Consider the following 115,343-nt stretch of genomic DNA (forward strand, 5'->3'; position numbering starts at 1 on the left):
CGCAGGAGGTGGGCCGCAAGGCGCGGGAGACCGCCGGACAGGCCACTCAGAAGGCCCAGGACACCGCCGGGAAGGCGGCCCGGAAGGCGGAGGATTTCTCCAAGAAGATGGACGGTATGGTGGATTCCATCTGCGGCCATGTGGACAATCTGGTCAGCAAAATTGACGATGCCTTTTCCGACAAGGATAAATAATTCACGCATTTCTGCGCGGGAACCACCGCCGCACGGCGGTGGTTCCCATTACAAATGAAGCGTCTTACGGGCGCATGGAGGTTTCAATGAGCGAAAAGATTTTGCTCGTGGAAGACGAGGAAAAGCTGGCCCGGGTGGTGGAGCTGGAGCTGCGCTATGAGGGCTACGAGGTGGAGAAGGCCTTCGACGGTCGCGCCGGTCTTGATAAGGCCCTCTCGGGCGAGTTTGATCTGGTCCTGCTGGATATCATGCTGCCCGCCCTCTCGGGCATGGAGGTCCTTCGGCGGCTGCGAAAGGAGAGCCAGCTCCCCGTGATTATGCTCACTGCCCGGGACACTGTGGTGGACAAGGTGGCCGGACTGGACTCGGGAGCCGACGACTATATCACCAAGCCCTTTGAGATCGAGGAGCTGCTGGCCCGTATCCGGGCCGCTCTGCGCAAGCGCCCGGCCCGGCCTGAGGGGGAGACCCTCACGGCGGGGCCCCTCGTCATGGACGCCGACCGCCACGAGGTGACGGTGAACGGCACTGCCGTGGAGCTGACCCGGAGGGAGTTTGACCTGCTGAAATATCTGCTGGAGAACAAGGAACGGGTCATCAGCCGGGAGTCTCTGCTGGACAATGTATGGGGCTTCGACTTCGTGGGCGAGACCAATGCGGTGGACGTCTATATCCGCTTCCTCCGCTCGAAGATCGACGAGGCGTTCGACATTAAGCTCATTCACACCGTGAGAGGTGTGGGGTACGTTATCAGAGAAGAATGAAGAGAGATAAAGAGAGACGGCGGACTGCGTTTATAGACGCTGTTCGGAGCCGAGTTATGACGAGGGCGGCGCGGTTCAGGTGCTTACCGCTCTCATAGGAAGCGGCCGGTCCAGCTTTGCCGATTCCTTTTTCACCTTTCATTTTACAGGGGGTGTCCGTTTGAACCAGAAAACCGATAAGCGTCCGCCGGGCAGGATCAAGTCGTCCATCGTCCTGCGGCTGAATACCCGGCTCTTTTTCCGACTGCTGGGGATTTACCTGGGGATGGACATCCTGCTTACCCTCCTCTTTACGGGGGGGATGTTCATCTGGTCGGAGCAGCGCTGCACGGAGATTGACCAGCTGGTGCAGGAGCGGGGCGTGCCCACCGCCGAGGCCACCCGCTGGATGGAGGCGGGGGACTATATCGTCTCCGCCGGAACGGGACCTCATGAGGGCTGGCAGCTCCCGGAGTGGATGCCCGCGCCCGATGAGACCGGGGACGGTACCCGGTACTTCAACCCCGGCGACACCAGCCTCTTCTTCGGCCTGCTCCGGTTCCGCCACGGGGGGACCACCAGCTACACCGTTGAGATGCCGAACGACGGCCAGCCCTACGCCATTACCCTGGACCTCTCCTCGCCTGTGACGTTCTTTGTCTTCGTCACCCGGATTTTGCTGGTGGTCCAGCTCATCAGTCTGGTCTCCAACCTCTTCAAGAACGCCGGGACCATCAAGAAGACCCTGCGGCCCATCCAGGAACTGGCCGCCGCCGCCGCCCGGCTCAACACGGTATCCGGCATGTCTCCCGAGGAGCTGCAGATGCTGGCGGGTAAGCTGAACGAGATCAACGCCACCCATCTGGATACCCGCATCTCGGTCCCGGGGACACAGCGGGAGCTGAAGACTCTGGCCACCGCCATCAACTCTATGCTGGACCGGATCAACGAGGCCTACCGCTCCCAGATGCGCTTCGTGTCCGACGCGTCCCATGAGCTGCGCACCCCCATCGCCGTCATCCAGGGGTACGCCAATATGCTCAACCGCTGGGGCAAGGACGACCCCGCGACCCGGCAGGAGGCCATCGACGCCATTACCGCCGAGGCAGCCTCCATGAAGGAGCTGGTGGAGCAGCTCCTCTTCCTGGCCAGGGGCGATAACGAGTCCATGCATGTGGAGTTTGAGGACCTGGACCTCACCGCCGTGGCTGCCGAGGTCCTGCGGGAGACCGAGATGATCGACCAGACCCACCAGTTCTCCGCCCAGTGGGAGGACCATGTAATGATCCACGCCGATATGGGCCTGGTGAAGCAGGCCATGCGCATCCTGGTGGACAACTCCATCAAGTACACGCCTGCCGGAGGGAACATCCGCCTGGCGGTCTCCAGCGAGGGCGGCAACGCCCGGCTCACCGTCCAGGACGAGGGCCAGGGCATCGACGCGGAATCCCTGCCCCATATCTTTGACCGCTTCTACCGCACCGACCAGTCCCGCGCCCGCCAGACCGGCGGCACCGGACTGGGGCTGGCCATCGCCAAGTGGATCGTCGACCGGCACGACGGCTGGTTCGAGGTGACGAGCCGCGAGGGCATCGGCACCCGCATAACGGTGGTCATTCCCCTGGCCGCCGTCAACCAGTCGGAGAAGCCCAAAGAGGCGGAAGAGGAAAAGAAACTGGCCTGACAGCAAAAACCCCGTCCCGGCAGCTAAAAAGCTGCCGGGACGGGGTTTTTGCTGTTATGAGCAGAAGCGGTGCTTGCCGATGACCTTGATGAGGGGCCTGGACCAGATCCAGGCGCTGGTGGCTGTGTCGGGATTAAAATAGTAGATGGCCCCGCCGCTGGGGTCGGCGCCGTTGAGGGCGTCCCGGGCGGCGCGGTAGGAGGACTCGGCCACGGGCTGGTTGAACTGCCCGTCGTCCATACAGGTGAAGGCCCCCGGCTGATAGACCACCCCGGCGATGGTGCCCGGGAAGGAGGGGTGCTCCACCCGGTTGAGAATCACCGCGCCCACAGCCACTTGGCCGCTGTAGGGCTCGCCCCGGGCCTCCGCCGATATGACCCGGGCCAGCAGGTCGACGCTGTTCTGCTGGCTGGAGGCGGGGACGTCGGCCCCGGTGGTGGACATGCCCAGGGCCTTGAGCGTGGCCGGCCCCGCCACGCCGTCGGCGGTGAGGCCGTTTTTGCGCTGGAAGTACTTCACCGCCTCGGCGGTCTGAGGGCCGTAGACCCCGTCCACCTTGCCGTTAAAGTAGCCCCAGTTGGTCAGCTTGGTCTGGATGGTGCGCACGGCGTCCCCGGAGGAGCCCTGCCGGTAGGCGGCGGCCTCAGCCGTCTGGAAAAAGGAAATGATGGCGATATTGACTGCGAAAAGGACGGCGATGGAAAGCGCCAGCCGTTTTTTGTTCTGCATACCGCGGCCTCCGTTCTGATGGTGTCAGGCTTAGTCTACGGTTTTGACCGGCGCGATATGCGAGGAAATGGGTACCAAAAAAGGGCGGCGGATTGGAATATCCCGGGGCGGATTGGGCCATACTGGAAACACAAACAACAAGTGCGGGAGGTATGCCCTATGGTAAAGGGTGTGGCGCGGCGTGTCATCGTGGTAAAGTCCCCGGACCGCCGCCTGTTCGAGCAGGCGATTTTTATTGTAAAAGAGGACGCGTTCAACGCCGAGGGCGTGACCGCGGAGCAGGTCTTGGCGGAGGCCCAGCGGGTGGCCGACGGCTACGTAAAGCGCAATACCGGTCTGGGCCGGTGGCTGCGGCGGATTCCCGGTCCGGCCTACGCCGCAGCCGGGGCGGGGCTGGCGACACTGGTCTGGAGCCTTGCGATGTTTTTGTAGAGTACTGATGGAAGCTGCCTTTACTGCGCATACGCCGCCTCCGGCGGCGTGCGCTTTAATTTACAGGTCCGTGGCGTAGCGAAACGGCCCGGGCCGTCCCTCCAGTTTGCCCCAAACCGGACGAGTTATGGGCGGCGGTCCTGGGGGAGGGAACGGAAACTCCGCTGCCTGGTGAAGGGGAGAGCGCTCCAGACCGCACCCTTTGCCGAGCCCCGGAACGACAGCCGCAGACTCCCTCTGATCCAGAGCGCCCCAACAGAATGAAGCCGCCGTGAAAGCGCAAAAAAGCGCCCTTCCGGCGGCTTTTTTTCGGTCCTTTTTTCTATAGGAATCCGGGCCGTTTTGGTGTATACTTTTGCCACCAAACAATTTGTACTTAAGGAGGCAACACACCATGCCGAAAGTAGACGTGTCCAACGCCCTGCCCTTCCTGCCCGCCAGCTGGCTGGCCAGCCGCGAGTCCGCCCTCAACGAGGCCCACGCCCGGCTCCAGGAGAACCGGGGCCCCGGCTCTGATTTTCACGGCTGGGTCCGCCTGCCCGAGAACTACGACCGGGAGGAGTACGCGCGCATCAAGACTGCCGCCAGGCGCATTCAGAGCGACTCCGAGGCGCTGGTGGTCATCGGCATCGGCGGGTCCTATCTGGGCGCCCGGGCCGTCATCGAACTGCTCCAGTCTCCCAACTATAACCTGAAGAAAAAGGACACCCCCGACATCTTTTTCGCCGGCAACGGCCTCTCCACCGACGCGCTGCTGGAGACCATCGAGCTGGTGAAGGACCGCGATTTCTCCGTGAACGTCATCTCCAAGTCCGGCACCACCACCGAACCCGCCGTGGCGTTCCGTATTTTCAAGAATCTGCTGGAGGAGAAGTACGGCAAGGAGGGGGCCAAGAGCCGCATCTACGCCACCACCGATGCGCACAAGGGCGCGCTGAAGGGACTGGCGGACACGGAGGGATACGAGGAGTTCGTGGTGCCCGACAATGTGGGCGGACGGTACAGCGTCCTTACCGCCGTGGGCCTGCTGCCCATCGCCGTGGCCGGCGTGGACATCGACGCGCTGATGGCCGGCGCCCACGACGCCATGAGCGAGCTGGCTCAGCCCGGGGCGCAGAACGCCGCCTGGCAGTATGCCGCCGCCCGCAACGGACTCTATGAGGACGGTAAGAAAATCGAGCTGCTGGCCTGCTATGAGCCCTCCTTCCGTTTCTTCGCCGAGTGGTGGAAGCAGCTCTACGGCGAGAGCGAGGGCAAGGAGAACCGAGGCATTTTCCCCGCCAGCGTGGAGTTCACCGCCGATCTGCACTCCATGGGCCAGTACATCCAGGAGGGCGAGCGCCACCTCTTCGAGACCGTGGTCCGTTTCGCGGCATGCGGCGGCGAGATTACCATTCCCGACGATCCCCAGAATGTGGACGGGCTGAACTTCCTCACCGGCAAGCCCCTCTCCTTCGTGGCCGAGCAGGCTTTCCGGGGCGTCACCTTGGCCCACATGGACGGCGGCGTGCCCAACCTGACCGTCACCGTGGACAGCCGGGACGCCAGGAGCGTGGGCGCCCTCATCTACTTCTTCGAGTACGCCTGCGGCGTATCCGGCTATCTGCTGGAGGTCAACCCCTTCGACCAGCCCGGCGTGGAGGCCTATAAAAAGAATATGTTCGCCCTCCTGGGCAAGCCCGGTTTTGAGGAGCGCAAGGCCGAGCTGGAGAAGCGGCTGTAATTCCCAAGGCGCTCTGCAAGGCGCCATTGGGCGGTATGTGAGCGCAGGCGTGAGCCTGCCTCCCGCTTCGACACAACCCAATCGAAAAACCGCCCGAACGAACGAAAATTTCCATATGAATTTTTAGTGAACTTGTGCAAACCGGTTGCAATCCGCCCGCGGAAATGGTAACATAGAGGCACAAGCCGGAGGCGTTTCCGGCGGACAACGAAGGAGTGATAATTATGGTGAGAGTGATCATGGGCGTCAAGGGCACCGGGAAGACCAAGCAGATGATCGAGCTCATTAATTCCGCTGTTCACAGCGAAAACGGCAACGTGGTCTGCATTGAAAAGGGCCCTAAGCTGACCTACGACATTCATTATAAAATCCGGCTGGTCGAGTCCAGCCAGTATGATATGAGCACCTTCGATTTCATGCGCGGCTTCATCAGCGGCCTGTATGCGGGCAACTATGACATCACCCACATCTTTATCGACAGCCTGACGAAGATTGTCGGCGTGGAGCCCACCGACCCCTCTGTGGAGAACTTCCTGGACTGGCTGAACAGCTTTGCCGAGAAGAACAACCTGAAGTTCACCGTGACCATCAGCGGCGACGCCGACCTGGCCAGCGAGGGCGTCAAGAAGTACTTTTAAGCGTGTCTCCTTTGATTCCGGCCCTGCTTCGGCAGGGCCGGAATTTTGTGCGTTAATGAAAACGGAGGTGGAACCTTGCACCGAGATCTGACCCGGGGAAGCGTCACCAAATCCATGCTGTTTTTCGCCCTGCCCATGATTCTGGGCAATCTCCTTCAGCAGCTCTATAACGTGGCGGACACGCTGATTGTGGGCAGGGGCATCGGTCCGGACGCTCTGGCGGCGGTGGGGTCCTCCTTCACGCTGATGACCTTTCTCACGTCCATCCTGCTGGGCCTGTGCATGGGCAGCGGTGTCTTCTTCTCCATGCTCTTCGGGGCGGGGGAGGAGGAGCGGCTCAGGGAGGGAATCTTCGTCTCCTTCGTCCTCATCGCCGGGGCGGCGCTTCTTCTCAATACGGCGGCGCTTGTGCTGCTGGACCCCATTCTGCGGCTTTTGCAGACGCCGGCGGAGATCTGCGCGGCCGCGAGGGAGTATCTGCGGGTGGTGTTCCTCGGCATTGGCTTCACGTTCCTCTACAATTTTTTTGCCGCCCTTCTGCGGGCGGTGGGTAACAGTGTGGCTCCGCTTTTGTTCCTGGGCGTATCCACCGCGTTGAATATTGCGCTGGATATCCTTTTCGTAATCATTATTCCCTTTGGGGTTGCGGGCGCGGCGGCGGCTACCGTCATCGCCCAGGGCGTGTCCGCGCTGTGCATCGCAATTTACGCCCTCCGCCGCACCGGCCTGCTGCGGCTGGAGCGGCGGCATCTGCGCTTTCGGGCCGGGACCGTCAAGAGCATCGCGTCCTATTCGCTGCTGACCTGCGTACAGCAGTCGGTGATGAATTTCGGCATCCTGATGATTCAGGGGCTGGTGAACAGCTTCGGCGTCGCAGTCATGGCGGCGTTCGCCGCGGCGGTGAAAATCGACTCCTTTGCCTATATGCCGGTACAGGACTTCGGGAACGCTTTTTCCACGTTCATCGCCCAGAACTACGGCGCGGGAGAGGGAAGGCGCATCCATGCCGGAATCCGCTCGGCGGTGGGGACGACACTGGTTTTCTGTGTGGTTATCTCCCTGGGTGTGTTCCTCTTCGCACCGGAGCTAATGGGTATCTTCGTCGCCCCGGAGGAGACGGAGATTCTGGCCGTCGGCGTGGAGTACCTGCGTATTGAGGGGGCCTGCTACTGTGGGATCGGCTGCCTGTTCCTGCTCTACGGGCTGTACCGGGGCCTGGGGCGGCCTGGAATGTCCGTGGTGCTGACTGCCGTTTCACTGGGCACCCGGGTGGCGCTGGCCTATCTGCTGGCCCCCATCCCCGCCTTTGGCCTCCCGGCCATCTGGTGGGCCATCCCCATTGGGTGGGTGCTTGCGGATCTGACCGGACTGGCTTATTACCGGCAGAGGCGGGAGATGCTGCTGCCGCCTGAGGATTAGCATAAACAGGCTGAAACGCCCGGCCCTGTCTTTTTGAGACAGGGCCGGGCGTTTGCTCATAGCTGGGGCAGCATGGCGCGGAGGGCCTCCGTCACCTGCGGCAGGTCGCCGTCGCAGAGGAGAGCGCGCCTCGACCGGGCAAATCGGCCTATCAGAGCCCATCTGCTCATCTCCTGCCTGTAATGAGTACGGGCGGCCCGGATGTTATCCCGGGCCGCCCGTCAGTCTGTCGAAAAAGTCCGGCAGGACTATTTCGGCAAAAAGCTGCATGGCGGATGGGGCTCGATTTCTGGGGAAAAGGTCGCCCCATCCGTCATGAGAAGTGTCATTTCACAGGCGCATATCCCCAGAAATGACGGATATTCATTTGATTCCGCCGTCCGCAGGCGGCGGAACTCTGCGGGGCTTTCTCTGCGGAGAAATTTCCGATAAGCTGAGCACGCGATATGCAGCGATGCATATCGCGTGCTTTTTATGCCCTGCGTCAGGTCATGGGCGTGGCGCCCATGGCGGTGTGGAGCTCAGAGGTCACCGCGCCCCGGAAGAGGCGGACGGCGTGCTGGTGCATGACGGCCAAATTGCCGGGCACCCGGTCTGCGGGGAGGTTCCCGGACACGGAAAAGTCGTTGTCCAAAATGAACTTGACCTCCGGGTCCTTCTTGCCGCCGCCCAGAAGGCCGGGGCCTGCGTGGAGCTTGAGCCGGCAGTCCTCCAGGGCCATCTCCACGTCCAGCGAGCACTTGCCCACGGCCTTCTCGTCCACATCCTGCTCGGCCAGGATGCCCAGGAAGGCGGGGGCGATGAGGTCGGACCAGGCGCTGCCCTCCAGGTTCAGGGCCTTGCGGGAGAAGGCGTTGACGTACCTGAGGCCGATCCGCTCGAAGAAGGAGGGCTGGTAAATCTGGATGAACTCGGCCAGGGGCTTGTCCAGCCGCTGGGCGAAGTCTTCCCAGCGCTGATAGCGGAGGGTGGACAGGGCGATAAAGCTGTTGGTCAGGTTCAGCTTCCACAGCCCGTCGGCGGAGATAAAGGAGTAGTTGGTAATGGGCGCGCCCTGCTCCAGCCTGGCGTTGGGCGTGCCCAGGCCCGTCACCTTTGGGGCGGGCTGCTCATGGTTCACCAGGTATCGGGGGAAGTCGCGGCGGACGGCCTCCTGAAATGCCGCGGGTTCCTTGGCGGAGATGGAGAGAATGGCGGGGAAGCGAAGCTGGCAGATGACCTCCACCAGAGGATTCACGGCGTATTGATACCGGTCGTAGTAGGAAAACAGCATGGCGACCGCTCCTTTCTTTCAGTGGGATAACTATCTCCATTTTACCCCGCCGGAGCGTTCGTGTCAAATGAGGACAGGGGAGAGTCAAATTGAGGTGGCCTTACAAGTGGCGTATCCGAATGTTAATTCATCAGCCTTGGCAGCGTTTAAGAGGCTGTCCGGCAAAGTGTGCTTCGGACTGATAAATTGACAGGAATCCTTACTGCACGATGTAATTTTATTGGGGAGTTCAATTGAAGATCCATCAGATTATCATACTTTGGAATTTCCCGATACAAAAAAGGAAGACTTACTTTTGAAGTAAGTCTTCCCCGGCCGGCCGCTTAAGCGGCCGGCCATAAAAGCTGTTATTTAAGGTTGAGAAAGTCCTCCATCAGCTCCACGTACCTGCGGGCCTCGCGGAGATCGTCCATCTCGCAGAAGATGCGGATGAGCGGCTCGGTGCCGGAGAAGCGGCCGATAATCCAGCCGCCGTTTTTGAAGTAGACCTTACAGCCGTCGGCATAGCTGACCTTCTCCACCTCGCAGGGAAACTCAGGCAGCAGCTTATCCACCATCAAAGTCTTGTGGATGCGCTCCTTCTCGGAGTTGGAGAATTTGTAATCCCGCTCCTCCATCTCAAAGGCGCCGAACTGATCGGTGATGTCCTTGTAGATCTCTGAGAGCTTGCGGCCGGTGGTGGCGATCATCTCCACCAGCAGGGAGGCGGCGTAGATGCCGTCCTTGCCCTGGATGTGGCCCCGGACGGTGAGGCCGCCGGAGGACTCGCCGCCGATGACCGCCCCGGTCTCCGCCATCTTGCCGGAGATGTGCTTGAAGCCCACGGGCACCTCGTAGCACTCCTCGCCGAAGCGGGCGGCGATGGCGTCCAGCAGATGGGTGGTGGCAATGTTGCGCACCGCCGCGCCGTGCCAGCCCTTGTATTTGAGAAGGTAGTAGTAGAGCAGCACCAGAATCTTGTTGGGATGGAGGAACTCTCCCGCGTCGTCGATGACGCCCAGCCGGTCGGCGTCGCCGTCGGTGGCGATGCCGATGTCGCAGTGGTTCTCAATGACGAAGTTCTGCAGGCCGATAAGGGTCTTCACATTGGGCGCAGGGAGGCGGCCGCCGAAGAGGGCGTCCCGGCGCTCGTGGATTACGTCCACATCGCAGCGGGCGGTGATGAGAATGGTCTGCAGGGCGGTTTTGCTGACCCCGTACATGGGGTCCAGCACCACCTTCAGACCCCGGGAGCGGATGGCGTCCATATTTACGGCCCGGATGATGGAGTCCACATACTGGTTCATGGGGTTGATGAGCTCGATGAGCCCGGCGCGGACGCCCTCCTCAAAGGGGACGGGGACATAGTCCGGCTCCTCCTCCAGGGCGTCGATATACCGCTCCAGGTCGGCTGTCACCACCTCGTCCGCGTCCCTGCCGCCCTTGGTAAAGACCTTGATACCGTTGTAGATGGCGGGATTGTGGCTGGCGGTGACGGCCATGCCGTAGGAGAGGTCGTAGTACTTCACGGAGAACATGATGAGGGGCGTGGGGGCCTCCCGGTCCACCACCATGCAGCGGATGCCCTCGCCCGCCATGACCTCGGCGGCCCAATGGGCGGCCTCCTGGGAGAGGAAGCGGCGGTCGTACCCGATGAGAAAGCCCCGCTCGGCCACGCCCTCGTCCTTCATCTTGCGGCAGAGCGCCGCCGTCAGGAGCTGCACGTTGGCCCGGGTGAACTCGTCGCCGATGATGGCCCGCCAGCCGCCGGTACCGAATTTGATGCTCATAAGATTGCCTCCTTAAGAATAGACGGGGGATGCGGACTGCCACGTCGCTCCGCTCCTTGCAAGGACGCGGTTACGCAGGCCGGTCCGGCCTATCCCATTACCACGGTGACGGTGTTTTCGCTGCCCTGGGGCATGACGGGGACCAGGCCGCGCTCGCAGGGCCGGCCGTTGACGGTCACGGACCTCACGCCCTTCTCCACCCCGTCCGGGTTTTGGACGGTGATGCGGTAGGTCGCGCCCCGCCAGACCCGGACGGCCTCAAAGCCGCTCCAGTCCCCGGGGATGCAGGGGTCCACCAGCAGGCCGTCGTACTGGGGCCGAAGGCCCAGGATGTACCGGGTGGCGGCGAAGTAGCTCCACCCGCCCGAGCCGGTCATGAAGGGATGCCGGGCCCGGCCGAAGGCGGTGTGGTCTCTGCCCATGATGAACTGGCAGTAGGAGTAGGGCTCGCTTTGACGGATTTCTATTTTATCATTTTGCCGGGCGGGGCACAAGCTGTCGTAGAACTTCATGGCCCGGCCGCCCCGGCCCAGCATGGCCTCCGCGCACCATGCCCAGGGGTTGGGATGGGAGAAGATGGAGCCGTTCTCCTTCACGCCGGGGTAGACCCGGGTGACGAAGCCGATGGCGTCGTCGGGCACGGTGTAGCTGGGGGCGTTGAGCATGAGGCCGTACTCGGTGTAGAGGTAGTCGTTCACCGCGTCCATGGCGGCCACGCCCTTATCGTAGGGGGCCGCGCCGGAGAGGACGGCCCAGGTGTTGCTCTCCATATGGACCTTGCCCTCGGTATCCGCCTGAGTGCCGATTTTCCTGCCGTCGGCGGTGACGCCCCGGAGGTACCAGCCGCCGTCCCAGAGCTCCCGGTCGCAGACCTTGCCCACCTCGGTGCGCATGGCGCCGTAGTACCCGGCCTCACGCTCCCGGCCCATAAACCGGGCCAGCTCCACGAACTGCCCCAGAGCCCAGTGGTGGAGGAAGGAGACCATGGCGCTCTCGCCCCCGCCCAGATTCAGGCAGTCGTTCCAGTCGGCCCGCAGGCCCTTGCAAATTCCGTGAGCCCCCACCTGGGCGGCGGAGAAGTCCAGAATTTTGGTCATGTGCTCCCAAACCGTGCCCTCGCCGCCGTCGGCGTAGCCCACGGTCTCGTCCAGAAGGGAGAATTCGCCGGTCTCCTTCACGTACTCGGTGATGGCGGCGATGAGCCACAGCGCGTCGTCCGCGCAGGCGTCCTCAATGCCGTGGACGATGTCGTCCCGGGAGCGGGTGGGGATGACGGTGGGGGACTTGTAGGGGGGCGCGGCCTTTTTCGGCTCGAACCAGGCGGGGTCGAAGAGGTGGAGGCCGTAGCCCTTGGCGGTGAGGCCCTGGAGGAGCTGCATGATGCGCTTTTTGCAGCCCCCGGGGTTGGAGTGGGGGATGGTCATGGCGTCCTGGGCGGTGTCCCGGTAGCCCAGGCCCGTCCGCCCCCCCACCTCGATGAAGGAGGCGAAGCGGGAGAACATGACGTTCACCTCGCTCTGGTAGAGGGTCCAGGTGTTGAGCATGGTGTCCATATCCGCGTTGGGGGTGCGGACCTGGAGTTTACATAATTTTTCGTTCCAGAAGGCGGCAAGGTCCGCGAAGGCGGCGTCCACCGCGGCGAAGTCGCTGTACTTGCTCCGCACCCGGCGGCCCTCGTCCCGGTCCCCCTCGCCCAGCATCCAGACAAGGCGCGCGGACTCGCCGGGGGCCAGGGTCAGCTTCTTCTGGAGGACGGCGCAGTGGTTACTGCCCTTCTCAAAGGAGCCGAAGCATTCGCCCCGCTCCACCGCCAGGGGGTTGGTCTCGGTGCGGTAGGGGCCGAGGAACGTGTCCCGGAGGCAGTCAAAGCCGTCGGGGGTGAAGGAGGCGGCTATGTACTGGTGGGCGTGCTCGTAGAAGAGGTCGTAGTCGATGATGCCGTCCTCGTAGTCGCTGCCCGCGCAGTAGAGGGACATCTGGAAGTTCTGGTTGTCGATGGGAATCTGATGGAACGAAAACTCCGCGTAGGAATAAAGGCTGAGATTGCGCTTTGTATTCGTCCGGTTGGCCAGCTTCACGTCCCAGAGCTCCACGTTCTCCCCCCGGGGGATGAAGAGGGTCTGGCTGGCGTCCACGCCGCCCCGGGCGCACTCGTACACCGAGTAGCTGAGGCCGTGGCGGCACTTGTAGTCCGCCAGGTCCCCGCCGCAGGGCTGCCAGGAGAGGGACCAGAACTCGCCGGTGTCGTCGTCCCTTAAGTAGACATAATGTCCGGGGCGGTCCATGGGCGCGCCGTTGGGGCGGAAGCGGGTGATGCGGTGGTACTCGGGGGATTTGTAGAAGAGATACCCCCCGGCGGTGTGGTTCACCACGGCGCAGAGGTCCTCCACGCCGAGGTAGTTGGTCCAGGAGACCGGCACGTCCACCCGGTCGATGACGTACTCCCGGCGTTCGTTGTCGAAATGGCCGTACTGCATAGGCGCAACGCCCCCATCTTGTTCTAGGTTACACCTCTATTATACCGCCTGAAAAATAGGTGAACAGGGCTGGGAGTGCGTAATTTTGACTTTGGTTGTCAGGTGCGAAAAAGCGCCCCCGCCCAGGCGGGGGGGGGCGGGGGGGGGGCGGCGGCACGTCAAGGGCGCCGCGGCCTGCGGGGGGACAGGGGGGAAGGCGGGCGTTTCGTGAACCGCCCCTGCGGGATGTACGCAGAGGCCGCCACACCTGCCGCAACATGCGCCGCCACGGCGCCGGCCATTGCCCAAGAGGGCGTGGACAGCTACGCCTGTGCGGGAACCGCGGCGAGATGGGCGTCGCGTACCCGCCGGTGGCACTCGGCCAGCACGGGGATGAGGGCCTCCATCTGTCCGTCCTTTCCTGCGTTCTCCCGGAGCTTCTGCTCGGTGAGCTGGGCCTGAATGACCAGGCTGTAGTAGAGCTGGGCGTCCACGGCGTCCTGGGCGCACACGCGGGCCAGCAGGCCGGAGAGCCGCACATATTTGGCGGTGAGCTGCTCGGAGGCAGTATGCCGGGTGAAGGGCGCCAGCAGGCGGCAGAACAGGAAGACGATGAGGGCTCCCAGCAGAATGTAGAGCACCCTCAGGCCGAACATGGCCGACACCGCCCCCCAGCCGAAGGTGGTCAGGAAGACTGCGCCGCCCAGCGCGCCGACGGTGGAGCAGGCGTAGGTCTGGGCGTAGTCGGAGAAGAAACCGGTGAGAAAGCCGGAGAACATCATGAAGAAGGTGCGCACCCCCGCGGCGGGGAAGAGGGAGTAGACGACCACCGAGACCGCGCCGCCCGCCAGGGTGCCCAGAACCCGCTTCCAGGTCTTGGTCCCGATATCGTCGGCGTAGGGGAGGGAGAGGGAGGCCACGGTGAAGAGAATCCACTTTCCGTGGGTCACGCCCAGCAGCTGCACCAGCAGCGTGCCCACCGCCAGGAGAACGGCGGTGCGGATGGCGTAAGTCACCCGGACGGAGCTCACGTCCATGGCGGCCTTCACCCGGATCCAGAGGGACAGGCCGGTAGGCCGGTAATTGCGGCGGCGCTCCCGGTCGGCCATGTGGCCCAGGCGGGCGCGGAGGTAGTCCGCCGCCTCCCGCAGCTCGGGCGGCGCGTCAGCGCCCCAGTCGGGGGCGGGGAGGTCCGGGCGCAGGCGGAGAACAAAGTCCCGGCAGTCGTCCAGCCAGGGTCCCAGCCGGGATAGAAAGGCCGCCTGGGCGGGGCTGGGGTCTCCCGGCAGCGCGCGGACCAGCAGTATGAGATGCTCCAGGGTCCGGGCCGCGTCCACCAGGGCGAAGCCCGCGTCTGAGATGCGAAGGGCCTTCCTCCGCCGCTCGTAGACCGCCCGGCTGACGACGCACACGCTCTCCCGGACCAGGGCCAGGTCGGGGTCGCCGCCCGTCCCGGTGAGGCGGAAATCCACGGCCCGCCGGGCCTGCTCCAGCATGGCGGTCAGGCGGTCGTGGGCCGTCTCCGTCACCCGGGTGCGGTTGCTGTAAAACTGGTAGAGGATGGTGCACACCGCCCCCGCCAGCGCGCCCAGCATCCGGCGGGGAAGCTGCTCTGCCGTGACGGGGGAGATGAAGAGAAAGAAGAGGTAGGAGAGGATGTAGGGGAAGTACATGCTGCTGGAGTACTCATAGGTATAGGCGTAGAGAATGATGAGCAGCGTAGCCAGATTCAGCGGCAGGGCCGCCCAGGGCTGAAGACTCTGCACCAGGAAGGCGGAGACGACCATCAGCTCCAGAATCACGGTCTGAACGCAAAGGTGCTTGACCGGCGTGGCGGTCATGTCCCGCACGGTGGAGGCGGGCATGAGAATGGTGAGCGAAACGGCAAGAATGCTGTTCTCCGGGCCGAAGACGGCCTGGAAGACGTTGATAAAGACGATGATGAAGATAAAGTTGAGGACATTGTGCAGAAATTTTTGCCGGACAGTCTTTTTAATGCGGTTCCATGTGTTTTGCAGCGTCATTTTCATTGCTCCTTTGCGTTAAAGTATACCATGGGCGGAAAAGAGCAATCAAGAACGTGGACTTTGTGAACTTTTTGTGAACGATGGCCGGGCGCAGAAAATCCCCGCCCGGCGAACCGGGCGGGGATCGCGGGAAGCGGAGCTCAGAGCAGGTATCGGAAGGGCTGGAAGAGGACGGAGGTGATGGGGAAAAGGCTGTGCTTCCAGTCGCCGTTGTCCCAGGGGATGAGTCCGGGCTTCTCGACGTAAGTGCTCTCGTCGGCCGCCTGCAGGCTGTCGGACTCCATGTCCGCCAGATAGTCCTCCAGCATGGCGTTGAACGCCTCGCCGTGGAAGACCAGCATCATCTCGGTGTCGATGTAGGTGGAGCGCATATCCAGGTTGTAGGAGCCCACCAGGGCCAGGTCGTTGTCGATGAGCACAGACTTGCCGTGGGAGGAGTAGTCGCCGAACCACTCCCATACCGTCACACCGGTGGAGAGGACTCTGCCCTTGTTGTGGATATAGTCGGAGGAGGCCATAAAATTATCCCCCACACCGGTGGAGTCGACCTGCATCTCAAAGGGGATACCCTTGGCCGCCACCCGGCCCAGGCCCGCGTACATGGGTTCGTTGCAGACGGCGTAGGGCGTCTGCAGATACACCCGCTCATCGGCGTTCTCCATCAACTGCTGAACCTGCCACCAGACCCAGGGCTCCTTGGAGAGGATGTCGATGGGGTTGTGGATGAAGGTGACCTTCTCCAGCGGCACGGTGAGAGCCTCGTAGTCCACCCCATCGCGGGAGAAGAGCGCCGGCTTGGCGGCGGCCATGGCGGCGTAGCGCGCCTCCAGCTCGGCGGCGGCTTTATCCGTGCTCCCGGGGAGGAGGGGCTGGGCGTCCAGATGGGTTTTGGTATGCCTGTCGGTCCAGACGGTGTGGAAGTAATCCTCCACCTGGAACAAGACGCTGTTCCCGCTCTCCGCCGTGCCTGCGGCGGTATTGTAGAGCAGAACCTCCAGGTCGTGGCTCTTCTTCTCCGGGGGCAGATAGTCGCCCAGAAACTTGTCGAAGGTGTTCCGCCCGCCGATGAGGAGCAGCCGGTCGTCCACAATGACGTACTTGTCGTGCATCCGGCCGTTGAAGGTCCAGGGCATGAGGAGGCTGGGCGTGTTGTAGTAGCGGATTTCCACATTTTCAAGCCGCCCCAGGGCACGGAACACCGGGCTGGGGGACATGCTCACCAGGCCGTTCATGCCATCGGAGAGAATTTGAATGTCCACGCCCCGCCCCGCCGCGGCCAGCAGGGCCGCGGCGATGTCCCGGCCGCTCTCGCAGTCCCGGATGTCAAAGTTGGCGAATACGATTCGCTCCCGGGATTCATTGATCATGCGGATGCGCAGGTCCAGAGCGTCCACATTGTCCTCCACCAGCACAGCCCGGTCCACCGAGCCGCCGCCATAAAAGGAGCTGAGGTCAAAGGCGGACTGAAAGTCCTCGCTTACCGTCGGATGGACGGCGAAGGGGGCCAGGGCGCCGATGAGGAGGTAGAGGAGGACGGCCAGAAGGGCGAGGAGAACAACGGGCCAGCGCTTTCTCTTTCGCAGCGGTTTCGCCTTGGCAGGCGCGGCGGCGCTCACAGCAGCACGACCCCCGCTTCCTGACAGGCCGTGATGGTCTCGTCATCCCACACGGAGGCCTGCACCTCCCCGATATGGGCCTTGCCGAGCAAAAGCATGCACAGCCTCGACTGGCCGATGCCGCCGCCGATGGTCAGGGGGAGTTTGCCCTCCAGCAGCAGCTTGTGGAAGGGGAGCTCCCGCCGGTCGTCGCATCCCGCCGCGGTGAGCTGGCGGTCCAGGGACTCGGGGGAGACCCGGATGCCCATGGAGGAAAGCTCAATAGCGTGGCCCAGCACCTCGTTCCAGAGGAGCAGATCGCCGTTGAGGGCCCAGTCGTCATAGTCGGGGGCCCGGCCGTCGTGGGGAGCGCCGGACCTGAGCGGACCGCCAATGCCCATGAGGAAGGTGGTGGGATGCTCCTTCACCCACGCGTCCTCCCGCTCCTTGGCGGTCAAGTCCGGCCAGCGGTCCTCCAGCTCCTGGGCGGAGACGAAGGAGACCTCCCCGTCCACCAGGGGCAGGGCGGTGAGCTGGGGAAACATGGAGCGCAGGGTGGTCTGGGTCTGCACCAGGCAGTCCACGATGGCCGTGACGGTGGCCTTCAAATAGTCCTCAGTCCGGTCCCGGGGGGCGATGACCTTCTCCCAGTCCCACTGGTCCACGTAGACCGAGTGGAGGTTGTCGGGCTGCTCATCCCGGCGGATGGCGTTCATATCGGTGTAGAGCCCCTCGCCCACGGAGAACTGGTAGCGGTAGAGGGCCATACGCTTCCACTTGGCCAGGGAGTGGACCACCTGGGCGTCCCGACCGGCGGCGGGGATGTCGAAGGAGACGGCCCGCTCCACGCCGCTCAGGTCGTCGTTCAGTCCAGTGGACGCCTCCACGAAGAGAGGGGCGGACACCCTTCGCAGATGGAGCGCACCGCCCAGCGTGTCCTCAAAGAGGCGCTTCAGGAGAGCGATGGCCTTCTGGGTGTCGTAGAGATTCAGGCAGGGGGCGTACCCCTGGGGAATATAGGTCTTATCCATTATGTAAGGCTCCTTACTCTGTTCTACTCAAAAAGATATTACATTATATAACGGAAAAGACCGAAAATCAAGGCGGGCGCGCAGCGCCACGCCTGAGAAAAGCACGCAGCTCAGATTTTCATTTGAAAGCTGACAGACTGCTGTCATATTTTATATGCTAGACTGGACTCAATGAAAGAAGGAGGTGCCCCATGCGGGAGTATGAGGACAAAGAGGCGCTCATCGGGGAGATTGAAAAGACGGCGGCGCTGTTTCTACAGGAATTTGACGATGTGTCCGATGCGGACGGCGACCTGAGGCTTGAGGGTGTGGACAAAACGCCCCGGGAGATGCTCGCCTACCAGCTTGGTTGGATGGAGCTGATCCGCGGCTGGGACAGGGACGAGGCGGCGGGGAAAACGGTCGTCACCCCCGCGCCGGGATACAAGTGGAATCAGATGGGGGCGCTCTATGGGCAGTTCTATTCCCAATACGGCGCACAGTCTCTGACGGAGCTCGGGCGGATGTTTTCCAAAGCGTCTGCGGACATGGTGGAATGGCTCTGCTGCTTTACCGACGAGGAGCTGTTTGTATCGGGCGGGCGGAAATGGGCGCAGTCCACCCCGTCCGGCTGGCCGGTATGGAAGTGGGTCCACATGAACACCGCCGCGCCCTTCAAGACGTTTCGAAGTAAAGCGAGAAAGTGGAAAAAGCTGCGGGCGGCTCTGCACGCGTAAGCCCGCGACCCGTTTCAGGCTGTCAATAAGCCCTCCGCAGACGACGCAGTCAAATAAAATTTCGTCTTTTTCGGGGATATGGGCCTCAGAAATGATATTTCTCATGACGGCCGGGGCGACTTTTTTCCAAAAAATTGAGCCCCGGCCGTCATGCGGCCTTCTGTCAAAGAAGCCCCACGGGACTTCTTTGACAAGCTGAAACGGGGGCGGCCCTCAGGGCCGCCCCCGTTTGTCATACCGGTATCTTCAGGACGTCTCCCGGGTAGATGAGGTTGGGATTGGAGATGCCGTTGAGCTCCGCCAGGGCGCTCACGGTGGTGCCGTACCGCTGGGCGATGCCCCAGAGGGTGTCGCCGGGGCGGACGGTGTAGAGGGCGTACCCCACGGGGATGACGAAGCGCTGGCCGGGGTAGATGAGGTTGGGGTTTTCAATGCCGTTGGCCTCCACGATGGCCTCCACCGTCACGCCGTACCGCACCGCGATGGCCCAGAGGGTGTCCCCGGGCTGGACGGTGTAGACGACCTGGGGCCGCCGCTCCTCCTCGGTGAGGAGCACCCCCTCGGTGAAGCGGTCGCGGTCCACGTAGCCTGTGATGCCGGGCACCTCGCCCCGGTCGGTGTACTGCCAGCCGGTCCAGGACGCCCAGTTTTCGTACACCCGGGGGGAGTCCACCTCCCAGTCGGCCACCCAGAGGGGGTAGCGGGCCACCGCGTCGTCCATCAGATGGTTGGCGGCGTCGCTGTCGCAGTAGATCATGGGCGTTACGCCGGTCAGAGTCTCCAGTTCCTCCAGGAAGGCCAGGGCCACCGCGCCGGCCTGGGCCGGGCTCAGGCCGCTGAGCTCGAAGTCCAGGGCCGGGCGGCAGTCGTAGGAGAGGCCGTCGATGAGTCCGGCGAAGAAGCGGGCCTGCTCCCGGGCGCCGTCCTCGGTGACGGCGGTGAGGTAGTGGTAGAAGCCCAGGTGGAGCCCTGCGTCCAGGGCCCCCCGGTAGTGGGCGCGGAAGTAGTCGTCCACGCCGTCGTAGCCGTAGCTGGCGCGGATATAGACGGTGCGGACGCCGCCGGAGCGGGCGGCGGGGAAGTCGACGGAGCCCTGGAAGACGCTCACGTCCACTCCCGCCGTCTGGTTGTCCGACACGGGAGTCAGGGCCAGGGCGGCGGGCAGCAGCCCCGTCAGCAGCACCAGTGCCAACCCCAGGGCGATGAGTTTTTTGCGCAAGAAAAATCACACCTTTTATTTAGAATTGGATAGCTCCAATCCATTCTATGACCGGCAGCTGCGTCCCGCCCGCCGGTTGGCCCGCTTTTTCGCGCCGCCCGCTTGCCATTTGGCCCGGAAACGAGTATAATACCCCCAAATGCTGTGTGTCTGGAGGATGACCCATGGAAAAAATCAAAATGACAACGCCGCTGGTGGAGCTGGACGGCGACGAGATGACCCGCATCCTGTGGGCGGACATCAAGTCCGTCCTGCTGGAGCCCTACATTGACCTGAAGACCGTCTACTTCGACCTGGGCCTGCCCGAGCGGGAGAAAACCGCCGACCAGGTGACGGTGGACAGCGCCAACGCCATCAAGGAGTACGGCGTGGGCGTCAAGTGCGCCACCATCACACCCAACGCCCAGCGGGTGGAGGAGTACCAGCTCACAGAGATGTGGAAGTCCCCCAACGGCACCATCCGGGCCATCCTGGACGGCACGGTCTTCCGGGCCCCCATCATGGTCAAGGGCATCTCCCCGGTGGTGAAGAACTGGAAGGAGCCCATCACCATCGCCCGCCACGCCTACGGGGACGTGTACCGCTGCGTGGAGTACCGGGTCCCCGGCCCCGGCGTGGCCGAGCTGGTCTTCTCCGGCAAGGGCGGCACCGACTTCCGCCAGACCATCTTCGACTTCGACGGCGCGGGCGTCATCCAGGGCCAGTACAACAAGGACGAGTCCATCTCCTCCTTCGCCCGCTCCTGCTTCCAGTTCGCCATCGACACCAGGCAGGACCTGTGGTTTTCCACCAAGGACACCATCTCCAAGAAGTACGACCACACCTTCAAGGACATCTTCGCCGATATCTACGAGGCCGAGTACAGGCATAAGTTCGAGTCCCTGGGCATCACCTACTTCTATACCCTCATCGACGACGCGGTGGCCCGCGTCATCCGGAGCAAGGGCGGCTTCATCTGGGCCTGCAAGAACTACGACGGCGACGTGATGAGCGACATGGTGAGCACCGCCTTCGGCTCCCTCGCCATGATGACCTCCGTGCTGGTCTCCCCCGACGGGAAGTACGAGTACGAGGCCGCCCACGGCACCGTCACCCAGCACTACTACCGCTACCTCCAGGGGGAGAACCCCTCCACCAACCCCATGGCCACTATCTTCGCCTGGACCGGGGCCCTCGCCAAGCGGGGCGAGCTGGACGGCAACGCTGCCCTCACCGAATTTGCCCACAAGCTGGAGCAGGCCTCCGTCGCCACCATTGAGAGCGGTGTGATGACCAAGGACCTGGCCGGCCTCTGGGAGGGCGAGCTGCCCGCCACCGCCGTGGACAGCGGCGTCTTCCTCCAGTCTATCAAGATCAACCTGGAGAAGCTGCTGGAGGCCTGAGTGGCGGAGGCGTTCGTAACAAAGCGGCTGCTGCGGCCATATCTCCGGAAGGATAACTGAAAAAAACGGGAGGCGTCCGCCTCCCGTTTTTGTATGGTTTCGGCCCTGAAGGGGCATACTTTTCCCATCCAACAAATGGGAGGGTCAGACCATGTCCGTTTCCTTTGACAAAAGTGAGACCAGAGTAAACCTGATGCGGGCCTTTGCCGGCGAGAGCCAGGCCCGCAACCGCTACACCTTCGCCGCCGGGCTCGCCAAGAAAAAGAACCTCCAGGTTATCCAGGGGGTGTTTACCTTTACCGCCAGCCAGGAGGAGCAGCACGCCAAGGTGTACTACAATCTGCTGGAGAAGCTCTCCGGCCAGACCATCGGCATCGACGGCACCTACCCCGTGGATATCTTCCCCGATATCCTCCAGCACCTCCGGGCCGCCCAGCACAACGAGTACCAGGAGTGGGACCACGACTACCGCCACTTTGCCGAGGTGGCCAAGGGCGAGGGCTTTGAGGAGATCTCCCACACCTTCTCCTCCATCGCCGACATTGAGAAGACCCACGGTGACCGCTTCGGCCGCTTTGCAGACCTGCTGGAGCAGGGCAAGCTCTTCGTCAGCGATGTGGAGTGCAAGTGGATGTGCCTCAACTGCGGCCAGATCATCGACGCAACTATGGCGCCCGCCATGTGCCCGGTGTGCAAGCATCCCCAGGGCTTCTTTGTCCGCTGGGAGATGGCCCCCTTCGAGTAAGCGAAATCAAAAAACCCGCCCGGCGGCTGCCGGGCGGGTTTTTTTAATTCCGGCCCCTTGCCGTACATGAGCTGGGAGATCGGCGGGGGCCCGCCGCTGCAGCCTAATCCCTCTGCGTTGAGGTCTTCTCCAGCGTGTCCTGCGCACACATCTCCCGGAGGGCCTTGAGCCAGGGGAACTCGGCGGCATTCTCCACGCCGTAGGTCAGGTTGAGGTCGTACTCCAGGGGCGTCCAGGTGTCCAGCGGGGCCTCATTGTGCTGGATGACGGCCTCCAGCTTGTCCAGGGTCTTGTAGACCCTGGCCTCCCTGGTCTCCAGGGCGTCCATCTCGGCGAAGAGGGCGCTCAGCTCCCCACGCAGCGGATCGGGCAGGGGAGAGAGCATTCCGGCTACAGCCCGCACCTCGGTGTCCTCGTCAGCCTGCGTCTTGCTGAAGGCGGGAATATCCCCGGTCACCGCCTCGCCGAAGTCGTGGATAAGGCACATCCGCAGCACCTTGTCCATGTCCACGTCCTCCAGCTCATCCCTCAGGAGCAAAGCCATCATACCCAGCCGCCAGGAGTGGGCCGCCACCGTCTCATGCCGCCCGGTGGAGGTCCAGGAGTGGCGGGTGTTGCACTTGAGCTTCTCCAGTTGGCTTAAAAAATTCAGAAATATCCGCTGGTCCATCATCCCACGCTCCCCAATGCTGTTTTCCACATTGTACGCCCTTCGGGTGGAAAAGACAAGGGCTGAAAAAACGGACGGCTCCCCAGAGGGAGCCGTCCGGTGGGGAACATGGCTACGGCCTGACCCGTTCCCGGTCGGGGTGTTCGCCGGACCAGCCCGCGCGGGGCATGGCGTCCAGGGCGGCCATGTCCTCCTCTGCAAGGGAGAAGGAAAACAGGTCCAGATTCTGGGCCATTCGATCAGGGTTGGCCGACTTGGGCAGGGGGAGGACCCCCTTCTGAAGGGCGAAGCGGAGGCAGATCTGAGCCACCGATACGCCGTACCGCCCGGCCATCTCCGTGAGCAATGGGTCCGAGAGGAGCCGCGCCCGGCCGATGGGACTCCAGGCCTCCACCTGGATGCCGTGGGCGGCGCAGTAGTCCAAAGTCGCCTGCTGGGTGTACCCGGGGTGAAACTCAATCTGGTCCACCATAGGGGCCACGCTGGCCGACGCGAGGAGGGGCTCCAGATGGCTGGGCAGAAAGTTGGAGACACCGATAGCCTTCACCCGCCCCGCCTCGTAGAGGTCCTCCAGGGCCCTCCAGGTGTCCAAATCCAGGGCGGCCCAGTCGCTGCGCTCCAGGTCCGGCCTGGGCCAGTGGATGAGGTAGAGGTCCAGATAGTCGGTGCCCAGCCGGGCCAGGCTGGCGTCGAAAGCCCGAAGGGCGTTGTCATAGCCCATCTCAGTTTTCCACACCTTGGAGGTGAGGAAGAATTCTCCCCGGGGCAGTCCGCACTCCGCCAGAGCCCGGCCCAGGGCGCGCTCCGTGCCGTAAAAGGAGGCGGTGTCGAAGTGGCGGTAGCCGCAGTCCACGGCGGCGCTGAGAACGGCCGCGTCCTCCCCGTCGGCGGCCTTATAGGTGCCGAAGCCCACGGCGGGAATTTTTTGGCCGTTGGACAGGCGGAAGGTATCGTTCATATGGCGCACCCCTTTCGGTTACGAGGGGATACTACCACAGGCGAAGAAAAAAATCAACCGGCCTTGGGCTGAAGAAAGGTGAGCCGGGCGGGTGCCTCCAGGGCTGCGGGGACATGCCGCGCCTGCTTTTTTCCGCGGGTGATGAGGGGGAAGAGACGCAGCAGCTCGGCCACGGCGCAGACCTTGTCCATGCAGCTCACCACGAGGGACTCCCAGCGGTGGTAGAACTTGGTGGGCGTGGCGGGCCACATATGGGTGGCGATAATATCCCGCTCCGTGTCGGTGAGCGCAAAGAGGGCCTCGGCGTTCTCCAGAGCGTACCGGGGGTGGTTCTCCATGTGATCCAGGAAGCTGTGGATGCTGTGATCCTGCCAGTTGTAGAGGAAGAGGTCGTGGAGCAGTCCGCCCCGGGCCGCCGCCCGGGCGTCCAGGCCCAGGACGGAGCAGACGCGGAAGCTGGTGTAAGCCACCAGGCTGGCATGGTCGTAGGTGCTCACGCCCTCGGCATGCTGGGGGAGGAACCGCATGGACTGCACCGCGCCGCTGCGCTCCAGGTCGGCCACGCAGGCCTCGTATTCGGATTTATATTGAAAGTTCCACATATTGAAAACTCCTTGTCCTTTAAGGTTGTCTCTATGGTATCCTATAAATCCGAAGACGAGCTTTCCCCCTGATTATGATTTTATTAAGAGAGTGGGAAGAAGAACTTAACGGGGCTGAGCTCAGTATAGCAGAACGGGGTGTCCCGCGCTGCCGGGGTCGGGTATGGATTTGGTAAAATTCCGGCGGTGCCCAAGATGAGCTGCTCTCCGGCAAAATCCCGCCCAACACTTCCAAAGCAAAAAACCTCCGCAGAGAAAGCCTTGCAGAGCTGCGTCGTCCGCGGACGACGCGATCAAATGAATCTCCGTCGTGCGGCTTGCAGTCAAAGAAGCCCCGTGGGGCTTCTTTGACTGCAGAAACCCGGACCGTGCGTCGGCACGGTCCGGGTTTCTGCAAACGGTTTAAAAATCCTGTACGACCTTGGTGCGGATGACCGGGTCGCGGCTCCAGGCGCCCATGATGTAGATGGTGTTCATGGAATTGGCGCGTGCGTCCACGTAAGAGGAGGTCAGGGGCTGCACATCGCCGAAGCCGGGGAGGAAGTAGTTGGCCAGGATGATGGGCAGCTCCTCCAGGGTCTGGATATCGGAGTAGACGGGGGAGAGCATATAGGGGGTCTGGGCCACATAGAAGCCGTAGTCACCGGGTCGGGCCTGCTTGAATGCGGTGACCTCCCGGTAGCGCACATCGGAGAAGACTACCCGGCCGTCGTTGAGGATCACATCCAGGGCGGGGCTGTTGTATACCAGGTTTACGGCGCGGATGCAGGCGCGGTTGCGGGGGCGGTTCTGACAGGGGATGTCGGACACACGCACCAGCTCCAGACCGTTGGTGCCCCGGACAATGGCCAGGGTAATGATCTCGTTGACGGCAAAGGGGACGGACTGGCGGTAGAGGACGATGCGGGGGTTCTGGGCGCTGGTGATGGTGACGGTGCGGAAGCCGTCCCGGACCCGGTAGTAGGACCCCACATCGCCATACCCCAGGTTATCGGCCACCACCCGGCCGCCGATGAGCACCCGCATGGGGTCGAAATCGGTGACGGCGTTCAGGAAGCGGACCGTGCAGTACCCGCTGACCGGGTAGACGGGGCCGGGGGCCACGGGCGGGTTGCCGGGACCGGCAATGGGGGGGACGGGGAAGACGGGGCCCTCCACCGGAGGATTCTCCCCGCCGGCGATGGGGGGCACGGGGAAGACGGGGCCCTCCACCGGAGGATTTTCCTCACCGGCGATGGGGGGTACGGGATAATCGGGCGCGGGCTGCTGGTCGTCGGGCACGACGGGGGGCAGGGGGACCACCGGGTAATCCTCCGGCGGAGGGGTGGCGGGCTGGTCCGCCGCACGGCTGAACATGCCTCGCATGGAGGGCATCTCGTAATTTTCCATAGATGTAGGAGCGCTCCTTTCAGCTTTGATGCACTCCATTCTATGCAGGGGGGCGAAGCAATGGGATTATCCGAATAACCCGAGGTGTTCCAGCAGAATTTTGACGCCCATGAGGATGAGGACAAGACCGCCGAAGAGCTCCGCCCGGGCGCGGTATCTTGCCCCGAAGACGCTGCCCGCCTTCACGCCCGCAGCGGAGAGGGCAAGCGTGGTGCAGCCGATGAAGAGAACGGCGGGGAGAATGGCCACCCGGAGAAAGGCAAAGGTGACGCCCACGGCCAGGGCGTCGATGCTGGTGGCCACGGCCAGGGGGAGCATGGCCTTCGCCGCAAAGGAGCCGTCGGCACAGTCCTCCTCGCTCCGGGACTCCCGCACCATGTTGCCGCCGATGAGACACAGCAGGAAAAAGGCGATCCAGTGGTCGACGGTGGTGATAAGACTCTGGAAGCCGGTGCCCAGCAGCCAGCCCGCCAGGGGCATCAGGGCCTGGAAGCCGCCGAACCACAGCCCCGCCGTCAGCATCTGCTTCCAGTTGGTCCGGCCCGCCGAGAGACCCTTACAGATGGAGACGGCAAAGGCGTCCATTGAGAGGCCCACCGCGATGATAAACAGTTCCCACAGACTCATTTTTCAAACATCCTCCTCATTTTGGTGCAAATGGGGACAAAAAAAGAGACCTATCTGTCCCCTCGACAGATAAGTCTCGTCATTGAAAGCGAAACCAGGGGCAAATCCCCAGTATGTTGGCTCCGCTACGCGTAACCGCGCCGACTACTCCCTTATTTCTACTTATCCTAACATTTCCTGAGGTAGCTGTCAAGGCGAAAGAGTGGCATTTTCGGCAGAAACATGGTAAACTATGTGAAAACACGGCGGAAAGGAATCAAATGATGAAAACAACGCCCAAATCATCTCAAAGCACCGTTTTTCAGGTGGAAAGCCCGGACACTCTGCTGAATTTCCTCCTGGAGCATGTGAAAAACAAGTCCCGCAACACGGTAAAGGGCTTTCTGAGCAAGAGACAGGTCAAGGTGGGGAGCAAAACCGTCACCGCATTCGATTACGCCCTCAAGCCGGGACAGACCGTGACCATCCTGCCCCCGGCGGACCAGCGGGCCCCCAAGCTGCCCTTCCCCGTGATCTATGAGGACGCGGACCTCATCGTCATCGACAAGCCCGCCGGGCTTCTCACCGTCGCCACCGACCGGGAGCGGGACAAGACAGCCTACCGCATCCTCACCGACTACCTGGCCGGGCCGGGTAAGGAGAAACCCCTCTTTATCGTCCACCGGCTGGACCGGGATACCTCCGGCGTGGTCCTCTTCGCCAAGAACCAGGAGATGAAGGAGGCCCTTCAAGGGGACTGGGAGGACCTGGTGGACCGCCGGGTCTATCTGGCGGCGGTGGAGGGGCGTCCCCCCGAGGAGAGGGGGACGGTGAAGTCCTTCCTGCGGGAGACCTCCACCCACCTGGTGTACTCCGGCGCGCCGGGGAACGGGGCCAGGGAGGCCGTGACCCACTACGAGGTGCTGGCCCGGGGGACGGGGTGCACCCTGCTCAGTGTGGCTCTGGACACAGGGCGGAAGAACCAGATTCGCGTCCACATGCAGGATCTGGGCTGCCCGGTGCTGGGGGACAAGAAGTACGGCGGCAGGGCGGGAGACATGGGGCGGCTGGGCCTCCACGCCCGGGAGCTGGCGATTACCGACCCCAGAACGGGAAAGCAGGCGGTCTATACTGCGCCCGCGCCCAAGGAGTTTCGCAAGCTGTTCCCCGAGGCGCTGGGGTAGGGGGCTGGCCGGCCCGCAATGGCGCAGGCGCGTCATTGCCTCAGGTGGTAGTAGAACAGGTACTGCTGAATTACGCCCAGAAAGCCGCGGTAGCGGTCGTAGGGGAAGCCGGCGGGGTAGCGCTCCGCCAAAATCTGCTTGATGTGGGTATCCGAGGGAAAGGCGTCCAGGCGGTGCAGGCCGAAGAGCAGGATGCAGTCGGCCACCTTCCGGCCGATGCCGCAGAAGGACATGAGGGCGGTGACCGCCTCCTCGTCATCGGAGCAGTCCAGGACCTCCCGCAACTCGTCCAGACCGCCGCCGGCGAGCTCTGCGGAGAGGGCGGACAGGTATTTGGCCCGGTAGCCCAGCCCCAGGGCCTCCAGCTCCCCGGCTGCGGCGCAGGAGATGTCGTCTGGGGAGGGGAAGGCAAGCCCGTCCCCGAAGCGCCGGCGCAGAAGGTCCATGCTCCGGGTGATGCGGGCGATGTTGTTGTTCTGGGAGATGAGGAAGCCCACCATGACCTCCCACAGGTCCTGCCGCAGAATGCGGATGCCGCCGCCGAAGGCCGCCGCGGCGGTGAGGCAGGGGTCGGCGGGGTCGATGGCGGAGATGTACGCGCCGTAGTCGGCGGAGAGATCGAAATAGTCGTGCCAGACGGTGCGAAACGCCTCCTCGGTACAGGAGAAGGTGAAGCGGTCGCCCTCCTGGGCGCACTCCAGCACCCGGCCCAGGGCGTGTATGCGCCAGCCGCCGCCGGGCAGGGGCGTCCAGGTGAAGCACTGGCCCGAGGCGGCGATTTGGTTTAAATCCATATGGGATTGGATGAGAGTGAACATTCGCGCTCTCCTTTCTCGACAAAATGTCGAGGGTATTATAGCACAAAACGCCCCGGATTTGTGCTATAATACCCTCAGACTCTAAGGGAAAAAGAGGGAACAGACCATGCACAACGAACTGACCAGAAAGGATCTTCAGCTCATGCAGGAGGAGCTGGACTATCGCCGGATTACCCTGCGGCCCAAGCTGCTGGAGTCGGTCAAGGAGGCCAGGGGCTTCGGAGACCTGAGCGAGAATTTTGAGTACAAGGCCGCCAAGCAGGAAAAAAACCGCAACGAGAGCCGGATTCGATTCCTGGAAAACATGATCCGCACCGCCCGGGTCATTCCGGAAAAGCCCGCCGGGGACGGCGTGGGCCTCTATGACAAGGTGACCGTGTATATCGAGGATGAGGACGAGGTGGAGACCTACCAGGTGGTCACCACCATGCGGCAGGACGCCCTCCACGGCCGCATCAGCAAGGAGTCCCCCATGGGCAAGGCCCTGCTGGGGCGGAAGCTGGACGAGCGGTTCTACGTCCAGGTGAACGAGAGGTACGGATACTATGCCGTGGTGGAATCCATCGAGCGGGGGCAGGACGACGGCTCCGCGCCGCTGAGAGGGTTCTAAGCAGGACCGACGGAAAGAAACCCCGCGGCATACCATAATAAAACGGTATGCCGCGGGGTTTCTTTACAGATTGAAGCTGGGGGGCTGGCTTTTCGCCGGATCAAAGCTCTGTCCGCCGGGACGGGAGAGATCAAAATAGATTCTGGCGTCCACCGTAGTGCCCCAGTCCTTCTGGGAGCCGCTGTCCTGAATGCGGTTAAACGCCTCGCGGAACATCGTATTGTGTGCCTCCTCCCGGTTCAGAAGGAAATCAATGGTCTCACGGACACCTTTGTCGTCAATCTGCCGGTAGAGGTTCTGATACACCACCTTGGCGCGCTGTTCCGCCGCAATATCGGAGAGAATGTCGGCCGCCGCGTCGCCTGTCTCGTTGACGTAGGCCGCCGTCCACAGATAACCGCTGGCATTTGCCAGCATGGGGGTCAGACCGGTCAGCACGTGGGCTTCCACGTTGCCCACGGTGGCGTGCATGGCGTCCGGGTCGTGGCCGTTCAGCATGTTAATCGTTGCCGCGACCATCTCCAGATGGCAAAGCTCCTCAGCCGCCACGTCTAAAAACAAATCCTTGATCTCCGGGTCTTTGATACGAAAGCTCTGGGACAGGTACTGCAGCGCGCTCTTCAGCTCCCCCTGGGGACCGCCCAGCTGCTCCTGAAGCAAAGCCGCATAATTGGGGTTGGGCCGGTCTACCCGGACAGGCTGAAGATAGGCTTTTTCGTGCTTAAACATCTCCGCACCTCCTGCAAAAATGGTATGGGATCGCGCTGAACACAGTTTTTGCAGATAGGGGTCCATTATGCGAAAAGGCCCGGCACTGCCGGCGTGGTAGAGCCTGGAATTTTAAAAAACAGAGGGCGGTTTTCCTCCGGATAAGCTGTTCCGCGGCAGCAGGGCAGATTCCGCGCCGTGGTGGACAGGCCGGGGGGAAGATGGTAGAATGACTGCAAATGAGGGGGCGTTTTGATGAGAGCTTTAAAACTTGCCGCCGGGGCGCTGACTCTGGCGGTTCTGCTCGCCGCCTGCGGCCCCGCCGCCGGTCCGGCGCCCACGCAGGTCCCCACACCCAGCGCCGCGCCCACGCACACGCCCATGACGGACGAGGCGGTCTTTGCCGGGCTGATGGCCGAGGTGGAGGCGCGTAACCGCGGCATAGACGCCCCGAGCGGGGACCTGGAGCGTTTCAAGTACGACTTTGAGGAGGGCGGCCCCCTGCTCACCGCGAAGGAGTGGGAAGAGCGGTATCTGCGGGCTCCGGAGCAGTCCCCTGCGGTCCTCTCCCGGGAGGATGCCGGGGCCGAGGCGGACTACCTTTTCCGCCTCCTTCGGACCTACTACGGCCTCTACACCTGGTTTGGCGGTGACGAGGCCTTCGGCGCGGCGGAGGAAGAGGTCCTGGCCGGCCTGGAGGGCCGGGAGGAGATCCCGCTGGAGGAGTACCGGGGGCTTCTGCTGCAAAGCCTGGATTTTATCAACGACGGGCATTTTGTTCTGGGCGCCAGCCGGCTTGTGAAGCGGCTGACCCTCTTCTGCGACGAGTCCCTGCTCTTCGAGCGCCGGGACGGCGGCGTTTACCTGGAGGGGCGGCGGCTGGCGGCCGTGGACGGCGGGGACCCGGCGGAATACCTGAAGCGGGCCGTCGGACCGGAGGGGGAGCTGACCTGGAAGCTGTATGTGCCGGGGCCCGACGATACGTCGCGCAGCGCCGTCCTGGCCTTCTCGGACGGGACGGAGACCGTGGAGCTGCCCCGGGTCAAGGATACAGACTACTCCATCGGCAAGGGCAGCGGTCCCTTCCTAATGGAGAAGCGGAACGGGAGGCTGTATATCCAGATGGATCGAATGGCCTTCAGCCCGGAGGACGGCGTTTCGCAGGCGCTGCTGATACCGGGGGACGAGAAGGCCAAGGCTGACTTTATCGCCTCTGCGGAGACGGCGATGGGCTACTCCACCGCTGTGGTGAACCTGGTGCGCAATCCCGGCGGAAACGGGGACCTGCCGATACAGTGGTTCAGGGCCCTGACGGGAGCGGAGCCGGAGCCCAATTACTGCACGCTGGGCCTGGACTCCTTCGGATGGGGAGCGCGTGGAGGCGAGAAGCAGGAGGGGATCTACCGGGTCAGGCGGCCGGAGCCCCAGTACCTGGAGCGGGAGGACGGACCCTTCCTCATCGTTCTCACCTCTGGCGCCACTGCCTCGGCTGGGGAGGGGTTCACCGATCTTACCCACAACCTGAGCCGAACGCTGGTGGTAGGTTCCAATACCGGCGGCTGCCTCACGGGCTCCCAGACCTGGTTTGACGAGCGCCTGCCCTGGTCGGGCCTGAAACTGGCCTGGGGAATGAACCTCTTTTACTGGCCGGCGGACTACTTCCGGGAGGGGGTTGGCCTGGAGCCCGATGTGTACCTCACGGGCATGGACCAGGGCCGGCGGCTGGTCAAGTTTTTGGATCGCTATCTCCCGGAGGACTAAACCCGCCGCCGCTGGGAGTGCCGGAGGCACGCACCTGAAAAAACGTCCGGGGACATCTGTCCCCGGACGTTTTTTCAGGTGGAGGAAAGACAGGCGTTATCCTGCGCGCCTGCAGTCTGCCTGCCAGAGGCGGAGCAGAGATTCACAGCCCATGCGGGCGAGCTTCTTGATATTCTCCTCCGAGTGGGAGAGCTGGGCCTGGGGGTCGAAGGCGTCCGCACCGTCGGAGACGTGGAGGAGGTTGTCCAGACAGACGGCCACACCCCCGGCCCGGAGGCCCCAGAGCCGGGCCAGCACCAGGACGATGCTGGCCTCCATCTCCGCGCCGTACACGTTCATACGCCGCAGGTCCTCGAAGAGATGGGCCCAGGAGGAGTTCCAGTAGCCGTTGAAGGAGGAGCCGGGGGCCGGATGGCCGGCGAAAAAGGTGTCCGACGAGCGGGTTGCCCCCACGTGGAAGGGAAGGCCCAGCGCCCGCGCCGCATCCACGCATGCATTGATGACCTCATAGTGGGCTGCGGCGGGAAACTCCGGCGGGGCATAGAGCCTGGACGTGCCGTCATACCGGCAGGCGGAGTCGAAGACAATCAGGTCGCCGTTGTGGATGAAGTCCTGAAAGGTGCCGCAGGTGCCGATGCGCAGAAAGGTGCGGGCGCCCACCCTGGCCAGCTCCTCCATGGCGATGGCGGTGGAGGGGCAGCCCATGCCGGTGCTGGTGCAGCTGATGGGCATTCCCCTGTAGACGCCGGTATAGGTGACGTGCTCCCGGTTATCGGCCACGGGATGAGCTTCGTCCCAGAAGCCTGCCACCACGCTGACCCGCTTGGGGTCGCCCGGCAGCAGGACGTAGGGGGCGATGTCCCCTTCACGGAGCTTGGTGTGATACTGCATACTGCCCTCCCTATGTGCGGCCCGCCTCCGTCCGCCGCCGGAACAGGGCGCGGACGGAGGGGAGCTGCTTGATGGTGACGGTCATGATGATGATGCCCATGAGGATGGAGGCCATGGAGCGGGGGACGCCGCCCAGCATCTCAAGCTGGGTGGAGCCGCTGGTCATGGCGCCCATGAAGAGGGCGGCCAGGGGCACGGCCAGCGGGTTGTTGCCGCTGAGCAGGGCCACGGTGATGCCGTCAAAGCCCAGACCGGAGGTGAAGTTCACCACAAAGCGGCCGTGGACGCCCAGAATTTCCAGCGCGCCGCAGAGACCGGCCAGACCGCCGCTGATCGCCATGATCTGGAGCTGCCGGCGTTTCACCTTCACACCGGAGAACTGGGCGAAGCGGTCGTTGCTGCCCACCAGCCTGGTCTCAAAGCCGGAGACCGTGTGCCGCGTCCAGAGGTAGACCAGAACCACGGCGGCCAGGCTGATGAGGAGGGCGGCGGTCACCTGGCTGCCCTGGATGAGGGGGGTGAGGTGGGCCTGCTGGGCGATGTTGGCGGTGGCCTTGCTGTCCGACGCGGTGCCGGGGACGTAGAAGGGGTACATGACCAGATACTCGGTGAAGAGCTTGGCCACGTAGTTGAGCATCAGGGTGATGACCACCTCGCTGGCGCCGAAGCGGATCTTGATCCACCCGGCCAGCATGGCCCAGGCGGCCCCGGCGGCCACGGCGGCAAGCGCGGCGAGGAGAATGAGCAGGGGGCCGGGCAGGCTGGTGAACGTGAAGCCCACCCAGGCCGCCGCGAAGGCGCCCATATAGAGCTGGCCGTCGATACCCAGGTTAAACACGCCGCCCCGGAAGCCTATGGCGGCGGCCAGCCCCGTGAGCAGCAGAGGGCTGGTCCAGCGGAGGGTGCGGGCGAAGTTCCACTTGCCGGCAAAGGCGCCGGTGAAGAGGGTCTCGTACACCTGGCCCACATTCTTCCCCAGACAGAGGAGAATGACGGCGTTGAGCAGGAAGGCTGCCGCGATAATGGCGAGCAGCCGCAGCAGGTTTTTCAGGACGGCGCGGACGCCGCCGCGCTTATCAGGCCTCATGGCGCGCCTCCTCCCCCAAGCCGAACATATAGCGGCCCAGCAGGGCCTCGCTGGCGTCCTCCCGGTCCAGCACCCCGGAGGCCCTGCCGTTGAAGAGCACGAGAATGCGGTCGCTCAGGGCCAGAATCTCATCCAGGTCGGCGGAGACCAGCAGCACCGCGCCGCCCGCCGCCCGGATATCCAGGAGCTGCTGGTGGATGTACTCGCTGGCGCCGATGTCCACGCCCCGGGTGGGCTGGCAGGCGATGACGGCCCTGGGGGATCTGGAGAGCTCCCGGGCGACGATGATCTTCTGCATGTTGCCCCCGGAGAGGTTGCCGGCGCGCTCCTGCTCGTCCGGGGTCTTGATGCCGAAGCGCCCGATGGCATCCCGGCTCCACTGGGCGGCCTTCCGCCAGCGGATGAGGCCCCGGTTCCCGATGGGCGGCACGTCGTGGGTGCCCACCACCAGGTTTTCCATAATGTTCAGCTCCAGGGCCAGGCCCTCCCGCATCCGGTCCTGGGGGATGTGGGCCAGGCCCAGGTCCATCCGCTGCCGGACTCCGGCCCGGGCCACGTCCCCGCCGAAGAGGGTTATGCCGCCGGACTGGACGGGGCGCACGCCGATGAGGGCCTCGGTGAGCTCGGTCTGGCCGTTTCCCTCCACGCCGGCGATCCCCAGGATCTCGCCCCGACGGAGCTGGAAGGAGAGACGGTCCACCGCCGCGGCCCGGCTGTCGCCCGCCACGCAGAGCTCCGAAACCTCCAGGGCGGTCTCCGCCGCCTGGAGGGGGGCCTTCTTCAGCTCGGCCACGTCCCGGCCGATCATCATCCGGGCCACCTCGGCGGGGGTGACTTCGGCGGTGCGCACCGTCCCCACGGTCCGGCCGGAGCGCAGGGCGGTGATGCGGTCGGAAATCTCCATGATCTCCCGGAGCCGGTGGGAGATGAAGATGATGGTGTGCCCGTTCTCCCTGAGCCTGCGGATGGTGCGGAACAGCTCGTCGGTCTCCTGGGGGGTCAGGGTGGCGGTGGGCTCGTCCAGCACGATGATCTTGGCGCCCCGATAGAGGGACTTCATGATCTCCACCCGCTGCATCTGCCCTACGGAGAGGTCACGTATACGGGTTTCCAGGGGGACGGGCAGCTCAAAGAGGGTCTGGAAAGCCTCCAGCTCCCGGGCCAAATCCGCGTTCTTCCAGGCAAATTTTCCCCGGGGCGGCCAGCCCACGGCGATGTTCTCCGCCACCGTCATGGACGGCGCGAGCATGAAGTGCTGGTGTACCATGCCGATACCGCGCTCAATGGCGTCCTGGGGGGATTTGAGGTGGAGCCGCTCACCGCGGAAGAAAATCTCGCCCTCGTCCGGCTGGAGCAGCCCGTATAGAATGTTCATCAGCGTGGACTTCCCCGCGCCGTTCTCCCCAACCAGGGCGTGGACCTCCCCGGCCTCGATCTGGAGGTTCACGTCCTGGTTGGCGACCACGCTGCCAAAACGCTTGGTGATGTTTTTCAGTTCCAGTTCGTATGACACGCCGCATACCTCACTTCCGCCCGGGGCGCTGTGGCTCTTACTGGGTGACCTTTTCGACGACCAGGGTGCCGTCCGCGATCTGGCCCTCAATCTCCGCCACCTTGTCCCAAATCTCATCCAGCCTGCCCTTCAGGGCCTCGTCAGTGCAGTTCTCCGCCAGGGAGGTGTTCTTGGTGGTGGCGATGCCGCCGTTGGCGTAATTGGCCGCGCCCACGCCGGCGGAGAAGGTGCCGTCCACCAGCTTGCTGATCTGGTCGTACACCGCCGCGCCGAAGCCCAGGGCGGTGTCCATGAGTACGTTGCCCGGCGCCAGGGAGGAGTGATCGCTGGCGTCGCCGATGATATAGTTCCCGGTCTCCTTGGCGGCCTCAATGATGCCCAGGGTGACCTTTCCCGCGTCGCCGATGATAACGTCCACGCCCTTGCCGTAGAGGCTCAGGGCGATCTCCTTACCCTTGGCGGGATCGTCGAAGGTACCGGCGTTGATCTGTTCCACGGCGGCGGCGGAATTCACGGATTGGGCCCCCTCCACCAGGGCATGGTAGTTGGCGCGGATGGTGTTGTCCTCGCCGCCGATGATGTGACCGATCTGCCCGCTCTCAGAGACAAGGGCGGCGGCCACGCCGCAGACGTAGTTGGCCTCCCAGCAGGCAAAGTCCACGGAGACCACGTTGTCCAGGCCGTAATCCTCGGCGCTGTAGATATGGACGAACTTGACATCGGGGAAGTCGGCGGCCACCTTGCGTACAGCCTCGGTCATGCCGGGGAAGGAGGCGACCACCATGTCGCAGCCGTTCTGGGCGAAATTGCGCAGGCTCTCCTCGTACTGCTCGGGCTGGAGGGCCTCATAGGTGGTGGACTCGATGCCGAAGTCCTCCACCGCGCGCTTCATGGCGTTGTTCATGTCGTCCGCCGGGCCGCTGTCGCCCAGGCTCTGAGTGAGAACCAGCGCAACCTTCAGCGCGCCGCCGCCGGCGTCGGGGCTCTGGGCGGGGGAGCTGCCGGAGGGAGCGTCCGGCCCGCAGCCGGACAGGAGACCGAGCGCCAGCGTCAGTGCCAGCGCGAGAGCAGCGAATTTCTGAGCAGTGCGTTTCATTTGTTTCTTCCCCTTTCGTATGTCGGACTGTATTTCGGCTGTGCAAGAGACCGGGATATCAGTAGGGCGTGCTGCCCGCGTCGACGCTGATGGACTGGCCGCGGATGATGCCTGCGGCGTCGCTGGCCAGGAAGGCCACCACGCGGCCGACCTCCACGGGCTGGATGAGGCGGCCGAGCTGAGGAGGGCCCCAGGAGGCGCGTAGATCGTCGAGGGTGGGCCGGGCGTCGGCGGGGGACTCCTCGATGGTCTTGACCATGCAGTAGCGAAGCATCTCCGTGTCCACCGCGCCGGGGCAGACGGCGTTGACGTTGATGCCGAAGGGGGCGAGTTCCTTGGCGAGGCTCTGGGTCATGTTGACCACGGCGGCCTTGGAGGCGTTGTAGTGGGCCTGGCCGGGGAAGGTTACCTTGGCCGCGTTGGAGGCGATATTGACAATGCGCCCCGTGCGCCCCTCCCGGCGCAGGCAGCTGAAGAACTGCTGGCAGCAGAGGAACATGCCCTCCACATTGATGGAGAAGACCTGCTCCCAGTCCCGGGGGGTGATATCCCCGATGCCCTGCATCCTGGTGATTCCGGCGTTGTTGACCAGCACATCCACATGCCCGAACGCTTCGGCCGCGGTCTGCAGACCGGCGGCGATACTCTCGGGCCGGGTCACGTCCATCTCTACGGCGGCCGCGCGGAAGCCCTGGGCGCGCAGGGTGGCGGCGGCCTCCTCGGCCTGGTCTGTCCGCACGTCGGCGGCCACCACGGCCGCGCCCAGCTCGGCCACCGCCTGGCCGATGCCCCGGCCCAGGCCGCTGCCGCCGCCGGTGATCAGGACCACCTGGCCCTGTAAGCGGAATTGCTCCATAATATGTGCTCCTTTCTCAATAGGCGGGCGCCAGAACGACGCCGCCGTCGGCGATGATGGTCTGTCCGGTGACCCAGCCCGCCATGGGGGAGGCGAGGAACAGGCAGACGTTGCCCACGTCCTCCCAGTCACCAATCCGGCCCAGGGGCGCCCGGGAGACGTACCGCTCCCGCCAGCCGGGGACGGCCTGATCGAGGCCGGGGGCGTCCATCAGCCCGGGGGCCACGGCGTTGACGCGGATGCCGTATTGACCGAAATCCATGGCCAGACTGCGGGTGCCCATAATAATGCCCGCCTTGGAGGCGCCGTAGTGGGCGCCGTCGGGCAGGGGCGTGTAGCCGTTGATGGAGGCGATGCTCACGATGGACCCGCCCGACCCCTGGGCGATCATCTGCTTTGCCGCCGCCCTGGAGCAGAAGAAAAAGCCCTTTACATTGGTGTCCATCACCCTGTCCCAGACGTCCTCCTCCAGATCCAAAGTGCCCCTGTTGATATTGATGCCGGCATTATTGACCAGCACGTCCACCCGGCCGAAGGCAGCGGCGACCTCGGCAATCATGCGCGCGCAGTCCTCCGGGCTGCTCTGGTCCAGCTGGAAGACCTGTGCGGGCACGCCGTACCCCCGGATCTCGTCGCGCACCGCCTCCGCCTTCTCCCGGCTGGAGCGGCAGGTGAGGGCGACGGTGGCTCCGGCCTGGCCGAAGCGCCGGGCGATGCCGACGCCCATGCCCTGTCCGGCCCCGGTGACGACCACCACCTTGCCGCGGAAGTCCAACATCTCATTGACTGGCATTTTCATGTGCAATCCTCCTTAAATTGATGGGTCTCAGCGCTCCGGCGCAGCAATCAGCCATGCGGCCGGATGCTGGAGGCCCGGATATGCAGGGCCACGGGCAGCGTCTCCACCACGCCGGACAGGTCCTTGCCCGCCAGCTGGTCCATCATCATATAGGCCGCCCGCTTGCCCATCTCATAGGCGGGGACCCAGGCGCAGGTCAGCGGGGGATTCATCAGGGCGGAGAGCTCCACGTCGTCCACGCTGGCCAGGGCCAGATCCTCGGGGATGCGGACCCCGGAGCGGATGAGCTGGAGCATCATCGAGTGGGCGACGTTGTCGGTGAAGACCACCAGGGCCTCGGGCTTGTCCTTCAGGTTCTGGAACCAGGCGAAGGCCTGGCCGCCGCCCTTGAGCTGGGGGGATACGTGGCAGATCAGGGACTCATCCACCGGCGCTCCCGCTTCCTCCAGGGCGGAGCGGTAGCCCCGCTCACGCTGGGTATAGGTCTCCGGCGTCATGGTGGAGCCCACATAGCCGATTCGCCTGATCCCCTGCTCCAGAAAATGGCGGGTCAGAGTGCGGGTGGCGCCGTCGGCGTCGAACCAGACGGCGGGGGAGACGGACTTCTCGTCCAGGTAGACGATGGGGAGCTTCCCCTCCGCCACCGGACCCAGCTCTCCGCTCATGGAGTGGACGATCAGCCCGTCGATGCCGCCGCTCTCCAGCTGGAGGACGGTGCGGACCGACTCGGTGTCCGGGCTGTTGGTCAGGTCCAGCAGGAGCAGATGGTAGCCGTTCTCCCGCAGGGCATCCTGCACGCCGCCGATGAGCTGGGGGGTGAAGGGGTGGTAGATGTTCGGCACAGCCAGGGCCACCAGCTTGGTGTTGCGCTTCTTGAGCGCCTGGGCCATGTAGTGGGGCTGGTAGTTGAGCTCTTCCGCCGCTGCCAGAATCATCTTTCGTGTCTCGGCGCTGATGCGCTCGTAGCCGGCGCTCTGGTTGAGGGCCATGGATACCGTGGCAACAGACATGCCGACCTTCTGGGCCACGTCCTTGAGGGTGGACTTCTTTTCACCCTGACCGCGTCGATTCATTTCCGTGCGCCTCCTTCTCAGCTACGCCGCCCGGCAGGCCGGGCGCCGTTTTTTCTTCGTGTCCGCTCTGCGCACCAGCAGGGCGATGATGGTGATGACGTAGGGCATCATCATGACGATGGACGAGGGGATATTGCCGAACTGCTGCGCCCGGTAACTGAAGGTCTCAGCCGCGCCGAAGATGAGGCTGGCCAGCAGGACCATCAGCGGATCGGCCTTGCCGAAGACCACCGCCGTATAGGCGATGAAGCCCCGGCCCGCCGTCATGTTCTCCGTAAACATGGTCACATAGCCCATGGATAGGTGGGCCCCGGCCAGGGCGCAGAAGACGCCGCTGACGGTGATGGCGACTACTTGGTAGCGGGTTACCGGGATGCCCGCCGTGGCGGCGGCCTTCGGGTTTTCGCCCACCATGCGCAGATTGACGCCCACGCTGGTGCGGTAGAGGAGAAACGCGCAGGCGGCCACCAGAATCCAGGAGATGTAGACCATGGGGGTGTATCCGCTGAGTACCGGCCCAATGCCGGGGATATCCTCCAGCAGGGGGATGCGGACCTTGGGCAGACCCACCACCTGGGCGGCGTGGATGGAGCCCTGGTCTCCGAAGACGAACTTCATGGAGAAGGTGGTGATCCCCTCCGCCAGCATGTTCACCCCCAGGGCCGTGATGGTGGGGTCGGAGTGGAACCTCACAATCAGCACCGCGAAGAGAAAAGCCAGCAGGGTGGTAATCAGAATGGCCATCCCCACGCCCAGCCAGGGGTTTCCCAGCAGATAGACACCGAAAATCCCGAAGAAGGCGCCGAAGAGCATCAGGCCTTCCAGCGCGATGTTGAAGATGCCGGCCCGCTCACAGATCAGACCGCCAAGGGCGGCCAGCAGAATCGGCGTCGCGGTCCGTATTGTGCCGGTGAGGAGATCAACCATTGCGCACCCTCCTTGGTAAAACGTTTCAATCAGCGGAAGAAAGCATATTGTGAAAAAATAAACTTAATAGACAGGATGAATGTGCTAATTTATGACTAGTGAAACGTTTAACTTACTTACAAATATAATTATAAATCGCTTTTTTGCAAAGTCAATGGTTTTCGACGAAATGCGCACGAATTTGTCAGGAATAGAAAAATGTCTTAAATTTTATTGTATATATTAACGGTGGGCAGGGTGTCGACGGCCGTAAGGACCGCCCCGGCAGGGTGTGGATCGAATAAAAAATTGCCGCTATGGTTTAACCATAGCGGCAATTTTAACCGAGTACTTATGAACAAGTGATAGTACGGTTTTATCTGGCCTTGCGCTTGCCGGACAGGCAGACCGCGGCGCCCCAGGCGATGATTCCCGCGGCGAGCACCGCGTCGGCAACGTACATGAAGATACGCCAGGAGGCCGTCTTATATCCGATAACCTCCGAGTTCATGGCGTTGCTGTTCACAAAGCTGTATAATACGTTCTTTGCCGCCTGGCGCAGGACCAGGGCGTCGCCCGTCTCGGAGGTGTCGCAGTCCGTCCACATGCTGGAACTGAGGGTGGCCAGGTCCAGATCGCCGCCGGCATAGAACATCTGCCTGGGGTTCATATACTGCGGGATGGTGTTGAAATCACAGATGACCGTGCCGTTGAAGCCCCACTCTCCGCGGAGAATATCGGTCACCAGGCGGTAGTCGCCGCCGGTCCAGCGGGTGCCGATGCGGTTGAAGGAAGTCATCAGACCCCGGCTCTCGCCGGTCTTGACGGCCAGCTCGAAGGATTTGAGATAAAGCTCACGCAGGGACTGTTCCGTGAGCCATGAGCAGTCCCCGCCGATGGAGCGGTGGGTCTCCTGCTCGTTGGCGGCGAAGTGCTTGACCATGCACACCACGCCCTTCTCCTGGCAGCCGCGGATTTCCGCGCCCGCCATCATGCCGGAGATGTACGGGTCCTCGGAGAAGTACTCCGAGCAGCGCCCGCCGAAGGGGCTGCGGTGGATATTGACGCCGGGGGCGTAAATGCTGGAGTAGGGTGTGCCGGTATTCTTGTCGCCCAGGATGCCCTCCTCGCCCATGGTGCGGCCCAGCTCCTCCATCAACTCCACGTTCCAGGTGGCCGCCATGACGGGCTCGCTGACGTATTGGCAGGTGTCGGTAAGCTGCTCCCGGTTCAGGAAGGAGGTGAAGCCGGAGGGGCCGTCGCCGTGGAGGGTGGCGGGCAGGCCGATGCTCTCAATGGGCAGGGTGTGGTAGGCGCCGTAGTTAATGAGGCTGAGCAGCTCCTCCTCGGTGCAGGCATCCAGAATGGCGTCCCAGCGCTCGTCGTCGTAGGCGACGATGGGCAGATGGGAGACCTCCGGCGTCTCGGCGGGGAGGAGGTCTCTCAGCTTGAGCGTGACCTCCTCCCCAAACCAGGGGTATTCCGCCTGGGAGTAGTCGGTGGGGTTGTTGGTGGAGACGTCCTGAATCTCCTCATAGAGCCTGTCGGAGCCCACCCGCTCCGCGGCGGTGGGCTCGTCGGGCCAGGTCCCCTCCCAGTCCATGCGGGACAGCCTGGTGGAGAGCTGCGCGTCACTGTCCATAACGCCGTCGACGCCGGTGTAGCGGTTTTCCACAGTGGTGCCGGTCGCCGGGTCCGTCTCAAACCGGATATCGGCGGGGAGGCGGCAGGAGATTTCGTCCACCGCCTCGTGGGCGTTTCTGGAGACGTACAGGGTATAGTCCCCCTGCTCCAGCTCATAGCCGGAAAAGTCGTTCCCGTTGGCGTCGTCATAGTCGTAGCTGGCCACACTGTAGGGATCGAACGAAATGGACACGGTGCCGGTTTCACCGGGGCTCAGCAGCCCGGTCTTTCCGTAGCCGGCCAGCACCTTATGGGCCTTTTCGATGCCGCCCTCGTAGTAGGGCGCGCCCACGTAGAGCTGCACCACATCCTTTCCCGCCGCGCTGCCGGTGTTGGTCACATCGACCTCCACCGTGATAAGACCGTCCTTGGTAATAGTGGTGTCGGATGGCTGCCGGACGTCCCACTCGAAGGTAGTGTAGCTCAGACCGTAGCCGAAGGGGTAGACCACGTTAGAGGCGTACCAGTCCTCGCCGTCAGTGAACCCCCTGGTCTCGTAATAGCGGTATCCGACATAGATGCTCTCCTCGTAATCCACGAAGTAGTACATTCCGCCGTCGTACTTGTCGCTGCAGCCGGGGTTGCTGCCGGTACCGAAGTTGACGAAGGTCGGGTCCTTGGAGAAATCCGCGGACCAGGTGTCCACCAGCTTGCCGGAGGGATTGACGCTGCCGTTTAAAATCTCACCTAGGGCCATGATTCCGGTGCTGCCCGTAAAGCCGATCCAGAGCGCGGCGTCGATTTGAGACGCGAACTCCGCGTACGCCGGGTCCGTGAGGAAGGCGGCCTCAAAGCTGGAGGGGACGTTGAAGAGCACGATCACGTGCTCAAAGCCCGCGCCGCACACGGCCTCCAGCAAATCCCGCTCGTTGGTGTCCAGCTCCAGATAGTGGGAGTCCTCGCTGACCGCGCCCTCGGTAGAGCCTTGGTAGCGGGGCAGATCGAAGCCCTCGCCGCCAATGCGGGTGATGACCACCACGGCCGCGTCGCTGTACTCGCCGTAGCTCTGCTTGACGGCGTCGGTATACTTGCTCTGGGGGGTCTCCGCCGTGGCGATGACCTGGTTGCCGCCGCTGTCCAGGTCGCTGCTGTTGGCCGCGCGCTTGGTGCCGGACGCGCCGTCATCCTCATAGAAAGCCTTCAGGGTCGGATTGGTGGAGAAGCCCGCCGCTTCCAGACTGTCATACAGATCCTTGCTGCCCGAGGTGTCGAATCCCCCGGAGCCGCTGCCGCCGTAGGAGAGGTTGACGCTGTTTTTGCCGAATACGCTGAGCTTTGCGCCCTCCGCCAGGGGCAGGGCGGAGCCCTCGTTTTTGAGCAGGACAAAGCCCTCCTCGGCGAGCTTGATGTTGAAGTCCTGCGCGTTGCTGAGCGCCTCCTCCTTGCTGGAGGCGTTCAGCGCGGGGTACATGGAGACCATGCCGTCCGCATACACCGGCCGGACACCGCCGAACACGGTGTCGAACAGGCCGTTGAACATGGTGCCCGCCAGGAAATTCACGATGAGCGCGAGAACGATCAGAACCGCGGAGATAATCATCCATACGCGTGCCGCTCTATGGGACCATAAGGCTTTCATAGGTCATCACTCCTCAGTGCTGATAGTTGTCCAGCGCGGGGACGCCGTGATTTTCATCCCAAATCAGCACGGCGGAGGTCTCCAGCTTGATACAGTCGATAATAGGTGCGTTGGAGGTGAAGGTGGTGCCGCTGACGGCATTCGTGTTGTTCGTCTTGAGCTGAATCAGGTTCTCGCCCTTTTTCAGCGCAACGCTGTCGATTACAATGCGGTCATCGCATTGGGCAAGTCCGCTCTGGTCGGCTTCCACCGTTACGGTGGAATAGCTCTTCGAGCTGCCGTTCACGAGCACCTGAAAATCGTTTCCGTCGTAGCTCATGGTAATATACTCCCCGGTAACGCGCACAGTCAGCGTAGCGTCGGACACATCCGCGTCAGATGCGATGTAAAACTCCAGCGTATTGTCCTTCTGGCACATATACCCGACAACACGGTCGTTGCTGGCGCCGATGGAGTCGTTGAATATGATCATGCTCTCCTCCTGCGCCGTGCCGGAGTAGCTGGGGCCAATCTTCCCGGTCAGGTCGGTATCCTCCGCCTCAAACACATAGATCTCCTTGCTGGCGGTCTTTGTCCACGCCGCCTTTACCGTTGTGTCGGAAGCCAGAGGCGCCGCAAAATCATAGGCGCTGCCCGTTTCATCCACCCAACCGGCAAAGGCGTACCCGACGCGGGTGGGGTCGGCGGCGGGCCTCGCGACGGCAGTCCCCTTCTCCACGGGGTAGGAGTAGGCGCTCAGCGTCACGCCGTAATAGTCATAGTCGAAGGTTACATTCACATATTCTGCGCCGTCCCTCGTCCAGAGGGCATACAGAGTGATGTCATCCTCCACGGGCACAGAGAAGTCGTATCGGGATGTAAAGTCCGTATCGATGTACCAACCTTGAAAGGTATAGCCCTCCCGCACGGGGAAGGCGGGCTCCGTCACGGCAGAGCCCTTGGATACTTGTACAGCCTCGGCGGCGGACGCGCCATCGTAGTTGGGCGCAAAGGTCACGCCGCACATAGCTCCCGCTACTTCGATTTTAAATGTAACCTTTTTCCCGCCATAGCTCACAGTGACGTTTTTGGTGTTGGCCGTATTCATCTTTGGCTGGGACAGCTCCACCCCGGAGTCGGTCATTTCAATTTCGTCAGAGCTGCCGTCGTCATAGTTGACCTTGATGGTTCCTCCCTGAGGGGAAAAGGTGTCGCCAATGACATAGGCGGTTTTATCCGGCAGCTTGGCAACTTCAATGGACGCTACTGTTCTCTCCCCGATATCCCCGGTAGACCCTTGACTCTGCTGGGGCCCTTTGGTGGGCTGTTCCCCTTGGCCCGTCTGGTCACCCCCACAGGCGGCAAGACTCAGCAGAAGCGCGGCAGCGCACAAAAGCGGCCATACCCAGCTCCGTATATTGCGTTTCATAAAGGCTCCTCCTTCGTTCGATGTTAGCTTTGCGGCAGCCGTACCCGCCCGGAGTACTCCGGGCGGGTACGGCTGTGTGTCACGCCCCTAACGGGCCGGTTTTTCTCAGCCGATGGTGATGGTAACGGTGCGGGTAATCGGCAGACACAGCGGAGTGGCCTGCATATGCGCGTTGGGGAACATCGCCCCGCCGAAGCCCCGAACCAGCGGGACGTACACCTTCACGGCAACCTCCACCGTACCGGCCTTGGCAGCCTTGCCCGTGATGGTCAGAGAGTCGTTCACGTCGTAGAAGGTACCCGCGTGGGTCTTATATCTCGAATATCCCTTCTCCACGGAGAGACCGTAATCCGCCAGCTTGGCCTCGTCCGCTTCGGAGACCTCCACGCTGTAGCGGAAAGCCCTGTAGTACTCGCCGTTGTCAATCACGGAGTCCTCCACATACCGGGTATCGGTGGAGTGGGCGTCGCAGTAGCTCAGGTGCCCGCGGGCGCCGTCAAGACCCGTGCCGAAGAAGTCGCTCTCGTTGATCCAGTACCAGTTCAGGATGGCCCATTTGCCCTCGTACTGGGCAGAATCGGAGGTTCCGCCAAAGCCGGAGGTCACAGTGTTGTCTCCGGGCTGGACGGAGTAGGTGTCCTTGCCCCAGATAGAAGATACGCTGTAAGCGGTAGATCCGTAGGCCCAGTTGGGGGCGCTGAAGGTGAGGGCCACATCGTCGCCCACAGAGACCTTGTCGCTGCCGGTCATATGGACGGGCTCCACCGTGCGAATGACCACTTCCACGTTATTCAGGGTAATATAGCCGTCCACGCCGGTGAGGGTCACGAAGAAAGAGGTATCGCCCAGTTGGGTGGAGACGCCGGATACCACGCCGCCCTCGCTCATAGTAAAGCCCTCGGGCAGCGCAGAGCCCTCAGACAGCACGATTCCTTGGAAATCCATGCCCTCGAAGGTAATAGGCACAGACATATCGGTATTTCTGTCAAACTCCAGCACGCAGGGCTTGAGCTCCGCATAGCCGTTTTTGATGCCGCTGCCGTTGGAGTAGTTCCATAGAATCTCCTGCGCGGCCTTACGGACGGCCGCGTAGTGGGTCTGGGAGAGGAAGGTGCCCTCTCCGCCGTCGCTGACTGCCACGCACCCGGCTTCAGCATCCCAAGCGCCTATCTCCAAATCGACCACAGGGACGCTGGAGCCGGAGCCCAGCACCTGCTGGTTGCCCTGACGCACCATCAAATCCAAGGGGCAATAAGTGCCCTGCCATGCGTCGGTCTCAAAGATGGCCCGGTTATCCCACTCGTCGTGAACCAGAGCCTTTACAGCGCCGTTGAGCTGGGAGTTGATGTTGCCGATGCGGTTAAAGGAGCCCATGATGCCGGTGGAGTTGCCGGACTTCAGCGCATACTCAAAGGGCTTTGCATAGATTTCCCGGATGACCTGCTCGGTAGCCCATGTAAACACGCCGCCGTTCAGGTCGCGGTAGGACTCCTGGTCGTTGAGCATCATGTGCTTAATGTGGCAGGTGACGCCCTTGGAGGTAACGCCCTTGGCAACGGCGGCGGCAAAGACGCCGTTATGGACGCCGTCCTGGCTGTAGTACTCCACGTTACGGCCGGACAGCGGACTGCGGTGGATGTTCATGGCGTTGCCCTGCCAGTAGGAGCAGCCCTTGAACAGCGCCTCGTTGCCCATCATGCGGCCCACACGCTCGGCCAGCTCCACATTGAAGGAGGCCGCCAGAATGGGCGGGCAGGCCCATAGAGTGCCCCCCGCTAGCTGCAGCGGAGTCTCGCTGGCGCCAATCTCGTTCACGCCCACGGCCGAAATCTGCTGTACACCGCCGCCGTTGCGGACCAGACTGCACATCTCCTCCCAGGTCAGCTGATTCATAAACTGTTCCCACTTCTGGGAACCCTCGTCGGCACCCTGAGCTACCTTTCCGTCCTCAATGGAGAGGGAGAAGTCCACGCCGGTCATATCCAGAATAGAGATGGGAGCCGTATCGTCCTCAGCGCGGACCGCCGCCTGGCTCCACGTGGCGGGAATTCCGTCCTCCTCCACGTACCACGCCTCGTCACCCTGATCCATGTAGCTGTGATAGGTGTACTGGGCGTCGATCATCTCCAGATACTCATCGCTGATGGTGCGGTCCGCCACAGAGGACGGGAGGGGCTGGGTCAGGCCGTTGGCGCGGGAAATCATGTTGTTCAGAAGGGAATCGTTAACGCTGGTGTAGTTGTCGACAAAGAGAGGCATAATTTCCTTACCTGTGGTATAGTCGGTCGCGCAATTGATACCGTCCGCCACGTTGTAGGTCACGGACAGCGCCTCATCGTGGGAGTTGCGGCGGGCGGAGACCACATAATCTCCAGCCTCCAGCTCATAGCCCTTAAAGCCGTTTCCGTTGGCGTCGTTCCAGTCGAAGGAGGCCATATCCTGCGCCACAAACTGGACGGTGACCACTTCGCTTTCACCGGGCTGGAGCAGCTTTGTCTTGGCAAAGCCCATCAGATTGGCGCTGGCCTTTTCGATGCCGCCCTTGGTGTAGGGCGGGTTGGCATAGACCTGCACCACGTCCTTCCCGGCCACGGAGCCTGTATTGGTGACCTTCACCCGCATGGTAATGGTCTGGTGGGCGTCGGAGATGGTTTCGTCGGAGGAAATGCCCGCCAGCTCCCATTCAAAATCGGTATAGGACAGGCCGTAGCCAAAGGGGTAAAGCACCTGACTCTGGTACCATTCTTCACCACTCTCACCCATGTCGTCAGCCGCCGTCTCGTAATACTTGTAGCCGACATAAATGCCCTCGCGGTACTCTACTGTGGCATAGGTGGTGGCATTGCCCTCGGAGTCATAGAAGAAGGCGTCAGTGTCATTTTGGGTCTGGAAGCCGAAGTTGGTGTAGGTGGGGCCCTTTGTAAAGTCCTTCTCCCAAACCTCTACAGTGCGGCCGGAAGGGTTGACCTCGCCTGCGAGGAGCTTGCCAATGGCCTCAATGGCGTTATTGCCGGTATTGCCCACCCAAAAGATGGCGTCCACACCGTACTCACTGCTTGCCTTGGGCTCGTTGAGCTCAGGAATCTGTAAGATATTGCTGGCGTTAATCAGGACAATGATGGGCTTATCGGGGTAATACTGCTTGATGTGCTTAATAAGCGCTTTCTCGTTGTCATCCAGCATCAGCTCGTGGTCGGCGGGATTGGAGTGGTCCGGCACATTGCCGATTTCCTTGTCCTTGGACTCAGAGCCCACGCGGGAGAACACCACTACCGCCGCGTCCTGATAGCCGTTATAGGTGCTGATCGTCGCATTGGAATAGTAGCTGACAGGCAGCTCGTTAGAGGTGGTGCCAAGGGCCTGATGCTTATTATAGAGGTCGATGAGCTTAGGATTCACATGGAAGCCCGCGTTTTCCATCGACTTCTGCAGGGTGGACTCCGGAATGCCGTTTGCGCCTGTGCTGCCGCCGGCAGAGCCATTTGTAGAGGCAATCAGGCTTACGGAGTGCATACCGAACAGCGAAACATAGGCGCCCTCCTTCAGCGGAAGGACGTTGCCTTCGTTCTTCAGCATTACGAAGCCTTCGGACGCCGCCTCAATAGCCAAATCCTTGGCGGCCTGCTGCTCTTCCTCAAGGGTCTGATAGTCGGTGTAATACTTTCCGCCTGATTCCGCAAAGCCATAGGAGTTGCCTGTGGGCTGCATAAGCTGTTCCTCAATCAGCTCCACGCCGGTGGCTGGGTCCTTGACTGCGGCGGAGCTGGTCGGCTCGGGACTGGCGCCGGGGCTGGACGTCTCCGCGGCCGGGTCTTCCTGGCAGCCCGCAAGCAGACTGGTCAGAAGAAGGCAGAGAACCAGTAACAGTGCGATTGGACGCCTTGCTTTCTTCTCATTTCTCGACATAAACCATTTCCCCTTTTCACTTTTTATAATTCCGCCGGTCACCGGCGGGAATTGATAAAACCCGGGTACAGCCGCCTGCTGGGCAGAGCGGCGGGCTGGCGCGCCTGCGCCGCTTATGTAAAAGGATTCTCCGTGGGGTAGGGAAGGCCTTTGGGCCGGTTGTAGGCGACGTCCTCAATGCCCAGGAACCGGAATACCTCGAAGAGGGCCGCCCCGCAGTGGGAAAAGGCCACGGCGCCGTGGTGGGGGTAGCGCTTCTCCAGAAGTACATGCCGGTAGAAGCGGCCCATCTCCGGTACGGCAAACACGCCGACGCCGCCGAAGGAGCGGGTGGCCACATTCAGCACCTCGCCCTGGGCGATATAGGCCCGGAGCCGGCCCTCGCTGTCGCACTGCAGGCGGTAGAGGGTTATGTCGCAGGGGGCGAGGTCTCCCTCCAGGGTGCCCCGGCTGATGTCCGGCTCGCTGCCCTCGCGCTCCAGGACCCGGTGCTGAATGAGCTGGTATTTGACGGCCCGGTCGGCGCACATCTTGCAGCTGGGGGTGTTGCCGCAGTGAAAGCCCATAAAGGTGTCGGTCAGCGCATAGCTGTATTTGCCCCGGATATCCGCGTCATAAATGGAGCGGGGCACGGAGTTGTTGATGTCCAGCAGGGTCACCGCGTCCTGGGAGACGCAGGCGCCGATGTACTCGCTGAGCGCGCCGTACACATCCACCTCGCAGGCCACGGGGATGCCCCGGCCCGCCAGGCGGGAGTTCACGTAGCAGGGCTCAAAGCCGAACTGGCTGGGGAAGGCGGGCCAGCATTTATTGGCGAAGGCCACAAACTCACGGCTGCCCCGGTGCGCCTCGGCCCAGTCCAGCAGGGTCAGCTCGTACTGGGCCATCCGGGCGGACAGGTCGGGGTAGTACCGGCCCTCGCCCATCTCAGCGGCCATGTCGGCGCAGACGCCGGGGATGCGGGGATCGCCGGCATGGGCCCTGTAGCTCACCAGCAGATCCAGCTCGGAGTTCTCCTCAATCTCCACCCCCAGCTCATAGAGCCCCCTGATGGGGGCGTTGCAGGCGAAAAAGTCCTGGGGCCGGGGGCCGAAGGTGATGATTTTCAGGCTCCTGATGCCGATGACGGCGCGGGCCACGGGGAGAAAGCGGGCGATCATCTCCGCGATGTCCTCCGCCGTCCCCACCGGATAGGCGGGGATGTAGCCCTCCAGGCGGCGCAGCCCCAGGTTGTAGGAGCAGTTGAGCATGCCGCAGTAGGCGTCGCCCCGGCCGTCGATCAGGTCCCCGTCCCCCTCGGCGGCGGCGGCGAACATACAGGGGCCGCCAAAGTGCTTGGCAATGAGGGTCTCCGGCGTCTCCGGGCCGAAATTGCCCAGGAATACCACCAGGGCGTTGCACCCGGCTGCGGTCACGTCCGCCACGGCCCGGAGCATATCCTTTTCGTTCTCCACGGTGACGGGACACTGGTACAGCCCGCCGCCGCAGGCGTCCGCCACGGCACGGCGGCGCTTTTCGCTCAACGAGACGGGAAAGCAGTCCCGGCTGACGGCGATGATGCCCAGCTTTACCTGAGGAATATTGGTCAGCATATTGTGTTCCTCCTCAATCCTGACACGGTAATATTGTCTCCGCACAGGCCCACATAGGCGCCCTGCCCTGCCTCGGGACTGTCGGGGTGGGCCAGAAGCCACTTGTTTTGGGCCCAGAGCCGCCTGTCCTCGGCGGTTTTCGCGGCGAAGTCGCGTTTCTGGGTGTTCGTCCCCTTGGGGAGCGCGATTGCCACGCGGAAGCCGGCGTCCGGGCGTCCGTCGCAGGGGGCGTAGTGCAGGGTGGTGGCGTAGAGCTCCACCGCGGCGCCCGCGGGGACGAGAAACGCCTCCACCCCGGCGGTGCTCAGCACCCCGTTTTCAAGGGCCTGCAGGGGCGCCAGCAGAAGCACCACGTCATCAGCCGGTATATTTACCTCGCTGCTGCGGTGGTACTCCAGGCAGTTCAATTTGGCGTTGAATCCGTTGCAATAGCCCATTTGGAGAGGCATTCCGCCGTAAAAACCGTCTTGCAGGGCAGAAAAGACGCCGGTCCGCTCCAAGAGCGGGTCGGACGGTACATAGACCGTGCCGTTCATGGGTTTTTCCGTGGCTTTGAGAGCCTCCAGCAGGCTTTGAAGGTCATAGCCCTCCAAAATCTGTCCGTAGCGGGCAAAGGCAGGGGAAAACACCGACTGAATGGTCAAACTCATCATCTCACCTCACAGGCCCGCCAGGGTGCGGAAGGACCCCCGCAGGGCCGGATAGAGTTCACAGAACAGGCGGTAATAGGGTTCGTAGGCGGCGGAGCGGGTCTTGTCCGGGGCCTGCACGCCGCCGCTGCGGACCGCCGCGGCGCAGCCCTGGGCCACGCTGCCGTAGACTCCCGCGCCCACGCCGGCCAGGATGGCCGCCCCCAGGGCGGGACCCTCGGCCGAGGCGGCGGTCTTTACGCCGCAGCCGTACACGTCGGCGAGCATCTGCCGCCAGAGGGGACTGCGCGCCCCCCCGCCGCAGGCGGCCATATCGCGCACGTCCACCCCCATCTCGCGAAACACGTCCAAGCACTGGCGCTGGGCGTAGACCACCCCCTCCAGCACGGCGCGGATGAGGTCCGGCTTGGTGTGGATGGCGGAGAGGCCGATGAAGGCCCCCCGTGCGTCGGAGTCCAGGAGGGGGGAGCGCTCACCCATGAGGTAGGGCAGATAGACGAGGCGGTTTGCCCCGATGGGGCTGCGCTCCGCCTGGGCGGTCATCAGCTCATAGGGATCGAGCCCCAGATTGGCGGCGGCCTCCGTCTCGGCGGCGCAGAAATTGTTGCGGAACCACTGGAGGGAGAGACCGGCGGCCAGGGTGCAGCTCATCACCGTCCAGGCCCCCGGCACGGCGGAGCAGAAGGTGTGGACCCGGCCCCGGGGGTCGATGGCGACCTGGTCGGCGTGGGCGAAGATGACTCCGGAGGTGCCTAAGGTGGTGAAGGCTTTTCCCGTGTCCACCACGCCGGTGCCCACGGCGGCGGCGGCGTTGTCCCCCGCGCCGCCCACCACGACGGTGCCGGGGGACAGACCGGTGGCCTCGGCTGCGGCATGGGTCACCGCGCCGGTGACCTCGCAGGACTCGTACAACCGGCCCAGGAGGGCGGGGTCGATGTCCAGGGCGGAGAGAATCTCGCCGCTCCAGCGGCGGCCCCGCACGTCCAGCAGGTTCATGCCCGAGGCGTCGGACACCTCGGTGGCGAACTCGCCGGTGAGCTTGTAGCGGATGTAGTCCTTGGGGAGGAGAATGTGGCGGCACCTCTCATAGCGCTCGCTCTCGTGCTCCCGGACCCAGAGAATTTTTCCGGCGGTAAAGCCGGGGAGGGAGGGATTGGCGGTAATGGAGAGAAGGCGCTCCCGGCCCACGGCATCGGTAATCTCGTCGCACTGGGCCTGGGTGCGGCCGTCGCACCAGAGAATGGCGTCCCGGAGGACGTGGCCCTGGGCGTCCAGCAGGACCAGGCCGTGCATCTGGCCGGAGAGGCCCACTCCCCGGATGGAGGAGGGGTCCGCGCCGCTCTCGGCCAGGACCGCCCCGACGGTCTCCTGCACCGCACGCCACCAGTCGTGGGGGTCCTGCTCCGCCCAGCCGTTGCGAGGCTGGCGGAGGGGATACGCGGCGGTATGGCTGGCGATTGGGACGCCGACCGTGTCAAAGAGCACCGTCTTGGCGCCGGAGGTACCCAGGTCGATACCCAGAAGATATTCCATGGCGATTCATCCTTTCGTGGACGGGATTGGGGCGGGGGCGCTGGTCTTTTTCATTACCAGGAATTTCATGGTGGGGTAGAGGGTCAGCACCTGGATAAGGATGTTGACGCAGTTGGCGAGATAGGGCGCCAGGCCGCCCACGATGCGGCTCAGGGGAGCCACGATGAGGGTGGGCACATACAGGCAGATGAAATAGACCGCGATGACCGCCGCGATGTAGACCGCGATGGCGGGGCCCAGCTTGTTGTCGGCGTGGAAGACCGCCTTGCGCTGGACGATAAAATTCACCGTCTGGGCGCAGGCGTAGCTGAGCAGGAAGGAGAGGAAGCCGCAAAGCCCGCCGTTTTCCAGGGAGTAGTCGAAGGGGCCGAGGACAAAGGCGGTTTCGGAGAAGGCGCGGAAGAGCAGGGAGTTTCCCAGCAGGAGCACCAGAAAGTTGGTGATGGTGGCGATGTTGGCCAGGAGATTGAACAGGATGAACTCATAGAGGTCCGGATGGCGGCCGCGCCAGCGGTGAATGGCCTGTATCATATCCCGTCACCTCTCAGATCGAAGGAGTGGAAGTCCAGACTGCCCCTGCCGGTGAAGCGGAAGTACAGCGCCCGGTCGCCGTCAGGCAGGATACAGGGGGAGACAAGCTCCCTCCACTGGCTGGAATTGAGACTGACCGGGATGTGGGCGGCGACAGACCGGAAGTCCGGCGTATCGGAGACCAGCAGCTCCCCGTCGGCCCTGCCCCGGAGGGTCACGGCCACGGACCTGAGGCCGCGGACGGTGAAGTACTTGAAACCGGCGACAGCGCCGCTTCTCAGATTGGCGATGTACTGGGTGTCCCGCTCCTCACCATCCCGCCCGTCCTGGGTGAAATAGGGGTGGGCGGCGAGGCGCGCCCGGGGAAAGCGGATATCGTAACGGGCCGTGCCCGCTCCGCTCCAGAGGTTGCAGGCGATGCGGGCGGGATACCGCCCCTCCCCGCGCAGGGGGCCGCCGTTAAGCCCGCAGCTGGTCACCTCCGCCTGGCGGAAGCCGCCGCCGGGGGCGCGCTCCAGCCGCTCGGCGCAGGCCTGTCGGGAGTAGGAGTGGCGGTTGGTCTGACGGTGGTAGAAGACGTACCACTGTCCGCCGATGCACTCGATGCCGCCGTGGGTGTTGCCCAGATAGTTGACGGCTCTCTTTTCATCCGTATTGCCGTCCAGGAAGAGGTCGCCCACGTCCACCAGCGTGCCGCCGAAGGCGAAGGGACCCCGGGGGCTGTCGGACATGGCGCAGCAGAGCTCGTGATTGTGCTGGGAGGAGTAGACGAAGCAGTATTTGCCGTCCACCTTCCGGATGGAGCTGGCCTCGAAAAAGGCGTGGTCTGCAAACGCGCCAGGGCGTCCCCTGGTGGGGAACAGGAGGTCAGGGCCGGCTTTAACGGTCACCATGTCCCGCTCCAGCTCCAGCACAACGCCGCCCTCGTTGGTGAGGCTGTGGAAGCCGGAGGCAACGGCGGGCACCTTGGTGGCGAAGCCGGAGTAAAGGTACACCCGGCCGTCGTCGTCGGTGAGCACGCCGGGGTCGAAGGGGAAGGGCTCGCCGGACCTGGTCCCCCAGACGTGGCCGTCGGGGAATTTGACGTGGCCGTGGAACCGGTATTGGCCTGCGGGTGTGTCGCACACCGCCACGGACATCACCCCCAGGAAGTCGAAGGCGTAGTAGAGGTAGTACTGCCCGTCGGGCCCCCGGGTCACGTCGGGGGCGTACATACAGCGGCGGCCGCTTTTGTTCATGGGGTCCTGGCTCTTGCGGTAGATGACCCCCTCACACCGCCAGTCCGAGAGATCGGACACCGGAGCCGACCAGCAGACGTAGTCGTTCATGCAGAAGAGCGGGCCGCCGAAGCGGTCGTGGGAGCCGTAGACATAGACGCGGTCTCCAAATACGTGGGGCTCAGCGTCGGGGATGTACTCCCAGCTCGGGAGGTAGGGGTTCAAGGCCTGCGCCATCATGTTCCCTCCAGATTACAAAACCTTTTTTGTCTACTTCTTTTGCTAAAATCATTTTTATAAGTTCTGATGCTATTTTAGTGTTGTATGCTAGTAATGTCAACTATATTTTTAAAAGTATTTTATTGTTTGTCGGTTGCTCCAAAAGCAGCCGTACCAATTTGGCGCAACAAACAAAAGCAGCCCCCGAATTGGGGGCTGCCGAGACGATTCAGCCGGTCCTTCCTGCGCTAAATCTGCTTGATAAAACGGTCGACGAAGTAGAGCGCCGCGCCGATGCCGTTGGAGCGGTCATGATAGCGGCAGATGGAGAGGTACGGCGCCTCCTGATAGTTGGGGTCCAGGCGCCGAAGCCGGTCGTCGATGGCGGCGAAGTGGCCGGTGAGAAATTGGGAGAGCTTTCCGCCCAGAACAATTCCGCAGTCCAGGTTCGTATGGATATTACCCACGCCGATGGCCAGGTCGTCCAGGTAAGCGTCCCACAGCCGGGCAAAATCCGCATTGCCCTGGGCGAGACCCGCGAAAAACTGCTCCAGTGAGATACCCAGGTCGTCGGACAGCCTGGCGGTGGAACAATAGGCCTCCAGACAGCCCCGGCGGCCACAGCTGCACTGTGCGCCGCCCGGGTGGATGCACATATGCCCGAACTCCCCGGACCGGGCGTTGACGCCCAGATAGGCGACGCCGTTAATCAGGATGGCGCCGCCCACGCCGCGGCTCAGGGAGAGGTAGGCCATATGATCCACGCCGGTGCGGTCCCACCACTCCGCGAAGCCGCCCGCGTTGGCGTCGTTGACCAGGTGGACGGGGTAGGGGATGTGGCGGACCAGGCCTTTGGCGTCCAGCGTATTGACGCCCAGGGTGGGGGCGGTGGTAATGACCTCCTGGCCGCCGTCCACAATGCCGGGGATGGTGACCCCAACGCCCAGGAAGTTTTCCCGGTTCAGGCCCACGTCGTCGATAAACGACTCAATGGTCCCGGCAAGCCCAAGGGCGTATGCGTCGTCCGCCTGGAAGGGGCGGCGGACGACTTTAAAGCCCAGCTCCCGGACCTGGAGGTCCAGCGCCACCAGGCGGATGTGGCCGGTGGAGATTTCCACGCCAACGGCGGTGCGGGCCTCTGGAACCACGGAGATGATACGGGGCTTCCGCCCGCCGGTGGAGTCGGCGATCTCCGAGTTGTCGATGAGGCCCATGGCCAGCAGCTCGCTCAGGTTCTGCGTCAGGGTGGGCAGGCTCATGGAGAGGGTCTGCGCCAGGTCCTGCTTGGTCACGGGGACAGTGGCGGAATAGAGGTAGCGGTATACCCGGTTGCGGTTGATGAGCCGCAGATCCGCAGTGGAATGTGGGGTGGCTTTCGTCACTGTAATCATCTCATTTATAAAAGTATTTTTTAAATATATCATACCATAGTTTTATAAAAAGGCAAGCCCTGTTTTTCAGTTCCGGCGGTTTTTGAGAATCGGCGCGCGGGCATCCAAAAGGGACGCCTGCAACGGCTGCAGGCGTCCCTTCCCAAGACTTATTCAATTTCTGCCGCCTCATGGCATGAGCGGCGCCGCAAAGCGGCTGAATCCATGCTCTATTTCCGCGTCTCCCGCGTCCTCACAGCCTTACCCAGCGAGTCCCGCGGCAGCTGTTAGAGCTGGACCACGTCGAAGGGCTTGGGGAGAAAACCGCTCATCCCGCACGCGGCGGCCCGGTGGCGGTCCTCCTGGAAGGTGCTGGCCGTCATCGCCAGGATAGGAACGGCGACCGCGTCGGGCCGGTTCAGCGCGCGGATTTCCCGCGTAGCCGTCAGCCCGTCCTTCCTCGGCATATTGATATCCATCAAAATGGCGGCATAAGAGCCCGCAGGCCCGCTACTTTGCCATCTGCGCTACGAACCGCATGAGGATGGCGGCCACCTCGGCGCGGCTGGCATTACCGGCGGGGTTGAGTTCGCCCGTGCCGTTGCCGGTGAGGATGCCGTTGGCGACTGCCCAGCTCATGGCGTCCACGGCCCAGTCGGATACCTTGTCGGCGTCGGGGAAATCGTTCAGTGCCTCAGCCTCCGTGGTCTCAGCCTTGGCGTAGCGGCAGAGCATGACCACAAGAGATTCCCGGGTGACGCTGGCATCCATGTTGGCGCCATCGGTGATGCCGGCTTCCATGCCCCAATCCATCGCCTTGCTGTACCAGGCAGCGCCGCCGCTGGTTTCCTGGCCGTCCAGCCGGGCCAGGACCGTCACCAGCATGGAGCGGGTCATGTCGCCCGCGGGGCTGAAGCTGCCGGCGCCGGTGCCGGTGAAGAGCTCCCGGCTGGCGGCAAATTGAATTGCGTCATAGGCCCAGTGGCCTTCCGCCACGTCGGCAAAGGCCTTGCTGTTGTCCACGATCTTTACCTTTATGTCGCCAGTAGCGAGGAAGCTTACCCCGTCCCCGGTAGCGACGGAGGTCTTGAGGACCGTCTCCGAACCGTCCTCGTGAACGAGGACGGCCACCGTTCCGGAGGTCACCTCCGGAACGGGAACAAGGACCCTTGCCTGCTCCACATTGCCGGGCAGCGCCACGCTGGCGGTGATCTCACCCTCAGAGGTGCCGGTGGTCTCGGTCTTTACGCCGTTTTCATCGGTCGCTTTGCTGGTAAAGGAGCCGTCAGGCTTGGTGACGGTCTCGCTTCTGAAGCCGTCCTTCCGGGTGACGGTCTCAGTGACGGTGCCATCCTTTTTGGTCTCCACCGCGGTCTTGTCGCCGTTGGGGTAGGTGGTGGTCTCGGTCACCGTGCCGGTGGCCTTGTTGGTGACGATTCTGGTGGTGCTGCCGTCCCCGTTCTGCACCGTCTCGGTGGTCGTGTTGGAGCCGCCGGAGTAGATGGGGGGTACATAGGCGCTCTCAAATACAGCGGAAACGGTCACGTCCTCTGCGGGCATGACAAAGGTAAAGGTGTTTTCTGCGGCGGCGGTAACGCCCTCGGCGCTGCCGTTTACCTTGAGGGAGCCTGCTGTCAGTACATAGCCGTCGGCGGGAGTCACGGTGAGGGTGACAGTCTCACCCGCGCCGGCACCGGCCTTATCCGCGGCGACGCCGCCGTTGTCCATAGGGGCGATAGTGACGCTGAACAGTTCAACGGGCTCACCCGGCCTGCCGGCCTGGGCCGTTACAGTGTCGCCGGCGGGGACGGTGGCGGTCACAAAGCTTACCGTGACACCGTTGATGTCCTTCTGCGCGGCGCGTATGGAGACACCGTCCACAAGGATGTCCTGATACTTTCCATAAAAGCGGATCTCCCACGTAAGAGGCGCGGGCGCGCCCTGGCGGTTGGTCAGGGTGGACTTGGTCAGGCCGTCGTGCCGCAGGTCCACGATGTGGCCGCCGATCTCAATATGATCCGCCTCCACGTAGCCGATCTCATCGGGCAGGCGGGGCGCGGTGGCGATTTTGTGGGCTGCGGCATCGGGCTCAACACCCATCATTCCTGCGATGGTGCTGGAGAGGGTCGTATAGGAGAGCTCGGGATAGTCGCCATTGGTGCCCTGAATGGGGCGCTCATGTGGGTCGTCCTTGACGCTGAGAATGTACTTCATATACTTCCAGGCGTCATTTGCGCGGTTATAGGGGAAAAAGACATCGGGCAGATAGGTCCAGGCTTCAATGTTACTGGGAGAGTTGGGCTTGTCGCCGATGTGGTCGCCCACCTCGTCAGCAATGAAGTTGAGATAGGCGTCGGTGCGGGGGCCGGGGGTGGTGATCTGCTTCATGGGCATAAACCAGCTGTTTTCCTTACCAAAGTCATTGTAGCGGGTCTCGCCGTCGGTGCTCAGGGCCCTGGCATAGGGTCCATCGGGGTCATCCGGGCTAACGCTCCAGACCTCATCAAAATAGGTTTTGAGATCGGCGGCCTTTTGGTACCACGCCTTGGAGGCGTCATGCTCGCCCCTGGCCTCCAGCATGGCGGCGTAGGCCAGGGTGGCCTGGTACTGGGCGCCAATGGCGTCTCCGGCCTCGATGATGGGCTGGCCGCCCCGTTCATTATAGGTGCAGGAGCCCTGGAAAATGCCCTTGCCTGTACCTTCGGCCACGCCGTTTCCATTGGTGTCGTGGAGGGTGATAAAATCAGTCATCACCTTGGTGTAGAAGTTCCACATGGTCTCGTCCCTGATATAGCGCTCATCACCGCTCCACAGGTACTGCTGGTAGGCCTTCTCCACCAGCTCGAACTGGGCGGGCACCTCGCGGACAAAGTTGTCGTTGCCTTTGTAATCCATGGTATAGATGCTGCCGTCGAAATTGAAGGCCCAGCCGGTGTACCACTTGTGCGCCTCATCTGCAAAGTCTGCAAAGGTGTGGAACATGCTGTAATTCTCATTCCACAGGCCCACAATCTGCGCGCCTACCGCCTGATGGACAAAGTCGCGGCTGTAGAAAGCGGTGCGGTCATAGTAGCCCGCCCAGTAGGAGGGGATATAGTCGGCCGTCTGTCCGCTGGACTGAGGGACGTTGATGGGGCCATTCTTGGTGCCGGTCATCACGAATTGATCGGTCTTGTCCACGGCCCAGTTGAAGCCCTCGGCCAGAACCTGGTTGTCGGAGCGCAGGGCCAGCCGCTCTTCGTCCACAATGCAGTCGACCGTCCAAACCTGGGAAACGTCCCCGTTGGTGATGGTAAATTCCACGGGGCTGGAAAAGTCCACGGCGGTTCCGGAGGCGGGAGAGATGGATGCGCCCTCGGAGACGGCAGCGGTAACCTCCAGGGCGGTCACATCGGTGCCGTGGAGCACGTGGAACGTAATGGTTTTATTTTCCGCGTCTATGGTTTGCCGGATCTGCTCCGCCACGCGGAAGCTGTGCAGCGTCACGAAGGGAGGAAGCTCGCCGCCCTCCTGCCGAACCAGCTGGAAGTCGTCGGCGTCGATTTGACCGCAGTCCGCGCTGCCGGTGAGGAACACCTCGATTTTGGCGCCCTTCTCCAGCGGCAGGTCGGCAACGGATACAAAGGTATAGGCCTTGTTAGCGGCCAATTCGACCGAACCGATTACCGCTCCGGTGGCATGGTTCCGCACGCCAAACACACCGCCCCCGGCGGGATTTTTGACCCACACACCCGCCTCGTAGAACGCGGTCCGGGAGATATCCACTGCGTAGGACACCTTTGCATCGGATCTTTCAGCGGGGATGCGGGCAAACCGGAACCCGTTTCGGGCGGCGGAACTGCTGTTGGGCATCGACCCGCCGTTTTTACTGCTCCATCCCTCGGGTGATTTGCTGCTGTTTTCGATGTCCAGGCTGGGGTTGCGGACGTAGTTAATCGTCACGGGGCCTACGGGGGCGGAGGATATGGCGTCGCCAGCCAGGCCGAGGCCGTCCACCGGGGTCACCTCAAACCTGATGTACTTACCGTCCTGCGCATCGGTGAGCTCGAAGGCCTTTCCAGTGGCGTTTGGGATGGGGGCGTATGCGCCGGCGGCCTCGTCGGCCTGGAGCCAGCGGAAGGTGCTGCCGCCCTCGCTGCCGCCCTGGCCGTCGTCGCTGTCTGCAAAATCATAGCTGCCGGTGAGGGTGATGCCGGTGTGGAGGGGCGCGCCTACAATGACCGCATTGCTGGCGGTGGGAGCTTCGTTGGGAATGCCGGAGGTGTCGAAGGTGAGGCTGGCGCCGGTTACCGCGCACCCCTGGGGCACCACAATGGTGAGCATGGTGTCCAGCTCCAGGGCCTCCAGCGTCAGGGAGGTATTCCCCGACACCGTCTGTCCGCCGACGGTTACGCCGTCACCGGTCACGGAGGCTTCAAACTGATAGTCGCCGGCCCAGGGCAAGCGTAGAGCGGTCCCGTCGGTCAGGTCCACGCCCTCCAACAGGTCCAGCGTCACCTGAGAGAAGTCATAGGCGAGAAAAAAGTCGTCGCCGTTGGTCCAGCCCTTGCCGCCGGAGCTGTAGATACGCAGAGTGTCACCCTGTCTGGCCTTGATGGCAGGGAGCGTATGGGCGGCGCGGTAGGTGCTGCCGTTGGGAAGCTCCATGCGCTCCTCTGTTCCGGCGGTTATATTTTCGATGCCCAAACCGCTCCCCGCACCTCCGGTAGCGATCCAGGCGGAGGCAAGATACCAGCCGTTATAGGGGGCTTCTATTTCCTGGTAGACGACATAGTCGCTTCGGGCGTCGAGGAAAAAGCCTTTTTTCCCTGTGTGGGGGTTGTTTCCCTGTAATCCTGCACCACTACTACTTGGGGAAGGGTCGGCATCGCCAGCGCCATTTTGAAAGAACCATCCCTCCCCGCCATCCTCAAAGCTTGGATTTGCGAGCAGGTTTCCACTGTAGTCGGCTTCCGGTTCCAGTTCCTGTTCGGGTTCCGAATTAACATAATTTGTATCTACCACGCGTAACCCATTTCCATTCACCCAGCTGCCCTCAGGACCCCGGGTAACATAGAGCTCGATCGTATCTCCTTCATTAAGCGCATGAGTGCCCAGGTTCGTAAAGGCATAGTCCAAGCCCGATTCAAGCACCTGAGATTGGATTTCAGCCCCATCCCTATAACGCACGCCAAAAGAACAATCGACGGTGGAGCCGTCTGTTGCCATCAGGCCGGAGACAGCATAGGTGCTGGAAGCTGGAATGACGATTTCGATACTCAGAAAACCGTTTTCATCCAGATAAAAGTGGTCGCCGCTAATACCGCCATTGGTAAATGCCCATTCGGATGTATCCGGTACTAGGTTGGGCCCTTCCGCTGCCGACGCCGCGGTTGGCAGCAGGCCGAGGAGGAGAGCCAGAACACAGAGAAGCGAGCACAGTCGGTTGACACGTTTTTTCATACGATTCCCTCTTTTCACTCAATATTTTGAATTTGAAAACCCAGCGGGTGTTCCAGCGGGTGGAATTGGGAGGACACCTCCCGGTTTTCGGTGATCTTATAGAGCGCCTCTTGGGAGAGGGCGATGACCTCATGCCAGACGCCCTTGTAGAGGCAGACCGGTGTATCCAGCAGGAAGGCGTGAATCTCGTGGGGTGTGTGGGGCTCGGCGCAGAGAAGTATCCCGGCACCCGCCATGGGCTCGAAGCTCTCCATGGACCCGGGATGGCATTCCAGCCGTTCCGCTTTGTGCTGGCGCACCCGAAAAACCGCGATACGCCAAGGCTGAGCGTCCTCGGTGAGCAGGACCTCGAAGCGCTCGTCCGGCGACTGCTCTGAGAAGGCGATTAACCGGCCGAAGGGGGCGAAGCGCTCCCGGGTGATGGGCTCCAGCGTCAGGGTCAGGCCAGCCACAGCTCCGCCTCCTCCCGTGTGAAGCGGACGCGGAGCGTGGTCAGGGCCCCGTTCTCCGTGGGAACAACTTCGCACGCCACGGCGCGCTCGCAGCCGGGGTGTATCCCCGCCGGGGCCCAGATATGGTAGGCGAAGGCCTCACCGGGGACGCCCCTCAGCCGGAGGTACAGCTTACCACCCGCATAGGACTCCTCCAATACGCTGACGGCGTCCATGGAGACATGGCGGTCAGAGGCGATGAGGGCGGGAAACGCCGGCTTCTCGTGGAAGGCCACCGCCTGGCAGTCGCCTAGGCCCAGGGCCCGGCAGCGGAAGTCCCCGCGCACCTCGCCCAGGAATTTCTGCGCCCAGAAGTCGTAGGCCAGGTAGGTCTTCTCCGGGTCCAGGGCCAGCCGCTCCAGGGGAAGGCTGCACTGGCCCAGGGGCGTGGTGCCGACGCGCAGCATGACCCGCCAGCGGCGGCCGGGTCTGGATACGGCGAAGGACCAGAGGGAGGAGAAGGGGTGATTGGCGTCCCGGTCCGGGGCCCAGCCGGCAATGTCCATGGCCTCCTCGGCCCCCACGTCCTCCATGGACACGGGGGTCTCGTGAGACTGGACGGCAAAGCCGTGGAGCTTGGTCCAGGTATAGGCGGGGTAGTCGGTGGGCAGAGGGCCCGCCTCTCCTGCGCAGGTCTGGAGGGGCGGCAGAGTCCGGCGGATAATATCCAGCTTTTCCGGCGTATAGGCCTGCTGCGTATCGCTGAGCATATAGAGCTCGCCTGAGAGGCTCACCAGGGAGAGGACGCTGCGCGCCCACTGGGGCTTGGTGCGCACGCAGACGTGGTCCGGGTCGTTGGTAAACAGCACCCGGTGGGTGTGGTACCAGCGGGCGGACTCGAAGAGCTGCATCCGCACGCCTGCCCAGGTGGGGTTGGCATCCATGGAGATGCGGCAGGCGTCGGCCACGCCCACCACCTCGTGCATCTCCCCCCAGCTGGCCAGGTAGTACACATCCTCCCCCATACCCCGCCGTCCGGCCTCCATAAAGGCGCGGAACCGGGCCGAGGCGTCGGCGTTGGACATGAGGCCCAGGCGGACGCACTCGTGGAGACCGTCGAAGAGGAGGTGGCGGATGGCGTCAATCTTCACATATTTGTAGCCCTTCTCCCGCAGGGCGGCGAAGAGGGGCTCCACATGGAGGGACAGTGTGTCCGGGTCACAGCGGTAGAGAAAGTCGATCCACTCCCCCTTAAGGGCCTCTTCTCCGTTCCAAATCACCGCCTCAGGGTGATGGACGGCAAAGTCGGGATTGGTGATGTTGGCGTTGACCCAGATGGCGGGGGTGAGGCCCTCCTTCCGGATGGCGGAGACAATGGAGGCGTGCCCGCCGGGAAACTTCTCCTCATCACAGGTCATCCAGCCCTCGGCCATGGTCATCCCGCCCCGGACGGGCAGGGGCATGGCCTGGTAGCCGTCGTCCACCTGAAGGTGGGTCAGCCCGTAGGGCCGGAGGTTTTGATGCAGAAACTCCGCTACAGCGGAGACCTTGTGAATATCGATATCCCGGCGATAGGCCTCCCAGGAGCACCAGCCCGCCACGGTCTCCTGGCTGGGACGGCGCACCCAGGGGCGGTGGAAGGAGTACCCCAGGGTGTTGGCGTAGTACCAGGGCCGCAGATTCAGATAAAAGGCACTCATGGTGAGCCGGACCGCAAAGGAGGCGGTGGCGAAGCCGTTTTCATCGCCCTTCATATCCTCGTCCAGCCAGCTCCAGGGGTGGCCGTGCCAGTCGATGAGCAAATCCCAGGCGGTATCGTAAAGACCGTTGACGCCGAAGCTCAGCGCCCCGGGGACCGTGCCCAGAATGGCCTGCTCCGCCGCCGCCCGCCGGGGCCGGAGATTCAGGCTTCCGGCGTGGAGGCGCAGGGTTACGAGGGCGGTACAGGGGCGCTCACAGGCGAGATAGACCTGCTGGAGGTACTGGACGCTCTGCATGGAGCCGTCGGACCCGTGGCGAAACCCCAAATCCGTTCCGGCCGGGACCTGCACTTCAATCACGTTGACGCCGTTATATTCATAGACCAGCAGACCCCTGTCCGCGTCCCAGCGATGGAGGGCGTGGGCCAGGGGCGGCTCGGTCAGGGTGGGGTGAAAGCGTTCGCTGTTCAAAGGGGTACCTCCTTACTTGATGGCAGAGTCCACCATTCCCTGGATAAAGTACTTCTGAAGGAACAGGAAGACGATTACGATGGGCAGGATTGCCAGCAGGGCTGCGGCCGCGGCCGCGTTGATGTTGCTGGTGGTCTGGGAGAAGTAGGACGCGATGGCCAGGGGGATGGTGCGCAGCTTGGGGGACTGAAGGACATAGAGAGAGAACTGATAGTCGTTCCAGCAGTGGACGCCGGTGAGTATGACCACCGAGGCGGTGACCGGCTTGAGCTGGGGCAGGATAATCCGGAAGAAGGTGCGTACCGGCCCGCAGCCGTCGATGGAGGCGGCCTCGTCCAGAGCGCCCGGTATGGAGCTGATAAAATTGCTGTAGAGGAAGATGGAGAGGGGCAGTTCAAAGGTGACCAAGATTAGGATGATGCCCCAGTACTGGTTGACACCATGCATCTTGACCAGCACCGAGTAGAGGGAGACCAGGATGGAGAGGGGCGGCACCATCATGACCCCCATGACAAAGCCCTTGATCCCCTGGTTGAGACGGGTCCGGCATCGGGCCAGGGGGTAGGCTGCCAGAGCGCCGACCACCGTGATCAGCAGCACCGCGCCCACTGTGAGAATCAGGCTGTTGGCCATGGAGAGGAGGATTTTTCCGTTTTCAATGGCATCGGTAAAGTTCTCCAGGTGGAGCTGCGTAGGAAAGCGCCAGTAAGAATTTAAATCCTGGGGCGAGCGGAAAGCCACACTGAGCAGGATATAGAACGGGGCGAGAAAGACCAGAAGTATGACTGCAGCCACCGGGATGCGCCAAGCATTAGAGGGGCGGCCCAGACGTTTTCCCTTTTTCACATCTCCACCTCCTTTTTGGTAAAGTAACGGGTCACCAGGGTGCCGATGACCATAATGAGCAGGAAGGACACCAGTCCGATGGCCGAGGCATACCCCGCATTTTCACTGCCGAAGTAGGTCCGGTGGACCAATGTGGACAGGGAGTGGGAGGCGTAGCCCGGACCGCCGGAGGTGAGGGCCATGATAATATCAAAGAGCTTGAGGCCGCCGATGAGATTTACCACCACGGCGGACTGTATGGCGGGCATAAGCAGGGGCAGGGTGATATAGCGCAGCTGGGCCGCCTTGCCGATGCCGTCCATCGCTGCGGCCTCGTAGTACATCTGAGGGATGTTTTGAAGCCCGGCCAGGTAGATGACCATGGAAACACCCACAAATTGGAGCGCATTGACCACCGTCATAATCGCCACGGCCCGGGGGCCGCTGGCCATCCAGTCCACCATCTGACCGCCCAGAGCCAATACGATATCATTGATGGCGCCCCGGTTATAGGAGAAGAAGAAGTACATCACGTAGCCCATGATGAGGGGCGCAATCATGACTGGCAGGTATATCACGGTGCGCAGGACCGAGCGGCCCCGGAACTTGCCGTTGAGAAAGAGGGCCAGGGCCAGGCCCAGCACATTCTGCAGCAGGGTGCTGCCGAAGCCGTAGATTAAGGTATTGAGGAAGGCGGTGCCGACGTTGCCGTCGGTAAAAAGCCGGACATAGTTTTTCAGCCCCACCATTTTATAGCTCTGGGAATAGCCGTTCCAGTTGGTGAGGGAGAGAAAGCCCCCCTGGATAAACGGATAGATGACGAACACGAGAAAGAGCAGGACGGCAGGCAGATAAAACAGGTTCATTTTCGCCTGCCCCAGTCGTCTGGGACCTCCTCTGCTTTTCACGGAATAACCCCCTTTTGCAGGAGACGGGCCTGCGTGTGCAGGCCCGTCTCTAAAAACCATCTTGTTTTAACCGGCGTACTTGTCCAGGAAGGACTGCTCCATAATTTTCCCGGCGTCCTCCACGGCGCCGGACTTCTGCGCCAGGATCTCGGCGCCGGTGGCGCACATTACGTCCCACATGCCGCTGGGCAGGTACTCGCGGTCAAAGTAGGGGAAGGTCTCGACGGACTTGTATTTGTCGAAATAGGTCTTGATGTCGCCCAGCTCTACATCCACATCGGTGAGGCCGGAGGAGTTGCCCGCGGCCTTGGCGATGGCGCCGGCTACCTCGGGACGGGCCAGATAGTTGAGCAGTTCCTGTGCGGCGGCGGCGTTCTTGGTGTCCTTCCAAATGCCCACGGCGATGTCCTCGCCGGCGATGAGGGAGGGCGCGTCGCCGTCGCTGGCGGCGGGGATGGGCATCATGCCCAGACTGGCGTCGGCGTTCACGCCCTTGGCGTCCATGATGGCGGAGGGACCGTAGAAGCAGAAAGCGGTCTTGCCGGTGGCCAGCGCCTCCATATCGCTGTTGTAGTCAGCGGTGAGTACGTCGGGGTTGAAGTAGCCGGCGGCAGTCCAGTCGGCCATCATCTGGGCGATTTCAGTCCAGGTGGGCACGTCGAACTTGCCCGCTTTCAGGTCGGCGGCTTTGCTGGCGGATTCATCGGTTACGTAGAAGGAGGGGGCGACCCAGTCGAAGAACTGGCCGATGGTCCAGGTGTCCTTGCCTCCGATGTGCATGGGGGAGACGCCGGCGGCCTTGATGACCGCGCAGGCGGCGGCAAAGTCGTCCCAGGTCTTCAGACTGTCGGGGTCGATGTTGTTGTCGGCAAGCACATCCACATTGTAGACGATGCCGGCGATGTCGATGTCGATGGGCAGCACGAACATATTGCCCTCACTGTCGGTGATGACGGGCTTAATCTGGTCGGAGATGCGCCCGGCAAACTCCATGTCGTTGACGGGCATGAGGTATTCGCTGTAGCGGGCCACGGACCAGCCGTGGGTGGTGAACACGTCGGGCAGCTCATTGGAGGACATCTTGGTCTTCATCAGCTCCTCGTAGCTGTCGCCGGGGGCGGAGAACTCCACGGTGTAGCCCGTCTCGGCCTCAAAGCCCTTGAGGGCGGACTCCAGGGCGGCCGCTTTCTCACCTACCACGTTGGTCATAAAAGTGAGCTCCACCTTTTCGCCGGAGGGGGTTGCGGGTGTGGAGACGGTGGGGGCGGACGGTTTTGCGCCGCCGGAGGAGGGCTGCGGGTCGGCTGCGGGAGTACAGGCGGACAGCAGGGAGAGCGAGAGCGCGGCGGTCAGCACGAGTGACAGCGTCTTTTTCATATCAGGGTCCCCTTTCTGTTTTGTGGCATCCGGTCTTGCTTTCTGATATGGATTATACCGGGCCCGCCGCAATGTGTATATGTACCTAATCTACAATTGAGGTGCGCTTTTGTGCACTAGGGCAAAAAGAGCTGTACCTTGGAGAAGATGATTGGTATAATTGCAACACAGAATAAAAACCATGTCGGGGAGGGGCTCTGTGATGCAGCCAAAGGTGGAACTCAATTTTCGCCATACCTATCTGCGCTGCTTTCTCATCAGCGCGGTGGTGCCCATTCTTGCCATCTTCGTTATCCTCTCCCTCTACTACGACAGAGAGGCGGTCAGCTTCAGCCGGGAGGTCCTCGCCGGAGCGATGGATGCGGGCGAAAATGCTCTGGAGACCTCATTTGCGGAGATCGAGCAGATTTCCTTTACCCCGTACCTCTATAAAGAGGTCTCCCAGACCATGACCTATATGAAAAACGGGTTTCTCCGCCCCGGGGTGGAGGGCTACGGCTATCTGGACTTGGCCAGCCTGGAATCCAACTACACCATGCTCTTTACAAAAATGCTGCACTCCTCCCAGCAAAAGGTGCAGGCCATCTCTTTTTATCCCTTCGGCGCGGCTCTGGGCGACTGCTACGCCATTGAGCGGGACACTGCGGGGCTGAGCCGGACCCAGGTGTCCGCCGCGGAGGTGGATCGGCTGTACGGCTATACGGTCCCCCACGGGAGCGCACCCGCCTTCCTGTCCCTGGATGGGGACGAACCACACCAGACTTACAGCCTGCTGCGCACCATCAAGGATTACGACTCGGGCAAAGAGCTGGGCATCCTCCGCATTGATACGTCGCTCTCCTCCCTGGCCCCCTGCCTGGTGGGTATGCAGGTGACGGAGAACTCGGCGCTGATGCTCTGCGACAGCCAGGGGCAAATCGTCTACTGTGACGGTACGGTGAAGCCCGGCCTGATGGAGCAGGCGCAGGGAGGGGCTGACGAAGGCGTGCTCGGGAGCCAGCGGTATACGTTCCAGCGGCGATCCCCCGGCTCAACCGGCTGGACCCTGTTCCACGCCGCCTCCGTGAGCGATATCCGGCTCTCCAACGCAGGGGCGACCTTCCTTATTTTCGCGGTGACTCTGCTGGCCTTCCTGGCCGCGTTTATCCTCTACCGCGCCCAGTCGGCGAACATGATCTCCTCCATTGAGTCCATTCTTTACGCCATCCGCCAGCTTCAGGAGGGCAACCTCTCCTATGTCTGCGCGGTCAAGGATAAGAAAGAGCTCCTGATGATCGCCGACACCCTTAACAAGACCGGAAAAAAGCTGGACGATCTGATCCGCACCGAGGCGGAGGCGCGCACCAGCCAGAGCAAGGCGGAGTATCTGGCGCTTCAGTCCCAGATCAACCCCCACTTCCTTTACAACACCCTGAACGGCTTCATAGCCCTTAACCGGCTGGGGGAGAAGCAGCTCCTGGAGACCAGCATTATCCAGCTTACCAAGCTCTTCCGATATATCTGCAGCAACAGCGATGTGTCCACCCCTGCCAGGGAGTTTGACTTTGCGACCCAGTACCTGGAGCTGCAGAAGCTGCGGTTTGAGGAGCGGATTACCTATACCGTGGTGGTGGGCGAGGGCACCGGGGATCTGCCCGTCCCCAAGCTGGTCATCCAGCCCATTGTGGAAAACTGCATTGTCCACGGCATGGAGGAGGATGATGAGCCCATTGAAATTATCCTGCGCTCTTATGTAAAAAAGAGCGGGGAGGGGCAGGCTGCGCTGATCCTTGAGGTAGTGGACACCGGTGTGGGTTTTGACACTGCCAAGCTGCGTGACTCCCCGAGGGTGGGGCTGAACAATGTGACCCAGCGGCTCAACCTCTTCCGGGAGGGGTCCCACTACGAGGTCAGCAGCACCCCGGGACGGGGGACCACAGCCCGGATTATCATTCCACTGGAGTCTGCCCGCCAATAGGCGTGCTGCCGGACAGAAAAAGGGTTTTACCGTCATGCAAGGAAATCTTTGGCGGAAACCCGGGGCGGACTCGGAGTAAGGAGAAGCGGCAGACCATGGAAATTTTACTGGTAGACGACGAGCGGCTGGCGCGTGCCTGCACCCAGAGCATGCTGGAGGAGATACTCTCCGGTGTGGAGGTGCGCTTTCACCATGCGTCCACCGCCGCCCAGGCGCTGGAGTGGCTGGAGGACCGCGGCGCCCCCGACCTGGCGATTGTGGATTATAAAATGCCAAAGTGCAGCGGACTGGAGCTTGTGGAGCGGGCCGGGCCGTGCTGCCCGGGCACGGTATGGGTGCTCCTGAGCGGATACGACCTGGCGGACGAGAGAAGCCGCATCGAAGCCGCGGGCGTCCGCTTTACGCTTTCCAAGCCGGCAGGTGTGGAGGAATTTTCCACCGTCGTGTCACATATCTGGGGAAATGGAGGCGCGATGCCATGACGGTACTGATTGCGGATGACGATAAGCTGGCCCGTTATAACCTGAAAAGTATGCTCTGTGACTTGGACTCCGATGGACTTATACTGTACGAGGCCGCCAACGGGAAGACCTTTGTGGAACAGTGCCGCCGCCTCCACCCGGATATCGCCTTTGTGGATATCACCATGCCCCACCTGGACGGCCTGTCCGCCATTGAGCAGTGCCGGGAATACACCCGGGACACCCAGTTCGTCATACTCTCCGGACACTCGGAGTTTGGCTATGCCAAGCGGGGCATTGAACTTCAGATTGCAGACTACATCGTCAAGCCCATCGATGCCGTGCAGCTTGCTGAGCTGATGGAACGCCTGCGGGATCGACTGGCCCATACCAGGAAAAACCGCAATATGGACTTTTATATGTGGGTGCACCAGTGCTTTCAAATCTGGGAGGAGGCGGGCTACTGTGAGATGCCCGGCCCCGGGCCGGATTGCGGCGGCTCCTACTATGGCTTCCGGTTTTTCCTGGACGCCGGTCCCGGTGCCGGAGGCTACCCGGCCGCATATCTGGCCCTCTCCGAGGGGCTGTACGCTGTGGGGCGAGGCTGCCTGGACAGGCGCATCCACTATGCCCTCAGGGAATCCCGGGATACGGGGCTGGACTTTATCGTCTGCTGCACCGCCGGGGAGCTCCCGCCGCTCCGGCGGCGCATCCGGGATCTCTGCCGTGCGCTGGAAGGGGACGGAATGGCCGTCTCGTGTCTCTATGTGGCTGGCGTGGATCTCTGGCAGCTCTACGAGGAACTGAAGGCCGTGGCCGAGCGGGATTATCTGCGCTTCGGCGCGCCCGATTCGGCCTGCGCGTTTCACGAGCTGACGTTTACCGCTGGGGAGCAGAACGTGCTGGCGCAGGCAGACGCGCTGATTGAGTATTTCCAGCAGGCAGACGAAAACCGTTATCTCCGGGCGGTGTCTGCACTGAAGGAGCTGGGAAAGGAGCCGCTGCCTCAGCTCAATACCGGCGCGTTGACCCGCGCGCTCGGTATCTGCCTGGGCGGGGCGTTTGCGTGGAAGGACTTGCCGGAACTCTGCCGGGCGCTGGAGCGGCACAAGAGCCATATTTTTGACGGGGCCCAGAGTTCAGGTACGGATAAGATGTCCTATGCCACAGAATATGTGGAGAAGCACTATATGCAGGATATCAGCGTGGTACAGCTGGCGGAAAAACTGCAGCTGACCCCCAACTATTTCAGTAAGGTTTTTCATGAGCGGACGGGACAGACCTTTTCAGCCTACCTTACCAACGTGCGTATGGGTCAGGCCAAACGGATTCTCCTCTCCCGGCGGGACGTGCTGGTCAAGGATGTGGCCCTTATGGTGGGCTATTACAGCTCGCGCCATTTCGCAAATGTGTTTAAAAAGTTCACCGGACTCTATCCCAGCGAGTTCAGGGAGAACAATTAGGAGACCACATTGAACGTGGTCTCCCTGTGAATATATTTATAGATCAATCATAACCACCGGCTGTTGGTGTTAGCTTAAGATGGCCGGCACCGGCATCTAAAACGGCTCAAGGCATACCGGCAGCCGTGTTCCCGGTATGCACAGGCCGGGACGCAGCTCGTTCATGGTCTGGAGGGTTTGAGCGATCACATCCGGGTCGCAGTAGAGGTTGAAAAGCGCCGGACGCGGTCCAACACCTGGGACGACACAGGAATAAGCGTGTCGCTCAGCGTCACATCCAGCAGGCCCTTTGCGTTCGGCAAGTCACACGAATCCAGCCATAGTGTGGGTTCCCGGCTTTATCCAGCAGCCAGACCGTCCGCAGATAGGCTCCACGTTCAACCCGTTCCACACCCGGTATCGCTCTTGCGGAAAGAAAATTCAGCGTGTCCGCCCAGCGATAGGGCGGACGCCTCATATAAGGCGGCATTTCGTTTCGTCATGCTATCGCCCTTTTTTCCATTATAGTATAAACGTCTTGATAAATCACGCCATTTTCGGACATGGTTCTTCTCGTCCTTGTGTTCATTCAATCATTTCATTTTTGAGCGTGAAGCAAGGCGGCACAATTGCTGTAGGTCATTTAGGTTTAGATGAATCTTATTGGTAATTGACACACTTGGGGGAGAACGTGTATTACCTGCAAATAAGGGACGGCTCATCTCTTGCTGAGAGAAGCCGTCCCTTATTTGCAGTCAACTGTTTACTTCGCAGTAATTGTAATGGTGCCGCTAAGTTCCCGGATGGCATCCGCGCCCTCCACGGCCTGGCCCAACTCAAAGAGGACGCCGCGGCCCCCGCCGCTGAAGCTGCCGTAGAACATCACCACATCCCTCCAGGGGGCGTAATAGGCCAGTGTCCCCGCCTGGGCGGAGGTAATGTCGGGCGTGCCGGTGGTGTCCAGGGCCGTAGGGGGATAGAAGGTCTGTTCGTTGAAGCTGAAGGGCCGTACATCCAGGGTTAGGGGGAGCTGGCCCGCCAGGGAGCGGGCGGCGGGGCTGTCGTTCAGTTTAAACACGACGGAAGTATTGCCGTTTGTCACGGTGAGTTTCATGGTGGTTTCCTCCTTGAAGCTCAGCTGCAAGCCGTCCACCCACTGGGTCACGGCATCCTGGGAGGCGCTGTTGAGGCGGCGGCCTTCCGCCCAGGTGGCACCGGAGGCCAGCTCATGCAGGCCGGAGTCGCTGAATCCACTGCCGCCGCTGGTGCAGAAGGGCACGATGGTCTTTCCAGTGAAGTCATAGCTTTCGAGAAAGGTGCTGATGATCCTGGGCGGCCTGCCGTTCCAGATGGGATAGCCCAGGAATACTACGCCGTAGCCGTCCATGCCCTCCACAGCGCCGCTGACGGCGGGGCGGGCGGCGGGATCCCGCTGCTCCATCTGGGAGCGGCTGGCGGAATCGTTGTAGTCCAGGTCGGCGCTGGTATAGGCTACGGCGGGGACGATCTCAAAGAGGTCGCCGCCGGTGGCGGCCTGCACCCGCTCCGCCGCGCCCCGGGTGGTGCCGGTGGCAGAGAAGTAGGCCACCAGGACTTTCCCGCCCCGGGTGGTTTCCTCCCAACCCAAATTCTCATAGAGGGCCACGGCCACCTGGGCACGGGTGGCCGGGACGGCCCTGGCCGGGTCGCCTGCCCAGGTGGGCAGTTCACCGCGATAGCGGGCCATGACAATATCCAGCATTTCCACGCTCACCGGGTCGTTGGGGCCGAAATAGCCGCCGCCGTACCCTTGGAGCAGGTCCGCGCCGGAAGCCCACAGCACGGCGTCGGTGTACCAGTTCCCTGCTGAAACGTCGGTATAGCCGGACGCGTCGGTAACAGCGGGCGTTCCCTCAGCCCGGTAGAGCACGGTGGCCAGCATGGCCCGGGTCAGGGTCCCTTCCGGGTCAAAGCGGTCGGCGGACACACCGTTCATCAGGCCCTGCTCCCGGCACCACTCCACAGCCGGGGCATAGGCGGCGTCGGCGGGCACATCGGAGATTCCGCTCACGGCCAACGCCGCCGGGAAGAGGCTCAGTGCCAGCACAAGGATCAATAAGAGGGAGAGAAGTCTTTTCTTCATATTGGTTCCTCCTTACAGGCTGGTGATAACGGGGTTGCGGAGATAGTCGTACACCCGTCGCACCTCGCTGGGTTTGTTGGTGTCCAGAATGGAGGGCTGGCCTATGTCCAGGGCGGCGATCTTGGCAAGGTCGTCGGCGTCCAAGGCAAAATCCCATACAGCCAGGTTTTCCACCAGCCGCTCCCGGTAGAGCTCCTCCATGGCCCGCCAGGCACCGTAGTAGTCGCCAAAGGGCATATGGATGAGGTAGAGATCCAGATAGTCCAGCCCCAGCTTTGCAAGGGATTTCACGAAGGCGGCTTTCGTTTTCTCATACCCCATCTGCCGGATGTACGCCTTAGTGGTAACGAATAGTTCCCTTCTGGGTACGCCGGAGGCTTTGACGGCCTTGCCCACCGCCTCCTCGTTCTGGTAGGAGCTGGCGGTGTCCAGCAGGCGGTAGCCCACGTCCAGGGCCGTCTCCACGGCCTTTTGACATTGGGCCGGGGCGGCCACCTGAAAAACGCCGAAGCCCTCCAGGGGCATCTCCACGCCATTTTGCAGCTTCACCGTCTGCACCATCGTCAGGCCCCCTTCTCTGTCAAAATGGACTGGCTTAAAATGACCTCTCCACAGGCCTCTGGGTCATCCATGACAAGCTCACCCACGGCGGGGGCGGTAATGGTTCCCGCACGGGGATTCTTGACGCTGACGATGGGGGTGGTGACGGTGGCCTCTACCTCAGACTTTTCAAAGGCCAGATCGGCGTCCACCATCTCGCAGTCGATGAGCTTGAGGCCCTTGCAGTAGCACAGCGGCTGGGTGCCGACGATCTTACAGCGGATCAGGGTCAGGTTTTCCGAGTACCAGGCCAGATACTCGCCCCTGATGACGCTGTCGGTGACGGTGACATTCTCGCTGTGCCAGAAGGCGTCCTTGGTGTCGAAGGTGCAGTGGTCGAAGGTGCCGCCCTTGACGTACTGGAAGGAGTACTTGCCCTTGAACTGCACGTCGGCAAAGCGGAGGTTTTCACCCCGCATGAAGAAGTATTCGCTCTCGGCGGTGCAGTCGGCCATCTCCACGTCCCTGGCCGACCAGCCGAATTCCGGGGAAATGATGTCGCAGTTTTTAAGGGCGGCATGGTCGCACTCCCGCAGAGCTTTGATGCCGTGGAGCTTGGTGTCCTCGATGGCGATGTGGTCGGAGTACCACAGGGCCGCCCGGCACAGCTCGGTCAGCTCCGAGCGGCGGATGGTGAGGCCGTGGACGTGCCAGAAGGGATAGCGGAGGTTGAAAAAGCAGTCCTCCGCCGTGACGCCCACGCACTCCTTGAAGGCGCTCTCCCCGTCGGTGGGGCCGTCGAAGGCGCAGCGGCGGACGGTGAGGCCGTGGCTGCCGTACAGCGCCCGCTCCCGGTCAAAGGTTTGATTTTCTATCATTTTGTCGCCCATTGCAGTGCTCCTCTGAAAAAATCCTCTATTTTGTCGAAGGGAATGCGGTCGGTACGGTCGTAGAGGTCGATATGCTCCGCGTCCTCCACCACATACAGCTCTTTGGGCTGGGCAGCCCGCTCATAGACCTGTTCGCTGAAAAAGCGGGAGGCGGCCCGGTCGCCCACGATCAGCAGGACGGGGCGGGGGCTGATCTCCGCCACGTGGTCCAGCAGCGCGTAATTCAGAAAGGCCAGGGTGCTGGTGGTGGTAAAACCCGCCCGGGCGTTGGGGTGGTGGCCCCGATTGACGCCATAGAAGCGGTAGAACTCGTCGTCCACGGGATTCAGGCCCTCTGGAACTGTATCCGCTGGCTCCTCGGGGAAGGTTGGAATCCAATCCGGGTAGCCGTTCTCCGCGTCCACCCACCGCAGCTTGGAGAGCGTCTCCTTGGCCGCCTGGATCTGTTCTGGCGTTTGGCCCAGCCGGGCGGCGGCGCTCATGTCGTACATGGAGGCGGTACACACCGCCTTGATTCGGGTGTCCACCTGGGCGGCGCTGAGGGCGAAACCGCCGGAACCACAGATGCCCAATGCGCCGATTCGTTCCCGGTCCACGAAAGCCTGCATCCCCAGAAAATCTACCCCGGCGCTGATATTCTCGCTGAACAGGTCGGGGGAGGAGACGTGCCGGGGTTCGCCGCCGCTCTCCCCCATATAGCAAGGGTCGAAGGTGAGCACCACGAAGCCCCTCCGGGCCAACTCTCCAGCGTACACGCAGGGGCCTTGCTCTTTCACCCCGCCGTAGGGCGCGCCAACCACCAGCGCGGGGTGCTTTTGGGTTTTGTCCAGGCCCTTGGCGGTATAGAGATCACCGGCCAGGGCGATGCCATAGCGGTTGTTGTAGCGGACGTGGGTGCGCGCTACATTTTCCGACAGCTCAGCGATATATCCACTCATGTTGATTCCCTCCTATTTATATGGCTTTACCCATCTCATAGGCTTCGTCCAGCTTGCCGGTCAACCCCTCCATTTCGCCGGGGTCGCCTGCCCCGCCGCCCCGGACCACACCGGCCAGGCGGGCCTTTTCAAAGCAGGCGATCCAGCCCTCCAGTCCGTGGATGGGGCCGTCGGCGGCGCTGTATTCCGCCTCCGCCGAGGCGGTGACCAGGTAGATGTCCCGGAAGGCGCAGTCGGCGGCAAAGAGGGCGTTGGCCCGGTCCAGCATGGTCTTCATCTGGCCGGACATCTCATAGTAGTAGACCGGGGTGGCGAAGCAGATCACTTCGGCCTCGCGCATCTTCTCCGTGATGGTTTCCATGTCGTCCTGAATGGCGCACCGCCCGGTCTTCTGGCAGGCAAGACAGCCCATGCAGAAGCGGATGTTCTTTCCCCGCAGGGAGACGGTTTCCACCCGGTTCCCGGCCTCTTCCGCGCCCCTGGCAAATTGCCGGGCCAGCAGCTCGGAATTGCTGTTCTGGCGCAGACTGGTGGAGATGATAAGTACCTTTTTGTTCATTTGCGTCACTCCTTCGTTTGCTCGGCCCGCTCCAGTGAGCGGATGATATAGTCGATGCAGTCCACCTGCTTTTGAACGGTATGCAGGTCGTCCATCAGGAGCTTGCGCTGCTGCCACAGCAGCCGGATTTGGGCTTTCGTCTGCCCGCCCCTGACAAAGATCAAATACCGCTCCCGCTGCTCGGACTGGAATCCACAGGCGTTCAGGCAGCTTCTGATCTCTTGATCCTCCATGGGCCCCCTCCTCTGGTGTCTCTATTTTATACCGCCGCGCGGAAATTACAAACGGTTGTTAATCATAGCTAGCCATCGTTGACAGGAATGGCAATGGGCGTTAAAATAAAATAGAAGGGAGGTGGAGGCCATGATCGAGACGAGGCTGCTCCACTATTTTCTCGCCATTGCCAGGGAGCAGAATATTACCAAGGCGGCGGAGACCCTCCATGTCACCCAGTCCACCCTCTCCAAGCAGATGATGGACCTGGAGCGGCAGTTGGGCAAGCAGCTCTTGATCCGGGGAAACCGCAGCGTGACCCTCACCGAGGAGGGGATGTTCCTGCGCAAACAGGCCCAGGAGATTATGGAGCTGGTGGACAAGACGGAGTCCGCCTTTACCGCCGGAGACGAGATCGTGGGAGGCGACATCTACCTGGGCTGCGCTGAGACGCCCGCCATGGAGCAGATTACAAAGGTCTTTCAGTCCATCCACGCCGACTATCCCGGCATCCGGTTCAACATCTTCAGCGGTGACGCGGCCAGTGTCTTTGAAAAGCTGGACAAGGGGCTTTTGGACGTGGGTATCCTGCAGGAGCCGGCCATTTATGATCGGTTCGAGTACACGGCGCTGCCATTCAAAGACGTATTTGGACTTCTCATGCCGCGGGACTGTCAGCTGGCCGAAAAGGAGGCCGTAACCCTGGACGATTTGGACGGCCTGCCCCTGATCTTCTCCCAGCAGACCCACCACGGCCCCTCCCGGATAGAGTGGTTCGGCGCGCGCTACGACAGATTCCACATCGTCGCCACCTACAATCTGCTCTATAACGCCACCCATCTGGTGGAGCAGGGAATCGGCTGCGCCTTCTGTCTGGACGGTCTGGCGGATACCAAAAGCAGAAATTTGACCTTCCGCCCTCTTGATCCGCCGTTGGAGGTGGATATTGTCGCGGTGACGAAGAAATACCAGCCGTTCTCCCCGGCGGCCAAGGTGTTTATGGAGCGGATCGTGTAATAGAAGCGAGAAAAAGGTGGTGCCGGGACTATGATTCCGGCACCACCTTTTTTATTTCCTTTGCATATTTGCGGTATCGACACCTCTTACAGTACTATAAATCAAAAGTTTATCGCATTTTGCGGAATCAGACGGATTTCAGTTGTGCCTCAACCATGCAAAAAAGATTTCATAATGGATTTAGTGTCGTCCGGCTTTCAGCGGGTTAAGTTTTTCTTCTCCCTGCGATACAAAGCGGACGAAGGGGGAACTAAGCGATTCAGGGTTGTGCGGGCGGCTCCAGGCGCTGTGTGATATGGGACTGCCGACCGTACTGCTCTGCTTGTGGCGGCAAAAAAGAGGGCCGTGCCGCCCGTGTCTGCATGACGCTAGAGTAAGATGTCTCCGTATTCCCGACGCAGCGCCAGGCACCGCGACTTGAGTGCAGGCCGTTTGCTGCGGCTGACGGGAAGGCGTTCACCGCCGGTCATCAACACCGCCCCGGAGCCGATACGGTCGACAAAGAAACCGTTGACCAAATAGCCCTGATGAATCCGCAGGAATCCCTCCGAAGCAAGTTCCGTCTCCAGCTTTTGCATTTTGCTGGAGATTGGAACGGGTTCCTGACGGTCCTCCAAATACATAAGCTGCTGGTGTCCGCTGCTCTCGAAGTAACGGATGGTGATGACCGGCACCGAGATTAATTCCTTTTGCGTGGACACGACGACCCGTTTTACAGCCCGCTGGTGATGGAAGGGGCGCAGATAGGTTTCTATCGCGGCTCTCAGCGCTTCAACCAGCCCGTCCCCGCGGGCAGAGCTGTAAGAGTGCTTTTCCAAAACGCGGTCAAGTGCGTCGGCGACCGCGCTTGCCGTCAGGCACTCTCCGCTGCAAAATCCGATTCTGAGCTGATCCATAGCCGCCTCCCGCCATATGGCATTTCCTGAAACAAAAGATTTTCCCTCCGGGCGGAGCCGTTTTACGGGTCCCGCCCGGAGGGAAAACGGTTTCAAACGCTATTATTGATCGACCGCAGCGGTTTTTTTCCGCTTGTTCCACCAGCGGAGGAGCACGACCGCCTCCAGGGCAACGGCCACGGCGACGGCGCCCACATCCAGGGCGACGAAGATCTTGGTCATGTTGCTCATGCCGCCCTGACTGGCGGAGGCGTCGGCATAGTAGCCGCTGTTGGCCACGGTATACAGAATATTCTTGCTGGCCTGCCGCAGAGCCGTGACGGTGGTAGCGGAGTCCAGATTGGTAAACTCGTTGGTCTCAAACATTCCCTGGCCCAGCATCAGGTCGTTGCCGGCCAGAATGGCCTGGTGGGAGATCATATACCCGTAGGAGCCGTCGTAGTCGGAGATGACCGCGCCCACGAAGCCCCACTCGCCCCGCAGAACGGTTTGGAGAAGATCGGCGTTGCTGACGCAGGGCACGTTGCCCAGCCAGTTGTAGGAGGTCATGACCCCCATTACATTGCTGTCAAAATTGAAGTTCTTCACGACCATCTCAAAGGGCTTGAGCACATTCTCCCGCAGGGTCTGCTCGCTGAGGTAGGTCATGAGGAGGGCGCAGCGGTTGGTCTCCTGGTCGTTGGCGGCGAAATGCTTGATGTAGGAGTAAACGCCGTACTTGGCCGCACCGTTGACCTCATAGGAGGCGAAGATGCCCGAGAGCACCGCGTCCTCGGAGTAGTACTCAAAGTTTCGACCGGAGAAAGCGCTGCGGTGGAGGTTCATGGCGGGGCCGTACCAGCCGTAGTTGTTGGCGCTGGCAAACTCCTGACCCATGGCGTCTCCGATTTTGTCGGCCATCTCCTTGCTCCAGGTCTGGGCCATGAGCACCTCGGCGGGGAACTGGGTGCCGGTGGCGCCGGTGAGGTAGTGGCTCAGGCCGGCGGGACCGTCGCAGTCGGAGGTGGCCACCTTCCCAACGGAGTCGATGGCTGCCGTCTGCCAGCCGCCGGTGTTGACCAGCGTGACCATCTCGTCCACGCTCATCTGGTCCAGCAGCTTGCCCCAGTCGGCGTCGTCATAGCCCTTGCCGGCCAGGTCGGCCAGTACGAGGCCGTTTTTCGCCCCGGTGGTTGGCATGACAGCGTCGGGATCGTCATGGTCTTCCGGCTTATAGCGGATGATGGTGCTGTTTTTGATAACGCCCTCATCCTCGTCGCTCAGGAGGTAGCGCTCCTCCGCGGGGGCGGCGGTGGCCGTGGCGTAGTTGGCAAACCCGTCCTTCCGGGAGAGGGTCTCCATGGGGCTCTCGGCATAGCCGAACTGGTTGGTGGCCGGAACCTTGTCGGAGGAGCGGCCATCGGTGCTGTAGTCGACGTCGGCGCTCAGGGTAAAGGTGCGCGAGTCCAGCACGTTGTGGGAGTCGGAGCGGATGGACATCGCGTATTCGCCCGCCTCAAGAATGTATCCGCCCGCGGCGGTCTTGATGCAGCCGGAGTCGTAGGAGGCCATATCCTCCAGCGCCACGGTGAAGCTGACCGTCTCGGACGCGCCCGGCTCCAGAAGCTGGGTCTTCTCGAAGTCGATGAGGTTCACACTGGCCTTCTCGATGCCGCCGTTGGTGTAGGGAGGGGTATAGTAGAGCTGTACCACATCCTTCCCCGCCACGGAGCCGGTGTTGGTGACGGTGACATCCACGCTCACGGTATCTTTGCCCTGCTCGAAAGCGGTGATCTCCTGGGTAAAGGTGGTGTAGGAAAGGCCGTAGCCGAAGGGATACTGGACTTCGCTGTAGTAGTCGATCACTCCGTCGTCGGAGGCGGTCTCATAGTACTTGTAGCCCATGTAGACGCCCTCCACATAGTCCACAAAGGAGACGACGCCCTGATAGGTCTTGTCCTCCCGTGCCAGCATCTTCTGCAGATCCGCGGTATTGGTGTAGATATGGTTGCCGGAATTGCCGGAGTTCTGGAAGGTGGGAGTGCTGGTCAGGTCCCGGACGTAGGTGTCCACCGTCTTGCCGGAGGGGTTGACGGCGCCGCTGATGATATTGCCAAGGGCGGCCATGCCGGTCTCGCCGGTGCCGGGGGTCAGGATGACGGCGCCAATTTCGTCGTAGTCGTCCACCCAGCTCAGCTCCATGGCGTTGTTGGCGTTGATGACCACGATAACATTGTCGAAATGAGCGCAGACGTTCTCCACCAGGTCCTTTTCGGTATGGGACAGCTCCAGAAAGTGGCCGCCCTCGTCAAACTCGTTGTAGTCGTAGCTGTTGCCGTAGAAGGTGCCGTTGGTGTAGCCGTAGTTGGCGGTGACCGACTCCTGGACCCGGCCGGACTTGGCCACGTCGTAGGTGCCGTTCTGTACGGCGTACATATCGGTGGGCAGGTCGGCGTTCTCGCCGCCGCTGCGGGCGATGACAATGACCGCCGTGTCGGAGAAGGCGGCGGCGTTGGACATCACCCCGCCCTCATAGTACTCGCTGGTGGGCTCGGGCAGGGACCAGTTCTGGGCGTTCATGCCTATTTCAGGGCGGCCCTCCCAGTACTTGAGGTACATGTTTGTAAGCTCGTCGTTGGTGGCGTAGCCCGCGTCCTGAAGGGACTGGATAATACTTACGACACCGGAGCTGTTGTCGCCGCTGGCGGCGGAGCCGGTGCCGCTGTAGACCGGGTAAGCGGAGGCCCAGCCGAAGACGTTCAGGCTCTCCACATTACCAGAGAGAGGGAGCAGTCCGTTGTTCTTGACCAGGACCATGCCCTCCTCGGCGGCCTCCTGCACGACGGCGCGGCTGTTGCCCGCCACGTCGTCGGAGATCTCAGCCTTGGAGGCGTTGAGGACGCCCGAGACGATGGCGTTCATGGGGCCATAGCAGATGAGATTTACAATGAGCACCAGCGCCAGTGAAAAGGACAGCGCTCCGCTCCAGCGGACCACGTGACGGGTGCCCTTTTTGGCCACAAAATGGGCCGCCACCATCACCACGATGAGCAGAGCCACCAGGATCAGGATGGCGTAAATGTAGCCGCTGACCGCCCGCAGATAGTTGCCCACGTCCGCGACGCTGGCGCCCATGGCGATGAAGAGCGGTGAGAGTAGATTGATAAGTAGATCGATCATACAGATGCCTCCTTGCCGTGCCCCCACAGCGCTGCGGAGAGCGGAGAAAACTCCGCTCTCCGCAGACGCCGACAGGGATCAGTGTTTATTTTTCGTTGGCGTAGTAGAATTCAATGTTCTCCACCTTGGTGAGGGGCTCCACGTTGTATTTCTGAACCCGCTCGTCGTTGATGACGCCGGACCAGTTGAGGCCGAAGGCGAAGTCGTAGGTGTTGCCGTCGGCGTCCACATAGCACTCCATATCCCGGGGTGTATCCTCGGCCTGGGCCTCGACGGCCTCCATGGAGGCGGGCTGCTGGAGGTTCAGGAGGCCCGAGGGCTCGGCCTCGCCGGAGGCGATGCTCAGCAGGGTCTCGTCGAAGAACCAGCCGGAACTCATGCTGGTGCCGTAGTAGAGAAGGATGGCGTCGGCCAGGGGCTCCACCTCGGACCAGACCATGGGGTTCTTGGCGTCCATCAAAACGACTACCTTGCAGGAGCCGGGTACGGCGCTTTCCACATACTGGAGCATCTCCAAATCGCCGTAGCTGCTGCTGCGCGCGGCAGTATTGCCGTAGTAGGAGCGGTTCTCCTTTACGTCCTGGGACTTGGTGCCGTAGCCGTCATTGATAATCTCGGTGCTTACGGTGCCGCCGATAGACTCCCGGCGGGCGGTTTTGGCGGTATAGGCCTCATACTGAATGGACGGAGGCGTCCAAATCCCCTCATCGGTCAGCGAACTGTCGGTGATGGGAGAGCTCATGGGAACCAGAACCATGTCGCAGCCCGCCAGATCGGCGGCGCCGGCGCGGACCACGTCGTTCTCGGTATAGACCGGGTTGCCGTCCGCGTCAGAGCCGGAGGGATCGCCCACAGTGTCGGTCACCACGTTGAAGTACTCGCCCACCGCGGTCAGATCCATGGCGGGCTCCCAGCTGGCGGGAGTGGCTTCGGCGGAGGAACTGGCGGCAGAGCCTGTGTTGAACTGATAGGGGATGTAGACGGTCTTCTTGGTGCCGTCGGACTGAGAAATCGTGTTATCTGAGTTTTTCAGCATGATGACGCTCTTTTTCTGAAGCTCCAGAGCGTAGGCGTCGGTGTCGTTGTTCCAGACGGTGTTGAACGCATAATCGCTGGTCACGTAGGCGTTTTCATAGAGGCCCACCTGCATCTGGGACAGGACAAAGTGGTACACGGCGTTGCGGAGAATGGACAGGGCCTCGTCCTCGCCGAGCTCGTCTTCCACCAACTCGAAGCCCTCTGCAGCGCCCTCCAGATTGGTGGTTCCGCCAACCTGGTGGATGCCGTTTTTGTACAGCGCGGCGAAGCGCTCCGCCACAGTCAGATCCTCCACGGTGTAGCTGCCCGCTCCGCCGTCTTCCGTAATCTGCCAGTCGGTCAGGATAAAGCCCTGATACCCGGTGTCCAGCAGCATTCCCATCTTATACTCGCTGTAGGCGCCGCCCACCTGCGCACCCAGGGAGCCGTCGGTGCTGTAGGCGGCGGCATAGTTGGGCATTACGCCGGACGCCTTCGTAATGCTGCGGGTCAGATTAAAGGCGGCGTCGAAATAAGCGATGAGATGCGCCTCATAGTTGTTGTTGGGAAACACATCGAAGCGGCCGCCGTCAAAGTGGTCGTTCCGGCCGCCCTCGGCGGCGCCGGCGCCGGCGTAGTGCTTCACGATGGCATAGAGGGAGTCCTCGCCCCAGCCGAGATCCGTGCCGTCCTCAGCCCAGGTGGACTGCAGGCCGGAGATATACGCGTCCGTAAGGTCCCGGTTCAGGGCCGGGTCCTCCGTGTAGTCGCCGGTGGCGCGGGCCAAAATCGGTGTGGTTACCAGGTCGGTCTGGGGTCCCAGCAGCATGGTGATGCCCACGCTGCGGTACATCCTGGAGGTCTTTACACCCAGATCAAAAGCTGTGTCAGTGTCGAAGGTAGCGCCGAGAGAGAGCTGATCTATGGTATTGGAGATATTGGCGGGGTCTGCGGAGATGGTGGCGGGGATGCCCCAATTGCCGGAGGATTCGCAGAGGGACTGGAGGGCGTTGACCCAGCTGATTGCCATGCTGGTATTGCCCGAGGAAGCGGCACTTCGGGTCACGCCGCCGCGGCCGCCGTTCTGGATATACACATAGTCGTCGCTGCCCTCCTCAATGGAGTAGCCGAAGCTGGCCCAGCCGCCGTGGGTGAAGAGGGGGGTCATCTCGTCCACAGACATCTGGCTGGCAAGGTCCATGGCGCGGGTCTCGTCGTCGTTTCGCCAGTCCTCATAGCCGTCCAGCACACCGTCCCGGTCCAGGTCCTTGAAGGCGTAGCCGTCCACCTGGATGAGGGAGACGCCGGAGTCTGCGGAGTAGCCCAGGGTTTCGCCGCCCTCGTTGGTGACCTGAACCCAGCCGTCGCTCATCTTGGTCTCGGTCCATTTGACGCTGCCGCTGCCCAGCTCCTCGGGGGTAATGGGGGCCACCACGCCGTCGGCGGAGGCGGCCGGGGTCTGGCTCTCCTCGGGTCCGGCGCTCTGAGAGGGAGTGGGGGCCTGGCTGGCGCTGGGCGTGTCCGCCGTGTCGCCGCACGCCGTCATGGCGAATACCATGGCCAATGCCAGCAGCAGCGCGGTGAGCCGTTTTGCCTTTTTCATATAAATCCTCCTGATATTTAATCACAGTGGCGCAGGCGGCGAGGCCGTCCCGCGCCACTGTTAAGAGCCGGACGCCTATTTCTCGTTTGCGTAGTGGAAGTCGATATTCTCCACCTTGGTGAGGGGCTCCACGTTGTATTTCTGAACCCGCTCGTCGTTGATGACGCCGGACCAATTGAGGCCGAAGGCGAAGTCGTAGGCGTTGCCGTCGGCGTCCACGTAGCACTCCATGTCACGGGGGACGTCCTCAGCCTGGGCCTCAACGGCCTCCATGGAGGCGGGCTGCTGGAGGTTCAGGAGGCCGGAGGGCTCCACTGTGCCGGACACCACGTCCAGCAGGGCTTCGTCCTGGAACCAGCTGCCGCCGAAGCTGGCATTGCCGTAATAGAGGAGGATGGCGTCGGCCAGAGGCTCCACCTCGGACCAGACCATGGGTCCGCCGGCGGTCATCAGGACGACCACCTTGCAGGAGTCGGGCACGGCACTCGCCGCGTATTGGAGCATCTCCAGGTCGGCGTAGTTGCTGTCCCGGCCCACGGTGTTGCCGTAGTAGGAGCGGTTCTCCTTCACGTCCTGAGACTTGGTGCCGTAGCCGTCGTTGATGATCTCGGTGGTAACGCTGCCGGCGATGGACTCCCGGCGGGCCGTCTTGGCGGTGTAGCCCTCGTACTGGAGGGAGGCGGGCAGATAGGTGCCGTCCTCGCCGGTGGTGCTGTCGGTTTTGGGCGCGTTCATGGACACCAGGACCATATCGCAGCCCGCCAGATCGGCGGCGGAGGCGCGGACCACGTCGTCCTCGGTGTAGACCGGATTGCCGTCCGCATCGGTGCCGGAGGGCTCGTTCACGGTGTCAGTGACCACATTGAAGTACTCGCCCACCGCGGTCAGGTCCAGGGAGGGCTCCCAGCTGGCGGGAGTGGCCTCGGCGGAAGAGCTGGCTGCGGTGGCTGCGGTAAAGGCATAGGGAATGTAAACGGTCTTCTTGGCGCCGTCGGACTGGGAGATGGCGCCGCCGGAGTTCTTCAGCATGATAATACTCTGCTCCTGAAGATCCAGGGAGAAGGCGTCGGTGTCGTTGTTCCAGACGGTGTCAAAGGCGTGATCCCGGGTGATGTAGGCGTTCTCGTAGAGGCTGCACTGCATCTGGGACAGGACAAAGTGGTACACGGCGTTGCGGAGCAAGGCAATGGCATCTTCCTCGCCCAGCTCGTCGGCCACCAGCTCGTAGCCCTCAGCGGCCGCCTCGGTGTTGGAGGAGCCGCCCACCTGGTGAATGTTGTTTTTCAGCAGCGCGGCAAAGCGCTCGCTCTCGGTCAGGTCCTCAACGCCGAAGGGCTGGCTGCCGTCGCTGGTGATGCCCCAGTCGGTGAGCACGAACCCCTGGTAGCCGGTGTCCATCAGCATATCCATCTTGTACGCGCTGTAGCCGCCGCCGACCAGCTCGCCCAGGGAGCCGTCGTTGCTGTAGGAGATGGCGTAGTTGGGCATCACGCCCGCTTCCTTGGTGCTGCTCTTGGTGAGGGCAAAGGCGCCGTCGAAGAAACCGATGATGTGGGCCTCATAGTTGCTGCTGGGGAAGACGTCGTATTTGCCCGAGTCATTGTGGTCGTTCCGGCCGCCCTCAGCGGCGCCGGCGCCGGCGTAGTGCTTCACGATGGCGTAGACGGATTCCTCACCCCAGCCGAGATCCGTGCCGTCCTCAGCCCAGGTGGACTGCAGGCCGGAGATGTACGCGTCCGTAAGGTCCCGGTTCAGGGCCGGGTCCTCCGTGTAGGTGCCGGAGGAACGGGCCAGGATGGGGGTGGTTACCAGATCGATCTGGGGTCCCAGCAGCATGGAGACGCCCACGGCGCGGTACTGCTTGCCGTGCTCCACGCCCAGCTCGAATGCCGTGTCCACATTAAAGGTGGCGCCAAGCGACAGCTGGTCTATGGTGCTGGAAATATTGGCGGGGTCCACGGAGACGGTGGCGGGGATGCCCCAGCTGCCGGTGGACTCGCAGAGGGCCTGGAGGGCGTTGGTCCAGTCCACAGCCATGCCGGTATTGCCGGAGTTAATGGCGCTGCGGGTTACGCCGCCGCGGCCGCCGGCCTGAATGTAGGCCAGGTCGTCACCCTCGATGGTGGTGCCGAAGCTCATCCAGCCGCCGTGGGTGAAGAGGGGGGTCATCTCGTCCACAGACATCTGGCTGGCAAGGTCCATGGCGCGGGTCTCGTCATCGTTTCGCCAGTCCTCATAGCCGTCCAGCACACCGTCCCGGTCCAGGTCCTTGAAGGCGTAGCCGTCCACCTGGATGAGGGAGACGCCGGAATCGGCGGAGTAGCCCAGGGTTTCGCCGCCCTCGTTGGTGACCTGAAGCCAGCCGTCGCTCATCTTGGTCTCGGTCCATTTGACGCTGCCGCTGCCCAGCTCCTCGGGGGTAATGGGGGCCACCACGCCGTCGGCGGAGGCGGCCGGGGTCTGGCTCTCCTTGGGTCCGGCGCTCTGAGAGGGAGTGGGGGTCTGGCTGGCGCTGGGCGTGTCCGCCGTGTCGCCGCACGCCGTCATGGCGAATACCATGGCCAATGCCAGCAGCAGTGCAATGAGTCGGTTCCTCTTTTTCATCTGTCTATCTCCTTTCCGAATTGGGATACCTCTGTGCAGCCCTGTGCGGGCGATGCCCGCCCTTTTCTGCCGCAACGCTATCATAAATCTGCACAAAATTTTTTCAATATTTGATGGAGATTCGGCATTTTGGTGTGCCATACGGCGGGAGAGGCTTGACGAAGCGCACGAAAATGCCGTCGGGCGCCTTTTGTCATGGACAAAAGGCGGCCGACGGCTGGCGAGCGTATTATAAAAACCGGATTACACCTTCCCCAACAGAGAGAGATACTTGCTTTTCACCTCATGAGCCTTGCTCCGGCCGATTGGGAGCTCCGTCCCGTCCACCAGCGTTACCGTATTGACGCCGATGCGCTGGATGTGGGCGGAATTGACCAGATAGCCCTTGTGGATGCGGATAAAGCCGTGCTCCTGTGTGACAGCGTCCAGCTTCTCCATGGTCATTTTGACCTCAAGCGGCTCGGCCTTTCCATCCAGATAGACCAGTTGGTAGTTTCGGCTGCCCTCGATATAACGGATCTGCCTGCTTTTCAGCGTGAGGAGGCCCGAGCGGGTGTTGAAATCAATGTGGTCCCCGCCCTGGCTCTGCGCGTTGGTTTTAATGTAAAGCTCCACCACGGCGGAAATATCATTGAGAAAATTGCTCTTCCGCACGAAGCCCAGGGGCTGGACAAAGAAGGAGTCGAAGACCCGGCTCTCCGCCTCCGAGACGTAGACCAGGGGAGTGCTGTCCCCCCGCTCGCGGAGCCTCTTCCCGACGGCGATGCCGTCCATACCGGGCATCTCAATGTCCAGCAGGAGGAGCTGGAAGCGGGTATCCTCAGTGGCCCGGAGAAGGGCCTCGCCGGAGCGGAAACGGGTGATCTCCGCGCTGATTCCCTTTTCTGCAAAGGCAGATTCCGCCGCGCCGGCGATGATGGGCAGGGCCTTAGCGTCGTCGTCACAGAGCGCGATTTTTATTTTCATGCCGTGACTCCCCCCGTCTCGCCGGACAGCATATCTATCATAATCTTGGCAACAAAGTTGCCGCTGTCCAGCCCGAATTCCGCGCAGCCGTTGTATTTTTCCGCAATTTTACTGATGATCCGGGTGCCATAGCCGTGGAGACGCCCGTCGGCTTTCGTGGTGCTCAGGGCCGTGCCCCGGCGCTGGAGCTGCTTTCGGTCCGTGGTGTTTCGGCACATGATGTAGAGATAGGTGCGGTGGGGATAGATCTCCAGCCGCAGGGAGACAGGCAGATCCTTTACCTGGCGAAGACGGGCGCACTCCTCAATTGCATTGTCCAGAAGATTTGCCAGAAGGGCGCAGAGATCGTCCTCTGCGAAGGGGAGCACCGGCGGCACCACCAGCTGGTGCTCCATTTGTACGTCCTCCTTTTTGGCCTTTCCCATCTCCATATTGAGGATGGCGTTGACGGCCCGGTTGCCGCAGTCGATATAGTTGAGCTGGGCGGGCAGATGATCCGTGAGCTGCTGAAAATAGGCCTCCAGTTCGCCGTAACGTTTCTGGGAGAGCAATATCTGCATATAGGAGTATTGGTTTTTCAGATCATGCCGGATACAGCGCAAATCTTCCAACGTGGCCTCAGTGGCCCGGAACAGCTCCCGCTCGCCCTGCAAACGCTGGCTCTCGGCCTGGAGGGCGATGATATCGGCCTGCTCGGCGCACATGTCATGCATGGCCCAAACGGCCACCAGGGTCATCCCGAGGATACAGATGTAGGCCACGGCGAAGCTCACCGTGATGCGGTAGTCCGCACCCGCCCAGAAGATCTCCAGGAGAACGAAGACGAGCACGCTGGCGTCGCCAATCAGGATGACGGACATACCGCTGAACGGAATAGACTGGTACTTCTGAAAGTTGAAGGCGTGCAGATAGAGCGCCAGGGGGATGCCCAGTGTGGCAATGAGGCAGCGAACCACGCCCTCCATGGCGCCGCGGACGAGAAACTCTCCGGTCAGGAAGCTGAACATCCCGCCGATGGAGGAGAGCGCGCAGCAGCAGGCGAACATGGAGCTCCACATCACCAGCTTGGATTTCCAGTAATAGTCTGAGCGCAGGTAGAGATAGGCAAAGCCCGCCAGTCCGTTGACAAGGGTACGGACAATGAGAAACAGGCTGGGAAATAATATCTGGGCAGGCAGCTCACAGCCGCCCAGAACCAGCGACAAAACCGCAAAATCCGCAAGAAGCCGCCCCCAGCCCCGCCGGCCGCGGGGAGGGCCGTTACACAGCAGCGCCCATGCAAGCCCTAAGAGAATACGTTCGATAAACCAAGCCGCGTCCAGTGTCTCGACTATGCTGAATCCAGCCAGCTCCGGCATCCCACCGCCCCCTCATTCAGCCCCCGCCGCTGTGGACAAGCAAATTCAAACAGCTTTTCCGCCGCCGTACGTCGGCCTATTGTGCATATTGTAAATAGGCAAACGCGGTTTGTCAAGGATAGCCGCCGTTTGTTCACTTACCCTTGCCGGGCCGTTTGAGGGAATGGTACACTCTCCCCAACAGGAACGGGGGAGGTTGCGCGATGTTATTTTATGAGGATACGCTCTGTGCTTTCTTGAAGGTGCTGGCCGAGCGGGCTCCGGACCAGCCCATGCTGGGCTGCGAGAGCGGATGGCTTACAGTCCGGCAGGTTTTGGAACGGGTGGAGTCGGGCGCCAGACAGCTGCACAAGGTCGGTATTCGCCCGGGGGATTATCTGTGCATCCCTGCCCAGCGGACCGTAAACACCTGTGTGGTCATGCTTTGCCTGCAGCGCCTGGGGGCGGTGGCGGTGCTCACCGATCCCAGAGGCGAGGCGGCAGCGCAGCTGAAAAGCTGTGAGGCGGCCATACCGATCAAATACTACCTGACGATGAACCAGGATGTCTCCCGGCCGGTAGCGACCCTGACCTCGACCGCCACGGGGAAAGATCTCTGCCTCTCCATGCGCAAGAAAGCCGCGGGGGCGGAGGTGCCCCCCTTTGCCGACGCCAAGGCACCCGGATTTTTAATCTTTACCTCCGGCTCCACCGGGGCGAAAAAGGCGGTGATGATCAGCCAGTACAATCTGGTCAACGACCTCATGGATACCCGGGAGCTGGGATACTATACCCAGGACGACGTGGCGCTTGGAGCGCTGCCGCTGGACCACATCTTCGGCCTGGTGCTGCTGGCTGGAACCATGGTGCTGGGGTACCGCCTCTATTTCCCCAAGACCACCGATATACCGCATATCCTGGAGGCTGTCAGCACCCAGGGCATTACCCGGATGAACGGCGTGCCCTCCCTGTATCTGGCCATGGCCGCCGAAAAGGAGAAGTACGACCTGCGCTCCCTCCGGGCCGGGTTCATCGCGGGCGGACCGTGCACGCCAGGCCAATTCCGCTACATAGAAGAGGCGCTGGAGATGACCCTCATTCCGGCCTACGGAATGAGCGAGTGCGTGGGCATCACCTGTGCCAGCTACCGCGATCCCCAGCAGGTCCGGGCCTGCGGCGTGGGGAGGTTCTATCCCCGGAACACCTGGGCGATTTTGCTGGAGGACGGCGGTGAGGCCGCTGTGGGGCAGACGGGCGAGATCTGCGTGGACGGCCCCACCCGGATGGTGGGCTATTTTGGCGACGGCTCCCCCCGGGAGGCCCTGTTCCACACCGGCGACCTGGGCTATGTGGACGGCGAGGGCATCCTCCACCTCACCGGGCGGAAGAAGGACATCATTATCCGCAACGGCAACAATATCTCGCCGCTGGTCATAGAGGACGCGCTCCTCTCCATCCAAGGGGTGACAGCCGCCGCCGTGGTGGGCCTGCCGCACCCCACCGAGGGCGAGTGCCCCGCCGCGATGGTGGTCTGCCGGGCCGAGATATATCAGACTCTGCCTCAGGCCCTGGGGAGCCGGGTGCAGAAGAACCTCGTGCCCGCCCTGTTCCGGCGGGCGGAGGCCCTTCCGATGACCGGCTCCGGCAAGACGGACAAGCTGCGGGTCCGGGAGATGCTGCTGCAATGTCAGGGTCAGTGATTTTGGGCCTTCCGCCGGCCCTGGTCCTATATGCCGCGGCGCTTTTCCTGGCGCTTTTTGACCGGCGGTACCGGGCCACGCGGGGGTGGTTTACCCTCCTGGGGACGGCGCTGGCGCTGGCGGCCTCGGCTTACAGCCTCCTGCTGGGGGCGTCGGCCATGGAGGTGACGGCCGTTCTGCTGGCCTTTTCGCTGCTGGAACTGGAGGGAACGCCATGAATTTCAACTCCGGCGCGTTTCTGATCTTTTTACCCGTGGTGGTTCTGGTCTACTGGTTTCTCCCCGCCCGGTTCCGATGGGTGTGGCTGCTGTCGGCCTCGTACTTCTTCTATATGTACTGGAATCCCGCCCTGGTCGTGCTGCTCCTGCTCACCACGGCGGTCTCCTACGGCTCCGCCCTGGCCATGATGCGGTGGCCCCGCCTCAAGCGGGCCCTGCTGGTGCTGACGCTGCTGGTGTGCCTGGGCGTCCTTATCTATTTTAAGTACGCAAATTTCCTGCTGCAGAGCGTTTTGCACGTAGTGAACGGCGCTGCCGGAGGCGAATGGAGCTTTACCATTGACGTGCTGCTCCCGGTGGGGATCTCCTTTTACACCTTCCAGACCCTCTCCTACGTCATCGACGTCTACCGGGGGGACTTTCCGGCGGAGCGGCACTTCGGCTACTACGCACTCTTTGTGGTGTTCTTTCCACAGCTTGTGGCGGGCCCCATCGAGAATCCCCGGAACCTGCTGCCCCAGCTCCGCAGGGAGGGTCGTTGGGACCGGGAGGACTTCAGGGCGGGAGGGCGGCTCCTCCTCTGCGGCTTTTTCCGCAAATGTGTGGTGGCGGATACCTGCGGCGTCTTCGTAAATAGGGTCTTTGCATCTCCGGAGGCAGCCAACGGCCTCGCCATCCTCTGTGCCGGCGCCCTCTTCTGCCTGCAGATGTACAACGACTTTGCCGGATACTCGGAGATCGCCGCCGGGTCGGCCAGGCTCATGGGCATCCGGCTTACCCGGAATTTTGACCGGCCCTACTTATCCCAGAGCTATACCGAGTTTTTCCGCCGCTGGCACATCAGTCTGAATCAGTGGTTTACCCAGTACGTCTATATCCCTCTGGGCGGCAGCCGGAAAGGGCTGGGCAGGAAACTGCTCAACACGGTCATCGTCTTCAGCCTGTGCGGGCTGTGGCATGGGGCGAAGTGGACGTACCTCCTCTGGGGGCTGTACGCGGCGTTTTGGGTCTGCCTGGAGAGCCTGCTGAAGCGCCCCGCCCGGCGCATGGCGGAGCACCGGAACATCGACCTGGCGGATCCCGTGGTGAAGCTGGTCCGCCGGATGGGCGCCTTTGCGGTCTTTATTCCTGCGGCCCTGCTCTTCCGGGCGGACGGCGTGGGGCAGGCGGGCGTCCTCCTCGGCCGGCTCTTTACCGCGTGGAGCTTTACAGGCGGGCAGATCGCCGACTGCTTCGCCCTCCTGCAGATGGGGGGGCTGGAGCTAGTCTTCCTGGCGCTGTGCATTGTCACGATGAGCCGCCTCAGCCTGTGGGGGCAGTATGACCTGCCCCGCGCCCCGTCCCCCGACGCCTCGGCCCGGCGGACCGCCGCCGCGGCCTGCCTGGTCACGGCGGTCGCCCTGTGCTGGCTCTCCCTGCTGGCGACCCAGGACGCGGCGGGCTTTGCGTACTTTCAATTTTAGAGGGGAGGGTACCGCTATGGGGCGGACCGTCGTTTTTCTGCTCTCGCTTCTCTGCCTCCTGCCGCTGGCGGGCTGCAGCGAGGTGGCGCCCCGGACCGACATCCAGGTCTGTATCCAGCCGCCGGAGGAGGTCACGGTGGAGAACAACGGCATTTTTATCTCACCGGGGGAGGACGCGGTGTTTTATCTGGAAATGGCCTCTGGCTGCTCGGTGTCCGGCGTGGACTACCCCGGCGGTTACCGCACCGCCCGCAGGGGAGGGAAGGTGGAGCTGACGCTGGAGCAGGTCCGCTATCCCACGCGGGTAACGCTGGAGGTGACCAGACGATATGCCTCCGTTACCTATCTGCCCAACGGGGGGACGGGGGAGGAGAGCACGGTCACCTACGACCTCACCAACCACGCCCGGCCCAATACCGATACCGGTGTGGACCTGTTTTCCCGGGAGGGCTATACGCTGACCGGATGGAACACGGCGGCGGACGGCTCCGGAGAGCGGGTCGGCCTGGGAAGCCGTATTACGCCCGCCCCCGGCGGGGTGACGCTGTATGCCCAGTGGGAACGGTGGACGGAGGAGGCGTCGTTCGCGTGGACCGTCGTGGAGGACGGCGCGGTCATCACCGGGTACCGGGGAGCGGATGAGCACCTGATCGTCCCGGCCCAAATCGGCGGTCAGGCCGTGGTGGGAATCACGGCCGGGGCCTTTGAGGACTGCGCCGCCGGCAGGGTGGTGTTTCCCAACACCCTGAGGTGGGTGGAGGACGGCGCCTTCCGGCGCTGCAGGGCGAGCACTTTGGTCCTGTTTGACAACATTGAGCGCATCGGTGACGACGCGTTTACAGACGGCGCCCTGAGGACCCTCTTTATCAACGCCGTTGAGGCCCCCTACGGTTACGGCTACCGCAAGGAGAGCTGCTACGCCGACAAGGTGGATCTGCTCATCCTCACCCAGGGGGAGAGGCGGCTGATAGGCTACGGCGGCTGCGCCATGTGGTACAACCTGGACGGCGCCATGATGGCGGCCGCGTTCCCGGCCTATACCCTCATCAACCTGGGGCTGAACGGGACGGTGAATTCCGCCGTCCAGATGCAGATTATGGGCGCCTTTCTCGGCGAAGGCGACGTCCTTTTCCATACGCCGGAGCTCTCCAGCAAGTACCAATTGCTCGGCGCCACAGAGATGGGGGACAACGACGTGCGCCTCTGGTGCGGCCTGGAAAATAACTACGATCTCTTTGCCCTGGTGGACCTGGGAAGCGTGTCCGGCGTCCTGGACAGCCTCTGCCACTACCTCTCCGTCAAGGACGGGCGCAGCAGCTATTATGCCGTCTATCAGGACGGCAACAGGCGCACGTACCTGGACCGCTTCGGATGTGCCTCCTTCTACCGGGGCGTCTCCCAGGAGAAGCTCTCCGACAGCGTCTATCTGGACCCGGCGTACCTTACGGAGGCGGGGATGGGGCGGCTCGAAGCGTATTACGACTGGTATGCCTCCTTGGGCGTGGCGGTCTTTGTCTCGTATCCCTGCGTCAACCTGGACGCCGTGCCGGAGGGGCAGCGGGGCAACGCCGCACTGATGGACGAGCGGTTCCGGGAGTTTATCGGCGGCATGGACAGCGCCGCGCTGGTCTCCTCGCTGGAGGACTATCTCTATGAAAACGCCGACTTCTACGACACCAATTACCATCTTCTCACCGATCCGGCCATTCAAAACACGGCCAAATGGATCTTTGACCTGCAACCGTATCTGGGGGAGAAGGCCGCATGAAAGATAAGCTGAAATGGCCGGCGGTCCTGCTCCTGCTGCTATGCATCCTGCCTGGAATCCTGCTGGGCGCAGGGGCCGCCATGCCATCCTGCTACAGCGAGAGCTACTACGCACAGCTCGCCCCCATGTACCGCCGACTCCGGGAGACGGAAGGGAAAAGGCTGGTTGTGGTGGGCGGCAGCAATGTGGCGTTCGGCCTGGATACTGCGCTGATGGAGACGCTCATGGCGGACCGTGGTTATGACTACAAAGTCTGTTCCTTCGGACTCTACGGCGCGGTGGGAGTCAGCGCCATGCTGGAGCTGTCCGGAGATAACCTGCATGAGGGCGACATTGTGATTTTGGCCCTTGAGCCGGTGGACGAGGTCCTGTCCTCCTATTTCGGCGCCAGTGCATTCTGGAAATGCGCCGAGGACGCCCCGGAATTGCTGCTGGAGCTGAACGGCACCCAGCAGTCAGCGGTGCTGGGCGGCTATCTTGCCTATCTGCAGGAGCGCTGGAGCATCTGTGAGAGCGGCGTATCCCCCTCCACAGAGGGGGTATACGCCAGGGCCTCCTTCGACAGGGAATGCAACATGGTCTACCCACGGGAGGGAAACGCCCTGGCGCTGGGGTTCGACCCCACAACTCCGGTGGACCTGGCGGGCCTGACCGTTGACGGCGACTTTGCCGGGGAGGTGGCGGCATACTGCGCCCGCGCCAGAGCGCGGGGAGCGGAAGTCTACCTGAGTTTCAGCCCGGTAAACCGCTCCGCGCTGACGGACGGTTCTCAGGAGGCGGTGGAGTGTTTCTTTCAAACCTTCAACACCGCGTTTCCATGTCAGATTATCAGCGATCCCAACGATTATATTCTGGACAGCGGCTGGTTTTACGACAATAATTTTCACCTGAACTCCGCCGGGGCGGTTCTGCGGACCTGCCGGCTGGCGGAGGATGTGCTGTCCCGGCTGGGGTGCTATGAGGCGGTTGACTATCCTCTGCCCGAAATGCCGGCATCCATTGCCCGGCAGCCGGAGGCGGAAGCGGAAGAGAATATGGACTTGTTTTTGCTTGCGCCTGTAGTGGGGGATAATGGGGAGACGCTGGGGTACGAGGTTAGCGGACTCACCGCCCAGGGGCTCGCTCAGAGCCGGCTAACCCTCCCCGGTTCGTACCGGGGGAAGAGCGTGGTGAGTCTGGCCGCAGGCGCCCTGGAGGGCGCGGACGAGCTGGTGGAACTGACGCTGCCGGAGAATATCGAGTATCTTCCGGACGGCGTGTTTTCCGACTGTACCCGGCTGGAGCGCTTGGTTTTGCGCCACGAGTCAAAGGTATGCGCCGTAACGGAACACACCTTTGAAAAGGCGGAGCAGGTCAAGATTTACGTCTCCCGGGCGGCCTATGCCCTCTACCGGGACGGACAGGGCTGTGAAGACAACCCCTGGTCAGCGTACCTGGACCGGGTCTATACCTTTGATTAAGGTCAGCGCGAAAGAGGACGGATTATTTGACTCGAAAGCATTGGAAAACAGCACATTGGTACCCTTAATCAAGCTGACAAGGGCGCGGTCTCCGGTTCGAGTCTGGATAGCAACTTAAAAAAGACCTGTAAACTTTGGCTTTGTTTGCATAGGTGTGGGAACACATGGGGCGGAAAGGTATGACCCACAGTAGCCGGCGATGGACTTAACCAGTTTTCAAAGCGCGGGTAACTGAGTCTGCCCGTCAGTGCCAGTCTGTCGAGGCAGATCCAGCGTGCCTGATTCGCCCGGCTTCAACAGCATGCTGGAGGTCGTGCGGTCAGTGAGCTTGACCCTGCAGCCGGGCGGGAAGTTTTTGCGGAAAAAGGCAAGCCATTTATCGTGGCCGTCATATGTATTCTTTCGTCGCTGTTCTTTTACTGTCTATGCCTAAGAATAGAGCGGTGTTGATACTGCGGCAAATGGTACAAAAAAGTGGAGACCACATCATTATTTTTGGCCTCCACCTGCGTCCTCTATTCGGCCGTGAGAGTTCGAGCTCTGTTTTGCCCGAAAACGGGGTGAAAATATCTGCTGGAAAAAGTGAGATCTGGGGTGTCAAAAGCCCGGTAAGGCTGATGCCGACTGAGTTTCTCCAGTCGGCATCTATTTCGGTACACAATGTTGGCAAGGGGAGTCAAAAACGAAGCTGGCGGAAAACCCGCCAGGAGCCGGCGTTCCAGGCATTTTTGCCGACGGCAAAAATCTTGATGCCGGGCCAATTCACTTGGCCTGAGCAGATAAAGAGAGTCGGGCGGAGCCGCCGAAGGCGGCGAAACCCAAAAAGAAGGACACGACTACGTCATGTCCTTCTTTTTGTCTTTGCTTACCAATTTAGATATTTGTTAACAAATCAGATATATTGTTGTAAAAGCCGTTGTACTACATCGCTTGGTCCATTTCCAGTGCGTTCTTGAATGTAATTTTAATTTTTTCAGAGCTGACGACCTTTACTGCAGCTACAAGCTGGTAGACCAGCCTATCATTGTATTCGGTCAACTCCGCAGGTATGGAAAGGAAACGTTCACAGATGTGGTCACTCAAATGGGAAATGCTTTCGTCCTTGGTGACTTTACCTTGCTGTTCCTCCTGTGCCTGGAGGAGATGCTGGCGTTCGGCGCTTAAAAGTTTCGCCTTTTGTTCCAGGGTATCGGAAGCCCCGACCTGCCCCATCTGGTAGATGAGACGGTCGAACTCCGTCTCATTGGCTTCAAGTCGGTCCTGGATAACTGACAGGCTGGCCTGTACTCCGTCGGAAGGGATGGCTATGGCTTCCAGTCCCTCCCGAAGAACTTCGGTCAGATGGGAGCGGTCCTGCATCACCCTGGTCATGGTGGCTAGTAATGCCGCGTGGATCTTTTCCTCGTCAATGGTGGGGGAACGTTTGCAGTATTTCTTGCCATGGTCCAAGCGGCTGACGCATCTCCACACGATACGCTTCTGTCCATTTGATGTCCAAGTACAGCGGCGGTAGGCGCTGCCGCACTCACCACAGTAGAGGAGACTGGTTAGAGCAAATTTCCTACTGTACTTACCACGCTCAGTCATGGCCTTGTCGGACACGTTTTTCTTTGCGGCATGGCGCGCAGCCTCCGCCTGGATGGAATCGTACATCTCACGGGGGATGGCTGCGATATGTCTGTCCTTGACCAAATACATTGGTACATCGCCGTTTTTCTTCTTTACCTTTTTGGTGAGATAGTCTACCGTATAGGTTTTTTGCAGAAGGACGTCCCCACAGTTCTTTTCATCCGCAAGGATCCTCCTTATGGCAGGCACAGTCCATGGTTTACCACGGTTCGCTATCTCCTCGCGGTTCAGCCCGTCTCGGATCATTCTGGGGGTGGCCCCAGCAAGATATTCTTTGCAGATACGCTGTAGGATGGGGAGCTCCTCCGGAACGTGTTCAGGCTCCCCGTCACTGCCCTCGCGGTAGGCGTACCAATTTTGATAGCGATACCAAACACTGCCGTTTTCAAAGGCCCGCCGGTTGCTCACTTGATGTTGGTGGACATACTCTGACTCTCCTGCTGGGCTATGTAAGCGGTCAGTGTGAGCAACTGTTCATCATCCACGCGAGTATCGATTCCTGAGTTCAGCCAAAATGCTGTTCTCGTGCTCCAGGAGCTCCCGGCCGCCCAGCTCCGAGGATTCATCCATGTCTCCCCACTCATCGCGCTCAAAGAGGTCGCCGGTCAGCGGCATGTACAGCTTGAGCAGGGAGGGGGCGGGGGGCAGGACGGAGAAGCGGTCCTCGCCCGGAATGAGGCTGAGGGTGCGTCCGTTGTCCCAGCGGACATGGAGAACGCCCATATCGTCGATGTGATCCAGCGTCCCCATAGTCCCGGGCTCTACCGGACTGTAAGGGTCCTTCATCTCCCGGAGCTGTATGCGCGATCCATGAGGGAGCTGCTCTCGCAGAAATTTCAGCCACCTGCTGTCCGGGACCATGCTACATCCCCTCCATCTTCATTCCCATTGTCGGCGCGGCTGCCTGGTCGTCCAGTACCCGGTGCAGTGTTTGGACTGCCGCGGCGACCATGGGGTCCTGCTTGAAGCTGTCCAAAGCGGTATGGTCTGAAAAAAAGCGCTGCACTCCGTCCGTCTGCACCACCAAGTCCACAGTGGCGATGCAGTCCTTGGTCACGCCAAGGCGCTTATCACGGCTGCCGCTCCCAATGTACTGCTGGATGGCGTACTCCAAGGACCCTGCCGTCAGCCGCTCCTGGGGGGTGTTGATACCTTCGATCACAAACCACTCATACTCATGCGGTATGCTTGGATCAGCGGCGGCCTGGAGCGCCTGTCTGCCGGCATCCGTCAGGCCGGAGGAAGAGCGGGTAGAGTTCAGCGCCTGCTGGTGCTTGTCGTAGGCGTAGAGGTATCCGTTGTAGTCGCCCTGTCGGGGGGTGCAGCGCAGGCAGTAGCGGTAACGCTCAGTCTCAATGATGAACCCGAAGACGCCCTCGCCCAGCCGCCCGTCAGGGTAGGCCGTGCAATAGGCGGCCATGGTGGAGAGGTCCTTCAGGGGACCGCACTCCCGAAGCTCATTGACCACCCGGTCCAGCTCGTCCTTGAAGACAGGAACATTCAACACGTCGTCATTATGCGGCCACCACGTAGACCAGAACTCCCGGCCTTTATGCCCAAAGTCCATCCGTAGATGGCCGACGCAGGCCAGCTCCCGGTCCTCCGACTCATCCATGCTGGAATAAAACAGCTCCGCCTCCTCTTCGGTGGCGGAGCGTGGGATAAGCTTGATATTCATTGGTAACCTCCCAACTGCGGAGCCCGTTCCCGTTCCGTTTGATGATCCAGGGCTGCATCGATGTTGGCGCAGAGCTGGTCGACCACGGGGGAGCCAACGTCCCAGAAGCTGGCCGCTTCCTGGATGAGGGATGAGATGCTGTGGAGCTCTTCCGCGGCGTCCGAGCCCATGTTGGGGCTCAGGTCCATGCCATAGCGGTAGAGGCCGTACAGCGCATCGGCGGTCAGGGCGGCGGAGGTTTGGAGCGGGGCGGTCGCAGTGTCCGTATTTTTCATGCGGCGGTCAAAGGCGGCCAGAAGACCTTCCCGCACTGCCGGGGGCTCTTCATCCCACAGGCCCCAGTAGCTGGCGATGGAATCGACCAGTTTCCGGAGCGCGGGCGTCCGGGCCTGCCCGCTGGCGCAGCTCCGCGGCGTACCCGGTGAGTCCTTCGATACACCGGCGGGCCAGAGCCTGGTCATCCTGTGCGCGCTCTTCCGCCATCGCGGCAAATACGTCCAACGAATACCAGGGCATCTTATGTGTCCTCCTTCGGCTGTGCATCTTGACCGGGCTCGGGGAGAGACCATTCGCGCGCCGCGCTGCGCACGATGTCGATCAGGCCGGTGATCTCGCCGGAAGGAGATGCACTCACCCGCTGTGGAAGATCCCGGTACCGGCCGCCGGGGCAGGCGGATCTGATCTCGAAGCAGAGCTTGTCCAGCACCACCAGGGGACAGTGCAGGTCCAGCTTCGCCAAAAGGGCGGCGCCCATCTCGTCGGTGGCGGTCAGGGCCACCCGAACGCCGGCGGAGCCGGCGGCCTGGAGCCGCCAAGGCTGGCAGGGGAGGTCCAGCCCATCCAAGAGGCGTGTGATGGGGATGCCGCGATGGGGCAGGTCGAGGGACAAAACGTTCCCGTCGTGGCTTACGAATGCACGGATCATTGCGTGTATTCTCCTTATCAAGATTTTGTTGAGGTCATAGGTCCATGGCGGACATGCCGAACGCCTTCCGCTCCGCTTCGATCTGTGCCGGGATGAGGACAGGGAGCAGGTCCCCTTTCAGAAAATCCTGATCGGGGCAGCAGTTAATATACAGGCCGAAGGTGTCCAGCACGAGACGATCCATAGGGTCGATGATAGGGCCATCGGTGGGCTGACAGGCCCTTATCCGCTCCAGGTGTCCGGCACCGTTGTAGTGGAGGCCGGCTGCGCCCGCGGTCAGCGCTTCGATCCTCTGCCAGAGGAGGGAGCGCTCCAACCCATGGAAGCGCTCGGAGACCAACTGCCGGTAGCTCATTTTTGACACCTGAGTATGGGAGGGGAGAGAGGAGGCGGCAGTGGTGGACGGGCAGACGTATAGTCCGCCGCCCGGCCGCCTCTCATACGGCGGATGCCGCATTTCCTGTTCATAGACCTGTAAGGGGCCGTCGGTGAAATACAAGGGGACCATCCTTTCTGAGAAATAAAAAAGCGGCGGTACCTCGTTTGAAGTACCGCCGCTCGATGGGTCCTACCTGCGTGCTTTATTCGTCTGTGAGAGTTCGAGTCCTGTTTTGCCCTAAAACGGGGTAAAAATATCTACTGAAAAAAAGGTGAGATTTGGGGGTATAAAAACCCCGCAAAGCCTGATGCCGACTGGGTTTCCCCAGTCGGCATCTATTTTGGCACACAATGTTCAGCAGGGGTGGACGCCAGCAGGCGTGGCGGGCCAATATAACTAGAATGGTAGTGGGGACACCTGGCGGCAATTCAGCTCTTGCTGGCAAGGGTCACGTTAGGACGTCCTCCATCGGAACTATCATACCATGATAGCGGCCCATCCAGTAGGGAAGGGTATAGGTGGTGGACGATTCCATTTGATTGGAATCGTCGTCGTTCAGTCTATAGGTGGAGCCATTGTACTTATGTATTGCACGTTCATCAAAGGGAACGACGCGGATCTCGCCGGTGGTTTTGTCACGGGAGAGTCCCTCGTCCTGCTCCACGTCGGGACGGCTGTTGTTACTGGCGCACCATTTGATCGTGTCGATAGGATGGCGGGAGAGAGCCCAGGCGGCGGTATCCACCAGCGCGTTGCCATAGGCGTCGAACATCTCCTCGTTGGGGTAGGCAAGCTGGTAAATATAGTACCACAGGGGGTTCTCACTGTACTGGATAGAGTTCCACCAAGCATTCAGGCCCACCTGGTACTTTTTGAGAATGGACTCGTCAGCCTCCATTTGGAACAGGATGTAGTAGGCCAACATGGCCATCTCTTCATCGGAGTAATTCAGGTTTTGCTGGATCCAGGTATTAATCTCAGCCTGAGAAGCGTTTTCATCCAGTTTGCCATCCACATGGGCCAAATGTTCCCAACGCTCCCAGTACTCGCCTGCCAGGTCGGCATAGCGGTAGGGCTCGTCCAGGGCCAACATACGGTACTCCTCTTCCCAGCGCGCCTCGCCGGTCACATAGGCGGCCAGCTTAAAGGTACATAGGTTTACCAAGCTGTTGAGGGCACAATCTTCCCAGGCATAGGCGTTATTGAAGTAGTCCCGCTCGGTCTTGCCCCAGGTGGTGGCCTGACCAGTGGCGTCCCGGAGGGAGTAGCCGTTGTCCGCCATGTGCCGGGCAAATCGACGCACGGTGTCTACCAGCAGCTCCTTGACCTCCTTTTCCTCGGGATTGTATTCGTCCAGAATGTCGTATGCAATTTTGTAGATAAAGAGATGGCCGATGATTTCGTCGGTACTGGTATCGGTCTTGTAAATAATATTATCCTTGGTGGCGTTTCCCAGCAGATCGGCCACGGCAGCCGGGATATGACCGGAGGCATCCACAGTCTGAAAAACCAATTTCTCCCATTTGACCTTCTCGGAGGTGCTTTCGACACAGGTGGCTGTGTCGCCCTCGATATCCCAGTAGTAGCCGTCATTGAAGTCCCGGCCAGGGTATTCCCCATCCAGACAATACGTCCGGGCAATCATGCCCTCCAGAGTCCGGGCACGGGTCTCAAAGTCCTCTTTGTCGGAGCTTTCCGTTACCGGGGCCCAGTCATCCGGGAAGAAGGGAGCCATCAAATCGGGGTCTTCAACGCGGGCAGTAGCGCCCGCAGGGCCGGACTGAGGGGCGTTGATGGAAAAGTCCTTGCCCTTGAGCAGGGCCAGACCCTCAAATTTGTCGTAATACAGATACTGGTTGGACTCGTTCTTCAGCGGACGGATATAGGCATCCACATCGCCGGTGCGACAGGTGATATTGGAGAGGAGCAAGACCGATTTGATAGAGTTGAGGGCAGTCTCCCGGGCGGCAGCAATCTCGTCTTCTGTTGCGCCGGGGGCATTTTTGAGCACGCTGTAACGCATCAGTTCACCCGCACCGTACATGGAGGTCCACAGACCGTCGTTATCAGTCTCTGTGGGGATCCACTCAGTACCACTCCAATTGGCTTCGGACACCATACCCCGGCGGGCTATGATATCCTGAGTGGTCCTGCTCATCTCAGCGGCCTTGTCGGTGTAGGAGAGCTCCACCATGCGGATGTGGGTAACTGCGGTGGCGTCTGCAGAATCGGATACCACCCACAGGCCGTTGCTGCCGTCGCTCTCGATGTGGATGATATTGCCTTCAGGCAGGTAGCGGTTGCCCATGAAGAACTGCTTGGCATCCCGCTGATGGGCGGGATCGTCATCGATGCGCTGAATGCCGTAGCTCTCTACGCTCCAGGTCACAGCGCCATCGCTCACAGGTGCTGTGGACGCCGCAGTGATAGCTTCCTCAAATCGCCCGGCAAGGGGCTGAATGTCCGCTTTGGGCATAGTGTCCTCGATAGGGGCCGCTCCCTCGAACAGCGCCTCTCCCTCGGTGGGGGCCTCCTCCTCGACTAGGACCTCTCCCTCGGCGGCTGGGGCGGCAGGCGGAGCCAGCACGTCCTTTACAGTCTGAGGCACGTCGGCATCTCCCAGCGCTTCTGCTTTGGTGTAGCGGTCCACATATTTCTGGAGATTCTGGACCTCTTCAGCGGCATCTTCAGTGTAGGTTACGATATCTTTATGGCTGATCTTGGTAAGGTCATCTGTGGTCGCAACGACCTTGATCTCCGCAGTGTCTATTTCCTCAGTGTCGATTTTGGCGGTGGCGGTAATGACAACATTGCCGGCGCCCACGGCGGTCACGCGGCCCCATCTGTCCACGGTGGCAACGCTCTCGTCGCTGGAGGACCAGATTAAGCCGCGCTCCTTATTCGTCTCGGGCAGCATAACAAAATCAAGGCTGTGGTGCTCACCTACCACCATCTCCATGTTGGCAGGCACAGAGAGACGCAGGGTCAGGGTGCGGGCATCGACCTGATCGTACATGGTCCGGCCAACGAGCCGCTCGGTGACGGTGGCGGTGATATTGCCCTTCACGGTATGGATGAGGGCGGCCTTACCGGAAGCGTCGGTACGGGTGCGGCCGATATAGGAGCCGTCCTCATAGAAGTCCACGATCATGCGCTCCAAAGGAGTGCCGTTGTCGGTGACGGTGACAGACACGATGTCAGCGGTGCTGGTGTCAATGAACGCATCCGGCGCAACTCGGGTGTAGTAGTCGGATTCCGTCTCTTCAATTATGCCGTAAAAGCGGCCCAGCCAGTAGGGCAGGGTAAAGACGGTGCAGCAGTCCAGGCTGCCTGAGGTGTAGGGACTCCCGGTCTGAGGACCATAGCCGTTATAGCGGGCGAAGGGATTGCCGTTGTCCTTACCGATGTTCATCTCGTCCAGGGGCAGGGCGTAGTTGGTCTGCGCTCTGCTGTCCCGGTTGCCGGCCTCAATATACAACACATCCTGACGGTCGCCTCGGGCGTGCATCTGGTTGTTGCGCAGCAGGGGGGAGCGGTAGAAGTACCGTACGGCGGACTGGAGGTCCACATCGCTCTTTTCGGGGTGAGCCAGTTGGTAGAGGAAGGTGTAGAAGGGATTCTCCTCCCGCTCCTCCTGTCCATCGTACCACAGATCATAGGCATCTACGATTTTGGAGTGGCGCGCCTCGTCCTCCTCTAGAGTTATCAGGGAGTATACCGGGAACCAGCCTAGCTCCTCGTCGGAGTAGTTCACGTACTGGGTCCAGTCCTCGTGGAGGGCGTTGTTGAAGATCTTTTTGCCAGGGGTGTACTCGGTGACGGGTTTGTTCCCGTTTTCGCCGTAGGCGTCGGTGTTCTGTCGAATGATACGGCGGGGGATATGCTCCAGTGCCATCTCGATATAGCCCTTACCGTTTACATAGGAATTGGGGTCATTGGGAACGCCGCCGCCGGAGTAGGGAGATTCAAAGCACTGGCTGTAAGCGGTAGCGTAGACCTCCGCCCTCGGGTCGCCCTCCGCCTCTGCGATGTAGGCGGCAGTCTTCAGGGCGGCCATGACCTCCAGCGCATTCAGGGAGGCGTCCTCATAGCCGTAGGAGAGCTGGTCCTCGCCATTTTCATCTACGCCGATGCGGTACAGGCTCCATCCCTCCTGGGCCTTCATCACGTCTATGCTGTCATTGAAGTATCGGGAGAGCCAGCGGGACCACTGGGTGGATTTGCCGGTGGCGTCCACGATGTAGTAGCGGTCATCCTTGAGGATGAGGTCTGTCATGCGCAGGCAGGCTTCCGCCACATATTTCCTCAGTTCCTTGTCCGATCCCTCATCACAGAGGTAGCGGTAGGCGGTGAGGAAAAGTGCATAGTGTCCGTCCACCTCGTCGGAGGAGGTGTCTGCCTTGTAGACAATCTGCTCCATGTCCACGTGGCCGTCTACGATGGCGCTGTCGGGGAAGAGATCGTTGAAAATCGTGGGGATCTGCTCATAGACAGGGGCGGTAAGCTGGAAGAGGATGTCCTCTTCTTTGACAGGGTGATCAGCCGTGGGCTCCACAAAGCCGAGCTTGTTGTTGATCCCTCTGACCATGAGGGGGAATACTTGGTTGGAGTTATTAGACACGATATCGGTGCCCAGCTTCTGCCCATCGGGGCGCGCCTCGTTAAACCTGTCGATAGTGGACTGGCTTAGTCCCAGGCCGTTGAAGTCGGTGTCCTGGGGGAAGATTTGGGAGCCGCGCTTCTGCAGGGCGTCGCGGGTGGGGCGGACGGTGGCGATGCCGATGGGCGTCTTGCCCTCCAGCGTTAGTTCATCAATGATGGGGTCGGGGTAGCTCTCGCCCGCGTCCAGCATCTCAATTCCAAACCAGAAGCCGTCGGTCTGCAGGCCGTTGGCGCCGCTCTGCGCCTCAGCCTCACTGGTCAGCAGATAGGAGCGGCAGGGGAAGCCGTTGCCGCGGCCGGAGACATAGTCCAGCAACAGAACGGCCTTGGTGGCTCGGGTGGCGGCGGCCTTGGCGGCGGCGATCTCGTGGCTGGGCGCGCCCTCCTTTTTCAGGGCTTGGTAGCGGAGAATCTCACCCATGGCGTACATGGCGGTCCAGAGGCCGTCGTTATCATTGGTGCCGGCGAAGGACTGGGTATACTCTCCGGTGGCCGGGTCGTAGGTATAACGATTGCTGTCAGTGACCATGCCCCGGCGGTCATTGACGTCGTTGACCATCTTTTCGTAGAAGTAGGTGCGGTCCTCTAAAGTCATTTTAGGCATCCTGATGTGGACCGAGCCGGCGGCGTTCCGGACCCAGACGCCGCAGTCATCGTCGGCGGCCAGACCAGTTACGTGGTCATCACCATTATAGAGGTAGCGGTTGCCGGCAAAGTACTGCACCATGTCCCTGGGGTCCTTCTCGTTGAAGTCCATGCGCATGAGGCCGTTCTTGGTGCCCACCCAGACAGCCCTGTCGGTGGCCTGTACCGCGCAGGTCACATCGCCGATGGCGGCAGCCGGCAGGAAGGCGAGGGCCTCGCTGTCAGTGACCCAGTCCACGCCTGCAGGGTCCTGGATGGAAAGATAATCCATGATTTTAGTGGGAGCGGCCTCCAACTCAATGGGCTGGTAGGCGACAGACTTCTCAAGCGCCGCGTCCTTAGCCAAAGTCGGAGCCGCGGTGGCGGCCATAGAGGTCACCATCGCGCCGGCTAGGGCCAGAGAGAGGATTTGTTTCCCAAGCTGCTTTTTCAACCTGATCTCCTCCTTCACTTATGCATTGATCTGCGACACACCGCGTTCTGTTATGAGAAAAGCGGCGTCGCGGTCTTCATCATACACCAGGAGCAACGCTTGACCCTTGGATAGAGCATCAGCCTCAAAATGGGTGCTGTCGCCAGTCCTGATGTTCACCACATCAACGCCGCCGCTCTGATAGGCCAGCCACAGAGTGGAGCGGTCCTCCGTCAGGCAGGAAGCCGCCACATTGCGCAGAGAGGGGAACAGAGAGGGGGATAGGGCGAAGTCCTTGTTTACGAAGGTCTCGGTATTGGCCAGATCCAGCGCGGAAAAGGCGGCGTCGTTTCCAGTGCCGTAGGAGGAGTCCTCCAGGAAGTCGATATACTGCTTTACTGCGCCCTGGGCGCCCTCGCTAGAAAAGAGGGCCTTGACCTGGTCGTAGGTGTAGGTCTGGACGGCGGACCCGGTGGACTTGACGGTCTCCTCAATGAAGCCGTTGTTGATACCGAGCCAATAGCCGGTGGTATAGGGGGAGGGATCGTACATATAGATCGTGGCCGTATAATCAGATGTTTTCTTCCCGTTGTTAAAGTCACTGGCGCAGTCTTCGTAGTCTGCATCATCCACCGCCAGGATGTTGGTGTTGAATTTGGAGACCCGGCGCTCGTCGAAGGGGTAGACATTGGTGGAGCCGGAGGTCTCGTGATCGTACCAGTCCATCAGTTCAAACCAGAGAGTATCCTTGCGGTAGACACCGTTATAGGAACCCTCTCCAGAGTACTTCATCAGATACTGAGGGGTGCGGATTAGCTGGCGGGTGGCGTCCATCACGTCCTGATCGATACCGGGATGGTTGGGATCCAGCGTCTTCATCAGGTAGGCGTTGAAAGGGATCTCCTGGGCCTTTAACTGACCATCATAGATTTGAGAGAAGGCATCGACGACCCCTGGATAGACGTCAGACTCCCCACGGGTCAAGATGCTCAGAGGAGCATATACACAAAAATACATCAGTGCGTCGGAGAAATTACCCACGGCGGCGGAGTCCTTGTTCTGATAGGCATCCTGGTAGGTCCTGAGGGCGCTTCTGAGGTACTCAATGTCCTCTTCGGCCACGGGTTCGTCACCGTTGTAGTGATCATGGGCAGTCATGGAAACTGTGGCGGCCTCAAGGGAGACGCGCCCGCTATTCTTTTCGATGTCATCCAGGGTGAATGCAATGTCGTCGATCCAGTATTGGATCATCAGCATATTGCGCTCGTTGAACTGCTGCATAAGTTCGAGATATCCTACACCATTTGCGGGGTCATTGGGGATAATGGGGGTCAGCTGATTCATGGGGCGGTCAGGCTGGAGGGGCTGCTTCATCTTCGCATACTCAGCGGCAGCCTTGTCATAGGCGCTCTTGTAGGTGGCATAGCCGTCGGTCCCAGCTACCAGGTCCTTGCCGGTCATGTTAAGACCGCTCATGTTGATGCCGGTGCTGGTGGTGACGTCGTCCTTTACATCCTCCAGCAGCTCCATGGTCACGCGGGTAAACATGAACATCTCGGAGGCGTTTAGGACAGCATCGGGCATAAAGACGTGGTTTTGGATGCCCTCGGTGTCTGGGTCACAGTCCCAGTTGAAGTAGTCCCGGTTCCATTTGCCCCAGGTACTCTGATGTCCGCAGGGATCCATCAGGACATATCCGTTGTCGATAATGTGATTCAGGGTGGTAGCCGCGCTGTCCCGCAGGAGTTTTAGCATCGACTCATCCTCCGCTCTGCGCGCCGAGCTGGTGTTGGAATCGGCCAGCTCCGGCTTGATGACGTAGTGATAGAGGGTGAAATAGGAGGCAAACTGCCCGGTAGGCTCCTCGGAGGAGGTATCGGTGTAGTAAGTGAGATTGGTCATATTCGCAGGCACGTCATAGCCGGGACGGGTGGGCTGATTGGGGTCGGGCTCAGCAAATTTGGCAACCAGCTCGGGATACTTTTCAGACACATCCTCCTGGGCCTGATAAGAGAAGGCCCAGTCATAGTCGCGGTCAGGCTGGCGAACGGGCTCCCCGTCGGGACCATCCTGATAGACGGGGGTGGTGGCGCTCACGTAGGGCGTATAGACCTTGACGTCTTTGCGGGCTTCGGCGATGACGGGGTCGTCCTTCCCCAGCCCCATGTCGGGATTGTAGACGTCGCCCAGCAGCATATAGCCGGGGGAGGAGATGGCAATAAAGCTGCCGTCTGGATCTTTCATCGGCTCGCCAGTTACCGGATCCATCTTGACGCCGCTGCCTGCGGCCTGGGCTGTTTCAACACCCATGGCGAAGTTGGGGAGACCGTCCCCAAAGTAGAGGTCGGAGGGGAAATACTTGACCTCGGCGCCGTTTCTGGGATTGTTCATATTTCCCATCTTTCGGACAATGAAGCGGTCGCCCTCCTCCAGTTTCGCCTCGTCGGTATTGCCGGAGTCTTTGAAGAGATGATAGGTGATTTTGCCGTTGACACTGCCGTTGTCGTTGCCGGGCTCGCCCTTGAATTTATAATTGCGCATGACGAAGCCATCACCGGTGCCGTTGAGCTTAGTGAGGGCCATGCAGTTCATGGCACCTTTGACGATGCGGTCGCGGGCCTGTTCGGCCGCCAATTGGTCGGCGGGGTCGTCGGAATTGCGTAGAGCTTCATACTCGTTCCCATAGCCAAGCAGACTTACGCCGGTCCAGTAGGAGTCGTTGTTGTCGCCATATTTGGAGAGCTGCTGGAACATCCGAACAGAGCCGTCCGGCTCGACGATGCTCTGCCACTCGCTCGTATTGGGATCCAGGGAAGTGTCGGAAGTGGGAGCGCCGTCGGAATCGTTGTTGCCCATGTCGTAGGGCTTTACGTAGGCATCAATAATGCTTCCCCGGAAGGTGGTGAGCTTGTCGTTGATCTGGCCGTTCACGTCGGCCTTTTCGCGCAGCGTGCGCTCCACCATGCGGATATGGACCACGCCCTCGCGGCTCTCCACCCAGATACCGTGCTCACCGTCGCTGCGCAGACCGGTGACGACGCTCTCCTCAGGGCTGTTGCCGTCATAGATATAGCGGGGACCGAAGAAATATTGAAAGACATCGCGGGTATCGGCTTCAGTGAAGTCCACGCGGACGATGCCCTTTCCGCCCAGGGCGACCCAGTATACGCCGTCCGCGTCCTTCAGTGCGATGGAGACGTCGGAGCCGATGTCCCCGAACAGGTCTTTGACCTCTGCGGGCAGCTTGCGGAAGGGAAGCAGTGCCAGGTCGCCGCCGAAGGTCCTGGCGTCACGGACCCAGCCGTCGATGGGGATGCGGCTGTCTCCCTTGGCGAAGTAGTTCATCTCCTTGGTCAGATAGGTGCCCAGTTGGATGGCTGAGGAGGTAGCTGCGGCAGACGGTGCCATATAGGCGCCGGCCGCAGGCGAGACGCAGGAGAAAGCCACGGTGACAGACAGCGCCAGGGCAAGCAGTCTCTTATGATCGTGATACATCTTTATTCCCTCCCTCTCACTCTACAACAGCGATGTGGCTCACAGCGTTCTCCTCTGTGGCAGGGTCGCCGCACAGGACCCATGCCCCGCTGCCGCCGTCGCTGAAGAGCATGGTCACCTTGGCGTATTTCAGGTACTCCGGTGTCTTGCCGTCAGCTGTAATAACGGCGTTGACCGCGCCATCCTGGGTAAGAATCAGGATGCCGTTGTCCGTGCCGAGCCAGAGGTTGCGGCTCTCGTCAAAAATGGAGGTGTTGAACCCATCGCCCACGGGGATGACGTTGGGTATGACCTGAAAGTTCACGCCCTGGTACTCACCCAAATAGGCAAAGCGGATGTACTGCTTGACATCGCCCGGCACGGAAGAGGAATCTAGCGCGTCGCGCCAAGTGCCGTGCTGGGTCACAGGATCTTTCGGCGCGACAGAGCCGCTGCCACCGCCGGAGGACTTTCCGATGATATAGGTGGTCCCTCCGGGGATGTCTTTCCCACAAATCTGGGTGCCCTCCGCACGGTCGGCCACCTCGACCACTGTTCTGCCGGGAAGGCAGATGCTGCAGTGGTCGGCGTTGACGGCTACGGTGCCCACTGTGCCCTCGCCGGTGAGGGAGACGCCGTCGCGGGTGATTTCTACGTTGGAGGTGATGGAACCCTTTTCTGTAACCAATTTGGCATTGGGCGCACTGACGGTGACCGTATCGGAAACGGCGGTATTGTCCAGCTTTACCTGTCCGTCCGCAGTGCCGGGGGCCACCAGGATATCCCGGGCCTTGCCGGTAATGGTCACGCCGCCAGCCCGCACCAGCGTGATACCGGTGGGCTTGGCCTCGTATCTGCCCGCCCTGTCGGCATATGTGCTGATGGCCTTGTCCAGGATGGCCATGGTGGAGGCACGGTCGATATTCAAGGTGGGGGAGACCGTGCCATTGCCGGTGCCGGTGATGATGCCCCGTTCCGCCATGGCGGAGACGGCTCCGGCGGCCCAAGAGGCCACGTCGCCGCCGTCCGGGAACTTGCTCAGGTCGGGGGCGGCGCTGAAGTGGACGTTCAGCGCGCGGGTGAACATCACGGTGGCCTCCTGGCGGGTGACGTTGGCCTCGGCATTGCACTTACTGCCGTCGCCCTGCATGATGCCGGCGGCGGTGCACTTCAAGACCGCGTCGGCATACCACTCGCCGCCCTGTAGGTCGGCATAAGGGTTGGCGTCGGGTTTCTCAGAGAGACCCAGCAGATTTACCACGACAGTGGCCATGGAGCCCCGGGTAATGGGTCGGTCGGGGTTAAAGTTCCCGTTCTGGTCACCCTGAACGACGCCGTACCCACTCCAGCGGTCTATAATCTCTTCCGCCCAGTGGCCTGCCATATCGCCGTACCTCCCGGATGGTTCGCCCTCTGCCAGTGCAGGCACGGCCATAGATACTGCCAGTGCAAGTGCTAGTAAGAGGGGTAGCGATTTGCGAAAGTTCATCATTTTTCCTCCATCCCTTTTTAAGTTTGCTCTATGATGTAACACTCTGCAGCGTTCTGCCACAGTTTGTGGATTGCCGGCACCCCCTCTTTGCCTACTGCCGATATGCATATTCATTCAATTGGTGAAGGAAAATTGGTATAAAAAATACACTGTGGCTCATTATAAGGCCAAAGTTAATACCAACACTTTTTATATGTAGCATTTAAAACATATTTATTCGTACGGAATCAGGCGGAAGGAGTGACCGCTTAGAAGCGGCAGCAGCACCCAGGCGTCCGGGTGGATGAATCCCACCACGTTTGCCTCCTCGCAGGCAGGCATATCCCGCAGCATGATTTGGATTTCACCCCGGTACTGGGCGCTACGGCTGTTGTCCACCGTAACACTGCAGCGGGGCCGGGGACCGGTGCGCGTCGGCTCGACTGAGAGCCCCCGGGTGGCAGTGGCCCGCAGCACATACTCGGGACTGTCCTCGCGGTTGGTCAGCACGTGCTCGGCCAGACGCTGTCGTACCTCCTGGGGGCAGTCCCGGCAGTAGACGACAGGAAGGCGGACAGCGCTGTCTGCACAGGCGGCGGACAGGGCAGATAACTCCGCCTGACTGGCGGAGAGGTCCCCGAAGAGCACCTCGTCCACGCCGCACAGGCCCAGGGCGGACGCCGCGATCTCGGGTGGGACATCGCGCAGGCATTCCACCGTACACACCCCCCTTCCGTGGGCATGGAGCACCGGGGGGGCACTCAGTGACGACACGAAGGCTGCGGCTGGGATCCCATAGTCGTGTAGGAAGACAGAGGTATCCCGTACCCGGGAGAGGGAGAGGCCGGTGCCTGTCCTGGGGTAGAAGTTGAAGCATCCCCTCACCTGCCCAGCGGGCAGGTGGGACAAAAGCCGCTCCACCTCCCTTACTGCCCGGGAGTATCCATCCGGGCTAGCAGGATCCAGGTCTGCCGCATTGAGCTCCAGGACCAGGCCTGTGCGGGCCAGAGCGTTCAGGATGCCGCCGGGCAGTGCGCTGTCGGCACGGATGACATCCAAACCCCGATGTGCCAGGATGGAGACTGCATCTTCCGGTGCACCAAAGGCGTCCATCACCTGGTCGTTGACGTCGGCGGTGACCTGGATACCGTATTCATGGCAACAGGCAATGGCCCTGTCGAAGAAGGGCGACTCAGGCCCTGCGGCCCCCTGGAAACGGAGCTCTTTCAGGAGAAAAGAGAGGAAGACCCGCCGATAGCCCAGGGCTGCCGCGTTGCCTATATAGCTGCGCAGGACGCCATCGTCCATAAACTCGGGGTAAAGGCTAATGCCTACTCTCACTGTGTCGATCTCCTTTTCTTTATCGCTTCAGATAGTCGAGATAGGGGCTGTGGGCCTCGACCAGCTCGTCCAGGATAGTCTTTCCCACCTCGTAGTCATTGATAAAAGGGTTGGCCAGCATGGCGGAGAGAGCGATGTCGTAGTCCTGCTCCACTGCGGCCTTTACCGCCAACTGCTCATAGGCCTTCACCTCGTTCACCAATCCAGCCACACGGGTGGGCATCTCTCCGATGACCAGAGGCGTGGCGCCGCCTGCGCCGATGATGGCGTTGGCCTCTATTACTGCATTGTAGGGCAGGTTGGAGATAGTCCCCCGGTTCTGGAGGTTGACGGTGTGGATCTCGCCCTTGTCTCCGTAGATGGCGTCAATGAGGGAGATGGCGGCCTCCGAGTAGTATGCGCCGCCCCGCTGCTCCAGCTCTTTGGGCTTCTCGCAGAGGTGCGGGCTCTTGTATTTTTCAAAAAGCTCCTTTTCGATGGCCTTCACCTGCATGGCACGAGATCCCTTTTCGGCCATATGGGCCTTCTCTTCCTCCAGCATCATGCGGTTGCGGTAGTAGTAGCGGTGGTAGGGGCTGGTGAGCATCCCCAGCGAGCGGAGGAAGGGCATGGGCCAGATGATATCCGTCATGGACTCCAGGTGCTCCCGGACGCCCGCAGGGGGATCGTCGAACATCTCGATGAGCTGGGGTAGGACCTCCACCCCGTCCACAGTGGCGGAATAGATGTAGCCCATATGATTGAGCCCCATAAAGCTGGCCTGGACCCGGCTAAAATCCACCTTAAGTGCCTTGGCGATATCCTTTTTCGCGCCGATGGGCACGTTGCACAGCCCCAGGGCCTTCACCCGGGTGTGATTGAGAATAGCTTCGGTGACGATGCCGGAGGGATTGGTAAAATTGATGAGCCAGGCGTCCGGGGCCAGTTCCTCGATCTCCCGGCAGATGTCCAGTATCACAGGTATGGTGCGTAGAGCCTTGGCGTATCCCCCCGGACCAGTGGTCTCCTGGCCGATGATATCATATTTCAGGGGAATGGATTCATCTTTTGCCCGGGCGTCCAGTCCACCCACGCGGAACTGGGTGATGACAAAGTCTGCGCCTCGGATGGCTGAGGGGCGGTCCATGGTGGCGTGGATATGGATGTCCGCCCCCGCCTTTGCCGCCATCCGACGGGCCAGGGACTCGATGATCGATACCTTCTCCGCGCCCATGGGGACGTCCACCAGGACCAACTCCCGCACGGGCAGATGGTCCTGGCGAACCAAGATGCCCTCGATAAGCTCAGGCGTATAGCTGCTGCCGCCACCGATGACGGCAATTTTCAGAGGATTTTTTTTCATGATGAAATGCCTTCTTTAGATTGAATTGGCTGCGGTGCAGGGACAGCGGAGGGTCTGCCCTCACATTGCCTTCTGAGGAGCGGGGGCGCCCCCACTGTCTTTTGCACGCCGGCGCTCCCTGCGGGCAACCACTTTTGTGCCTGCAAGGAGGTCATAACCGGCACAGTTGCTGCTGTTGGCCAGAATATAAAACCATGCGATGAAGATGGGAAAGCCCTGGAACAAGATGAGACACAAGCCCTTGACCAGAGTGCGCAGGGTCAGGCGACTCAGTGTTTTCAGCCGCCCCTCCGACGGCCTGCGGCTTACAATCCGCAGGCCGCAGAGCTTCTTACCCACCGTCTGTCCCCCCAGAGCCAGCTGAGTCAGGACCTCGTACCCCAGCCATACGGCCACGGACAGGTTGTATGCCCGGCTGAACGCAGCCACCGCCACCTCAGTCTGGGCCTGGCGGGCCTCGAAGTCTGTGATTTGGACGATGGCATCCATCTCCCGCCGGGCGGCGGCAAAGTTGGGCTTGCCCAACGTCAGGGTGCACAGGGACAAAATTAACGCCAGAACCAAAATGTCAATGGAAAAGGCAGCCAGCCGTAGTATCCGCTCCCTGGTAAACAGGTTTTTAATCTCCTCTTTCATTTCTCTCATAGCGCATCCTGCCCCCTTGTATAAAATAGATTGAATTTACCTCTCGCTCAGCGCCCCCTCCTCTTCAAGGACAAGCCGTTTATCCCAGCTCTTGAGGAACGGTGCCCAGATAAGAAAAGCGACACAGAAATTGATTGCTTGTAGAATAACGCCTCCAATCCGCCCGCCGGTGGCCAGGAAGCCGCTGATAAAATAAGGTGTGGTCCAGGGGATGTTGACGCCGATAAGGCGGGGGAAGATGTTGAAGTACATGGTGACATAGGTGATAGTCATGATGACAAGGGGGCCAAGGATAAAGGGCACCACCAAAAAGGGGTTCATAACGATGGGCAGGCCAAACACCACGGGCTCGTTGACATTAAAGATACTTGGCGCGGCACTCAGACGGCCGATGTCCTTCAGGGTACGGGACTTTGCAAAGAGAAGCAGGAAGATGACCAGGGGCAGGGTGGCGCCGGAACCGCCAATCTGCAGGAAATTGTCGATAAAGGGCTGAGCCACGACGTTTGGAATTGCCGTGCCGGCATGGAACGCGGCCAGGTTCTCCACGGTAGCGGTTTGAATAATGGGATCTACAAAAGACCAGGCAATGGTAGAGCCGTGTATGCCGAAGAACCAGAGCAGCTGCTCGAAGAACAGGATGATGAGCATGCCGGGGTAGGAGGTGCCCACTGCCTTCAGCGGAGCACTGAGCACGCCGGTAACAAAGCCAGAAAAGTCGCCAAATGGAGTCAGCCGGAAGAGTATTTTAATGATGAAGCCGCCTACGATGATGATAGCCGCAGGGACTAAGGCAGTGAAGGACCGCGAAATCGACGGCGGGACGCTGTCTGGCATATGGATGACCAGATTCTTCTGGACGATCCTGCGGTAGACCTCGCCCACCACCAGGGCTACGATGATGCCGGTAAACATGTTTACCGCGCCGAAGAGATCGGCGTTCCACATGTTGTTCTCCGCGTCCAGGGTATTCAGCAGGAAGAAGGCTGCAACAGCGATGGCGCCTGCCGGCAAGCCGTCTATGTCATAACTGTCCACCAGAGATTTGGTGATGCCGAAGGTGGCCAGGAGGGCGATGATACCGGTGGTGGCGGGGAAGATGTCATTCCAAACAAAGTCGCCCCAGCCCTCACCCAGGACGCTGGCCATAAAGTCTTGGTATGCCTGAATAGGAAGCTCACCGATAATGATAAACATGGACCCCACGATCAGCAGCGGCAGAGAGAGAACCAGACCGTCTCGCAGGGCAAGCAGGTGCCTTTGCTTGGCAATTTTGGCAGCCACGGGTACAAACTTGTCTTCAAAAAAGTTTTTAATATTCACGTTGCTCCTCCTTTTCCTCTTATTTCTCTTGCTCTTTGGCTCTGCTGAGCGCCAGCGCCTTGTCCAGTACCGCTGCGCCGTTCATGCGGCCGTAGTCGGTCATTTCAATGACGTCTACCGCAATCCCCATGGGTTCGAACTCCGCTTTGAAGGATTTGAGCTGAAAGCGTATCTGGGGGCCGAGAAGCAGCACATTGACGTTTGCCAGCTTTCCCTTTAACTCCGTCTCGCTGAGGGCACAGATGTCCGCATTCAGTCCCCGATTTACCGCTTCCTGCTGCATCCGCTGCACCAGCATACTGGTGGACATGCCGAAGGCACAGGCAAGAACGATTTTAATCATAATTTCCCCTCCAATTCTGCGACTTGTTCACAGAGCCGAATAATTAGGCCGCCGAGATCCCGTGCCATACCCGCACCGGAAAGATGGTCCTGCGCGTGTACCATCAGCAGCCCTACTGCCTGACCCTCGCCGGCCATCTCCTCCCGGAGCATGCCGGTCTGTATTTCGTGGGCACTGGTCAGCGCCTTTTCGCATGCCTCCATGGAGGCTTTTGCCTGGGAAAAGTCCCGCTCCAGCGCCGCGGAGGCCGCCTCCAACGCGGCGCTCTTGGCATCGCCCGCTTCAGCGATGATGGAAAATGCCAGCAGATTGTTGTCCATACGTTCTTCCTCCTTCCCGTCTTCGTTTCCTTGCGTTAGGCCTCGTTAAATTTGGCGTTGAAGAGTGCCACCACGGTATTCAGTGTCTCTGCCTCGCTGGGGCCGTCCACGCAGACCGTCAGATGGTCGCCGCACTTCACATCCAGCGCCATGATTTGGTAGATGTCTTGTGCGTCGGCGCTCCGCTCCGCCCCCTTCAACGTGACTCTGTCCGAGCATCCCGAGAGGGTCTTCACCAGCTTTGCAATGGGCCTCGCGTGCAGTCCCAGAAGATTTTGTA

Annotated in this window: 90 protein-coding genes (2 of these 90 cut by a window edge); 22 read left to right on the forward strand and 68 right to left on the reverse strand. The window is 61.5% G+C overall.

Features of this window, described 5'->3' with window-relative positions:
- From H8S62_RS10355 to H8S62_RS10365, 3 genes are all read left to right on the forward strand, one after another.
- Positions 1-194, forward strand: the final stretch of a protein-coding gene (locus tag H8S62_RS10355; RefSeq protein WP_186919214.1) for a UBA domain-containing protein. 754 nt of this gene lie to the left of the window's left edge; 194 of the gene's 948 nt are visible here — the last part of the coding sequence; the start codon falls outside the window, past its left edge; the stop codon is at positions 192-194.
- Between the two features lie 86 nt (positions 195-280).
- Positions 281-958, forward strand: coding sequence for a response regulator transcription factor (locus tag H8S62_RS10360; RefSeq protein WP_186919216.1), 678 nt, complete (start codon positions 281-283; stop codon positions 956-958).
- A gap of 160 nt (positions 959-1,118) precedes the next feature.
- Positions 1,119-2,621, forward strand: coding sequence for a sensor histidine kinase (locus H8S62_RS10365; protein WP_186919218.1), 1,503 nt, complete (start codon positions 1,119-1,121; stop codon positions 2,619-2,621).
- A 54-nt stretch (positions 2,622-2,675) separates the two neighbouring features.
- Here H8S62_RS10365 and sleB read toward each other — a convergent pair whose 3' ends face one another.
- Entirely contained in the window at positions 2,676-3,350 is a 675-nt protein-coding gene (gene sleB, locus H8S62_RS10370; protein WP_186919220.1) for a spore cortex-lytic enzyme, read from the reverse strand.
- A gap of 159 nt (positions 3,351-3,509) precedes the next feature.
- Between sleB and H8S62_RS10375 the strand changes: the two genes are divergently transcribed.
- The 4 genes from H8S62_RS10375 (at position 3,510) to H8S62_RS10390 (ending at position 7,562) form a co-directional block, all read left to right on the forward strand.
- Complete coding sequence (locus H8S62_RS10375; protein ID WP_155149017.1) at positions 3,510-3,782, forward strand: translation initiation factor 2; 273 nt, start codon at positions 3,510-3,512, stop codon at positions 3,780-3,782.
- Positions 3,783-4,176: 394 nt separating this feature from the next.
- The gene (locus H8S62_RS10380; RefSeq protein WP_155149015.1) at positions 4,177-5,505 is read left to right on the forward strand and encodes a glucose-6-phosphate isomerase; all 1,329 of its coding nucleotides are present in this window, start codon (positions 4,177-4,179) and stop codon (positions 5,503-5,505) included.
- 224 nt (positions 5,506-5,729) lie between these two features.
- Positions 5,730-6,143 carry a P-loop NTPase family protein gene (locus H8S62_RS10385; RefSeq protein WP_155149012.1) on the forward strand — a complete coding sequence of 138 codons (414 nt, stop codon included), beginning with the start codon at positions 5,730-5,732 and terminating at the stop codon, positions 6,141-6,143.
- Positions 6,144-6,257: 114 nt separating this feature from the next.
- Positions 6,258-7,562, forward strand: a complete 1,305-nt coding sequence (locus H8S62_RS10390) for an MATE family efflux transporter (protein WP_423788677.1) — start codon at positions 6,258-6,260, stop codon at positions 7,560-7,562.
- A 484-nt stretch (positions 7,563-8,046) separates the two neighbouring features.
- On the opposite strand, the gene H8S62_RS10395 is transcribed toward H8S62_RS10390, so the two are convergent.
- The 6 genes from H8S62_RS10395 to asnA all read right to left on the reverse strand — a co-directional run bounded on the left by H8S62_RS10395 (position 8,047) and on the right by asnA (position 17,713).
- Entirely contained in the window at positions 8,047-8,835 is a 789-nt protein-coding gene (locus H8S62_RS10395) for a TIGR04255 family protein (RefSeq protein WP_186919221.1), read from the reverse strand.
- Between the two features lie 347 nt (positions 8,836-9,182).
- The gene (locus H8S62_RS10400) at positions 9,183-10,604 is read right to left on the reverse strand and encodes a phosphoglucomutase/phosphomannomutase family protein (protein ID WP_155149008.1); all 1,422 of its coding nucleotides are present in this window, start codon (positions 10,602-10,604) and stop codon (positions 9,183-9,185) included.
- Between the two features lie 89 nt (positions 10,605-10,693).
- Complete coding sequence (locus H8S62_RS10405; protein WP_186919223.1) at positions 10,694-13,081, reverse strand: glycoside hydrolase family 94 protein; 2,388 nt, start codon at positions 13,079-13,081, stop codon at positions 10,694-10,696.
- A gap of 302 nt (positions 13,082-13,383) precedes the next feature.
- Positions 13,384-15,084: an FUSC family protein gene (locus H8S62_RS10410; RefSeq protein ID WP_186919225.1), complete on the reverse strand. Its 1,701-nt coding sequence runs from the start codon at positions 15,082-15,084 to the stop codon at positions 13,384-13,386.
- Positions 15,085-15,227: 143 nt separating this feature from the next.
- Positions 15,228-16,703 carry a phospholipase D-like domain-containing protein gene (locus H8S62_RS10415; protein WP_186919227.1) on the reverse strand — a complete coding sequence of 492 codons (1,476 nt, stop codon included), beginning with the start codon at positions 16,701-16,703 and terminating at the stop codon, positions 15,228-15,230.
- Complete coding sequence (gene asnA / locus H8S62_RS10420; protein WP_155149000.1) at positions 16,700-17,713, reverse strand: aspartate--ammonia ligase; 1,014 nt, start codon at positions 17,711-17,713, stop codon at positions 16,700-16,702. The genes H8S62_RS10415 and asnA overlap by 4 nt, the downstream gene beginning before the upstream one ends.
- 191 nt (positions 17,714-17,904) lie before the next feature.
- Between asnA and H8S62_RS10425 the strand changes: the two genes are divergently transcribed.
- Entirely contained in the window at positions 17,905-18,429 is a 525-nt protein-coding gene (locus H8S62_RS10425) for a ClbS/DfsB family four-helix bundle protein (protein WP_186919229.1), read from the forward strand.
- A 232-nt stretch (positions 18,430-18,661) separates the two neighbouring features.
- Here the strand turns inward: H8S62_RS10425 and H8S62_RS10430 are convergent, their stop codons facing one another.
- A complete protein-coding gene (locus H8S62_RS10430) occupies positions 18,662-19,648 on the reverse strand; it encodes a LysM peptidoglycan-binding domain-containing protein (RefSeq protein WP_186919231.1) in 987 nt (328 codons plus the stop codon).
- Between the two features lie 164 nt (positions 19,649-19,812).
- Between H8S62_RS10430 and H8S62_RS10435 the strand changes: the two genes are divergently transcribed.
- Complete coding sequence (locus H8S62_RS10435) at positions 19,813-21,030, forward strand: NADP-dependent isocitrate dehydrogenase (RefSeq protein WP_155148993.1); 1,218 nt, start codon at positions 19,813-19,815, stop codon at positions 21,028-21,030.
- 151 nt (positions 21,031-21,181) lie between these two features.
- Positions 21,182-21,775: a rubrerythrin gene (gene rbr, locus H8S62_RS10440; RefSeq protein ID WP_186919232.1), complete on the forward strand. Its 594-nt coding sequence runs from the start codon at positions 21,182-21,184 to the stop codon at positions 21,773-21,775.
- 103 nt (positions 21,776-21,878) lie between these two features.
- On the opposite strand, the gene H8S62_RS10445 is transcribed toward rbr, so the two are convergent.
- From H8S62_RS10445 to H8S62_RS10465, 5 genes are all read right to left on the reverse strand, one after another.
- Positions 21,879-22,445, reverse strand: coding sequence for an HD domain-containing protein (locus H8S62_RS10445; protein ID WP_186919322.1), 567 nt, complete (start codon positions 22,443-22,445; stop codon positions 21,879-21,881).
- Between the two features lie 112 nt (positions 22,446-22,557).
- Positions 22,558-23,403 carry an aldo/keto reductase gene (locus tag H8S62_RS10450; RefSeq protein ID WP_155148990.1) on the reverse strand — a complete coding sequence of 282 codons (846 nt, stop codon included), beginning with the start codon at positions 23,401-23,403 and terminating at the stop codon, positions 22,558-22,560.
- A gap of 53 nt (positions 23,404-23,456) precedes the next feature.
- On the reverse strand, positions 23,457-24,005 hold the full coding sequence (locus tag H8S62_RS10455; RefSeq protein ID WP_186919234.1) for an HD domain-containing protein: 549 nt from the start codon (positions 24,003-24,005) through the stop codon (positions 23,457-23,459).
- Positions 24,006-24,407: 402 nt separating this feature from the next.
- Complete coding sequence (locus tag H8S62_RS10460; RefSeq protein ID WP_186919236.1) at positions 24,408-25,394, reverse strand: DUF4397 domain-containing protein; 987 nt, start codon at positions 25,392-25,394, stop codon at positions 24,408-24,410.
- A 66-nt stretch (positions 25,395-25,460) separates the two neighbouring features.
- Positions 25,461-26,021, reverse strand: coding sequence for a manganese efflux pump MntP (locus H8S62_RS10465; protein ID WP_186919238.1), 561 nt, complete (start codon positions 26,019-26,021; stop codon positions 25,461-25,463).
- 260 nt (positions 26,022-26,281) lie between these two features.
- Between H8S62_RS10465 and H8S62_RS10470 the strand changes: the two genes are divergently transcribed.
- Complete coding sequence (locus H8S62_RS10470) at positions 26,282-27,184, forward strand: RluA family pseudouridine synthase (RefSeq protein WP_243255578.1); 903 nt, start codon at positions 26,282-26,284, stop codon at positions 27,182-27,184.
- Positions 27,185-27,216: 32 nt separating this feature from the next.
- Here H8S62_RS10470 and H8S62_RS10475 read toward each other — a convergent pair whose 3' ends face one another.
- A complete protein-coding gene (locus tag H8S62_RS10475; RefSeq protein WP_155148981.1) occupies positions 27,217-28,002 on the reverse strand; it encodes a DNA-3-methyladenine glycosylase family protein in 786 nt (261 codons plus the stop codon).
- A gap of 106 nt (positions 28,003-28,108) precedes the next feature.
- Between H8S62_RS10475 and H8S62_RS10480 the strand changes: the two genes are divergently transcribed.
- Positions 28,109-28,612 carry a GreA/GreB family elongation factor gene (locus H8S62_RS10480; RefSeq protein WP_155148979.1) on the forward strand — a complete coding sequence of 168 codons (504 nt, stop codon included), beginning with the start codon at positions 28,109-28,111 and terminating at the stop codon, positions 28,610-28,612.
- A 63-nt stretch (positions 28,613-28,675) separates the two neighbouring features.
- Here the strand turns inward: H8S62_RS10480 and H8S62_RS10485 are convergent, their stop codons facing one another.
- Positions 28,676-29,341 carry a manganese catalase family protein gene (locus H8S62_RS10485; protein WP_186919240.1) on the reverse strand — a complete coding sequence of 222 codons (666 nt, stop codon included), beginning with the start codon at positions 29,339-29,341 and terminating at the stop codon, positions 28,676-28,678.
- Positions 29,342-29,575: 234 nt separating this feature from the next.
- On the opposite strand from H8S62_RS10485, the gene H8S62_RS10490 reads away from it, so the two are divergent.
- Entirely contained in the window at positions 29,576-31,081 is a 1,506-nt protein-coding gene (locus H8S62_RS10490; protein ID WP_186919241.1) for a S41 family peptidase, read from the forward strand.
- 96 nt (positions 31,082-31,177) lie between these two features.
- Here H8S62_RS10490 and H8S62_RS10495 read toward each other — a convergent pair whose 3' ends face one another.
- The 24 genes from H8S62_RS10495 to H8S62_RS10610 all read right to left on the reverse strand — a co-directional run bounded on the left by H8S62_RS10495 (position 31,178) and on the right by H8S62_RS10610 (position 66,144).
- Positions 31,178-31,972, reverse strand: coding sequence for a nucleoside phosphorylase (locus tag H8S62_RS10495; RefSeq protein ID WP_186919242.1), 795 nt, complete (start codon positions 31,970-31,972; stop codon positions 31,178-31,180).
- 10 nt (positions 31,973-31,982) lie between these two features.
- Entirely contained in the window at positions 31,983-33,059 is a 1,077-nt protein-coding gene (locus tag H8S62_RS10500; RefSeq protein WP_186919244.1) for an ABC transporter permease, read from the reverse strand.
- Positions 33,049-34,572 (reverse strand): ATP-binding cassette domain-containing protein, encoded by a 1,524-nt coding sequence (locus tag H8S62_RS10505; RefSeq protein WP_186919245.1) that lies wholly within the window; start codon positions 34,570-34,572, stop codon positions 33,049-33,051. Before H8S62_RS10505 ends, H8S62_RS10500 begins: the two co-directional genes overlap by 11 nt.
- 37 nt (positions 34,573-34,609) lie before the next feature.
- Complete coding sequence (locus tag H8S62_RS10510; protein WP_186919247.1) at positions 34,610-35,668, reverse strand: BMP family lipoprotein; 1,059 nt, start codon at positions 35,666-35,668, stop codon at positions 34,610-34,612.
- A 58-nt stretch (positions 35,669-35,726) separates the two neighbouring features.
- Positions 35,727-36,524 (reverse strand): SDR family NAD(P)-dependent oxidoreductase, encoded by a 798-nt coding sequence (locus H8S62_RS10515; RefSeq protein WP_186919249.1) that lies wholly within the window; start codon positions 36,522-36,524, stop codon positions 35,727-35,729.
- A 16-nt stretch (positions 36,525-36,540) separates the two neighbouring features.
- Entirely contained in the window at positions 36,541-37,323 is a 783-nt protein-coding gene (locus H8S62_RS10520) for an SDR family NAD(P)-dependent oxidoreductase (protein WP_186919250.1), read from the reverse strand.
- Positions 37,324-37,370: 47 nt separating this feature from the next.
- Positions 37,371-38,396 carry a LacI family DNA-binding transcriptional regulator gene (locus H8S62_RS10525; RefSeq protein ID WP_186919252.1) on the reverse strand — a complete coding sequence of 342 codons (1,026 nt, stop codon included), beginning with the start codon at positions 38,394-38,396 and terminating at the stop codon, positions 37,371-37,373.
- Positions 38,397-38,417: 21 nt separating this feature from the next.
- Positions 38,418-39,323: an ABC transporter permease gene (locus H8S62_RS10530; RefSeq protein ID WP_155148960.1), complete on the reverse strand. Its 906-nt coding sequence runs from the start codon at positions 39,321-39,323 to the stop codon at positions 38,418-38,420.
- Positions 39,324-39,678: 355 nt separating this feature from the next.
- Positions 39,679-42,564: a glycoside hydrolase family 3 N-terminal domain-containing protein gene (locus H8S62_RS10535; protein WP_186919253.1), complete on the reverse strand. Its 2,886-nt coding sequence runs from the start codon at positions 42,562-42,564 to the stop codon at positions 39,679-39,681.
- Between the two features lie 13 nt (positions 42,565-42,577).
- Positions 42,578-43,972 (reverse strand): InlB B-repeat-containing protein, encoded by a 1,395-nt coding sequence (locus H8S62_RS10540; RefSeq protein ID WP_155148956.1) that lies wholly within the window; start codon positions 43,970-43,972, stop codon positions 42,578-42,580.
- Between the two features lie 105 nt (positions 43,973-44,077).
- Complete coding sequence (locus tag H8S62_RS10545) at positions 44,078-47,878, reverse strand: glycoside hydrolase family 3 C-terminal domain-containing protein (protein ID WP_186919255.1); 3,801 nt, start codon at positions 47,876-47,878, stop codon at positions 44,078-44,080.
- Positions 47,879-47,991: 113 nt separating this feature from the next.
- The gene (locus tag H8S62_RS10550) at positions 47,992-49,470 is read right to left on the reverse strand and encodes a fucose isomerase (RefSeq protein WP_186919257.1); all 1,479 of its coding nucleotides are present in this window, start codon (positions 49,468-49,470) and stop codon (positions 47,992-47,994) included.
- The gene (locus tag H8S62_RS10555; RefSeq protein WP_206672207.1) at positions 49,464-50,120 is read right to left on the reverse strand and encodes a DUF4867 family protein; all 657 of its coding nucleotides are present in this window, start codon (positions 50,118-50,120) and stop codon (positions 49,464-49,466) included. The genes H8S62_RS10550 and H8S62_RS10555 overlap by 7 nt, the downstream gene beginning before the upstream one ends.
- Before the next feature lie 9 nt (positions 50,121-50,129).
- On the reverse strand, positions 50,130-51,653 hold the full coding sequence (xylB, locus tag H8S62_RS10560) for a xylulokinase (RefSeq protein ID WP_155148950.1): 1,524 nt from the start codon (positions 51,651-51,653) through the stop codon (positions 50,130-50,132).
- A gap of 6 nt (positions 51,654-51,659) precedes the next feature.
- Entirely contained in the window at positions 51,660-52,184 is a 525-nt protein-coding gene (locus H8S62_RS10565; protein ID WP_186919259.1) for a hypothetical protein, read from the reverse strand.
- The gene (locus tag H8S62_RS10570) at positions 52,181-53,641 is read right to left on the reverse strand and encodes a family 43 glycosylhydrolase (protein WP_207723502.1); all 1,461 of its coding nucleotides are present in this window, start codon (positions 53,639-53,641) and stop codon (positions 52,181-52,183) included. The genes H8S62_RS10565 and H8S62_RS10570 overlap by 4 nt, the downstream gene beginning before the upstream one ends.
- A gap of 227 nt (positions 53,642-53,868) precedes the next feature.
- Positions 53,869-55,002, reverse strand: a complete 1,134-nt coding sequence (locus tag H8S62_RS10575) for an ROK family protein (RefSeq protein ID WP_186919263.1) — start codon at positions 55,000-55,002, stop codon at positions 53,869-53,871.
- Between the two features lie 275 nt (positions 55,003-55,277).
- On the reverse strand, positions 55,278-55,475 hold the full coding sequence (locus tag H8S62_RS10580; protein ID WP_341481048.1) for a response regulator: 198 nt from the start codon (positions 55,473-55,475) through the stop codon (positions 55,278-55,280).
- A gap of 25 nt (positions 55,476-55,500) precedes the next feature.
- A complete protein-coding gene (locus tag H8S62_RS10585) occupies positions 55,501-59,676 on the reverse strand; it encodes an S-layer homology domain-containing protein (protein ID WP_186919264.1) in 4,176 nt (1,391 codons plus the stop codon).
- Positions 59,677-60,446: 770 nt separating this feature from the next.
- Complete coding sequence (locus tag H8S62_RS10590) at positions 60,447-60,884, reverse strand: ureidoglycolate lyase (protein ID WP_155148939.1); 438 nt, start codon at positions 60,882-60,884, stop codon at positions 60,447-60,449.
- A complete protein-coding gene (locus tag H8S62_RS10595) occupies positions 60,872-63,034 on the reverse strand; it encodes an alpha-galactosidase (protein ID WP_186919266.1) in 2,163 nt (720 codons plus the stop codon). Before H8S62_RS10595 ends, H8S62_RS10590 begins: the two co-directional genes overlap by 13 nt.
- Before the next feature lie 12 nt (positions 63,035-63,046).
- Positions 63,047-63,880: a carbohydrate ABC transporter permease gene (locus H8S62_RS10600; protein ID WP_341481045.1), complete on the reverse strand. Its 834-nt coding sequence runs from the start codon at positions 63,878-63,880 to the stop codon at positions 63,047-63,049.
- The gene (locus tag H8S62_RS10605) at positions 63,877-64,767 is read right to left on the reverse strand and encodes a carbohydrate ABC transporter permease (protein WP_341481046.1); all 891 of its coding nucleotides are present in this window, start codon (positions 64,765-64,767) and stop codon (positions 63,877-63,879) included. Before H8S62_RS10605 ends, H8S62_RS10600 begins: the two co-directional genes overlap by 4 nt.
- 66 nt (positions 64,768-64,833) lie before the next feature.
- On the reverse strand, positions 64,834-66,144 hold the full coding sequence (locus H8S62_RS10610; protein ID WP_186919267.1) for an ABC transporter substrate-binding protein: 1,311 nt from the start codon (positions 66,142-66,144) through the stop codon (positions 64,834-64,836).
- 202 nt (positions 66,145-66,346) lie between these two features.
- On the opposite strand from H8S62_RS10610, the gene H8S62_RS10615 reads away from it, so the two are divergent.
- From H8S62_RS10615 to H8S62_RS10625, 3 genes are all read left to right on the forward strand, one after another.
- Positions 66,347-68,101: a sensor histidine kinase gene (locus tag H8S62_RS10615; RefSeq protein WP_243255597.1), complete on the forward strand. Its 1,755-nt coding sequence runs from the start codon at positions 66,347-66,349 to the stop codon at positions 68,099-68,101.
- A 95-nt stretch (positions 68,102-68,196) separates the two neighbouring features.
- Positions 68,197-68,583, forward strand: a complete 387-nt coding sequence (locus H8S62_RS10620; RefSeq protein ID WP_186919271.1) for a response regulator — start codon at positions 68,197-68,199, stop codon at positions 68,581-68,583.
- Complete coding sequence (locus tag H8S62_RS10625; RefSeq protein ID WP_186919273.1) at positions 68,580-70,025, forward strand: response regulator; 1,446 nt, start codon at positions 68,580-68,582, stop codon at positions 70,023-70,025. Before H8S62_RS10620 ends, H8S62_RS10625 begins: the two co-directional genes overlap by 4 nt.
- A 271-nt stretch (positions 70,026-70,296) precedes the next feature.
- Here H8S62_RS10625 and H8S62_RS18710 read toward each other — a convergent pair whose 3' ends face one another.
- The 7 genes from H8S62_RS18710 to H8S62_RS10660 all read right to left on the reverse strand — a co-directional run bounded on the left by H8S62_RS18710 (position 70,297) and on the right by H8S62_RS10660 (position 75,286).
- Positions 70,297-70,494 carry an AlkA N-terminal domain-containing protein gene (locus tag H8S62_RS18710; RefSeq protein ID WP_186919276.1) on the reverse strand — a complete coding sequence of 66 codons (198 nt, stop codon included), beginning with the start codon at positions 70,492-70,494 and terminating at the stop codon, positions 70,297-70,299.
- Between the two features lie 273 nt (positions 70,495-70,767).
- Positions 70,768-72,126, reverse strand: a complete 1,359-nt coding sequence (locus H8S62_RS18520; RefSeq protein WP_186919278.1) for a flavodoxin — start codon at positions 72,124-72,126, stop codon at positions 70,768-70,770.
- A gap of 12 nt (positions 72,127-72,138) precedes the next feature.
- Positions 72,139-72,687: an aldo/keto reductase gene (locus H8S62_RS10640; protein ID WP_207723503.1), complete on the reverse strand. Its 549-nt coding sequence runs from the start codon at positions 72,685-72,687 to the stop codon at positions 72,139-72,141.
- Positions 72,688-72,689: 2 nt separating this feature from the next.
- Positions 72,690-73,556, reverse strand: coding sequence for a DUF3737 family protein (locus H8S62_RS10645; RefSeq protein WP_186919280.1), 867 nt, complete (start codon positions 73,554-73,556; stop codon positions 72,690-72,692).
- Positions 73,541-74,494 carry an alpha/beta hydrolase gene (locus tag H8S62_RS10650; protein WP_186919281.1) on the reverse strand — a complete coding sequence of 318 codons (954 nt, stop codon included), beginning with the start codon at positions 74,492-74,494 and terminating at the stop codon, positions 73,541-73,543. Before H8S62_RS10650 ends, H8S62_RS10645 begins: the two co-directional genes overlap by 16 nt.
- 16 nt (positions 74,495-74,510) lie before the next feature.
- Positions 74,511-75,053: a flavodoxin family protein gene (locus H8S62_RS10655; RefSeq protein WP_186919283.1), complete on the reverse strand. Its 543-nt coding sequence runs from the start codon at positions 75,051-75,053 to the stop codon at positions 74,511-74,513.
- Positions 75,054-75,058: 5 nt separating this feature from the next.
- Positions 75,059-75,286 carry a hypothetical protein gene (locus H8S62_RS10660; protein WP_155148913.1) on the reverse strand — a complete coding sequence of 76 codons (228 nt, stop codon included), beginning with the start codon at positions 75,284-75,286 and terminating at the stop codon, positions 75,059-75,061.
- A gap of 130 nt (positions 75,287-75,416) precedes the next feature.
- Here H8S62_RS10660 and H8S62_RS10665 point away from each other — a divergent pair, with 130 nt between their 5' ends.
- Positions 75,417-76,283, forward strand: coding sequence for a LysR family transcriptional regulator (locus H8S62_RS10665; protein ID WP_155148911.1), 867 nt, complete (start codon positions 75,417-75,419; stop codon positions 76,281-76,283).
- A 368-nt stretch (positions 76,284-76,651) separates the two neighbouring features.
- Here the strand turns inward: H8S62_RS10665 and H8S62_RS10670 are convergent, their stop codons facing one another.
- The 6 genes from H8S62_RS10670 to H8S62_RS10695 form a co-directional block, all read right to left on the reverse strand.
- Positions 76,652-77,179 carry a LytR/AlgR family response regulator transcription factor gene (locus tag H8S62_RS10670; protein WP_155148909.1) on the reverse strand — a complete coding sequence of 176 codons (528 nt, stop codon included), beginning with the start codon at positions 77,177-77,179 and terminating at the stop codon, positions 76,652-76,654.
- A 102-nt stretch (positions 77,180-77,281) separates the two neighbouring features.
- On the reverse strand, positions 77,282-80,338 hold the full coding sequence (locus H8S62_RS10675) for a glycoside hydrolase family 3 N-terminal domain-containing protein (RefSeq protein ID WP_186919285.1): 3,057 nt from the start codon (positions 80,336-80,338) through the stop codon (positions 77,282-77,284).
- An 85-nt stretch (positions 80,339-80,423) separates the two neighbouring features.
- Positions 80,424-82,958 carry a glycoside hydrolase family 3 N-terminal domain-containing protein gene (locus tag H8S62_RS10680; RefSeq protein WP_155148900.1) on the reverse strand — a complete coding sequence of 845 codons (2,535 nt, stop codon included), beginning with the start codon at positions 82,956-82,958 and terminating at the stop codon, positions 80,424-80,426.
- Positions 82,959-83,033: 75 nt separating this feature from the next.
- Positions 83,034-85,562 (reverse strand): glycoside hydrolase family 3 N-terminal domain-containing protein, encoded by a 2,529-nt coding sequence (locus H8S62_RS10685; RefSeq protein ID WP_186919286.1) that lies wholly within the window; start codon positions 85,560-85,562, stop codon positions 83,034-83,036.
- Between the two features lie 243 nt (positions 85,563-85,805).
- Complete coding sequence (locus H8S62_RS10690; protein WP_186919288.1) at positions 85,806-86,528, reverse strand: LytR/AlgR family response regulator transcription factor; 723 nt, start codon at positions 86,526-86,528, stop codon at positions 85,806-85,808.
- Positions 86,525-87,733: a sensor histidine kinase gene (locus H8S62_RS10695; RefSeq protein ID WP_173023971.1), complete on the reverse strand. Its 1,209-nt coding sequence runs from the start codon at positions 87,731-87,733 to the stop codon at positions 86,525-86,527. Before H8S62_RS10695 ends, H8S62_RS10690 begins: the two co-directional genes overlap by 4 nt.
- 356 nt (positions 87,734-88,089) lie before the next feature.
- Here H8S62_RS10695 and H8S62_RS10700 point away from each other — a divergent pair, with 356 nt between their 5' ends.
- From H8S62_RS10700 to H8S62_RS10720, 5 genes are read left to right on the forward strand one after another with little or no spacing between them, the layout of a single operon-like run.
- A complete protein-coding gene (locus tag H8S62_RS10700) occupies positions 88,090-89,565 on the forward strand; it encodes a class I adenylate-forming enzyme family protein (protein ID WP_186919290.1) in 1,476 nt (491 codons plus the stop codon).
- Positions 89,550-89,783, forward strand: a complete 234-nt coding sequence (locus H8S62_RS10705) for a hypothetical protein (protein WP_155148890.1) — start codon at positions 89,550-89,552, stop codon at positions 89,781-89,783. Before H8S62_RS10700 ends, H8S62_RS10705 begins: the two co-directional genes overlap by 16 nt.
- Positions 89,780-91,246, forward strand: coding sequence for an MBOAT family O-acyltransferase (locus H8S62_RS10710; protein WP_186919292.1), 1,467 nt, complete (start codon positions 89,780-89,782; stop codon positions 91,244-91,246). The genes H8S62_RS10705 and H8S62_RS10710 overlap by 4 nt, the downstream gene beginning before the upstream one ends.
- 16 nt (positions 91,247-91,262) lie before the next feature.
- Positions 91,263-93,014 carry an InlB B-repeat-containing protein gene (locus tag H8S62_RS10715; RefSeq protein WP_186919294.1) on the forward strand — a complete coding sequence of 584 codons (1,752 nt, stop codon included), beginning with the start codon at positions 91,263-91,265 and terminating at the stop codon, positions 93,012-93,014.
- Positions 93,011-94,474: a hypothetical protein gene (locus H8S62_RS10720; RefSeq protein WP_186919295.1), complete on the forward strand. Its 1,464-nt coding sequence runs from the start codon at positions 93,011-93,013 to the stop codon at positions 94,472-94,474. The genes H8S62_RS10715 and H8S62_RS10720 overlap by 4 nt, the downstream gene beginning before the upstream one ends.
- 921 nt (positions 94,475-95,395) lie before the next feature.
- Here H8S62_RS10720 and H8S62_RS18525 read toward each other — a convergent pair.
- The 16 genes from H8S62_RS18525 to H8S62_RS10800 form a co-directional block, all read right to left on the reverse strand.
- Complete coding sequence (locus tag H8S62_RS18525) at positions 95,396-96,511, reverse strand: recombinase family protein (RefSeq protein ID WP_186919297.1); 1,116 nt, start codon at positions 96,509-96,511, stop codon at positions 95,396-95,398.
- Between the two features lie 69 nt (positions 96,512-96,580).
- Positions 96,581-96,964 carry a DUF4314 domain-containing protein gene (locus H8S62_RS10730; protein ID WP_186919299.1) on the reverse strand — a complete coding sequence of 128 codons (384 nt, stop codon included), beginning with the start codon at positions 96,962-96,964 and terminating at the stop codon, positions 96,581-96,583.
- A gap of 1 nt (position 96,965) precedes the next feature.
- Positions 96,966-97,781 carry a hypothetical protein gene (locus tag H8S62_RS10735; RefSeq protein WP_186919301.1) on the reverse strand — a complete coding sequence of 272 codons (816 nt, stop codon included), beginning with the start codon at positions 97,779-97,781 and terminating at the stop codon, positions 96,966-96,968.
- Entirely contained in the window at positions 97,778-98,092 is a 315-nt protein-coding gene (locus H8S62_RS10740; protein ID WP_186919302.1) for a hypothetical protein, read from the reverse strand. Before H8S62_RS10740 ends, H8S62_RS10735 begins: the two co-directional genes overlap by 4 nt.
- 206 nt (positions 98,093-98,298) lie before the next feature.
- On the reverse strand, positions 98,299-98,706 hold the full coding sequence (locus tag H8S62_RS10745; protein WP_186919304.1) for a hypothetical protein: 408 nt from the start codon (positions 98,704-98,706) through the stop codon (positions 98,299-98,301).
- 34 nt (positions 98,707-98,740) lie between these two features.
- A complete protein-coding gene (locus tag H8S62_RS10750; protein ID WP_155161420.1) occupies positions 98,741-99,205 on the reverse strand; it encodes a hypothetical protein in 465 nt (154 codons plus the stop codon).
- 328 nt (positions 99,206-99,533) lie between these two features.
- Positions 99,534-104,825 carry an Ig-like domain-containing protein gene (locus tag H8S62_RS10755; protein WP_155148869.1) on the reverse strand — a complete coding sequence of 1,764 codons (5,292 nt, stop codon included), beginning with the start codon at positions 104,823-104,825 and terminating at the stop codon, positions 99,534-99,536.
- Between the two features lie 18 nt (positions 104,826-104,843).
- Complete coding sequence (locus H8S62_RS10760) at positions 104,844-108,299, reverse strand: hypothetical protein (RefSeq protein WP_155148867.1); 3,456 nt, start codon at positions 108,297-108,299, stop codon at positions 104,844-104,846.
- A 16-nt stretch (positions 108,300-108,315) separates the two neighbouring features.
- A complete protein-coding gene (locus tag H8S62_RS10765; RefSeq protein ID WP_173023598.1) occupies positions 108,316-109,662 on the reverse strand; it encodes an S-layer homology domain-containing protein in 1,347 nt (448 codons plus the stop codon).
- Positions 109,663-109,983: 321 nt separating this feature from the next.
- A complete protein-coding gene (locus tag H8S62_RS18530; protein ID WP_155148863.1) occupies positions 109,984-111,090 on the reverse strand; it encodes a MupG family TIM beta-alpha barrel fold protein in 1,107 nt (368 codons plus the stop codon).
- 19 nt (positions 111,091-111,109) lie between these two features.
- Positions 111,110-112,432, reverse strand: coding sequence for a 6-phospho-beta-glucosidase (locus H8S62_RS10775; RefSeq protein ID WP_186919306.1), 1,323 nt, complete (start codon positions 112,430-112,432; stop codon positions 111,110-111,112).
- A gap of 60 nt (positions 112,433-112,492) precedes the next feature.
- Positions 112,493-113,077: an RDD family protein gene (locus tag H8S62_RS10780; RefSeq protein ID WP_186919308.1), complete on the reverse strand. Its 585-nt coding sequence runs from the start codon at positions 113,075-113,077 to the stop codon at positions 112,493-112,495.
- 36 nt (positions 113,078-113,113) lie between these two features.
- A complete protein-coding gene (celB, locus tag H8S62_RS10785) occupies positions 113,114-114,400 on the reverse strand; it encodes a PTS cellobiose transporter subunit IIC (protein WP_186919309.1) in 1,287 nt (428 codons plus the stop codon).
- Between the two features lie 19 nt (positions 114,401-114,419).
- A complete protein-coding gene (locus H8S62_RS10790; protein WP_155148858.1) occupies positions 114,420-114,743 on the reverse strand; it encodes a PTS sugar transporter subunit IIB in 324 nt (107 codons plus the stop codon).
- Positions 114,740-115,063, reverse strand: coding sequence for a PTS lactose/cellobiose transporter subunit IIA (locus H8S62_RS10795; RefSeq protein ID WP_155148855.1), 324 nt, complete (start codon positions 115,061-115,063; stop codon positions 114,740-114,742). Before H8S62_RS10795 ends, H8S62_RS10790 begins: the two co-directional genes overlap by 4 nt.
- Before the next feature lie 35 nt (positions 115,064-115,098).
- Positions 115,099-115,343, reverse strand: the 3' portion of a protein-coding gene (locus H8S62_RS10800; protein ID WP_155148853.1) for an HPr family phosphocarrier protein. 22 nt of this gene lie beyond the right edge of the window; the window shows 245 of its 267 coding nt (coding positions 23-267); its start codon lies beyond the right edge, outside the window — the gene reads right to left on this strand; it ends in the stop codon at positions 115,099-115,101.

The sequence above is a fragment of the Lawsonibacter faecis genome (assembly GCF_014287675.1).
Taxonomy (GTDB): domain Bacteria; phylum Bacillota; class Clostridia; order Oscillospirales; family Oscillospiraceae; genus Pseudoflavonifractor; species Pseudoflavonifractor faecis.

Coding starts and splice junctions, on each gene's coding strand:
- H8S62_RS10475 (WP_155148981.1), bottom strand. CDS start 28,002: ATGTTCACTCTCATCCAATCCCATATGGATTTAAACCAAATCGCCGCC.
- H8S62_RS10685 (WP_186919286.1), bottom strand. CDS start 85,562: ATGAAAAAGAGGAACCGACTCATTGCACTGCTGCTGGCATTGGCCATG.
- H8S62_RS10435 (WP_155148993.1), top strand. CDS start 19,813: ATGGAAAAAATCAAAATGACAACGCCGCTGGTGGAGCTGGACGGCGAC.
- H8S62_RS10700 (WP_186919290.1), top strand. CDS start 88,090: ATGTTATTTTATGAGGATACGCTCTGTGCTTTCTTGAAGGTGCTGGCC.
- H8S62_RS10690 (WP_186919288.1), bottom strand. CDS start 86,528: ATGAAAATAAAAATCGCGCTCTGTGACGACGACGCTAAGGCCCTGCCC.
- H8S62_RS10515 (WP_186919249.1), bottom strand. CDS start 36,524: ATGGAGCAATTCCGCTTACAGGGCCAGGTGGTCCTGATCACCGGCGGC.
- H8S62_RS10720 (WP_186919295.1), top strand. CDS start 93,011: ATGAAAGATAAGCTGAAATGGCCGGCGGTCCTGCTCCTGCTGCTATGC.
- H8S62_RS10660 (WP_155148913.1), bottom strand. CDS start 75,286: ATGGAGGATCAAGAGATCAGAAGCTGCCTGAACGCCTGTGGATTCCAG.
- H8S62_RS10640 (WP_207723503.1), bottom strand. CDS start 72,687: ATGGTGCAGACGGTGAAGCTGCAAAATGGCGTGGAGATGCCCCTGGAG.
- H8S62_RS10465 (WP_186919238.1), bottom strand. CDS start 26,021: ATGAGTCTGTGGGAACTGTTTATCATCGCGGTGGGCCTCTCAATGGAC.
- H8S62_RS10490 (WP_186919241.1), top strand. CDS start 29,576: ATGAGAGCTTTAAAACTTGCCGCCGGGGCGCTGACTCTGGCGGTTCTG.
- H8S62_RS10455 (WP_186919234.1), bottom strand. CDS start 24,005: ATGTGGAACTTTCAATATAAATCCGAATACGAGGCCTGCGTGGCCGAC.
- H8S62_RS10360 (WP_186919216.1), top strand. CDS start 281: ATGAGCGAAAAGATTTTGCTCGTGGAAGACGAGGAAAAGCTGGCCCGG.
- H8S62_RS10480 (WP_155148979.1), top strand. CDS start 28,109: ATGCACAACGAACTGACCAGAAAGGATCTTCAGCTCATGCAGGAGGAG.
- H8S62_RS18520 (WP_186919278.1), bottom strand. CDS start 72,126: ATGAAGAAAAGACTTCTCTCCCTCTTATTGATCCTTGTGCTGGCACTG.
- H8S62_RS10540 (WP_155148956.1), bottom strand. CDS start 43,972: ATGAAACGCAATATACGGAGCTGGGTATGGCCGCTTTTGTGCGCTGCC.
- H8S62_RS10780 (WP_186919308.1), bottom strand. CDS start 113,077: ATGAGAGAAATGAAAGAGGAGATTAAAAACCTGTTTACCAGGGAGCGG.
- H8S62_RS10710 (WP_186919292.1), top strand. CDS start 89,780: ATGAATTTCAACTCCGGCGCGTTTCTGATCTTTTTACCCGTGGTGGTT.
- H8S62_RS10645 (WP_186919280.1), bottom strand. CDS start 73,556: ATGGGCGACAAAATGATAGAAAATCAAACCTTTGACCGGGAGCGGGCG.
- H8S62_RS18710 (WP_186919276.1), bottom strand. CDS start 70,494: ATGCCGCCTTATATGAGGCGTCCGCCCTATCGCTGGGCGGACACGCTG.
- H8S62_RS10675 (WP_186919285.1), bottom strand. CDS start 80,338: ATGATCGATCTACTTATCAATCTACTCTCACCGCTCTTCATCGCCATG.
- H8S62_RS10525 (WP_186919252.1), bottom strand. CDS start 38,396: ATGAATCGACGCGGTCAGGGTGAAAAGAAGTCCACCCTCAAGGACGTG.
- H8S62_RS10510 (WP_186919247.1), bottom strand. CDS start 35,668: ATGAAACGCACTGCTCAGAAATTCGCTGCTCTCGCGCTGGCACTGACG.
- H8S62_RS10550 (WP_186919257.1), bottom strand. CDS start 49,470: ATGCTGACCAATATTCCTCAGGTAAAGCTGGGCATCATCGCCGTCAGC.
- sleB (WP_186919220.1), bottom strand. CDS start 3,350: ATGCAGAACAAAAAACGGCTGGCGCTTTCCATCGCCGTCCTTTTCGCA.
- H8S62_RS10655 (WP_186919283.1), bottom strand. CDS start 75,053: ATGAACAAAAAGGTACTTATCATCTCCACCAGTCTGCGCCAGAACAGC.
- H8S62_RS10460 (WP_186919236.1), bottom strand. CDS start 25,394: ATGGAAAATTACGAGATGCCCTCCATGCGAGGCATGTTCAGCCGTGCG.
- H8S62_RS10410 (WP_186919225.1), bottom strand. CDS start 15,084: ATGACGCTGCAAAACACATGGAACCGCATTAAAAAGACTGTCCGGCAA.
- H8S62_RS10790 (WP_155148858.1), bottom strand. CDS start 114,743: ATGATTAAAATCGTTCTTGCCTGTGCCTTCGGCATGTCCACCAGTATG.
- H8S62_RS10735 (WP_186919301.1), bottom strand. CDS start 97,781: ATGAATATCAAGCTTATCCCACGCTCCGCCACCGAAGAGGAGGCGGAG.
- H8S62_RS10795 (WP_155148855.1), bottom strand. CDS start 115,063: ATGGACAACAATCTGCTGGCATTTTCCATCATCGCTGAAGCGGGCGAT.
- H8S62_RS10650 (WP_186919281.1), bottom strand. CDS start 74,494: ATGAGTGGATATATCGCTGAGCTGTCGGAAAATGTAGCGCGCACCCAC.
- H8S62_RS10530 (WP_155148960.1), bottom strand. CDS start 39,323: ATGGTTGATCTCCTCACCGGCACAATACGGACCGCGACGCCGATTCTG.
- H8S62_RS10760 (WP_155148867.1), bottom strand. CDS start 108,299: ATGTATCACGATCATAAGAGACTGCTTGCCCTGGCGCTGTCTGTCACC.
- H8S62_RS10765 (WP_173023598.1), bottom strand. CDS start 109,662: ATGGCAGGCCACTGGGCGGAAGAGATTATAGACCGCTGGAGTGGGTAC.
- asnA (WP_155149000.1), bottom strand. CDS start 17,713: ATGGATAAGACCTATATTCCCCAGGGGTACGCCCCCTGCCTGAATCTC.
- H8S62_RS10405 (WP_186919223.1), bottom strand. CDS start 13,081: ATGCAGTACGGCCATTTCGACAACGAACGCCGGGAGTACGTCATCGAC.
- rbr (WP_186919232.1), top strand. CDS start 21,182: ATGTCCGTTTCCTTTGACAAAAGTGAGACCAGAGTAAACCTGATGCGG.
- H8S62_RS10680 (WP_155148900.1), bottom strand. CDS start 82,958: ATGAAAAAGGCAAAACGGCTCACCGCGCTGCTGCTGGCATTGGCCATG.
- H8S62_RS10665 (WP_155148911.1), top strand. CDS start 75,417: ATGATCGAGACGAGGCTGCTCCACTATTTTCTCGCCATTGCCAGGGAG.
- H8S62_RS10705 (WP_155148890.1), top strand. CDS start 89,550: ATGTCAGGGTCAGTGATTTTGGGCCTTCCGCCGGCCCTGGTCCTATAT.
- H8S62_RS10775 (WP_186919306.1), bottom strand. CDS start 112,432: ATGAAAAAAAATCCTCTGAAAATTGCCGTCATCGGTGGCGGCAGCAGC.
- H8S62_RS10520 (WP_186919250.1), bottom strand. CDS start 37,323: ATGAAAATGCCAGTCAATGAGATGTTGGACTTCCGCGGCAAGGTGGTG.
- H8S62_RS10500 (WP_186919244.1), bottom strand. CDS start 33,059: ATGAGGCCTGATAAGCGCGGCGGCGTCCGCGCCGTCCTGAAAAACCTG.
- H8S62_RS10565 (WP_186919259.1), bottom strand. CDS start 52,184: ATGATACAGGCCATTCACCGCTGGCGCGGCCGCCATCCGGACCTCTAT.
- H8S62_RS10625 (WP_186919273.1), top strand. CDS start 68,580: ATGACGGTACTGATTGCGGATGACGATAAGCTGGCCCGTTATAACCTG.
- H8S62_RS10445 (WP_186919322.1), bottom strand. CDS start 22,445: ATGGACCAGCGGATATTTCTGAATTTTTTAAGCCAACTGGAGAAGCTC.
- H8S62_RS10375 (WP_155149017.1), top strand. CDS start 3,510: ATGGTAAAGGGTGTGGCGCGGCGTGTCATCGTGGTAAAGTCCCCGGAC.
- H8S62_RS10535 (WP_186919253.1), bottom strand. CDS start 42,564: ATGAAAGCCTTATGGTCCCATAGAGCGGCACGCGTATGGATGATTATC.
- H8S62_RS10620 (WP_186919271.1), top strand. CDS start 68,197: ATGGAAATTTTACTGGTAGACGACGAGCGGCTGGCGCGTGCCTGCACC.
- H8S62_RS10745 (WP_186919304.1), bottom strand. CDS start 98,706: ATGATCCGTGCATTCGTAAGCCACGACGGGAACGTTTTGTCCCTCGAC.
- H8S62_RS10485 (WP_186919240.1), bottom strand. CDS start 29,341: ATGTTTAAGCACGAAAAAGCCTATCTTCAGCCTGTCCGGGTAGACCGG.
- H8S62_RS10610 (WP_186919267.1), bottom strand. CDS start 66,144: ATGAAAAAGACGCTGTCACTCGTGCTGACCGCCGCGCTCTCGCTCTCC.
- H8S62_RS10495 (WP_186919242.1), bottom strand. CDS start 31,972: ATGCAGTATCACACCAAGCTCCGTGAAGGGGACATCGCCCCCTACGTC.
- H8S62_RS10555 (WP_206672207.1), bottom strand. CDS start 50,120: ATGAGTTTGACCATTCAGTCGGTGTTTTCCCCTGCCTTTGCCCGCTAC.
- H8S62_RS10615 (WP_243255597.1), top strand. CDS start 66,347: ATGCAGCCAAAGGTGGAACTCAATTTTCGCCATACCTATCTGCGCTGC.
- H8S62_RS10670 (WP_155148909.1), bottom strand. CDS start 77,179: ATGGATCAGCTCAGAATCGGATTTTGCAGCGGAGAGTGCCTGACGGCA.
- H8S62_RS10715 (WP_186919294.1), top strand. CDS start 91,263: ATGGGGCGGACCGTCGTTTTTCTGCTCTCGCTTCTCTGCCTCCTGCCG.
- H8S62_RS10390 (WP_423788677.1), top strand. CDS start 6,258: ATGCTGTTTTTCGCCCTGCCCATGATTCTGGGCAATCTCCTTCAGCAG.
- H8S62_RS10425 (WP_186919229.1), top strand. CDS start 17,905: ATGCGGGAGTATGAGGACAAAGAGGCGCTCATCGGGGAGATTGAAAAG.
- H8S62_RS10470 (WP_243255578.1), top strand. CDS start 26,282: ATGATGAAAACAACGCCCAAATCATCTCAAAGCACCGTTTTTCAGGTG.
- xylB (WP_155148950.1), bottom strand. CDS start 51,653: ATGGAATATCTTCTGGGTATCGACCTGGGTACCTCCGGCGCCAAGACG.
- H8S62_RS10730 (WP_186919299.1), bottom strand. CDS start 96,964: ATGGTCCCGGACAGCAGGTGGCTGAAATTTCTGCGAGAGCAGCTCCCT.
- H8S62_RS10400 (WP_155149008.1), bottom strand. CDS start 10,604: ATGAGCATCAAATTCGGTACCGGCGGCTGGCGGGCCATCATCGGCGAC.
- H8S62_RS10570 (WP_207723502.1), bottom strand. CDS start 53,641: ATGATGGCGCAGGCCTTGAACCCCTACCTCCCGAGCTGGGAGTACATC.
- H8S62_RS10450 (WP_155148990.1), bottom strand. CDS start 23,403: ATGAACGATACCTTCCGCCTGTCCAACGGCCAAAAAATTCCCGCCGTG.
- H8S62_RS10545 (WP_186919255.1), bottom strand. CDS start 47,878: ATGTCGAGAAATGAGAAGAAAGCAAGGCGTCCAATCGCACTGTTACTG.
- H8S62_RS10380 (WP_155149015.1), top strand. CDS start 4,177: ATGCCGAAAGTAGACGTGTCCAACGCCCTGCCCTTCCTGCCCGCCAGC.
- H8S62_RS10395 (WP_186919221.1), bottom strand. CDS start 8,835: ATGCTGTTTTCCTACTACGACCGGTATCAATACGCCGTGAATCCTCTG.
- H8S62_RS10385 (WP_155149012.1), top strand. CDS start 5,730: ATGGTGAGAGTGATCATGGGCGTCAAGGGCACCGGGAAGACCAAGCAG.